The 113,622-nt window shown below is 62.0% G+C and carries 104 protein-coding genes, 1 tRNA gene and 1 pseudogene (1 of these 106 cut by a window edge); 55 read left to right on the top strand and 51 right to left on the bottom strand.

Annotated elements, in window-relative coordinates:
* The 3 genes in view from CD932_RS08675 to CD932_RS08665 are tightly spaced (each overlapping or abutting the next) and all read left to right on the top strand, a layout consistent with a single transcriptional unit that may run on beyond the window.
* Positions 1-322, top strand: the final stretch of a protein-coding gene (locus tag CD932_RS08675; protein ID WP_094442284.1) for a glycosyltransferase family 4 protein. Its footprint begins 929 nt before the window's first position; 322 of the gene's 1,251 nt are visible here — the last part of the coding sequence; its start codon lies beyond the left edge, outside the window; it ends in the stop codon at positions 320-322.
* A complete protein-coding gene (locus tag CD932_RS08670) occupies positions 319-1,266 on the top strand; it encodes an SDR family oxidoreductase (protein ID WP_094442283.1) in 948 nt (315 codons plus the stop codon). Before CD932_RS08675 ends, CD932_RS08670 begins: the two co-directional genes overlap by 4 nt.
* Positions 1,263-1,823 carry a sugar transferase gene (locus CD932_RS08665; protein WP_094442282.1) on the top strand — a complete coding sequence of 187 codons (561 nt, stop codon included), beginning with the start codon at positions 1,263-1,265 and terminating at the stop codon, positions 1,821-1,823. Before CD932_RS08670 ends, CD932_RS08665 begins: the two co-directional genes overlap by 4 nt.
* A 78-nt stretch (positions 1,824-1,901) precedes the next feature.
* On the opposite strand, the gene CD932_RS08660 is transcribed toward CD932_RS08665, so the two are convergent.
* The 4 genes from CD932_RS08660 to purB form a co-directional block, all read right to left on the bottom strand.
* Complete coding sequence (locus CD932_RS08660; protein WP_094442281.1) at positions 1,902-2,477, bottom strand: YceI family protein; 576 nt, start codon at positions 2,475-2,477, stop codon at positions 1,902-1,904.
* A 37-nt stretch (positions 2,478-2,514) separates the two neighbouring features.
* On the bottom strand, positions 2,515-3,069 hold the full coding sequence (locus CD932_RS08655) for a YceI family protein (protein WP_094442280.1): 555 nt from the start codon (positions 3,067-3,069) through the stop codon (positions 2,515-2,517).
* A 39-nt stretch (positions 3,070-3,108) separates the two neighbouring features.
* Entirely contained in the window at positions 3,109-3,633 is a 525-nt protein-coding gene (locus CD932_RS08650; RefSeq protein WP_094442279.1) for a cytochrome b, read from the bottom strand.
* A gap of 190 nt (positions 3,634-3,823) precedes the next feature.
* Positions 3,824-5,203, bottom strand: a complete 1,380-nt coding sequence (purB, locus tag CD932_RS08645) for an adenylosuccinate lyase (RefSeq protein WP_094442278.1) — start codon at positions 5,201-5,203, stop codon at positions 3,824-3,826.
* Between the two features lie 263 nt (positions 5,204-5,466).
* Here purB and CD932_RS08640 point away from each other — a divergent pair, with 263 nt between their 5' ends.
* The 5 genes from CD932_RS08640 (at position 5,467) to CD932_RS08620 (ending at position 12,909) form a co-directional block, all read left to right on the top strand.
* Complete coding sequence (locus tag CD932_RS08640) at positions 5,467-6,081, top strand: glutathione S-transferase N-terminal domain-containing protein (RefSeq protein ID WP_094442277.1); 615 nt, start codon at positions 5,467-5,469, stop codon at positions 6,079-6,081.
* Positions 6,078-7,106, top strand: a complete 1,029-nt coding sequence (locus tag CD932_RS08635; RefSeq protein WP_254926524.1) for a LacI family DNA-binding transcriptional regulator — start codon at positions 6,078-6,080, stop codon at positions 7,104-7,106. The genes CD932_RS08640 and CD932_RS08635 overlap by 4 nt, the downstream gene beginning before the upstream one ends.
* Before the next feature lie 265 nt (positions 7,107-7,371).
* Positions 7,372-9,678 carry a TonB-dependent siderophore receptor gene (locus CD932_RS08630; RefSeq protein WP_094442276.1) on the top strand — a complete coding sequence of 769 codons (2,307 nt, stop codon included), beginning with the start codon at positions 7,372-7,374 and terminating at the stop codon, positions 9,676-9,678.
* Between the two features lie 19 nt (positions 9,679-9,697).
* Entirely contained in the window at positions 9,698-11,566 is a 1,869-nt protein-coding gene (locus CD932_RS08625; protein WP_094442275.1) for an alpha-amylase family glycosyl hydrolase, read from the top strand.
* Entirely contained in the window at positions 11,563-12,909 is a 1,347-nt protein-coding gene (locus CD932_RS08620) for an MFS transporter (protein ID WP_094442274.1), read from the top strand. Before CD932_RS08625 ends, CD932_RS08620 begins: the two co-directional genes overlap by 4 nt.
* 55 nt (positions 12,910-12,964) lie before the next feature.
* Here the strand turns inward: CD932_RS08620 and bfr are convergent, their stop codons facing one another.
* Positions 12,965-13,441, bottom strand: coding sequence for a bacterioferritin (bfr, locus tag CD932_RS08615; RefSeq protein WP_094442273.1), 477 nt, complete (start codon positions 13,439-13,441; stop codon positions 12,965-12,967).
* A 382-nt stretch (positions 13,442-13,823) separates the two neighbouring features.
* Here bfr and CD932_RS08610 point away from each other — a divergent pair, with 382 nt between their 5' ends.
* A complete protein-coding gene (locus tag CD932_RS08610) occupies positions 13,824-14,504 on the top strand; it encodes a Fe2+-dependent dioxygenase (protein WP_094442272.1) in 681 nt (226 codons plus the stop codon).
* 264 nt (positions 14,505-14,768) lie between these two features.
* Here CD932_RS08610 and CD932_RS08605 read toward each other — a convergent pair whose 3' ends face one another.
* The gene (locus tag CD932_RS08605) at positions 14,769-15,470 is read right to left on the bottom strand and encodes an energy transducer TonB (RefSeq protein WP_094443544.1); all 702 of its coding nucleotides are present in this window, start codon (positions 15,468-15,470) and stop codon (positions 14,769-14,771) included.
* Positions 15,471-15,490: 20 nt separating this feature from the next.
* Complete coding sequence (locus CD932_RS08600; RefSeq protein WP_094442271.1) at positions 15,491-15,715, bottom strand: bacterioferritin-associated ferredoxin; 225 nt, start codon at positions 15,713-15,715, stop codon at positions 15,491-15,493.
* Between the two features lie 341 nt (positions 15,716-16,056).
* Here CD932_RS08600 and CD932_RS08595 point away from each other — a divergent pair, with 341 nt between their 5' ends.
* From CD932_RS08595 to CD932_RS08585, 3 genes are read left to right on the top strand one after another with little or no spacing between them, the layout of a single operon-like run.
* Positions 16,057-16,332 (top strand): FeoA family protein, encoded by a 276-nt coding sequence (locus CD932_RS08595; protein WP_065307047.1) that lies wholly within the window; start codon positions 16,057-16,059, stop codon positions 16,330-16,332.
* Between the two features lie 11 nt (positions 16,333-16,343).
* Positions 16,344-18,245 carry a ferrous iron transporter B gene (locus CD932_RS08590; protein WP_094442269.1) on the top strand — a complete coding sequence of 634 codons (1,902 nt, stop codon included), beginning with the start codon at positions 16,344-16,346 and terminating at the stop codon, positions 18,243-18,245.
* Between the two features lie 10 nt (positions 18,246-18,255).
* Positions 18,256-18,531, top strand: coding sequence for a DUF6587 family protein (locus tag CD932_RS08585; protein ID WP_094442268.1), 276 nt, complete (start codon positions 18,256-18,258; stop codon positions 18,529-18,531).
* 64 nt (positions 18,532-18,595) lie between these two features.
* Here CD932_RS08585 and nagZ read toward each other — a convergent pair whose 3' ends face one another.
* The 4 genes from nagZ to CD932_RS08565 all read right to left on the bottom strand — a co-directional run bounded on the left by nagZ (position 18,596) and on the right by CD932_RS08565 (position 23,973).
* Positions 18,596-20,188 carry a beta-N-acetylhexosaminidase gene (gene nagZ, locus CD932_RS08580; RefSeq protein WP_254926523.1) on the bottom strand — a complete coding sequence of 531 codons (1,593 nt, stop codon included), beginning with the start codon at positions 20,186-20,188 and terminating at the stop codon, positions 18,596-18,598.
* A gap of 43 nt (positions 20,189-20,231) precedes the next feature.
* On the bottom strand, positions 20,232-21,842 hold the full coding sequence (locus CD932_RS08575) for an FMN-binding glutamate synthase family protein (RefSeq protein WP_094442266.1): 1,611 nt from the start codon (positions 21,840-21,842) through the stop codon (positions 20,232-20,234).
* An 87-nt stretch (positions 21,843-21,929) separates the two neighbouring features.
* The gene (locus tag CD932_RS08570) at positions 21,930-22,916 is read right to left on the bottom strand and encodes a M48 family metallopeptidase (protein WP_094442265.1); all 987 of its coding nucleotides are present in this window, start codon (positions 22,914-22,916) and stop codon (positions 21,930-21,932) included.
* Positions 22,917-22,920: 4 nt separating this feature from the next.
* The gene (locus CD932_RS08565; protein ID WP_254926522.1) at positions 22,921-23,973 is read right to left on the bottom strand and encodes a YjgN family protein; all 1,053 of its coding nucleotides are present in this window, start codon (positions 23,971-23,973) and stop codon (positions 22,921-22,923) included.
* A 163-nt stretch (positions 23,974-24,136) separates the two neighbouring features.
* On the opposite strand from CD932_RS08565, the gene CD932_RS08560 reads away from it, so the two are divergent.
* The 3 genes from CD932_RS08560 to CD932_RS08550 all read left to right on the top strand — a co-directional run bounded on the left by CD932_RS08560 (position 24,137) and on the right by CD932_RS08550 (position 26,088).
* Positions 24,137-24,808, top strand: coding sequence for a glutathione S-transferase (locus tag CD932_RS08560; protein ID WP_094443542.1), 672 nt, complete (start codon positions 24,137-24,139; stop codon positions 24,806-24,808).
* A gap of 61 nt (positions 24,809-24,869) precedes the next feature.
* Positions 24,870-25,643: a 5'-3' exonuclease gene (locus CD932_RS08555; RefSeq protein ID WP_094442264.1), complete on the top strand. Its 774-nt coding sequence runs from the start codon at positions 24,870-24,872 to the stop codon at positions 25,641-25,643.
* Between the two features lie 40 nt (positions 25,644-25,683).
* Complete coding sequence (locus CD932_RS08550; RefSeq protein WP_094443541.1) at positions 25,684-26,088, top strand: response regulator; 405 nt, start codon at positions 25,684-25,686, stop codon at positions 26,086-26,088.
* A gap of 137 nt (positions 26,089-26,225) precedes the next feature.
* On the opposite strand, the gene mnmA is transcribed toward CD932_RS08550, so the two are convergent.
* Together mnmA and CD932_RS08540 are read right to left on the bottom strand one after the other, a co-directional pair.
* Complete coding sequence (mnmA, locus tag CD932_RS08545; protein ID WP_094442263.1) at positions 26,226-27,341, bottom strand: tRNA 2-thiouridine(34) synthase MnmA; 1,116 nt, start codon at positions 27,339-27,341, stop codon at positions 26,226-26,228.
* A 27-nt stretch (positions 27,342-27,368) separates the two neighbouring features.
* The gene (locus tag CD932_RS08540) at positions 27,369-27,848 is read right to left on the bottom strand and encodes an NUDIX hydrolase (protein WP_094442262.1); all 480 of its coding nucleotides are present in this window, start codon (positions 27,846-27,848) and stop codon (positions 27,369-27,371) included.
* A 396-nt stretch (positions 27,849-28,244) separates the two neighbouring features.
* On the opposite strand from CD932_RS08540, the gene CD932_RS08535 reads away from it, so the two are divergent.
* The 3 genes from CD932_RS08535 to CD932_RS08525 are packed head-to-tail and all read left to right on the top strand — an operon-like array spanning position 28,245 to position 31,185.
* Positions 28,245-29,357, top strand: a complete 1,113-nt coding sequence (locus tag CD932_RS08535; protein ID WP_094442261.1) for a Re/Si-specific NAD(P)(+) transhydrogenase subunit alpha — start codon at positions 28,245-28,247, stop codon at positions 29,355-29,357.
* 50 nt (positions 29,358-29,407) lie between these two features.
* On the top strand, positions 29,408-29,722 hold the full coding sequence (locus tag CD932_RS08530) for an NAD(P) transhydrogenase subunit alpha (protein ID WP_094442260.1): 315 nt from the start codon (positions 29,408-29,410) through the stop codon (positions 29,720-29,722).
* Positions 29,723-29,730: 8 nt separating this feature from the next.
* Positions 29,731-31,185 (top strand): NAD(P)(+) transhydrogenase (Re/Si-specific) subunit beta, encoded by a 1,455-nt coding sequence (locus CD932_RS08525; RefSeq protein ID WP_094443540.1) that lies wholly within the window; start codon positions 29,731-29,733, stop codon positions 31,183-31,185.
* Between the two features lie 7 nt (positions 31,186-31,192).
* On the opposite strand, the gene CD932_RS08520 is transcribed toward CD932_RS08525, so the two are convergent.
* The 9 genes from CD932_RS08520 to CD932_RS08480 all read right to left on the bottom strand — a co-directional run bounded on the left by CD932_RS08520 (position 31,193) and on the right by CD932_RS08480 (position 44,602).
* A complete protein-coding gene (locus CD932_RS08520) occupies positions 31,193-32,146 on the bottom strand; it encodes a sensor domain-containing diguanylate cyclase (protein ID WP_176460914.1) in 954 nt (317 codons plus the stop codon).
* 98 nt (positions 32,147-32,244) lie between these two features.
* Positions 32,245-33,396: an FAD-dependent monooxygenase gene (locus CD932_RS08515; protein WP_094442258.1), complete on the bottom strand. Its 1,152-nt coding sequence runs from the start codon at positions 33,394-33,396 to the stop codon at positions 32,245-32,247.
* An 8-nt stretch (positions 33,397-33,404) separates the two neighbouring features.
* On the bottom strand, positions 33,405-34,727 hold the full coding sequence (locus CD932_RS08510; protein ID WP_176460980.1) for an aminopeptidase P N-terminal domain-containing protein: 1,323 nt from the start codon (positions 34,725-34,727) through the stop codon (positions 33,405-33,407).
* On the bottom strand, positions 34,727-35,443 hold the full coding sequence (gene murU, locus CD932_RS08505) for an N-acetylmuramate alpha-1-phosphate uridylyltransferase MurU (RefSeq protein WP_094442256.1): 717 nt from the start codon (positions 35,441-35,443) through the stop codon (positions 34,727-34,729). The genes CD932_RS08510 and murU overlap by 1 nt, the downstream gene beginning before the upstream one ends.
* Positions 35,444-35,473: 30 nt before the next feature.
* A complete protein-coding gene (locus tag CD932_RS08500) occupies positions 35,474-36,541 on the bottom strand; it encodes an aminoglycoside phosphotransferase family protein (protein WP_094442255.1) in 1,068 nt (355 codons plus the stop codon).
* Between the two features lie 256 nt (positions 36,542-36,797).
* Positions 36,798-40,001 (bottom strand): type I restriction endonuclease subunit R, encoded by a 3,204-nt coding sequence (locus tag CD932_RS08495; RefSeq protein ID WP_094442254.1) that lies wholly within the window; start codon positions 39,999-40,001, stop codon positions 36,798-36,800.
* 202 nt (positions 40,002-40,203) lie between these two features.
* A complete protein-coding gene (locus CD932_RS08490) occupies positions 40,204-41,850 on the bottom strand; it encodes an ATP-binding protein (RefSeq protein WP_094442253.1) in 1,647 nt (548 codons plus the stop codon).
* Positions 41,847-43,034 (bottom strand): restriction endonuclease subunit S, encoded by a 1,188-nt coding sequence (locus CD932_RS08485; RefSeq protein WP_094442252.1) that lies wholly within the window; start codon positions 43,032-43,034, stop codon positions 41,847-41,849. Before CD932_RS08485 ends, CD932_RS08490 begins: the two co-directional genes overlap by 4 nt.
* The gene (locus CD932_RS08480; RefSeq protein WP_094442251.1) at positions 43,034-44,602 is read right to left on the bottom strand and encodes a class I SAM-dependent DNA methyltransferase; all 1,569 of its coding nucleotides are present in this window, start codon (positions 44,600-44,602) and stop codon (positions 43,034-43,036) included. The genes CD932_RS08485 and CD932_RS08480 overlap by 1 nt, the downstream gene beginning before the upstream one ends.
* Positions 44,603-44,997: 395 nt before the next feature.
* Here CD932_RS08480 and CD932_RS08475 point away from each other — a divergent pair, with 395 nt between their 5' ends.
* From CD932_RS08475 to rsmA, 4 genes are all read left to right on the top strand, one after another.
* The gene (locus tag CD932_RS08475) at positions 44,998-47,256 is read left to right on the top strand and encodes an LPS-assembly protein LptD (RefSeq protein ID WP_094442250.1); all 2,259 of its coding nucleotides are present in this window, start codon (positions 44,998-45,000) and stop codon (positions 47,254-47,256) included.
* Between the two features lie 103 nt (positions 47,257-47,359).
* Positions 47,360-48,751 carry a peptidylprolyl isomerase gene (locus tag CD932_RS08470; protein ID WP_254926521.1) on the top strand — a complete coding sequence of 464 codons (1,392 nt, stop codon included), beginning with the start codon at positions 47,360-47,362 and terminating at the stop codon, positions 48,749-48,751.
* Complete coding sequence (pdxA, locus tag CD932_RS08465; RefSeq protein WP_094442248.1) at positions 48,751-49,791, top strand: 4-hydroxythreonine-4-phosphate dehydrogenase PdxA; 1,041 nt, start codon at positions 48,751-48,753, stop codon at positions 49,789-49,791. The genes CD932_RS08470 and pdxA overlap by 1 nt, the downstream gene beginning before the upstream one ends.
* A gap of 48 nt (positions 49,792-49,839) precedes the next feature.
* Positions 49,840-50,619: a 16S rRNA (adenine(1518)-N(6)/adenine(1519)-N(6))-dimethyltransferase RsmA gene (gene rsmA / locus CD932_RS08460; RefSeq protein WP_094442247.1), complete on the top strand. Its 780-nt coding sequence runs from the start codon at positions 49,840-49,842 to the stop codon at positions 50,617-50,619.
* On the opposite strand, the gene CD932_RS08455 is transcribed toward rsmA, so the two are convergent.
* Positions 50,620-51,537, bottom strand: a complete 918-nt coding sequence (locus tag CD932_RS08455) for a LysR family transcriptional regulator (RefSeq protein WP_094442246.1) — start codon at positions 51,535-51,537, stop codon at positions 50,620-50,622.
* Between the two features lie 173 nt (positions 51,538-51,710).
* On the opposite strand from CD932_RS08455, the gene CD932_RS08450 reads away from it, so the two are divergent.
* From CD932_RS08450 to CD932_RS08420, 7 genes are read left to right on the top strand one after another with little or no spacing between them, the layout of a single operon-like run.
* Entirely contained in the window at positions 51,711-52,826 is a 1,116-nt protein-coding gene (locus tag CD932_RS08450; protein WP_254926520.1) for a porin, read from the top strand.
* Positions 52,827-52,883: 57 nt separating this feature from the next.
* The gene (locus CD932_RS08445; RefSeq protein WP_254926519.1) at positions 52,884-53,906 is read left to right on the top strand and encodes an ABC transporter substrate-binding protein; all 1,023 of its coding nucleotides are present in this window, start codon (positions 52,884-52,886) and stop codon (positions 53,904-53,906) included.
* Entirely contained in the window at positions 53,906-54,745 is an 840-nt protein-coding gene (locus tag CD932_RS08440; RefSeq protein WP_094442244.1) for an ABC transporter permease, read from the top strand. The genes CD932_RS08445 and CD932_RS08440 overlap by 1 nt, the downstream gene beginning before the upstream one ends.
* Positions 54,742-55,521 carry an ABC transporter permease gene (locus CD932_RS08435; RefSeq protein ID WP_094442243.1) on the top strand — a complete coding sequence of 260 codons (780 nt, stop codon included), beginning with the start codon at positions 54,742-54,744 and terminating at the stop codon, positions 55,519-55,521. Before CD932_RS08440 ends, CD932_RS08435 begins: the two co-directional genes overlap by 4 nt.
* Before the next feature lie 10 nt (positions 55,522-55,531).
* Positions 55,532-56,563 carry an ABC transporter ATP-binding protein gene (locus tag CD932_RS08430; protein ID WP_094442242.1) on the top strand — a complete coding sequence of 344 codons (1,032 nt, stop codon included), beginning with the start codon at positions 55,532-55,534 and terminating at the stop codon, positions 56,561-56,563.
* An 8-nt stretch (positions 56,564-56,571) separates the two neighbouring features.
* The gene (locus CD932_RS08425) at positions 56,572-57,528 is read left to right on the top strand and encodes a nucleoside hydrolase (protein WP_254926518.1); all 957 of its coding nucleotides are present in this window, start codon (positions 56,572-56,574) and stop codon (positions 57,526-57,528) included.
* Positions 57,529-57,550: 22 nt separating this feature from the next.
* The gene (locus CD932_RS08420) at positions 57,551-58,606 is read left to right on the top strand and encodes an adenosine deaminase (protein WP_094442241.1); all 1,056 of its coding nucleotides are present in this window, start codon (positions 57,551-57,553) and stop codon (positions 58,604-58,606) included.
* Here the strand turns inward: CD932_RS08420 and CD932_RS08415 are convergent, their stop codons facing one another.
* A complete protein-coding gene (locus CD932_RS08415) occupies positions 58,607-59,998 on the bottom strand; it encodes a short-chain fatty acyl-CoA regulator family protein (protein ID WP_094442240.1) in 1,392 nt (463 codons plus the stop codon).
* A gap of 156 nt (positions 59,999-60,154) precedes the next feature.
* Here CD932_RS08415 and CD932_RS08410 point away from each other — a divergent pair, with 156 nt between their 5' ends.
* Genes CD932_RS08410 through mmsB form a run of 5 tightly spaced genes read left to right on the top strand, consistent with a single transcriptional unit; the run spans position 60,155 to position 65,677 of the window.
* Complete coding sequence (locus CD932_RS08410; RefSeq protein WP_094442239.1) at positions 60,155-61,672, top strand: CoA-acylating methylmalonate-semialdehyde dehydrogenase; 1,518 nt, start codon at positions 60,155-60,157, stop codon at positions 61,670-61,672.
* A 9-nt stretch (positions 61,673-61,681) separates the two neighbouring features.
* Positions 61,682-62,842, top strand: coding sequence for an acyl-CoA dehydrogenase family protein (locus CD932_RS08405; RefSeq protein WP_094442238.1), 1,161 nt, complete (start codon positions 61,682-61,684; stop codon positions 62,840-62,842).
* Positions 62,839-63,636, top strand: coding sequence for an enoyl-CoA hydratase (locus tag CD932_RS08400; protein ID WP_094442237.1), 798 nt, complete (start codon positions 62,839-62,841; stop codon positions 63,634-63,636). The genes CD932_RS08405 and CD932_RS08400 overlap by 4 nt, the downstream gene beginning before the upstream one ends.
* A complete protein-coding gene (locus CD932_RS08395) occupies positions 63,629-64,753 on the top strand; it encodes an enoyl-CoA hydratase/isomerase family protein (protein WP_094442236.1) in 1,125 nt (374 codons plus the stop codon). The genes CD932_RS08400 and CD932_RS08395 overlap by 8 nt, the downstream gene beginning before the upstream one ends.
* A gap of 15 nt (positions 64,754-64,768) precedes the next feature.
* Complete coding sequence (gene mmsB / locus CD932_RS08390) at positions 64,769-65,677, top strand: 3-hydroxyisobutyrate dehydrogenase (RefSeq protein WP_094442235.1); 909 nt, start codon at positions 64,769-64,771, stop codon at positions 65,675-65,677.
* A 166-nt stretch (positions 65,678-65,843) separates the two neighbouring features.
* Here the strand turns inward: mmsB and CD932_RS08385 are convergent, their stop codons facing one another.
* Together CD932_RS08385 and CD932_RS08380 are read right to left on the bottom strand one after the other, a co-directional pair.
* Positions 65,844-66,449: a hypothetical protein gene (locus tag CD932_RS08385; protein WP_094442234.1), complete on the bottom strand. Its 606-nt coding sequence runs from the start codon at positions 66,447-66,449 to the stop codon at positions 65,844-65,846.
* A 36-nt stretch (positions 66,450-66,485) separates the two neighbouring features.
* Positions 66,486-67,088: a hypothetical protein gene (locus CD932_RS08380; protein WP_094442233.1), complete on the bottom strand. Its 603-nt coding sequence runs from the start codon at positions 67,086-67,088 to the stop codon at positions 66,486-66,488.
* A gap of 239 nt (positions 67,089-67,327) precedes the next feature.
* On the opposite strand from CD932_RS08380, the gene CD932_RS08375 reads away from it, so the two are divergent.
* Positions 67,328-68,047 (top strand): HAD family hydrolase, encoded by a 720-nt coding sequence (locus tag CD932_RS08375; protein WP_094442232.1) that lies wholly within the window; start codon positions 67,328-67,330, stop codon positions 68,045-68,047.
* An 83-nt stretch (positions 68,048-68,130) separates the two neighbouring features.
* On the top strand, positions 68,131-69,147 hold the full coding sequence (gene hrcA, locus CD932_RS08370) for a heat-inducible transcriptional repressor HrcA (protein WP_094442231.1): 1,017 nt from the start codon (positions 68,131-68,133) through the stop codon (positions 69,145-69,147).
* Between the two features lie 6 nt (positions 69,148-69,153).
* Here the strand turns inward: hrcA and fur are convergent, their stop codons facing one another.
* Complete coding sequence (fur, locus tag CD932_RS08365; RefSeq protein ID WP_094442230.1) at positions 69,154-69,585, bottom strand: ferric iron uptake transcriptional regulator; 432 nt, start codon at positions 69,583-69,585, stop codon at positions 69,154-69,156.
* A gap of 195 nt (positions 69,586-69,780) precedes the next feature.
* Here fur and bamE point away from each other — a divergent pair, with 195 nt between their 5' ends.
* Genes bamE through CD932_RS08350 form a run of 3 tightly spaced genes read left to right on the top strand, consistent with a single transcriptional unit; the run spans position 69,781 to position 71,553 of the window.
* Positions 69,781-70,392, top strand: a complete 612-nt coding sequence (gene bamE, locus CD932_RS08360; protein ID WP_369679836.1) for an outer membrane protein assembly factor BamE — start codon at positions 69,781-69,783, stop codon at positions 70,390-70,392.
* Positions 70,393-70,408: 16 nt separating this feature from the next.
* Positions 70,409-71,218, top strand: coding sequence for a 4-hydroxy-tetrahydrodipicolinate reductase (dapB, locus tag CD932_RS08355; RefSeq protein ID WP_094443537.1), 810 nt, complete (start codon positions 70,409-70,411; stop codon positions 71,216-71,218).
* An 8-nt stretch (positions 71,219-71,226) separates the two neighbouring features.
* Positions 71,227-71,553, top strand: coding sequence for a barstar family protein (locus CD932_RS08350; protein ID WP_094442228.1), 327 nt, complete (start codon positions 71,227-71,229; stop codon positions 71,551-71,553).
* 36 nt (positions 71,554-71,589) lie between these two features.
* On the opposite strand, the gene CD932_RS08345 is transcribed toward CD932_RS08350, so the two are convergent.
* Positions 71,590-72,849, bottom strand: a complete 1,260-nt coding sequence (locus CD932_RS08345; protein WP_094442227.1) for a CaiB/BaiF CoA-transferase family protein — start codon at positions 72,847-72,849, stop codon at positions 71,590-71,592.
* Positions 72,849-74,030, bottom strand: a complete 1,182-nt coding sequence (locus CD932_RS08340) for an acyl-CoA dehydrogenase (protein ID WP_094442226.1) — start codon at positions 74,028-74,030, stop codon at positions 72,849-72,851. The genes CD932_RS08345 and CD932_RS08340 overlap by 1 nt, the downstream gene beginning before the upstream one ends.
* 160 nt (positions 74,031-74,190) lie before the next feature.
* On the opposite strand from CD932_RS08340, the gene CD932_RS08335 reads away from it, so the two are divergent.
* Positions 74,191-75,081, top strand: a complete 891-nt coding sequence (locus tag CD932_RS08335) for a LysR substrate-binding domain-containing protein (RefSeq protein WP_176460913.1) — start codon at positions 74,191-74,193, stop codon at positions 75,079-75,081.
* Here CD932_RS08335 and CD932_RS08330 read toward each other — a convergent pair.
* A complete protein-coding gene (locus CD932_RS08330; RefSeq protein WP_094442225.1) occupies positions 75,078-75,443 on the bottom strand; it encodes a VOC family protein in 366 nt (121 codons plus the stop codon). The genes CD932_RS08335 and CD932_RS08330 overlap by 4 nt on opposite strands.
* 90 nt (positions 75,444-75,533) lie before the next feature.
* On the bottom strand, positions 75,534-76,319 hold the full coding sequence (locus CD932_RS08325) for an AraC family transcriptional regulator (protein ID WP_094442224.1): 786 nt from the start codon (positions 76,317-76,319) through the stop codon (positions 75,534-75,536).
* Between the two features lie 132 nt (positions 76,320-76,451).
* Between CD932_RS08325 and leuS the strand changes: the two genes are divergently transcribed.
* From leuS to CD932_RS08280, 9 genes are all read left to right on the top strand, one after another.
* Positions 76,452-79,091, top strand: coding sequence for a leucine--tRNA ligase (gene leuS / locus CD932_RS08320; RefSeq protein WP_094442223.1), 2,640 nt, complete (start codon positions 76,452-76,454; stop codon positions 79,089-79,091).
* Positions 79,092-79,095: 4 nt separating this feature from the next.
* Positions 79,096-79,698, top strand: a complete 603-nt coding sequence (gene lptE / locus CD932_RS08315; RefSeq protein WP_094442222.1) for an LPS assembly lipoprotein LptE — start codon at positions 79,096-79,098, stop codon at positions 79,696-79,698.
* Between the two features lie 9 nt (positions 79,699-79,707).
* On the top strand, positions 79,708-80,724 hold the full coding sequence (holA, locus tag CD932_RS08310) for a DNA polymerase III subunit delta (RefSeq protein WP_094442221.1): 1,017 nt from the start codon (positions 79,708-79,710) through the stop codon (positions 80,722-80,724).
* A gap of 153 nt (positions 80,725-80,877) precedes the next feature.
* Positions 80,878-82,143, top strand: a complete 1,266-nt coding sequence (locus CD932_RS08305) for a glutamate-5-semialdehyde dehydrogenase (RefSeq protein ID WP_094442220.1) — start codon at positions 80,878-80,880, stop codon at positions 82,141-82,143.
* A 61-nt stretch (positions 82,144-82,204) separates the two neighbouring features.
* Positions 82,205-82,636, top strand: a complete 432-nt coding sequence (locus tag CD932_RS08300; RefSeq protein WP_094442219.1) for a CopD family protein — start codon at positions 82,205-82,207, stop codon at positions 82,634-82,636.
* A gap of 11 nt (positions 82,637-82,647) precedes the next feature.
* On the top strand, positions 82,648-83,262 hold the full coding sequence (locus tag CD932_RS08295; protein WP_094442218.1) for a 2-hydroxychromene-2-carboxylate isomerase: 615 nt from the start codon (positions 82,648-82,650) through the stop codon (positions 83,260-83,262).
* A gap of 79 nt (positions 83,263-83,341) precedes the next feature.
* Positions 83,342-84,514: a class I SAM-dependent RNA methyltransferase gene (locus CD932_RS08290; RefSeq protein WP_094442217.1), complete on the top strand. Its 1,173-nt coding sequence runs from the start codon at positions 83,342-83,344 to the stop codon at positions 84,512-84,514.
* A gap of 84 nt (positions 84,515-84,598) precedes the next feature.
* Entirely contained in the window at positions 84,599-85,888 is a 1,290-nt protein-coding gene (locus tag CD932_RS08285) for a multidrug effflux MFS transporter (RefSeq protein WP_176460912.1), read from the top strand.
* A 373-nt stretch (positions 85,889-86,261) separates the two neighbouring features.
* A complete protein-coding gene (locus CD932_RS08280; protein WP_254926517.1) occupies positions 86,262-89,255 on the top strand; it encodes a YjbH domain-containing protein in 2,994 nt (997 codons plus the stop codon).
* Here CD932_RS08280 and CD932_RS29295 read toward each other — a convergent pair.
* The 6 genes from CD932_RS29295 to CD932_RS08250 all read right to left on the bottom strand — a co-directional run bounded on the left by CD932_RS29295 (position 89,227) and on the right by CD932_RS08250 (position 94,216).
* The gene (locus CD932_RS29295) at positions 89,227-89,478 is read right to left on the bottom strand and encodes a hypothetical protein (protein WP_094442214.1); all 252 of its coding nucleotides are present in this window, start codon (positions 89,476-89,478) and stop codon (positions 89,227-89,229) included. The genes CD932_RS08280 and CD932_RS29295 overlap by 29 nt on opposite strands.
* Before the next feature lie 56 nt (positions 89,479-89,534).
* On the bottom strand, positions 89,535-90,080 hold the full coding sequence (gene rfbC / locus CD932_RS08270) for a dTDP-4-dehydrorhamnose 3,5-epimerase (protein WP_094442213.1): 546 nt from the start codon (positions 90,078-90,080) through the stop codon (positions 89,535-89,537).
* Positions 90,081-90,123: 43 nt separating this feature from the next.
* Entirely contained in the window at positions 90,124-91,017 is an 894-nt protein-coding gene (gene rfbA / locus CD932_RS08265; protein ID WP_094442212.1) for a glucose-1-phosphate thymidylyltransferase RfbA, read from the bottom strand.
* Positions 91,017-92,096: a dTDP-glucose 4,6-dehydratase gene (rfbB, locus tag CD932_RS08260; RefSeq protein WP_094442211.1), complete on the bottom strand. Its 1,080-nt coding sequence runs from the start codon at positions 92,094-92,096 to the stop codon at positions 91,017-91,019. Before rfbB ends, rfbA begins: the two co-directional genes overlap by 1 nt.
* 206 nt (positions 92,097-92,302) lie before the next feature.
* Positions 92,303-93,721: a mannose-1-phosphate guanylyltransferase/mannose-6-phosphate isomerase gene (locus CD932_RS08255; RefSeq protein WP_094442210.1), complete on the bottom strand. Its 1,419-nt coding sequence runs from the start codon at positions 93,719-93,721 to the stop codon at positions 92,303-92,305.
* A 129-nt stretch (positions 93,722-93,850) separates the two neighbouring features.
* Positions 93,851-94,216, bottom strand: coding sequence for a hypothetical protein (locus CD932_RS08250; RefSeq protein ID WP_254926516.1), 366 nt, complete (start codon positions 94,214-94,216; stop codon positions 93,851-93,853).
* An 89-nt stretch (positions 94,217-94,305) separates the two neighbouring features.
* Here CD932_RS08250 and CD932_RS29290 point away from each other — a divergent pair.
* Positions 94,306-94,522 (top strand): annotated as a pseudogene (locus CD932_RS29290) (IS481 family transposase); the annotation flags it as partial.
* 124 nt (positions 94,523-94,646) lie between these two features.
* Here the strand turns inward: CD932_RS29290 and CD932_RS08240 are convergent.
* Both CD932_RS08240 and CD932_RS08235 read right to left on the bottom strand, forming a co-directional pair.
* Entirely contained in the window at positions 94,647-95,003 is a 357-nt protein-coding gene (locus tag CD932_RS08240) for a diacylglycerol kinase (protein ID WP_094442208.1), read from the bottom strand.
* Positions 95,004-95,303: 300 nt separating this feature from the next.
* Positions 95,304-95,567, bottom strand: coding sequence for a hypothetical protein (locus CD932_RS08235; protein ID WP_094442207.1), 264 nt, complete (start codon positions 95,565-95,567; stop codon positions 95,304-95,306).
* Between the two features lie 310 nt (positions 95,568-95,877).
* On the opposite strand from CD932_RS08235, the gene CD932_RS08230 reads away from it, so the two are divergent.
* The 3 genes from CD932_RS08230 (at position 95,878) to galE (ending at position 97,820) form a co-directional block, all read left to right on the top strand.
* Positions 95,878-95,951, top strand: a tRNA-Gly gene (locus CD932_RS08230).
* A 51-nt stretch (positions 95,952-96,002) separates the two neighbouring features.
* Positions 96,003-96,722, top strand: coding sequence for a tRNA (guanosine(46)-N7)-methyltransferase TrmB (gene trmB / locus CD932_RS08225; RefSeq protein WP_094442206.1), 720 nt, complete (start codon positions 96,003-96,005; stop codon positions 96,720-96,722).
* 78 nt (positions 96,723-96,800) lie between these two features.
* The gene (galE, locus tag CD932_RS08220) at positions 96,801-97,820 is read left to right on the top strand and encodes a UDP-glucose 4-epimerase GalE (RefSeq protein WP_094442205.1); all 1,020 of its coding nucleotides are present in this window, start codon (positions 96,801-96,803) and stop codon (positions 97,818-97,820) included.
* Between the two features lie 79 nt (positions 97,821-97,899).
* Here the strand turns inward: galE and CD932_RS08215 are convergent, their stop codons facing one another.
* From CD932_RS08215 to CD932_RS08190, 6 genes are all read right to left on the bottom strand, one after another.
* Positions 97,900-99,186 (bottom strand): Glu/Leu/Phe/Val dehydrogenase, encoded by a 1,287-nt coding sequence (locus tag CD932_RS08215; protein ID WP_094442204.1) that lies wholly within the window; start codon positions 99,184-99,186, stop codon positions 97,900-97,902.
* Between the two features lie 141 nt (positions 99,187-99,327).
* Positions 99,328-100,299 (bottom strand): LysR family transcriptional regulator, encoded by a 972-nt coding sequence (locus CD932_RS08210; RefSeq protein WP_094442203.1) that lies wholly within the window; start codon positions 100,297-100,299, stop codon positions 99,328-99,330.
* Positions 100,300-100,314: 15 nt separating this feature from the next.
* Positions 100,315-102,138, bottom strand: coding sequence for a DNA helicase RecQ (recQ, locus tag CD932_RS08205; protein ID WP_094442202.1), 1,824 nt, complete (start codon positions 102,136-102,138; stop codon positions 100,315-100,317).
* 6 nt (positions 102,139-102,144) lie between these two features.
* Positions 102,145-102,990 (bottom strand): undecaprenyl-diphosphate phosphatase, encoded by an 846-nt coding sequence (locus tag CD932_RS08200; protein WP_094442201.1) that lies wholly within the window; start codon positions 102,988-102,990, stop codon positions 102,145-102,147.
* A 163-nt stretch (positions 102,991-103,153) separates the two neighbouring features.
* Positions 103,154-104,314 carry an MFS transporter gene (locus tag CD932_RS08195; RefSeq protein WP_094442200.1) on the bottom strand — a complete coding sequence of 387 codons (1,161 nt, stop codon included), beginning with the start codon at positions 104,312-104,314 and terminating at the stop codon, positions 103,154-103,156.
* 30 nt (positions 104,315-104,344) lie between these two features.
* Entirely contained in the window at positions 104,345-105,118 is a 774-nt protein-coding gene (locus tag CD932_RS08190) for a DeoR/GlpR family DNA-binding transcription regulator (RefSeq protein WP_094442199.1), read from the bottom strand.
* 171 nt (positions 105,119-105,289) lie between these two features.
* Here CD932_RS08190 and CD932_RS08185 point away from each other — a divergent pair, with 171 nt between their 5' ends.
* Entirely contained in the window at positions 105,290-105,508 is a 219-nt protein-coding gene (locus tag CD932_RS08185; RefSeq protein WP_094442198.1) for a hypothetical protein, read from the top strand.
* Positions 105,509-105,529: 21 nt separating this feature from the next.
* Here the strand turns inward: CD932_RS08185 and CD932_RS08180 are convergent, their stop codons facing one another.
* From CD932_RS08180 to CD932_RS08170, 3 genes are all read right to left on the bottom strand, one after another.
* Positions 105,530-105,727: a Fe-S-cluster oxidoreductase gene (locus CD932_RS08180; RefSeq protein WP_254926609.1), complete on the bottom strand. Its 198-nt coding sequence runs from the start codon at positions 105,725-105,727 to the stop codon at positions 105,530-105,532.
* A 144-nt stretch (positions 105,728-105,871) separates the two neighbouring features.
* Positions 105,872-106,744 (bottom strand): DUF2807 domain-containing protein, encoded by an 873-nt coding sequence (locus CD932_RS08175; protein ID WP_094442197.1) that lies wholly within the window; start codon positions 106,742-106,744, stop codon positions 105,872-105,874.
* 141 nt (positions 106,745-106,885) lie between these two features.
* Entirely contained in the window at positions 106,886-108,391 is a 1,506-nt protein-coding gene (locus tag CD932_RS08170) for a DASS family sodium-coupled anion symporter (RefSeq protein ID WP_094442196.1), read from the bottom strand.
* Between the two features lie 277 nt (positions 108,392-108,668).
* On the opposite strand from CD932_RS08170, the gene CD932_RS08165 reads away from it, so the two are divergent.
* Positions 108,669-109,520, top strand: coding sequence for a helix-turn-helix transcriptional regulator (locus CD932_RS08165; protein ID WP_094442195.1), 852 nt, complete (start codon positions 108,669-108,671; stop codon positions 109,518-109,520).
* A 766-nt stretch (positions 109,521-110,286) separates the two neighbouring features.
* On the opposite strand, the gene istB is transcribed toward CD932_RS08165, so the two are convergent.
* From istB to CD932_RS29285, 3 genes are all read right to left on the bottom strand, one after another.
* A complete protein-coding gene (gene istB, locus CD932_RS08155) occupies positions 110,287-111,066 on the bottom strand; it encodes an IS21-like element helper ATPase IstB (protein ID WP_094443534.1) in 780 nt (259 codons plus the stop codon).
* A 35-nt stretch (positions 111,067-111,101) separates the two neighbouring features.
* Positions 111,102-112,625: an IS21 family transposase gene (gene istA / locus CD932_RS08150; protein WP_094442193.1), complete on the bottom strand. Its 1,524-nt coding sequence runs from the start codon at positions 112,623-112,625 to the stop codon at positions 111,102-111,104.
* 507 nt (positions 112,626-113,132) lie between these two features.
* The coding region (locus CD932_RS29285; protein ID WP_254926515.1) for a transposase at positions 113,133-113,622 on the bottom strand (490 nt) is incomplete at its 5' end.

The raw sequence follows: 113,622 nt of genomic DNA, 5'->3' as shown, positions 1-113,622 counted from the left end.
CTCGATGACGATCCCCGGCAAGTTGCAGTCCTACCTGGCGGCGGGCATTCCATTGCTGGCGATGCTCAATGGCGAAGGCGCCGATGTGGTACGGCAGGCGAATGCCGGTCTGACCTGCGATGCGGGTGATGCCGAGGGCCTGGCCAACGCCGTACTGGCGATGGCGGCCATGACGCAGGCCGAGCGGGCCAGCATGGGCAATAATGGTCTGCAAACCAGCGCGTCACAATTCAATCGCGCTGGCTTGATCACGCAACTGGAAGAATGGCTTATCGATATGCAGTTGAAGAAAATTAAATCCCCGCAGAGGCTCCCGCAATGATGCTGGTCACTGGAAGTAGTGGTTTTGTAGGCAAGGCGCTGTGCGGCACCTTGCGCGCAGGCGGCGCCACCGTGCGCGCTGCGGTCAGGAGGGGGGCCACCGAGGGAGAAGTCAATGTTGGCGATCTCAACGGCAGCACCGACTGGCGCGCCGCGTTGGCAGGATGCGAAGTGGTGTTTCATCTCGCCGCGCGCGTGCATGTCATGTCCGACACGGATGAAGATCCGCTGCGCGCTTACCGCGAGGTCAATCTCGACGGTACGCTGAACCTGGCAAGGCAGGCTGTCGCTGCCGGCGTGCGCCGCTTCGTGTTTGTCAGCAGCGTGAAGGTCAACGGCGAGGCGACCACCACGCAGCCGTTCAGGGCGTCCGACGTGCCGCAGCCCTGCGATCCTTATGGGGTCTCGAAAATGGAGGCGGAACAGGCCTTGCAGCAGTTGGGCCGCGATACCGGGCTGGAGGTGGTGATCGTCCGGCCGCCACTGGTCTATGGCCCTGGCGTGAAGGCGAATTTCCTGAATCTGATCAAGCTGGTGCAAAAGGGCGTGCCGCTGCCATTTGGCAGCATCCGCAACTTCCGCAGCATGGTGGCGCTCGATAACCTGGTCGACCTGCTGATCGTGTGCAGCAAGCATCCTGCGGCGCCTGGCCATGTGTTCATGGTGTCCGATGGCGATGACATGGGCGTGAAGGAATTGGTGACGAAAATCGCCAGGGCGATGCACAAGCGCGTGTTGCTGGTGCCGGTGCCGGTGGCGCTGATGGCGGGCGCCGCCAAATTGCTGGGCAAGCAGGGCGTCGTGGATCGTCTGGTGGGCTCACTACAGGTCGATATTGCAAGTACGCAAGCGACGTTGGGCTGGCGACCGGTGGTGACACCGCAAGCGGCAATCGACAAAACAGTCGAGCAGTTTTTTCTGATGAATGGTCAAAGCAAAAAATGAAGAGAGTATTTGATTTACTGATGAGCCTGATTGCCGCCGTAATCTTTTTCATTCCGCTGTGCCTGCTTGCCATCGTGGTCAAGGCGACCTCGAAGGGGCCGGTGCTGTACTGGTCCGATCGCGTCGGCCGTGGCAACCGCATTTTCTCCATGCCCAAGCTGCGCACCATGCGCGTCGATACGCCGGTGGTGGCCACGCACTTGCTGGCCGATCCGAAAACCTTTCTGACGCCGGTTGGTGGTTTTTTGCGCAAGTCCAGCCTCGATGAAATCCCGCAACTGTGGTGCATCATCTGCGGTGACATGAGCGTGGTGGGACCGAGGCCGGCGCTGTTCAATCAGCAAAACCTGATCGACCTGCGCACTGAGCAAAATGTTCATCTGATCCGCCCTGGCCTGACCGGCTGGGCGCAGATCAACGGTCGCGACGAACTGCCGATACCGGAGAAGGTCAAGCTGGATGCGGAATATCTGCGGCTGCAGTCGTTTACCTTTGACATCAAGGTCATCATGCTGACGGCGCTCAAGGTGGTGCGGCGCGACGGCATCGTGCATTGATACTGCCTCGGCTTGCAGTATGAAAAAAAGGGGAATCGCCATGGCGCTTCCCCTTTTTTTGGTCCTGGCCGTGACTGATCAGTCTGCCTTGATGGCCTCGACCTGGATCGCCAGCTTGACTTCCGGCGAGAAGGCCGGCAAGCCGAAGTTCAGGCCGAAGTCGCTGCGCTTGAATTCGGCCGTGGCGTCGGCGCCGCACACTTCACGCTTGTAGCGCGGGTGCATGATGCACTTGAACTTGCCTACCGTCAGTTTCACCGGCTTGGTCACGCCCAGCAGGGTCAGTTCGCCATCGACTTGCGTCAATTGCTCGCCGGTGAATTTGAAGTTGTTGCTCTTGTAAGTGATCTGCGGGAACTTTTCAACGTTGAACATGTCGGCTTTCTTGGCGTGCGTGTTCATCGCGTCCAGGCCGAAGTCGATCGAATCAGCTTCGATCACCAGGTCCAGCGTGCCGGTTTTGGCGGTGCGATCGAGGGTAACGGTGCCCTTGGTCTTGTTGAATTTGCCGCGCCAGACGGACATGCCCATGTGATCGGCTTCAAAGCTGGGGAAGGTGTGGGTCGGGTCGAGATTGTAAGTATCGGCGGCGGCCATGGCCGAGCCAGCGCCGGCAACGGCCAGCATGGCGATCATCAGGTGCGAAAATTTCATCGAGGTCCTAGGGGTTGAGGTTGATCTAAGTTAGTAATTACTGGGCAGCGACGTGGAATTTGATGGTTACTTCGTCCGCGACCATGCTGGTGTCTTTCCACTCGCCTTCGCCGATGTTGTAGGTCAGGCGCTTGATCGGCAGGGCGCCGTCAAATGTGTATTTGCCGCCTTCCGCTTTCACGGTCAAGGGGAAGGTCACGTCGGTGGCCTTGCCCTTGATGTTGAGCTTGCCGGTCACCGTCAGCTTGCCAGCGCCGGCCGCCTTGATGCCGCTCGACACAAAAGTCGCTTTCGGGAACTGGGCCGCGTTAAACCATTCTTTTTTTGCCACTTCCTTGTTGTATTCCGGGTCGCCAATGTCGATGCTGGCGGTGTCGATTTCCACCGTTGCCTTGGAGGCGTCCGGTGTGGCCGGGTTGTAATCGATGACGATATTGAATTTCTTGAATTTGGCTTCGACCGGCACATTCATCTGCTTGAAGACGGCCGCTACGCTCGACTTGGCAGGGTCGGTTTTGAGCAGGGTGGCGGCGGTGGCGGCCACGGACAGGCCCAGCAGGGAAGCGAGGACTATGCGTTGGGTAGTTTTCATTTTATTTTTCCTGGTAGTTCAGTAAAGGGAGTTGCGCGATCAAGGCAGCATGCGTTTGAGCACGCCGTCCTTGTCGATGAACTGGTGCTTGAGCGCCGCCAGGACGTGGGCGGCAACGGCTGCGGCCATTGTCATGTTCAAAACATAGTGAATCTCTTTTAAGAGCGGCTTAAGTTCGGGATTGGGCGCCATGATGACGGGCAGCTGGAACAGGCCCAGGTACACCACCGGCACGCCGGCGGCCAGCGTATACAAATAGCCGGAAACGGGCACGGCGAAGATCAGGATATACAGCAGCACATGCATGGCGTCGGCCGCCTTCTTCTGCCAGGCGACCATGCTGGCTGGATGCGGTGGTGGCACATTCGCTTTGCGCCACAGCAGGCGGATGGCGGCGATCGCCAGCACCGTCACGCCCAGCCATTTATGCCAGGAAAAGTATTTGAGCTTGGTGGGCGTCAGGCCCGGGATATCGGTCATGACCAGACCCATGATGAAGGCGCTGATGATGAGCAGGGCGGTGAGCCAGTGCAGGATAATGGCGGTGGTGGTGTAGCGATGCATCGATGACTTTCTTGAAAGTAGTACGTGTTAGGACTAATCGGGCCTAATATACCAAAGAAAAACAAAGTGCGCAGAGGCGCTGCAGATTCTACAAGAAAGACGGCCATCAAAACCGCGGGGCGGGCGGCATTTGTTTGCCGGCCGCCCCGCAGGGAGTGCAACGCGCCTGCAAGCAGGCGCTGGTGTTTGCTTAGATGGCCTTGGCCAGTTGCGCCGCGATACCGATATAGTTGGCCGGCGTCATGGTCAGCAGCACGTCTTTCGCCTCCTGGGGAATGGCCAGGCCGTTGACGAAGGTTTGCAGCGCTTCTTTCGAAATGCCCTTGCCGCGCGTCAGTTCCTTCAGTTGCTCGTACGGGTTTTCGATGCCGTAGCGGCGCATCACGGTTTGCACCGGCTCGGCCAGCACTTCCCAGGTCGCGTCCAGGTCTTGCGCCAGGCGCGCGTGATTCACTTCCAGCTTGTTCAGGCCGCGCAGGCAGCTGTCGTAGGCCAGCAAGGTGTAACCGAGGCCGACGCCGATATTGCGCAGCACGGTCGAGTCGGTCAGGTCGCGCTGCATGCGCGAGACCGGCAGTTTTTCCGACAGGTGTTTCAGCACGGCGTTCGCCAGGCCCAGGTTGCCTTCGGAGTTTTCGAAGTCGATCGGGTTGACCTTGTGCGGCATGGTCGAGGAACCGATTTCGCCGGCTTTCAGTTTCTGCTTGAAGTAGCCCAGCGACACATAGGTCCAGATATCGCGGTTCAGGTCCAGCAAAATGGTGTTGGCGCGCGCAAAGGCGTCGAACAGTTCGGCCATGTAGTCATGCGGCTCGATCTGGATGGTGTACGGGTTGAACACCAGGCCCAGGCGCTGTTCGATGACGGCTTGCGAAAACGCCGGCCAGTCGAACGACGGGTAGGCGGACAAGTGGGCGTTGTAGTTGCCGACCGCGCCATTCATCTTGCCCAGGATCTCGACTTGTTCGATGCGTTTGACGGCGCGCTGCAAACGCGCCACGACGTTGGCAAACTCCTTGCCGAGGGTGGTCGGGCTGGCCGTCTGGCCGTGCGTGCGCGACAGCATCGGCACGTCGGCATTGGTGTGCGCGATCTGCGTCAGCTTTGCCACCAGGCCATTCAATGCCGGCAGCATCACGCCGTCGCGTGCGGCTTTCAACATCATGCCGTGCGAGGTGTTGTTGATGTCTTCCGAAGTGCAGGCAAAATGGATGAATTCCGAGGCGGCCACCAGTTCCGGCACCTCGGCCACTTGCTCCTTGAGCCAGTATTCGACGGCTTTCACGTCGTGGTTGGTGACCGCTTCGATGGCCTTGATGCGGGCCGCATCGGCTTCCGAGAAGTCGCTTGCCATCTTGTCGAGCAGGGCGTTCGCTTGCGCCGAGAACGGCTTGATCTCGGCAAAGCCGGCTTGCGACAGCGCCTGCAGCCAGGAAATCTCCACTTTCACGCGGTGGTGCATGAAACCGGCTTCGGACAGGATCGGGCGCAGCAGGTCGGTCTTGCTGGCGTAGCGGCCATCGAGCGGAGACAGGGCCGACAGCGTGGAATACGGAGAGGTAGTGGTCATGAGAGCGGACGCAAGTTAATGAAACGGTGGGCGCGTGGCGCGCAGGCAAGCTTGGGCCAGCACGCGGGTCACGCGCAGGCAAAGGGGGGCGCCACGGGAAAACAGCGATTTTACCACTGCTGGCCGCGCTTTTGCCGCCGGCGGCCGGCGGGCGGGTTGAATGCGGCATGTCCGCCACACTGCTCAACCGGCATGCGGCGCGCTGCCAAATGCGGGCTGCACCGATGCTATACTGACAGCTACTCGTCTACTTTAACGTATCCATGAAACTGATCGGTTCCCTCGCCAGCCCGTATGTCCGCAAAGTCCGCATTGTGCTGGCCGAGAAAAAGCTCGACTATGCTTTCGAGATGGAAAACGTGTGGGCGCCCGAAACACGCATTGCCGAGGCCAATCCGCTGGGCAAGGTGCCTTGCCTGGTGATGGAAGACGGCAGCGCGCTGGTCGATTCGCGCGTGATCGTCGAATACCTCGACACCCTCACGCCGGTGTGCAAGCTGCTGCCGGCCGGTGGCAACGGCCGTGAGCGGGCCGACATCAAGAACTGGGAGGCCTTGGCCGACGGCATCCTCGACGCGGGCGTGCTGATGCGCCTGGAGCGGGCCCAGCGCCCGCCTGAACTGCAGAGCGAAGCGTGGATCGCGCGCCAGCACGACAAGGTCACGCGCGGCCTGGCGGCCCTTGATGCGCGCCTGGGCGAGAGCGTCTATTGCGCCGGCAAGAACTACACGCTGGCCGACGTGGCGGTCGGCTGCGCGCTGGGCTGGCTCAGCTTCCGCTTCCCCGACATCGACTGGCGCGGCGAACACCCGGCGCTGGCGCGCCTGTTCGACAAACTGTCCGAGCGCCCTTCGTTCAAGGATACCGCGCCGCAATGAGCGGCGGCGACACCAAGGCGCAGCAGCGGCTGCAAATGGCCGATATCGCACGCCTGGCCGGTGTCTCGACCTCGACCGTATCGCGCGCCCTGAGCGGCAGCCCGCTGGTCAACCAGGAAACGCGCACGCGCGTGATCGAACTGGCGCGCTCGCTCAAGTATTCCATCAATATCGGCGCGCAAAACCTGCGCCTGAAACAGAACCGTACGGTGGGCGTGGTGGTGCCGTATGACGCGGCCACGCGCCAGCACCTGTCCGACCCGTTTTTTCTCGGCATGCTGGGCAGCCTGGCCGATGCACTGACGGAGCAGGGCTTTGACATGCTTGTGTCGCGCGTCGACGCCGAAACGCTGGACGCCGCCGCGCAGCCCTTCGACAGCGGCCGCGTGATCGGCATTATCCTGATCGGCCAGTGGCGCCACCATGAACAATTGAACCAGCTGGCCGCGCGCCAGGTGCCGATCGTCGTGTGGGGTGCGCAATTGCCGCAGCAGCTGTATTGCACCGTCGGCGGCGACAATATCGCCGGCGGCCGCCTGGCCACCGAGCACCTGCTGGCGGCGGGGCGCCGGCGCATCGCTTTTTTTGGCGACGCCAGGCTGCCCGAAGTGGCGCAGCGCCAGCAGGGCTACGCCCAGGCGCTGGCCGCGCACGGCCTTGAACCGGACCCGCAACTATATGTGGCCGGCTCGTTTTTGCCGCAGGTAGGCGCGGCCGACGTCGAGGAGTTGCTGGGCCGCCACACGCCCTTCGACGCCATCTTTGCCTGCAGCGACCTGCTGGCCATGAGCGCCATCAGCGCCTTGCGCGCGCGCGGCATCGGCGTGCCGGAACAGGTGGCCGTGGTCGGCTACGACGATATCGAACTGGCCTCGTATTTTCATCCACCCCTGACCACCGTGCGCCAGCCCATCCGCGCCGCCGGCCGCGCGCTGGTGGCCTCCCTGCTGGCGCTGGTCGATGGCGCGCCGGCGCCGTCGCAGCAACTGCCGACCGAGCTGGTGGTGCGCGCCTCGGCCGCCTGATCAGCGCTTCATGTTCGATTGCAACCGATTGCAAAAAAAATCGAAAAACAACATATTTTCATGTTGCGGCGCAATATGAAAAATGGGCGGTGCATGGCGCAAAATCCGCATTTCCTCTCTATAGTCCCATTTATTTTCACTTGAAAAACAACAGAATTTCCATGTTGCAGCGCTCGATTGCAATCGATTGCAATAAATTCTTATCCGTTCAATAATGAGGTATCGGCCACCTTGATGTGGCGGTATCAAAATATTGGAGACAAAGATGAGCACACGTATTGCCCAACGTGGCCGCATGGCCGCAGCCGTCACCCTGGCGATGTTGCAACTGGGCGCCGCCCATGCGCAGCAGGACGTATCAGCCGCCCCTTCCGCCGACGCCTCCGCCGCCAGCGACGGCCTGAAACTCGAACGCATCGTCGTCACCGGCACCACCGGCGGCACCTCGAAAATGAAATCGAGCAATTCGGTCAGCAGCATGGAGCTCGACACCATCGTCAACAACGCGCCGACCAGCGCCGCCGAACTGTTGCGTTCGGTACCCGGCCTGCGCGCCGAATCCTCGGGCGGCGAGGGCAATGCGAATATCACCGTGCGCGGTTTGCCGATCTCGGCCGGCGGCGCGCGCTATGTGCAGATCCAGGAAGACGGCCTGCCGGTGCTGCAGTTCGGCGACTTCAATTTCACCACCCCCGACAGCTTCGTCAAGATCGATTCCACGCTCGACCACCTGGAGGTGGTGCGCGGCGGTTCGGCCTCGACCCTGGCCACCAACTCGCCGGGCGGCATCATCAATTTCATCAGCAAGAACGGCCAGGAACAGGGCGGCAGCGTGGCGCTCAGCCGTGGCCTGGGCTACGACCAGACGCGCGTCGATTTCGATTACGGCGCGCCGATTTCCGAGCGCACGCGCTTCTTTATCGGCGGCTCGTACCGCAGCGGCGAAGGCATCCGCCACAGTGGCGTGAACAGCGAAAAAGGCGGCCAACTGCGTGGCAATATCACGCATGCATTCGACAGCGGCTTCGTGCGCCTGTCGTTCAAGCACCTCGACGACCAGTCGCCGACGGCCTTGCCGGTACCGGTGCAGGTCAACAATGGTTCGATTTCGGCGATCGCCGGCATCGATCCGCGCAAGGCCAGTTTTTATTCGCCGTACTGGGTGCCGGACGCCGTATTGAACGGCAACAACCAGCGCGTGGACACCCGCGTCAACGACGGCCTGCACGTGAAAAGCGATAGTGTCGGCCTGGAGGCGTCGTTCAAGCTGGGCCAGGGCTGGAGCGTGAGCGAAAACTTCCGCTACGCCGACAATTCGGGCCGCTTTACCGGCGTGTTCCCGTCCAATAACGGCAGCGTCGGCAATTATGTGTTCGCTACCGGACCGAAGCAGGGCCAGCCGTATGTGGGGCGCGCGTTTTCCGCCGTGGTGTTCAACACCGCGATTGATGACGCCAGCAATACCCTGAGCGACACCAAGCTGGCCAGGACTTTCGTGCTCGACAGCGGCAAGCTGACCACCACCGCCGGCCTGTACCTGTCGCAGCAAAAGCTGGGCCTGACCTGGAATTTCAACGAATACCTGATGCAGGCCACGGGCGACCAGCCGGCCCTGCTGCAAACGGCCAGCAGCACCCCGGGGTTGATTGGCCCGGCGTTCGGCGCCTGCTGCTCGCGCCTGGTCGACATGCAATACCGCACCACCTCGCCCTATCTGAACCTGGCCTGGGAAAGCGGCGCGCTGAACCTCGACGGCGGCTTGCGGCGCGACCGCCAGCACGCCAGCGGCACGGCCAACCAGGCCACCGGCGCGCAAAGGTATCTGCCGTCGACGGTGCAGCAGGTCGACTATACGCTGGGCCACACCTCGTATTCGCTGGGTGCGAACTACAAGCTGCAGGCGAACCTGGCCGTGTTTGCGCGCGTCAGCGAAGGCGTGGCCTTCAATGCCGACCGCATCCTGTTCGGCACGCCCTTGGATGGCAGCGTGCCTGTGGCCATCAACACCGTGCGCCAGCTCGAAGGCGGCGTGAAATGGCGCCAGGGCCCGCTGAGCACCTTCGTCACCGTGTTCCAGGCGAAGACGAAAGAAAGCAACTACGAGGCGACCACCCAGCTGCGCACGGCCAACAACTATGAAGCCAAGGGCGTGGAACTGGAAGCGGCCTGGAGCGCCGGTGACTTTCGCATCAATGGCGGCCTGACCTTTACCGACGCCGAGATCACCGGCACGGCCGCCGCCGACGTGGCGCTGATCGGCAATACGCCACGGCGCCAGGCACGCTTTGTCTACCAGCTGGCGCCCACCTATGACTGGGGCCCGGCCAGCTTCGGCGCCAGCCTGGTCGGCACCGGCAAGTCCTGGGGCGACGATGCGCACACCATCACCTTGCCGGCCTACCACGTGGTCAACGCCTTTCTGAACTACCAGCTCACGGCGCAAGTGCGGCTGTCGCTGACGGCCAACAACCTGTTCAACAAGATCGGCTACACCGAAGTCGAAGGCGACGGCCATGCCGCGCGCTCGATCACGGGACGCGCCGTCAAGGCCAGCCTGAAATACGCCTTTTAATCAGCAAGGATAGCAATTCATGAGCAACACACCTGGCCCCCTGTCGCGCCTGCTGGCGCCCCTGCCTGCGCCGCTGCGCGACGATGCCGCGCGCCGCTATGCGCAGCAGGAAGCGGTCCTGCTCGAGCGCCTGGGCGCTTTGTACGGCCAGCGCGCCGATTTCACGGCCTGGCTGGGCGAACTGATGGAAAGCATCGGACGCCTGCATGCGGCGCGCTCGCCCGAACTGCTGGACCTGGACGCGGCGCGCGAAGCGCGGCCGGACTGGTTTGCCAGCCAGTCCATGCTTGGCTACAGCACCTATGTGCAGCGCTTCGGCGGCAATTTGCGCGGCGTCGCGGCGCGCATCGCCCACCTGCGCGAACTGGGCGTGACCTATCTGCACCTGCTGCCGTTTTTGCGTGCGCGCGCCGGCGAAAGCGATGGCGGCTTTGCCGTCGCCAGCTTCGAGCAGGTCGAGCCGCAACTGGGCAGCAATGCCGACCTGCTGGAGCTGACGGCGCAGTTGCGCGCGGCCGGCATCAGCCTGTGTTCGGATTTGATCCTCAACCACGTGGCCGACGACCATGCGTGGGCGCTGGGCGCCAAGGCCGGCGACGCGCGGCTGCGCGCGTTTTTCCATACCTTTCCCGACCGGGCGCAGCCGGACCGCTACGAGCGCACGGTCGGCCAGGTCTTCCCGCAGGCGGCGCCCGGCAATTTTACCTTTGTGCCGGAACTGCAGCGCTGGGTCTGGACCACGTTTTATCCGTATCAGTGGGACCTGAACTACGCCAATCCGGCCGTGTTCGCGGCCATGGCCGGCGCCATGCTAGGCCTGGCCAACCAGGGTGTCGAAGTGTTCCGGCTCGACTCCACCGCCTTTTTATGGAAGCGCGACGGCACCGATTGCATGAACCAGCCCGAGGCCCATCATCTGCTGCAGGCGCTGCGGGCAATCGCCGCCATCGCCGCGCCCGGCGTGCTGCTCAAGGCCGAGGCCATCGTGCCCACGCCCAAGCTGCCCGCCTATTTCGGCAGCGATGCCGCACCCGAATGCCATATCGCCTATCACAGCAGCCTGATGGCGGCCGGCTGGGGCGCGCTGGCCGAGCAGGACACCGATTTGCTGCGCCAGGTGATCGCCGCCACGCCGCCGCTGCCGCCTGCCGCCTGCTGGCTCAGCTATGTACGCTGCCACGACGATATCGGCTGGAACGTGCTGCTCAACGAAGCCGGCCCTGACGGCCCGGCGCGCCTGGCGCGCATCGCGCGCTTCTTTGCCGGCGCGCCGGGCAGCTATGCGCGCGGCGCCGCTTTCCAGAGCAGCAGCGCCGACCAGGCCCACGGTAGCAACGGCATGGCCGCTTCGCTGGCCGGCCTGGAAAGCGCGGTGACGGTGGTGGAACATGAATACGCGTTGCGCCGCCTGCTGCTGCTGCACGGCCTGGCGCTGAGCTTTGGCGCCTTGCCGGTGCTGTACATGGGCGATGAGCTGGGCATGACCAACGACTACAGCTACACGCAGCGGGCCGACCGCGCGATGGACAGCCGCTGGCTGCAGCGCCCCGCCTTTGACGACAGCCTGCTGGACTGGCGCCACGACGGCGTGAGCGCCAGCGGCCGGCTGTACATGGCGCTGCGCCAGCTGGTCGAGCTGCGTGTGCGCCTGCCGGCGCTGGCGGCCGACGCGCCACGCCAGCTGCTGCCGGCGCAGTCGCCGGCCGTGCTGGCGCTGCTGCGCGGCGAGGGGTTTTTGAACCTCAGCAATTTCAGCGGCGCCGGCCATCCCTATGCGCTGCCGCCCGGTGTCTGGCGCAACTGCCTCGACGGCAGCACCGTGACCGGCAGCATCGGCCTGCAGCCATGGCATATGCTGTGGCTGGAACAAGAACGGGAACCGACATGAATCACGCCAGCACCGAGCACGCCACCACGTACCGCCCGCGTCTGTCGTTCTGGCAGATCATCAACATGAACGTGGGTTTTTTCGGCATCCAGTTCAGCTTTGGCCTGCAGCAAAGCAGCATGAGCCCGATCTACACCTACCTGGGTGCCGACGAAGCGAGCCTGCCCTATCTGTGGCTGGCCGGGCCGATGACGGGCCTGATCGTGCAGCCCCTGATCGGCGCCATGAGCGACCGCACCGTCACGCGCTGGGGCCGGCGCACGCCGTACTTTCTGATCGGCGCCATCCTGTGCAGCCTGGGCCTGTTGGCCATGCCGTTCAGCCCCACCTTGTGGATGGCGGCGGGCCTGCTGTGGATACTCGACGCGGCCAACAACGTGACGATGGAGCCCTACCGCGCCTTTGTCAGCGACAAGCTCGACCCGAAACAGCACTCGCTGGGCTTTCTTACGCAAAGCGCGTTTACCGGGCTGGGGCAGACGCTGGCCTATCTGACGCCGTCGCTGCTGGTGATGTTCGGCATGAACAAGGATGCGGTCAATGCCAGCCATATTCCGCATATCGTCATCGTCGCCTTTCTGATCGGCGCCGTGTTTTCGCTCGCGTCCGTGCTGTGGACCCTGAAAACCACGCCGGAAAACCCCTTGACGGCCAGCGAGCTGGCGGCGATCCGCAGCCGCGCGCCGGGCTGGCGCCATACCCTGGGCGATATCGGCACAGCGCTGCGCGAGATGCCGCCGACGATGAAGCAGCTGGCCGTCGTCAAATTGTTCCAGTGGTACGCCATGTTCTGCTATTGGCAGTACATTTCCCTGTCCCTGGCCGCCAGCGTGTTCCACACCACCGACCCGGCCTCGCAAGGGTTTCGCGACGCCGGCCTGTTGAATGGGCAAGTGGGCGCGTTTTATAACTTCGTCGCCTTTATCGCCGCCTTTGCGCTGGTGCCGTTCACGCGGCGCTTCGGCCCGAAGCGCATGCACAGTGCCTGCCTGTGCGCGGCCGGCGTGGCCATGCTGTGCATCCCGCTGATCCACACGCCGGCGCTGCTGTTCATTCCGATGCTGGGCGTAGGCCTGGCCTGGGCCAGCATCATGGGCAATCCCTATGTCATGCTGGCCGGCTGCATTCCGCCCGAACGCACGGGCGTCTACATGGGCATCTTCAATATGTTCATCGTGATCCCGATGATCATCCAGATCTTCACCCTGCCGCTGTACTACCACAGCTGGCTGGGCGGGCGTCCGGAAAACGTCATCCGCCTGGCCGGCGCGCTGCTGCTGTGCGGCGCGGTGGCGGTATTGTTCGTCAAGCTGCGTCCGCCGCAAGCCACTGCCAGGGATTGACGACAGGCGTAAAAAAACCGGCAAGCTTGCCGGTTTTTTTCGATGCCGAGGAAGATTATTCGGCCACTGCCATCTGACTTTGCAGGTAGTTCTGCAGGCCGACCTTGGCGATCAGGTCGATCTGCGTTTCCAGCCAGTCGATATGCTCTTCGGTGTCATCCAGGATCATCAGGAACAGGTCGCGCGAGACGTAATCGCCGGCCTTTTCGCTGATGGCGATGCCTTCCTTGACGGTGGCGTGCGCGGCGCGTTCCAGTTTCAAATCGCATTCCAGCATTTCCGGCGTGTTCTCGCCGATCAGCAGCTTGTGCAGCGCTTGCAGGTTAGGCAGGCCGTCGAGCATCAGGATGCGGTCGATCAGCTTGTCGGCGTGTTTCATTTCGCCGATCGATTCTTCGTATTCCTTCTTGCCCAGCTTTTCCAGGCCCCAGTGCTTGTACATGCGCGCATGCAGGAAGTACTGGTTGATGGCCGACAGTTCGTTGGTGAGCTGTGCGTTGAGCATGCGGATGACTTCTTTATCGCCCTTCATGGGATGTCCTTTGTTCTGTGTTGCGGTCAATGATGAAACCGGATGTCGGGGTGGTCACTGCCGGGTGGCGCTGGGCTGCCTGGTGACGCATGCTGCTTTGCCGGTCTCGCTATGCCCGCATGATAGCGCAAAAGATTGACAATTTTTGACCTGGAACATGGTTTTTCCGTATTTTTAACGTAAATAACGCGCGAATAAAACCCATTCTCAAATGGATTGCCACGCTCGGCCAATTTTTATTCGTCAAGGCAAATGGAGGCCATTCGCATTCGTATTTCGTCAGCCGCGTTCAAGCTGTGTAGTTCTTGCTCTCAAGCCTGTTTTGGCGCAATCGCCGGTGCGATAATCGTGGAATGATTTTTATTCAAAAAGGGAGTGCAAGATGATGCTGCATATACCTGGCGTGCTCACGCCGGAGCAGGTGACGTATTTTCGCCAGCGCCTGGCGCAGACCGACTGGATCGATGGCCGCGCCAGCGTCGGCGAGCAGGGCGCCCAAGTCAAGCGCAACCGCCAGCTGGCCGAAGGCTCGCCGCTGGCCATCGAGCTGGGCGAGATCGTCAGCCGCGCCCTGATGGCCAATCCGCTGTTCTTTGCCGCCGCGCTGCCGCTGCGCATCCTGCCGCCGTTCTTCAACAGCTATGCCGGCGGCGAGCACTATGGCCTGCATGTCGACGGCGCCATCCGCACGCCGAAAGGCGGCCTGCAGTCGATGCGCGCCGACGTCTCGTCGACCGTGTTCCTGAGCGAACCGGAAGACTACGAGGGCGGCGAGCTGGTGGTGGTCGACTCCTACGGCACCCATGAGGTCAAGCTGCCGGCCGGCGACGTCATCGTCTACCCGTCGACCAGCGTGCACCGCGTGCTGCCCGTCACCAGTGGCGAGCGCGTCTGTTCCTTCCTGTGGACCCAGAGCATGGTGCGCGACGACTGGAAGCGCAGCATGCTGTTCGAGCTGGACCAGAATATCCAGCAAGTGCGCGCCGCGCATGGCGATTCGGAGGCTACCGTGGGGTTGACGGGGCATTATCATAATTTGTTGCGGATGTGGGCCGAGATCTGACGCTCGCCGTTAATTCAAGCTTGAAGACGCCAGGCGTAAAAATGGCGGACCGGAGGCGCCCGTAACGCCTGTGCTGAGGACTGGAGTTTTAATACGCTTTACTGGTGTTCTGGTGTTCTGGTCCAAAAAAAAGTCTGCCGGGCCCGGGGATGTAGGCTGGCAGACTCAACAAGCAAATCGCTTGACTAAAAAAGGGCGCGCAAACGCAAGCAGGGCACGTGGTGCGATGCTTGCGGGCTGGCGGCGGCGCGGGGCCGCAGGAGGCTAGCTCAGTTGGAATGTCAGCGGCACCAGCACATAGACTGGCACGGGCTTGCCGTTTTCGATCATCGGCTTGAACAGGGCGCGCATGGCGGCCTGGCGGCCCGCTTCATCGAGGTTGTTGTAGCCGGTCGACTTGTGCACCAGGATTTGCTCGGGCAAGCCTTTTTCATTGATCAAAATGCGCAGCACCACGGTGCCGCTTTCGCCCAGGCGGCGCGACAGGTTCGGGTAGACCAGCTGCGGCGCCTTGATGTATTCGACGCTGCTGACGGTGCGCGGCGTGGGCGGCGCCGGTGGCGACGGCGCAGGTGACGACGGCGCGGCCGGCGCGCTGGTGGCCGGCGGCGCCGTTTCGGCGCGGCTCGGTTGCGGCGGCGTGATGGTCGGTTCGGTGGGCGCCACGGCGATCAAAGGCAGCGGCGGAATTTCGGCGCGCGGCACCGGTGCGCTCAGTTCCACCGTCCTGGGAATCGATGGTGCGGGCGGCTTCGGTGGCGCCGGTGGGGCGACGATGCTGACGGTGGTGATCACCGGCATGGCCGCGCTCACCACGCGGCTCAGCAAGCCACTCTGGATGCCATAGAAAGCGGCGATGTGCAGCACCAGGATGAGCGTCAGCGGCACGAACTTGCCACGCTTCTTTTCGAAGACGGCAAATGGTTGCACTGCCTGCACCGTAATGGGCGGGGGCATCATCGTCATGGCGTTCATCGCTTTCTTTGTTAATTGGTAAAGACCGGCACCTCTGCACGCGCGAGCACGGTTTCACGCAGGGCGCCAGTCGCATCGAGATGGGTGCTCAAGACTTCGCGCGCGCAGCTGTGGCATTTGCCGCAGCAGGTGGCCACGCCCAGGTCACGGCGCAGCTCGGCCATGCTGGACAGACCCAGGTCGACGGCTTGACGGATTTCACGATCAGATATGTTGTTGCAGACACATACAATCATTGATGCACCCTCTGGAGAAAGTCACACGAAACACAAGAAGAAAAACTGGTCTCATCCGATACTGTTGTCATCGTTTTAATGAGAATCATTATCATTACGTTTCAATTGTCTCGCAAAGACGCGGACTTTGCAAGCGATTTGATGTGCCGCCTTGATTGTGGCGGTATGCGCGCCCCTGATCCAGGGCCATCCAGGGAGCCAAATAAAAACAATTCGCATTCGTGCTTATAATACTGGTATTGTCTCGGACGGTCGGCGCCTGCCATTCTTTTTTGCAGGCCCGGTTGTCGGCATTTCACAACACAGGCGTGGAATGCCTTACTACTTGAACGGAATTGCTCATGACTCTAGTTCCAAATTTGATGACGCTCGACGCGCTGGCAGTCGGCCAGAGCGGTACGGTGTTGCATATCACGCCCTTGCCGGCGGACCAGATGGAGGACGGCGTTGACCTTGCGCGCCGGCTGATGGAGCTGGGATTCGTGCCCGGCGAACGCATCCGCATGCTCAAGCGCGGCCTGCCCGGTGGCGATCCGCTCGCCATCCGCGTGGGCAATGCCACGTTCGCACTGCGCCGCTTCGAAGCGGCGCTGATCACGATTCAACCGCTGACCTGACCGGAACAACCATGGGTGCCGTAGAAAACATCACCGGCGCCGGCTTGCACAAGCCGACGCACCAGCCACAAATCGCCCTGCTGGGCAATCCGAATTGTGGCAAGACCGCCCTGTTCAACCGTCTGACCGGCTCGCGCCAGAAAGTGGCGAACTACGCCGGCGTGACCATCGAACGCAAGGAAGGCCATTTCACGTCGCCAGCCGGCACGCCGGTGCGCGTGCTCGATTTGCCGGGCGCCTACAGCCTGAAACCGACTACCCCCGATGAAGCCATCACGCGCGACGTGGTCGGCGGCCTGCGCCCGGGCGACCCGCGGCCGGACGCCATCGTCTGCGTGGTCGACGCCACCAATTTGCGCCTGAACCTGCGCCTGGTGCTGGAAGTCAAGCGCCTGGGCCTGCCGATGCTGCTGTCGCTGAACATGACCGACATCGCGAAAAAGCGCGGCATGCTGATCGACGTGGCCAGGCTGTCCCAGGAACTGGGCATGCCGGTGGTCGAGACCATCGCCGTGCAGCACGACGGCGAAAAAGCGCTGCTGGCCGCCATCGACGCCATGCTGCCGCTGCCGCCGGCCGATCCGCAGCCCTTGTCCAGCATCGACAGCGTGTCGGTGGAAGAGACCCAGCGCGAAGTGCGCCGCATCCTGGGCCTGGTCAGCAACGACGCCGCCGACAGCGGCAACCTGACGGAAAAAATCGACAACGTGGTGCTGCACCCGGTGTTCGGCCCCATTATCCTGGCCGTGCTGATGTTCCTGATCTTCCAGGCCGTATTTACCTGGGCGGCCACGCCGATGGAAATGATCACCAAGGGCGTCGAACACCTGGGCGCCGTGCTGACGGCGAACATGCCCGATGGCCATCTGAAAAGTCTGCTGGTCGAAGGCGTGATCGGCGGCGTCGGCAGCGTGCTGGTGTTTTTGCCGCAAATTCTGATTTTGTTCTTCTTTATCCTGAGCCTGGAAGACTGCGGCTACCTGCCGCGCGCGGCCTTCCTGCTCGACCGCATGATGGGCGGCGTGGGCCTGTCGGGCCGCGCCTTCATTCCGCTGTTGTCCAGCTTTGCCTGCGCGATTCCCGGCGTGATGGCCGCGCGCACCATCCAGAATCCGCGCGACCGCCTGGTCACCATCATGATCGCGCCCTTGATGACGTGTTCGGCGCGCCTGCCCGTGTATGCGCTGATCATCGCCGCCTTTATCCCCGAGCAGCAGGTGTGGGGTTTATTGAGCCTGCAGGGCCTGGTGTTGTTTGCGCTGTACTTTGCCGGCATTATTTCGGCCATGGCCGTGGCCTGGGTGATGAAGCGCAGCATGGGCAGCAAGGCCAGGCAGGCCTTGCTGCTCGAGCTGCCCAGCTATCACTGGCCGCACCTGCGCAACCTGGCCGTCAGCCTGTGGGAACGCGCCAAGATCTTCCTCACCCGCGTCGGCACCATCATCCTGACCCTGATGATCATCCTGTGGTTCCTCAGCACCTTCCCCGGCCCGCCGGACAACGCGATCCATCCGCCGATCTACTACAGCCTGGCCGGCATCCTGGGCCGTGGCCTGGAAGTGATCTTCGCGCCGATCGGCTTCAACTGGCAGATCTGCATCGCGCTGGTGCCGGGCATGGCCGCGCGTGAAGTGGCCGTCGGCGCCCTGGGCACCGTCTACGCGCTGTCGCAAAGCGGCGATGCGCTCGCCTCCACCCTCGAACCGCTGATCGCCCATTCGTGGTCGATGGCCACTGCCCTGTCGCTGCTGGCCTGGTATGTGTTCGCGCCGCAGTGCCTGTCGACCCTGTCGGTGGTCAAGCGTGAAACGGGCGGCTGGCGTTATCCGCTGCTGATGGCCGGCTATATGTTCGCGCTGGCCTACGGCGCCTCGTTCATCACCTATCGCGTCGCGCTGCTGCTGGGCGCCTGAGGAGACCTGTATGTGGCAAACCCTGATCGTCGCCCTGATTGTCGCCACCGCGCTGCTGCATTTCTCGACGCGCTATCTGCCGGCCGGCGCGCGGCGCGCCATCGTGCGCGGCCTGGTGCGCTGCGGTTTGAATGAAGAGAAGATGGCCAAGGTGTTCAAGGTCGCGCCCGGCTGCGGCAGCGGCTGCGGCTCCTGCGGCTCCTGCGACACGCCGGCGCCGCCCTCGGACACGGCTGGCGGCGGCGACAGCAAGAAAAGAGTGATCCTGATGCAGGTGCGGCGTTAAGTCTTGCCGCTGACCGGATGTAAAAAAACCCGCAAAAGCGGGTTTTTTTACGCCGGGAGAAAAATCAATCCTTGCCCGCCAGCTTGTCCACCACCGGCACCAAGGCAGCCGGGCGGCAGCCAAACGCCGCCAGCCGGCCTTGCGCGTCGGGCGCCAGATCCAGATCATAGGGCAGGCGGCCGGCCACCAGCCACAGTCTGTCATGCGGCAGGGCACCCAACAGGCGGCGCTGGCCGTCGACGAGCACGGCGTTATAGGTCTGCAGCACGATCTGCCGCGCGCCTTGCGCAAAGGCGAGGGCGGCGTCCACTTCTGCGGGCTGCGCCTGGGTCGACAGCGCAAACTCGCGCACCTCGAAGCCGGCCGCCAGCAGGGCGGGCAGCATCGAGCTGCGCGCGTCCTGGTGGCGGCCCAGCGCCACCTCGTCGATCTCGCTGCGCGCGCGCACTTCCACCGTGATCAGGGTCACCGGCAGGCCGGCGTCGAGCGGGCGATAGGGTCCCGGCACGCGCAGCGCGGCCTGCTGCACCTTGTGCGCCAGCGCCAGTGCCTCTGGCCGCATCAGCGCCGGCGGCGTGACGGCGCGCTGCCGCCAGTCGCGCACCGCGTGCACGCGCTTGAGGGCCGCCACGCGCGCCACCGCCTCGTCGATGCGCGCCATGGCGAGCGCACCGCTGTCCACCGCCGCCAGCACCGCCTCGATGGCCGCCTGCTGGCGCGCCTGGCTGTGCGAGATCAGGACGATATCGGCGCCGGCCTGCAAGGCGGCGACGGCGCCGCCGCTGACGCCGATACCGTCGGCGATCGCCGCCATTTCCAGGCAGTCGGTAATCACCACGCCTTCATACCCCATCTGGCCGCGCAGCAGGTCCGTCAGCACGCCTTTCGACAAGGTGGCCGGCACGCTGGTGTCCAGCTCGAAGGCCGGGAACACCACGTGCGCCGTCATGATGGCGTCGACACCCAAGGCGATCGCGGCGCGAAACGGCGCCAGTTCCACCGCCTGCAATCGTTCTTTATCGTGGGCGACCTTCGCCATCGCATGATGCGTGTCGGTGGCCGTGTCGCCATGGCCGGGGAAATGCTTGGCGGTGACGGCCACGCCGCTCGATTGCTGGCCGCGCATGGCGGCCATGCCGTAGTCGATGACGGTGGCGGCGTCTTCGCCATAGGCGCGCACGCCAATGACCGGGTTGTCGCGGTTGTTGTTGACGTCCAGCACGGGCGCCAGCATCAGGTTGACGCCGACCTGGCGCATCTCGTCGCCACTGACGTGGTTGAGCCGTTCGCAGTCAGGCACCGAGCCGGCCGCCTGGAAGGCCATCGCGGAAGGGATGGGCGTGACGCCCTGCTCGATGCGCATCACCATGCCGCCTTCCTGGTCGATCGCGATCAATAAAGGGATGTCGGACACTTCCGCGTTGATCTCCTGCAGTTCGCGGCACAGGGCGGAGACCTGCCGGGGCGACTGCACATTGCGGCGAAACAGGATCACGCCGCCGATCTGGTACCGCCGGATCAGCGTCCTGATATGGTCGTCGGCCGCCAGGCCATCGAAACCCACCATGAACAGCTGTCCTGTTTTCTCGCGCAAGCCCTGCTCCATTGCCTTTTCTCCGGTGTTCCTGTGGGTGACGATCGCTATCGTGCCCGACATTGTAGGGGATGCGACATCCTCTGCAAGTGGTTTTGAACGGGTATTAATCGAGCGATTTGAACGACTCGGCCTGCGCCTTCGGCCAGTACACGCTGAACACGGGCGGCAGCTTGGGCAACTGGTCCGGGTCGAGCAGCTGGCCTGTCTCCAGGAAGGGCAACAGGGCCGACGCCAGCCGAACCTGGTTCGGCGAGATGCGCCGCACCAGATGGTGCGGGCGCAGCTCCTGCGGATGGTTCAGGCCGGCGGCGGCGATCAGCTCGGCCAGCGCCTTCATGGTGTTCTGGTGGAAGTGGGCCACCCGTTCGATCTTGTCGTGCACCACCAGCGCGCGCTGGCGCTGCGGGTCCTGGGTGGCCACGCCCGTCGGGCAGCGGTCGGTATGGCAGCTTTGCGACTGGATGCAGCCGAGCGCGAACATGAAGCCGCGCGCCGAATTGCACCAGTCGGCGCCCAGCGCCAGCAAGCGCGCGATGTCGAAGGCGGTGATGATCTTGCCCGAGCAGCCGATCTTGATTCTCTCGCGCAGGTTGGCGCCGACCAGGGTGTTATGCACCAGCACCAGCGCTTCCTGCAGCGGCGTGCCCACATGGTCGGTAAATTCCAGCGGTGCCGCGCCGGTGCCGCCTTCGCTGCCGTCGACGACGATGAAGTCGGGCGTGATGCCGGTGGCCAGCATCGCCTTGACGATGCCGAAAAATTCCCACGGGTGGCCGATGGCCAGCTTGAAGCCGGTCGGCTTGCCGCCCGACAGCGTGCGCAGCCGGTCGATAAAGTGCAGCATCTCGATCGGCGTGGAAAAGGCGCTGTGGGCAGCCGGCGAGACGCAGTCCTCGCCGACGGCCACGCCGCGCGTGACGGCGATCTCGATCGTCACTTTCGGCCCCGGCAGCACGCCGCCGTGCCCGGGCTTGGCGCCCTGCGACATTTTCAGCTCGATCATTTTGACCTGCTCGGAGCTGGCGTTGGCGATAAAGCGCTCTTCCGAAAACGTGCCGTCCGGGTTGCGGCAGCCGAAGTAGCCGGAGCCGATTTCCCACACCAGGTCGCCGCCGTTGGCGCGGTGATGGGGGCTGATGCTGCCTTCGCCCGTATCGTGCATGAAGCCGCCGCGGCGCGCGCCGCCATTGAGCGCCAGGATGGCGTTGGCCGACAGCGCGCCAAAACTCATCGCCGAGATATTGAACACGCTGGCCGAGTACGGCCGCGCGCGCGGGCAATCGGGATGGTTGCCGATCTCGATGCGGAAGTCAAAGCCGCTGACGACGGCCGGCGCGATCGAATGGTTGATCCATTCATAGCCGGCTTCATAGACGTCGAGCTGGGTGCCGAAGGGGCGCTTGTCGGTTTCCTGCTTGGCGCGCTGGTAGACGATGCTGCGCTGGTTGCGCGAGAACGGCGTGGCCTCGCTGTCGCTCTCCAGAAAATACTGGCGGATCTCGGGGCGCACGCTTTCAAAGGTATAGCGGAAATGCGCGAGGATGGGATAGTTGCGGCGCAGCGCGTGCTTCGTTTGCAGCAGGTCGCTGATGCCCAGCAAGGTCAGCGTGCCGGCCAGCAGCGGCAGCCAGTAATGGTCGTAGAAAAACAGCGAGAGAACAAAGAGGGCTGCCGACGCGATCAGGGTCAGGTAGCGGATGGAAAAAAGGGGCATGGACACTCCGGTAAGGTCGCTCTGGCCACAGAGTGTACCGGTGATTTGCAAAGGCCGTGGCGGTCGCTGCCGCCACGGCTGGTCTGGCTATTGCGCGGCGCGGATGCGCGCGACTCTTTCCGCGCTGGCCGGATGGCTCGACAGATATTGGGTGCCGTGGTCAAACTTGCCCAGCGCCTCAAACACCTGCGCCAGGTGCTCGAGCGCGATGCCGTTGCGGCGCAGCATGGCGATCGCGTAGTCGTCCGCTTCGCGCTCGACGTCGCGCGAATATTTCATGTCCAGCAGCAGTGGCGGCAGCGTCGCCACCACCGCCGAGACGTCGCCGAACAGCAGCGCCGCGCCGGCGCCGACGGCCGAGGTCTGGATGATGCGCCGCGTCAGGTGGCGCCGCTGCAAGTGGCCCAGCTCATGCGCCAGCACGCCCATGATGGCCTGGTCGTTGGGCATCAGTTCCACCATCTCGTCGGTCAGCACGATGTCGCCCGAGGGCAGGGCGAAGGCGTTCGGGCCGATTTTGCTTTTGCGGAAAACGATGCGGTGCTCGAGCCGGCTGCCATCCGGTGTTGCCAGGCGGGCGAACTGCGCGCGCAAGCCGTCCTGGCGCGCTTGCCCGAGCGCGCTCGGCGCGAACACATGGCGGTCCAGCATGTCCAGCACGCCCTGGCCCAGCTGGCGCTCGACCGCTGGCGGCAGCGCATAGGCCAGGGCCTTGGCCCCCAGCGGCAGCAGATACTGGTAGCACAGAAACAGCGCCAGCACGGTGGCCAGCAGCGCCAGCACGGTGGCGCGCCAGCTTTGCTGCAGCCGCACGACCAGGCTGTCGCGATGGCCGCTGGCATGCAGCAGGTCGTTGAAGGCGGCCTGGTCGCTGATTTCCAGGTAGGCGCCGTCGGGGAAGCTGACCTTGCGCACGGCGTGGCTGGTGCGCTCGGAGACATGCAGTTGCGCCAACGGGCAGCGTCGCTCGATGTCGCCGGCCAGCACGGCCTGGCCCTCGTCCACGCCGAGCGTGACGTGGTACAGGCGCGAGGTCTGGCCGTCGAAGTAGCGCGCGGGGATGGGTGCGCTCATCGCCTCACATCGACAGGTCGAAGTCCAGCAGGTCGACCACGCCTTCGCCGGTGGCCGATACTTGCTGGCCGGTGGCGGCGACGAATTCATCGAGGCTGCCGTGCGCCAGCAGCGCGGTCGCTTCCAGTCGGTATTTCAGCCAGCGCACATGGGCGAACGGCGTGAACAGGCCCAGCGTGATGACGATGCCCAGCAGGTTGGTCAGCATGATGAAGGTGGTGCGGCCCCAGGTCAGCTGCGAGGCGAACTGGTGCTGCTGCAATCGCGTATGGTTCCAGATCAGGTTCTGGATCATGGTCAGGAACAGTGGCAGCACGGTAAACGCCCACAGGTACAGCGCGCCGATGGCCACCAGCAGGCTGCCGACCTTGGCCGGGTTGTTGGCATTCGCGGCAAAGGCCGTAAATACGCCGCCAAACACCACGAAGATCAGCGCCAGCAGGCCGGCGATCAGGATCACGAAGAACAGCAGATAGGTCTTGTAAAAGCTGCCGACGGTGGCGTCAAAGCTGAAATGGCTGGCGCCAAAGCGGCTTTCCGTGTGCTGGAAGCGCTTCATGCGCTGGTGCAGCAGCGGTGTCAGCAGGCCCAGGGTCAACGCGTTCAGGATCGGCAGCAGCAGGAAGTACAGATACGCCTGTTTGGCGCTGCCGCCAAAGCCGAAGCGGATGCCGCGGTAGCTGGTGTTGTACAGCTTGAACTGCAGGCTTTTCCAGACCAGCCAGGGCAGGATGGCGGCCATCAGCACGAACATGATGAAGCCGATGACAGGCGAGACCTGGAAGGCGATATTGTAGCCGGCGATCAGCACCACGGCGGCGATGCGGCCCTTGAGAATGGCAATCGCGTTGCCATGGTATTCGAAGCTGCTGCCGGCCAGATGGGTGCTCGAATAGAAATAGCGGTTGCGGCGCACTTTGGCCCAGGCCGAATAAATGCCCAGGGTGACGATGCTCAGCAGCAGGTTGACGATCCAGATGCGAAAGTATTCGCTGCCGGTGGCGCTGAAGGTTATCGCTTCACGCTTGAGGGTTGGCTGTTGGTTGTCGATATCCACGCGGATGATCCTTGCAATTGAGGAATAAGCAAGATGCTGGATCGGCAAGATGTTGTCAATTGAAATATTGATCGTGCGCAATGTTTTTGCTTCTGGCGGCGTGCGCGGCGCCGACGGGCGTGCACGCTATACTGGCAGTCACTTTATCGCTGACGGGAATACCATGATCGTTGTCCACCATCTCAACAATTCGCGCTCGCAGCGCGTGCTGTGGCTGCTCGAAGAACTGGGCCTCGAGTACGAGGTCAGGCGCTACCAGCGCGACCCGGAAACCATGCTGGCGCCGGCTGCCCTGAAAGCCGTGCATCCGCTGGGCAAGTCGCCCGTGATCACCGACGGCGCCAACACGGTCGCCGAATCGGGCGCCGTCATCGACTACCTGGTCGAGCGCTACGGCAACGGCCGTCTGGTGCCGACGGCAGGCACGCCGGAAAAGCTGCGCTATACCTACTGGCTGCACTTCGCCGAAGGCTCGGCCATGTCGCCGCTGCTGATGAAGCTGCTGTTCGACAAGGTCGAATCGAGCCCGATGCCGTTCTTTGCGAAACCGATCGCGCGCGGCATCGCGCAAAAAGTGAAGACCACCTTCGTGCAGCCCAATATCGACAGCCAGCTGGCCTATATGGAAGCGGAACTGGACAAGAATAAATGGTTCGCCGGCAATGAGTTCTCCGCCGCCGATATCCAGATGAGCTTTCCGCTCGAAGCGGCCGCCGCGCGCGCGGGACTGGACGCGCGCCTGCCGAAACTGACGGCGTTCTTGCAGCGCATTCATGCGCGCCCGGCCTATCAACGGGCATTGGAGCGTGGCGGACCCTACGATTACGCCAAGTAATCGCGGTTGCCCGGGCCACGCTACGGTAAAATGATCGATTCAACCAGCATCAACTTACCGCATGGCCCGACTCCTCGCTATCGACGGCTTGAATATCGTACGCCGCGTCTACGAAGCCAGTCCTGAACCCGATTCCGACCTCAAGGCGCAGATCGCGCTGCGCCATGCGCTGTCGTCGTTGCGCACCTTGATCAACGACCACCAGCCGACGCATGTGCTGCCCGCTTTCGACTATGGCGGCCCGACCTGGCGCCACGCCCTGTATGCCGGTTACCGTGAAGGGCGCCAGCCGATGCCGCAGGTGCTGCGCGACGCCTTGCCCGGCTTTTACGCCACCCTGGCCGGCTTCGGCCTGCACGTGGTCAGCATCCCCGAGGTGGAAGCGGACGACGTGATCGGCACGGCCGTCATGCGCTGGCTCAGGGAAGGGCGCGGTGCGGCCGTGATTGCCACCACCGACAAGGATTTGCATGGCCTGATCGCGCATGGCGCGCTGGTCTGGGACCATTTCAAGTGCGCCTGGCACGACCATGCCTGGGTCGAAAAAAAATTCGGCGTGCCGCCCGAGCTGTTGCCCGACCTGCTGGCGCTGATGGGCGACGTCACCGACTCGATCCCCGGCGTGGCGAAAATCGGCCTGAAAACCGGCGCCAAACTGTTGCGCGCTTACGGCAATATCGACGCCGTGATGGCCGGCGCCGGCATTTTACCCGGGGCGCTCGGTGAAAGCCTGCGAAAAGAACGCGAAATACTGTATCTTTCAAGAAAGCTCGTCGAACTGAAAACCGATGTGAAGTTGGGCGTGACGTGGAACATGCTGGCGTGGGAGAAGTAACCGTGCGCCAGGCAACAACCAAGCAAGGGAAGTCATCATGATGTTAAAGGCAGTCCTGATCGATAGCAGCGCCGTGGCGCGCGGCCTGCTCAATACGGTGCTGACCGATGGCGGCTACGATGTGTGCGGCCAGAGCCATACCAGCGCGCTGGGCCTGGCGCTGCTGGTCAAGCACCGTCCGCATTTCGTGTGCATCGCGCGCGAGCAGGTGGAAGACGGCAGCGACGTGGTGCAAACCATCCGCGAACAATATCCGAAAACCCTGATCTTCATGGTCTCGGGCGGCATCGACGCGGCCTCGCTGCAGCAGGCGCACGCGATGGGCGTGTCGGGCTTTATCGTGAAACCCTTCATGGCCGACACGGTGCTCAAAACCGTGCGCAATACCGTCATTGCGATGGTGCGCAAGCAGCAGGCTTTGGCCGCTGCTCAGAAGGACGCCTGATTAAATCTACTGCGCGTCGCGATTTGCGGCCGGCGATGCTCACTGTACTAAAGTACAGTTGCGCTTCTCGGCCACAACTCACTGCCGCTCGCTACGATTTTCTCAGGCGTTGATACTGAACTTGACGCATACAATTGTTACAGCACCCCGGTTGAACTGGCGATAATGCCGCCGCCCAGGCAGACATCGCCATCATACAACACGGCCGACTGGCCGGGCGTGACCGCCCACTGGGCCTGGTCGAAGGCCAGGCCGAACAGTTCATCACCACTCGGCAACAGCTGGCAGGCCACGTCGGCCTGGCGGTAGCGGGTTTTTGCCGACAAGCTGCCCGCCTGCGGCGCACTGCCTGCGATCCAGCTGGCCTGGTCGGCCGAGAGCGCGGGCGACAGCAGCCACGGATGGTCATGGCCCTGCACCACATACAGGGTGTTGCTGGCGATATCCTTGCGCGCCACATACCAGGCGTCGCTGCTGCCGTCGGCATGCTGGTACGACTTCACGCCGCCGATGCCGATGCCCTTGCGCTGGCCCAGGGTATAAAAACTCAGGCCCACGTGTTCGCCCACGGTCTTGCCGTCGGCCGTCTTCATCGGGCCGGGCTGGTAGGACAGGTAGCGGTTCAAAAATTCGCGGAACGGTCGCTCGCCGATAAAGCAGATGCCGGTCGAGTCTTTCTTCTGCGCGTTCGGCAGCGCCAGTTTTTCGGCGATCTTGCGCACTTCCGTTTTCGGGATTTCGCCCAGCGGGAACAGCGTCTTTGACAACTGCGCCTGGTTCAGGCGGTGCAGGAAATAGCTCTGGTCCTTGCTGGCGTCGACCGCTTTCATCAGCTCGTAGCGATGCGCGTCGGCCGGCGCCTGGCGCACGCGCGCATAGTGGCCGGTGGCGATCAGGTCGGCGCCGAGCAGCATCGCATGGTCGAGAAAGGCCTTGAACTTGATCTCGGCGTTGCACAGCACGTCCGGGTTCGGCGTGCGGCCGGCCTGGTACTCGCGCAGGAAATCGGCGAACACGCGGTCCTTGTATTCGGCGGCAAAATTGACGGCCTCGATATCGACGCCGATCACGTCGGCCACGCTGGCCGCGTCGATCCAGTCCTGGCGCGTCGAGCAGTATTGCGAATCGTCGTCGTCTTCCCAGTTTTTCATGAACAGGCCGACTACTTCATAGCCTTGTTCCTTCAGCATCCACGCGGCGACCGAGGAATCGACTCCGCCGGACATGCCGATCACGACTTTCTTCTTGCTCATCTTGCTTTCCAATGATTTAAATAATCGCTATGCACTGTTAAAGACAGAGGCATGCGTGTGCAGCAGCGCCAGCGGCGCGCGCCGGCCTTCCAGGTATTCGTCGACGCATTGCAGCACCAGCGGGCTGCGGTGGCGGTCCTGGCAGGCCGCCAGTTCATCGCGCGTCATCCACATGGTGCGCAGGATGCCTTCGTCGAGCGGGCGGTCATGTTCGGCGCCGGCGGTGCCGCAAAAGGTGAAGCGCAAATAGGTGACGTCTTCGCCCGTGCGCACCGACTGGTAGCGCGACATGTACATGCCGACCAGGCCGGTGGGGATGAAATCGTAGGCCGCTTCTTCCAGCGTTTCTCGGATCACCGCCTGTTCCAGCGACTCGAACGGGTCGAGATGGCCGGCCGGTTGATTGATCTTGACGCCCTCGCTGGTCTCTTCTTCAATCAGTAAAAACAGGCCGTCGCGCTCGACGATGGCGGCAACGGTGACAGAGGGTTTCCAGATTCTCGGCATGATCCATCCTTGAAAGAGCCGACATTTTATCTTGTTCTGCGCGCGCGGTCTGAACCCGGCTTGCTTTGCGCCGACATATTGATAAAAGACAACGTTTTTGCAAATAACAGGGGAAGGCACTTACATCGTGCCGGGGGCGCGCACTAGCATGGACGAGTTTGACGGCAAGGCGCCCGGTGCGCCCGCCAATATAGGCGCTCTGCGTGGTCAAAACAAGCGCGCACGAATGCCGTGATGTGGCGAAATTGTCACAAGCGCGCATCGCCGCGGCGCGCGCGGTACGCACCGGCTCTGCGGGAATGTGTACCGGGCGCCTGGAAGTTGCTGCTTCACAAATGTTTACGGCTGTGGTTTACGTGTTAGATTCTAGTCAGTTTAATAATTTCTGGAGGCATCATGAGGATAGGCATACCGGCCGAAACGCGGCCCGGCGAAACCCGGGTCGCGGCCACGCCCGAGACCGTCAAGAAGCTGGCGGCCAGGCACCAGATCGTCGTGCAGGCCGGGGCCGGCCTGCATGCCTCGATTCCCGACGACGCTTACGCCGCCGCCGGGGCGCAGATCGCCAGCGCCCAGGAAGCCTATGGCTGCGCCATCGTGCTCAAGGTGCGTGCGCCCGATGCCGCCGAACGCGCTTTGATGGCCGCTGGCACGGTGCTGATCGGCATGCTCAATCCGTTTGACGCCGACAATATTGCCGCCATGGCCGGCGCTGGCCTGTCCGCCTTTGCGCTCGAGGCCGTGCCGCGCATCACGCGCGCGCAATCGATGGACGTGCTGTCCTCGCAAGCCAATATCGCCGGCTACAAGGCAGTGCTGGTGGCGGCCAACACCTATCAGCGCTTCATGCCGATGCTGATGACGGCCGCCGGTACCGTCAAGGCCGCGCGCGTGCTGATCATGGGCGTGGGCGTGGCCGGCCTGCAGGCGATCGCTACCGCCAAGCGCCTCGGCGCCGTGATTGAAGCATCCGACGTGCGCCCGCCCGTCAAGGAACAAGTGGAGTCGCTGGGCGCCAAGTTCCTCGACGTGCCGTTTCTGACCGATGAGGAAAGGGAGATCGCCAAGGGCGCGGGCGGTTATGCGCGCGCCATGCCTGCCGACTGGATGCGGCGCCAGGCCGAACTGGTGCATGAACGGGCGAAGCTGGCCGACATCATCATCACCACCGCGCTGATCCCGGGCCGCGCCGCACCGGTGCTGATCTCCGAAGAGACGGTGAAAGCCATGAAGCCCGGTTCCGTGATCGTCGACCTGGCGGTGGAGCAGGGCGGCAACTGCCCGCTGTCCGAACTGGGCAAGACGGTGGTGAAACATGGCGTCCATATCGTCGGCGAGCCGAACCTGGCAACCCTGGTGGCGGCCGACGCCTCGGCCCTGTATGCGCGCAACGTGCTCGATTTCCTGAAGCTCATCATCGACAAGGACGATATGCTCCTGATCGACCGCGAGGACGAAATCATCAAGGCCAGCCTGGTGTGCACGGGCGGCGATGTGTTACGCAAATGAGTTACGCAAATAAGTCAGAAAATAATCATCGACATCGGGAGAGCGGCACCATGGATATCAGTCACACCATCACCAACCTTATCATCTTCGTGCTGGCCATTTATGTGGGCTACCACGTGGTCTGGACCGTCACGCCGGCACTGCATACGCCGCTGATGGCCGTCACCAACGCCATTTCGGCCATCATCATCGTCGGCGCCATGCTGGCCGCCGGCCTCACGCAAGGCCCGCTGGCCCAGGCGGCCGGCACCCTGGCCGTGGCGCTGGCGGCCGTCAATGTATTCGGCGGCTTCATGGTCACCCAGCGCATGCTCGAAATGTTCCGTAAAAAGGAACCGAAGGCCAAGCAGGGAGACAAGCCATGAACCACGCCATGAGTTTCGTCACCATGAACCTGGTGACGATGATGTACCTGATCGCCTCGGTGTGCTTTATCCAGGCCCTGAAAGGGCTGTCGTCGCCGGCCACGGCGCGCCGCGGCAATGCCTTCGGCATTTCCGGCATGGCGATCGCCGCCGTCACCACGGTGGCCCTGATCCTGAAACTGAAGGAGCAGCAGACCGGCGGCATGGGCTTGACCCTGGTCATCATCGGCATCGTCACCGGCGGCGCGATCGGCGCCTATCTGGCCAAAACCGTGGAAATGACCAAGATGCCGGAACTGGTGGCGGCCATGCATTCCCTGATAGGCCTGGCGGCCGTGTGCATCGCGGTCGCGGCCGTGTCGGAACCGTGGGCCTTCAATATCGCCGAGCAGGGCCAGGCACTGCCGATCGGTAACCGCTTCGAGCTGTTTATCGGCACCTTTGTCGGCGCCATCACCTTTTCCGGCTCGGTGATCGCCTTTGGCAAGCTGTCGGGCAAATACAAGTTCCGTCTGTTCCAGGGTGCGCCCGTCAGCTTCAAGGGCCAGCACCTGCTCAACCTGGTGCTGGCGCTGGTGATGGTCGGCCTGGGCCTGACGTTCTGCTTTGCCGACGGCGTCGAGCCGGCCTGGACGCCGTTCGTCATCATGGCCATCATCGCCTTTGCGCTGGGCGTGCTGATCATTATTCCGATCGGCGGCGCCGACATGCCGGTGGTGGTCTCCATGCTCAACAGCTATTCCGGCTGGGCGGCGGCCGGTATCGGTTTTTCGCTCAATAACTCGATGCTGATCATCGCGGGCTCCCTGGTGGGTTCGTCGGGTGCGATCCTGTCCTACATCATGTGCAAGGCGATGAACCGCTCGTTCTTCAACGTGATTTTGGGCGGCTTCGGCGGCGATGCGCCGGCGGCGGGGGCGGCCGGCGCGCAGGAACAGCGGCCCGTGAAATCGGGTTCGGCCGACGACGCCGCCTTTATCATGGGCAATGCGGAAACCGTGATCATCGTGCCCGGCTATGGCCTGGCCGTGGCGCGTGCCCAGCATTCCCTCAAAGAACTGGTGGAAAAGCTGACCCACAAGGGCGTCACCGTCAAGTATGCGATCCATCCGGTGGCCGGGCGCATGCCGGGCCATATGAACGTGTTGCTGGCCGAAGCCGAAGTGCCGTACGACCAGGTGTTCGAGATGGAGGACATCAACGGCGAATTCGGCCAGACCGACGTGGTGCTGGTGCTGGGCGCGAACGACGTCGTCAACCCGGCGGCGAAAGATCCGAAGTCGCCGATCGCCGGCATGCCCATCCTGGAAGCCTACAAGGCCAAGAGCATTATCGTCAACAAGCGCTCGATGGCCTCCGGTTATGCGGGCCTGGACAATGACCTGTTCTACCAGGCCAATACGATGATGGTGTTCGGCGACGCCAAGAAGGTCATCGAGGACATGCTCAAGGCCGTCGAGTAACGGTGATTCACGCGGCCGCGACCACCTGGTTGCGGCCCTGGTGCTTGGCCTGGTACAAGGCGCGGTCGGCGTCCGACATGGCCGCGTCCAGGGTGGCGCCACAGGCCAGGTTGGCCACGCCGATGCTCATCGTCACATGCAGCGCCGTGCCGTCGGGCAGCATGGTGGGGGCGCAAGCGACCGCAGCGCGGATGCGCTCGGCCACCTTGACGGCCTGGGCCAACGTCGTCTCCGGGAACAGCAGGCCGAATTCCTCGCCGCCCAGGCGCGCGCATATGTCGGTGACGCGGCCGGCCTGGCGCAGCACTTGCGCCACCGTGCGCAGCACGGCGTCACCGACGGCGTGGCCATGGCGGTCATTGATGGTCTTGAAGTGATCGAGGTCGGCCACGCCGACCGCCAGCAGGCTGTCGCTGCCGCTGTGACTGCCGCTGCCAATACGCATCGCGCGCGCCATCGCCTGCCCGGCCTGGGCTTCATAGGCGCGCCGGTTCGGCAGGCATGTGAGCGTGTCGCACAGCGCCTGCTGTTCCAGTTGCGCCAGCAGGCTGGCGTTTTTCGCCGCCAGCTCGCGCCGTTCGCGCACATCGATCAGAAAGGCGCCGAAGTAGCGCACGCCGTCGACCGCGCCCAGGTCCATGGCTTTCATTTCGATCGGGATCATCCGCGCATCGCGGTGGCGGATGGCAAATTCGCGTATCTTGCCGAGCACCTTGGAGGTGCGCGAACTGCGGATATAGGCCAATACCATGCCGTCATGCTGGGCCGCCAGCGCGTCGGGCAGCAGGCCGTTCAGGGGCTGACCCAGCAACTCTCCGCTGGCATAGCCCGACAGCGCCTGCATGGCGCCATTGATATAGCAGATGCGGCATTGCTCGTCGATGATGAGGACGGCGTCGAGCGCGTCTTCCAGCAGGCGGGAATACAGGACTTGGGGAAGCGCGGGCAGTGCATCTGTCATGGGGCTGGCCAGTATCCGATTGATCCCCATTGTCGCATCGCCCCGCTGTTTACTCCATGCCGGCGTGGCCGGCTGTGACGTTTTCGCCCGTGCCGTGCTCAGCGCTTGCCGTACATCATCAGTTCCGCCAGCGTTTTACGCGCGGGACTGACGATATCGAGCAAACCCAGCGACAGTCCCAGCATGGCCTGCGCGGGGCTGGAACCCGTAAAGATGCGCGCCATGGTGTCGGTCGCGCGCACCGTGGCGCCGCGGTCGGCCTGGCGCAATGTCGTGTACCTGGCCAGCCCTGCCGGGCCATGATCCTGCGCCAGCACGCGGGCCAGTACGGCCGCGTCGCGCAGGCCCAGGTTCAAGCCCTGGCCGGCGACAGGATGCAGGGTTTGCGCGGCATTGCCGATCGCCACCGTGCGCGCCGTGCCGGTCGCTTGCGCATTCAAGCCCAGCGGATAAGCCAGGCGCGCCGTGGCGTGCGTAAAACGCCCCAGGCGAGCGCCGAACGCATCGCCCAGGCGCGCCAGGAATGCGGCCTCGTCGAGCGCCAGCAACTGTTCGGCGCGCGCCGGCGGCACGCACCACACCAGCGCATAGCCGTCGTCCTGCGGCAGCAGCGCCAGCGGACCGTCGTCGGTAAAGCGTTCATAGGCGCGGTGCGCGACGGGCGCGTCCGCCTTCACCCACGCGATGATGGCGCTCTGGCCATAGTCGCGGCTATTGGCGCGTTCGGCCTGCTGGCCAAACAGGCCGCCTTCGGCCTGCGCCAGCAACTGCGCACGGATATCGGACGCCACGCCATCCTGTTCCAGCGTCACGGTCACGCCCTTGCCATCTTCCGTGCAGCAGGTGACCAGCGCCGGGCGCAAGGTGGTCACGCCCAGATCCTCGCACACCCCGGACAACAGCGCCACCACGTCGCCATAGCGCGCCACATAGCCGAGCGCATCGACGCCATGTTCGGCGCGGTCCATCAGGCTGCGCCCGAAGCGCCCGCGCCGCGATACGTGGATTTCATGGATAGCCGTGGCCGCCACCGGCCAGGCGCCCGCTTCTTCCAGGATCTGACGGCTGCCGTAGGACAGGGCGACGGTGCGCGGGTCGCGCCTGGCCTGCTCGATCGATTTGGCGTCGATCAGGGCGATGCCGGCCGGGTTGGTCAGATTCGCGCCGCGCCGTACCAGCAGGGCGGCCAGCGCCATGCCGACCGGGCCGGCGCCGCAGATGGCAAGATCGAAGGAAGACGGTGTAGGCATGCGGCGGTTCAATCCGGTGACATCAGTTGTTCGATTTCAGCCACGCTTTTCGGCGCCGTGCTGAAGATTTCATGGCCTTGCGGCGTGACCAGCACGTCGTCCTCGATGCGGATGCCGGTGTGCCAGAAGTGCTCCGGCACGCCGGCGGCAGGGCGCACATAGATGCCCGGCTCCACCGTCAGCACCATGCCCGCTTCGAGCAGCCGCCACGGCTTGCCTTCGGCCTGCGTGTCGCGGTAGGCGCCCACGTCGTGCACGTCCATGCCCAGCCAGTGGCTGGTGCCGTGCATGTAGAAGGGCATATAGGCCTTGTCGGCGATCACGTCCTGCACGCCGCCGCTGGTTTGCCGGTCCAACAGTTTCAGGTCCAGCATGCCCTGCGCCAGCACGGTGAGCGCCGCTTCGTGGATCAGGCTTTGCCGCAGGCCGGGGCGCACCATGTCGAGCGCGGCCTGCTGCGCCGCCAGCACCAGTTCATACAGGTCGCGCTGCGGCGCGGAAAAGCGGCCATTGACGGGCCAGGTGCGGGTGATGTCCGAGGCGTAGCCATCGAGCTCGCAGCCGGCGTCGACCAGCAGCAGTTCGCCGTCGTTCAGTACCGCGTCGTTGGCGCAGTAGTGCAGCACGCAGGCGTTGGCGCCGCCGGCGACGATGGAAGAATAGGCCGGGAACTGCGCGCCGCTGCGGCGAAACTCGTACAGCAGTTCGGCTTCGATTGCGTATTCATGCAGGCTTGGGCGGGTGGCGCGCATGGCGCGCACATGGGCCGCGCTGGCAATGGCGGCGGCGCGCCGCATCAGGTTCTGCTCTTGCGGGTCTTTCAGCAGGCGCATGGCGTCGAGCATGGGGCTGATATCGATGGCGCTGGCCGGCGGCAGCACGCCGCTGCGCGCCTTTTGCCGCACCGTCTGGCGCCACAGCTTGACTTGTGCGTCGAGGCTGCCGCCCATGGGGTAGTAGATGGCCGGCGCGTCGGTCAGCAGGCGCGCCATTTCCACGTCCAGTTCCTCGATCGCAAACGCCGCATCGAAGCCGAAGGCGGCGCGCGCCGCTTCCGGGCCGTGGCGAAAGCCATCCCAGATTTCGCGCTCGGCATGCCTGGCGCGGCAAAACAGCACGGCGCGCGCCGGCGCGGTGCTGCTGGCGGCCACCAGCGCCAGCGCGCTGTCCGGTTCGGCAAAACCGCTCAGATAGTAAAACGCGCTGTCGTGGCGATACGGGTAGTCGCAATCGCTGTTGCGCGCCACCTCGGGCGCGGTGGCGATAATGGCCACGCTGCCGGGCGGCATGTGCGCCATGACGGCCGCGCGCCGCGCCGCGTAATTGGCCATCATGACGGGGTGCCCGCCTTGACGCCGTTCAGCATGTCGAGCTGGGCCGGCGTGCCGACATTGGTCCACTCGCCCGGATAGATTTCGCCGCCGATGCGGCCCAGGTCCGCATACTTGCGCAGCAGGTCGCCCAGCCCCGCGTGCTCGCCGGGGGCGATGCCGTCGAACATTTCAGGGCGATACACGCCGATATTGGCAAACGTCCATTTCGGCTCGCCCGTATTGTTGATCGCATACAGGGTCAGGCCGAAGTCGCCGTGCGGGTGAAAATCGGGATTGGGCACCAGGTAGGTCCAGGCGATATCGCGCTGGTCTGGTGGATAAGGCGTGCCCAGCACGTCCTTGTCGGCCAGCACATCCCGTACCTGGCTGAAGTCGAAGTAGGGGCAATAGATGTCGCCGGAAATGGCCAGGAACGGCTCCTCGCCCAGCAGATGGCGGGCCTGGGCGATGCCGCCGGCCGTCTCCAGCGGGGTGGTTTCCGGTGAATACGCAATGCGCGCGCCGTACTGGCTGCCGTCGCCCAGGGTTGCTTCGATCAGGTGGCCGAGGTGGGAATGGTTGATGACGATCTCGGTAATGCCGGCGCGCACCAGGTTCAGCACGTGCCAGACGATCAGCGGACGGCCGCGCACTTTGAGCAGCGGTTTGGGGCAGGTATCGGTGAGCGGACGCATCCGTTCACCGCGGCCTGCGGCGAAGATCATGGCTTTCATGGGTCGGTCTTTTCAGTATCGGTGTTCGGCTCAGAAGGTATAGCCTACCTGCGGGGTCTTGTTCTCGAGCGCGTCGAGCAGGCGCACCAGCGGTTTGAGTTCCGTATAGCGGTTGGCCGTCTTGCGCACGTAGTCGAGCACGGTGGGCAGGTCGCCCATGTACAGCGGCTTGCCGTCGCGGTAGTTCAGGCGCGTGAACAGGCCGAGGATTTTCAGGTGGCGCTGCAGGGCCGTGAATTCGAAGTCGCGGTAAAACGCATCGATATCGGGATTGACAGGCAGGCCCAGCTGCTTGGCGCGCTGCCAGTAGCGGATCACCCAGTCGAGCACCAGTTCCTCATCCCACTGGATATAGGCGTCGCGCAGCAGCGAGGCGATATCGTAGGTGATGGGGCCGAACACGGCGTCCTGGAAGTCGAGGATGCCGGGGTTGGGCAGGGAGCCGTCGTTGACATGCATCAGGTTGCGCGAATGGTAGTCGCGGTGCATGAACACTTGTTGCTGCGACAGGATATTGGCCGTGATCGCCTCGAACACTTTGTTCAGCTGGGTTTCCTGCACGTCGGTCAGGGTGGCGCCCAGGTGCTTGCCGATAAACCATTCCGGGAACAGATTCATTTCGCGCAGAATGAAGGCGCGGTCGAATTCAGGCAGCACGCCCGGCGCGCTGGCCTGCTGGATTTTCATCAAGGACTCCAGCGCTTCGGCGTACAGCACCGCCGCGTTGTCGTGGTTCAGCGCATCGAGGTAGGTGGTGGTGCCGAGGTCGGACAGCAGCAAAAAGCCGTTATCCAGGTCCTGCGCGACGATCTCGGGCACGGACACGCCGGCGTTTTTCAGCAGGTGCGCCACCTTGACAAAGGCGGGCACGTTTTCACGTTCGGGCGGCGCATCCATGGCGATCAGGGTGGTGCCTGCCACGTTGGCGGCGCCCGGCAGGACGTCGAGCCGGTAGTAGCGGCGAAAGCTGGCGTCGCTCGACGCGGGGCGGGCGGAATCGGGCGCGACGAGGTTCAGCGTGCTCAACCAGGCTTTCAACAGGGTCAGGCGCGCGTCGGCGGGTGCCGGCGCGTTGGGGGAATGGGAAGACAATGACATTAAGCGGCCTGTGGAATCGGGTTGATGGTGCGCAGGACAGGAGAACCCCATTGCTGGCAGCGCTCCTCCCCGGGAGCCGTGCGTGCGACTTTCAGCGCACACGGCTCAAGCATGGTCCCTGTACAGGAACCGGCTTCGCAACGTGTAAATCGTTTGCGTGCACATGTATATGGCAATTTGGGTGCAATAATACGCCATTTCCAGGGGCCTCGGAACCACCTGGCACACGGCCCGGTGTGGCGTGGGCAGGCACCGATCACGCATGCATGCCCGGCCTCGCTCCTCCAGGGTAGGTATCGTAGACGAAGCCATAAGCACGAGCGGCCTTTTCCTGGCGCAGATCGACGGTGTAGGGCTGTGGCAATGTGCGAAAAAGGTCCCGTATGGTTTTCTGTACGCCGGCGCGCGCTTGCTGCTTCAGACGCCAGTCCAGTATCAGTTTTTCAGATTTCAGCTTGTCTAGCAAATCCTTTGCGAGGCGCCGCACAGCAAGCTCCTGTTCGCGGGTCAGCACCGGGTCTGGGCGGGTCAGAATATCGAAGATGACCAGTTCCTCTTCCGACAAGCCCAGCGCCACGCCGCGCTGCTCTTCGACACTTAAGGTATGGGCAAAGCGCTTGAGCTCGTTAAAAAACTGGTCGATATTTTTGCTGCCGGTGTTGTACTCATCGATCAGCTTCTGGAAGCGCTCGACAAAATTGATGCGCTGCGGGTTCTGGTCCGTCAAATCCTTCAGTTTCTTCCCGAGCGCCGCCTTCAATTGCTCGGCAGTGACATGTTGGCGCTTCCTGGTTTGAAAAGCGGCGTCGAGCGCCTCGAAATCGATTTCTGACAGGTTGATCAGCGCCGTCGGCATGCCCATCGCATCAATGCGGTAGCCTTCGGTCGCAATCGAATCGTCGAGCAATGCCTCGATGTCGCTCATCACGTTGCCGATGTCGACCGGCGGCATCAATGCCTTGACCTGACGCGCGAGGAAAGACAACGCAATCGATTTTGCGGCGTACCGCGATGCGCTGGCGTCCGGCAAGATGGTCTTGTAACGCTTGGCCACTTGTCCGGCCAGTTGCAGGAAGCGTCCCCTGGTCTCGTCGGTGGTGACAATGGCATCGACCGCATCCATCATCAGGCCGATGCGCTCGAAGCCCTGCGCCGCGATAATGGCCGGCAGGCCGATGCCCCGCACGGTACACCAGTCCTCGGCGCTGGCCAGCGCTTGCACCAACAAGGCAAGCAATTGCTCCTTGCCTTCGACCGGTACGTCGGCAGGGCCGGTGCCGCCTTTACCGGGGCGCGCGTAGATTGCCAGAGCGTCTTGCAGGCGCTGGAGGATGCCGATGTAATCGACAATCAGGCCGCTGGACTTGCCCTCTGCCACACGGTTGGCGCGGGCGATGGCTTGCATCAGTGTGTGGGCCTTCATCGGCTTGTCCAGATACAGTGTCGAGCAAGTCGGTACGTCGAAGCCGGTCATCCACATGGCGCAGACGAACACCATGCGCAAGTTCGATGCCGGGTTTTTGAAATCGTCTTCCAGCTTGCCGTTCAACATAAGGCGCCGGTGCGGCTCGATATCCACGCCCTTTGCTTTCAGCTCGTCCACCTCGTTCTGGCTCTGCGACACGACCACGGCCATGTCGGTCGAGGCCATCAGGGCAAGGCGTTCGCGCAGCGCATTTTCATGGTCGCCGCTGGCCTGGGCCAGTTGGCCCTTCAATTGCGTCATTGTCGCTTGCCAATGCGCCTGCACCTTGTCGTACATGCGCACGGCGGTCACTTTATCGATGCACACCATCATCGCCTTGCCGCGATAGCCGCGCCCGGTGAAATGCAGCACGATATCGGCGGCGATGGTCTCAAGGCGCCCGTCGCGGGTAATCAGGTGATACTGGCGCCCGAATTCGCGCTCCAACCGTTTTTCCTGTTCATCGTCGAGGGCCGCACTTTCCAGAATACCCTCAAGGTCGCTGTTCAGGTCGTCGTTCGTGAGCTGCAGTTCGGGAATGCGGTTCTCGTAATACAGCGGCACCGTTGCACCGTCCGCGACAGCCTGGGCGAAATTGTAGACCGACACATAGTCGCCAAATACCGCGCGGGTTTTTTCGTCTTCGCCGCTAATGAGCGGCGTACCGGTAAAGCCGATAAAGGCGGCGTTCGGCAATGCCTTGCGCATGTTCATGGCAAAGGTACCGTATTCGCTACGATGAGCTTCATCGGTCATCACGATGATGTCGGAGCGCATCGACAGCACCGGGTAAGATGCATCCGGGTCGCTGCGAAATTTCTGAATCAGTGTGAATACATGGCGCTGGTTGCCTGCCAGCAGTTCCTTCAAGTGTGCGGCGCTATCGGCTTGCGCTTTCGCGCCGCCGGTCGCGCCAGTGCAGGCAAACGTCTTGTAGATCTGGGTATCGAGCTCATCGCGGTCAGTGACCACCACGAAGGTCCACGCGCCCGGCAAGGTACGCAGGATTTTCTGCGTGAAGAACACCATCGACAAGCTCTTGCCGCTGCCCTGCGTGTGCCAGAATACCCCCAGTTTCCCCTGGTTTTCCTTCAGACTGGCGATGTCGACGATGGCCTTGTTTACTCCCAAAAACTGATGGTTCTTGGCAATTTTTTTGACGAGGCCGCCACGCACTTCTTCAAACAAGGTGAAATTTTCCACCATATCCAGCAAGCGCGCATGGTCCATGATGCCGCGTAGCGCCGTTTCCAGCGATACCCTGGCCGATTCCTCTTCACTGGAAATACGTTTCCATTCGGCGAAGTGTTCCCACATCGATGTCAGCGTGCCGATCTTCGTCTCGCGCCCGTTGGACAGCATGATGAGTGCGTTGTAATGGAATAGCTGAGGGATGCTCTGGCCACGGTAGTCGCGCAAATTGTCGTCGAACGCCGACTTCAGATTGACCGACAGTGCCTTGAACTCCAGAAATACCAGCGGCAATCCATTGATGAAGCCCACGCCGTCGCAACGGCGCCGGTACATATCGCTCCTGACCCAGAACTGGGTCGCGACGAAAAAATCATTGCGCGCCGGTTGCCGCCAGTCGATGACGGCGAGCGTTTCGATACTCATCGTGCCCTCGTCATCGGGCAGTGCAACCTTGACCCCATCGCGCAACAAGTTGTAAATGGCGCGATTGGCATTGACTGGCGTCTCGCGGCTGCGGTCGGCGCTCAGTTGCTCGACAGCTTGCTCGTAGGCAGCCGCCGGCAAGCCGGGGTTCAGCCGCTCAAGCGCAGCGCGCAAGCGGCGCGGCAGCACCACCTGATGCTCGCTTTCGCGCCCTTCCGTGCCCGCCTTGCCTATTTTTTCCTGATACAGGTCGGCGTGCGCCCAGCCCAGCGTTTGCAGCAGCGCGATTGCCGGTGCTTCCACCAGCAGCATCTCGCCGTAGGCGGCCGGCGCTTCGCGCGCATGAAGGGGAACTGCTTGTGCGGCGTTGTAGAGCATGGTTCCGGTCACTTCCGAAAGGTAAGTTCACATTCAGGAAAAACGCAACAACAATCCCTGATCGATGCCGTGCATTGACAGTCTTTACTGATAAATTTGACGGATTCGGGCAATCGACGCCATGAAATTATCCTTGATTAACAATGGCTTACGAAATCCTTGGTCAATCAGATTGACAAAACTTTGACACTTGAGCGGTTATTCACGTCTTTTTTGTCAATCCATAGCGCCGGCCGCCGCGCTCGCCCATCGCCTCCAGCATACCGTCCTCTACCATGCTCATCAACTCGCTGCGCAACTGCCGCTCCGGCACGTCCCTGCCTATCCGGTCATGAATCTCGCCGCGCTTTGCCACGCCGTAAATGTGCAAGTCACTGACGATCAGCTCGCGCAGCCGGTGGCGCTCGATGCCTTTCAACGAAGTGCGGCCACGGAAGTCGTGTGCGCGCAGCACGGCCGGGCTGACCGAGTAAGCGGTGCCCTTGGTCCGGCCTTTGGTGACCACGATACCGAAATGCTCCAGGCGCCCCAGCCAGGGCCTCAGCAAGTCGGCGCCCTTGATCGCCAGCGCCTTGCAAAGCTGCGTCGCCGTCATCGACTCATGCTGGGCAATCAAGCCCAGCATGATGCGTTCGCGGGCCTGCAACTGATAGGCGCGGTCGGCCTTGTCAATCAAGTCAATGACAGCAGGGTGCGCCACCCGGCGTTCCACCGTCACTGTCACCCGATCATCGCCTTCCACCACCACCGGACCGGGCCGACCACTCGCCAGCAGCACTTCATACATCTTGTCAAAACCCGACCCCTCGCGCTCCATCAGGCGCAGGTCATAAAAGACTTGCGCCAGATGGTCATTGCGTTTTTTCGTCGTATGCAAGATATTGGCCGCCGTCACACCCAGCGGCAGCAAGCCCGGGTTGTGCACTTCCAGCCGGTCCGGGTACAAACAGATGAAAATATCGCCGCCCTGCGTATAGGGCCGATGCACCAGCGCATTGGCCAACAGTTCACGCACGACCACTTCGTCGAAGTGCGGAATGTTCTTGCGGAACAGGCCGTCAGGGAATTCATAACTGTCCTGCCAATCCGGCACGTCGCGCCAGATGGCTTCGATCAGTTCCTGCGGGTTCAGGCTGTATTCATCCCACGTGCGTTTGAATACCTTGTTGCCCAGCTCGTCGTAACGGATGAACTGGACAATCGGCGCATGGCGCAGCACGGCGCGGTCATTGCGCAAGCCCAGCCACAGCACCCCCAGATTGGTCAGGCAATCATCGCGCACCATCAGGTAGTGCTCCAGCATTTCGCGATCCGACTTTTGCTTCACGCGTTCGCTGACCCGGTCGGAGCTGCGAATGAGGCGCAGGAAGTCGCGCACCTTGCCGGTATCCATCTGCTGCGTTGACACTTGCCGCATCGGCTGGGCTTCCCATACGAAAGCCGACTTGTCGTTCATCAGGCGCCCGAGGTCTTCCGGCATCAGACGGCGCGACTCGTCGGCCACGCGCAAAAAATAGCGCCCGTCCGACGTGGCGGCGATGTTCTGCCGCGATGGAAAAACTTGCAGCAACAGGATTTCGCCGCCGTTCTCCGTGACTTCCCGGGTCACCGAAATGGACACGTTCACCGTCAGGCTGGGAATCATTTTTTGCAGCTTGCCGAGCTGCGCATCGCTCACGCGCTGCCCGGGCTCCGGCGCGCTGGCATCGTCCTCGATGCCGATGTCGATACGGCCGCCGCTGGCATTGGCAAAGGCCACGCAATCGCCGGCCAAATCGCGCAAGCCCACATCGCCGCCCTTGAGCACCTTCAACGACTTCTTGTCGTAGAGCTGGTTTTCTTCGCTCATGCGGCCATGTCCCCGGGCATCGGCATTGTCGAAACGTCCAGTTCGCCTGAAATCAGGCGTGGCAACAGCAGGTCGCGGGTTTGGCGGAGATTGATATTCTTCAACTCCAGATTGCGGGCAAGTTTTTGGAGTGGATCAACCGCTTGGTCAAAGCGGATAACCATCTCTTCGGGCGGTATTGCGATTTTCATCGCATGGACATGATTACGATTTAACGTAGGCACTGCAGCACCTCCCACAACTGCCGAGAAATCTATCCCCGACAACATATGAAAGCCATATAAAGGAGATACCCGTACAAATTCTTTCACCCAAAGAGCAGTGTTCAGAGGCCAAAAATCTTCAGTAACATACATTACCTTGCCAATTGTGCCAGAGCGGCCTGTGACTACACCCGGACCATCAGCCCGTTTTTCCGTGTGGTAAGCAATTACACCGGATGCGGCAATAATGGGAAATTGGCCCGGATTTCTATCGCCTGCTGGCAGATCAAAACCACGCTGCAATACTAGTGCTTTGTCCAACGTTTCGACGTCCCACCCCTCGGGTACAGGCCCAAGTTCCGATTCGACGAGCGGCACGGTTTTATGGCCCGGAAATTGGAAGTTCACAAACCATTCCTCGTAAATCCGCCGTGCCATCTCTTTCAGAATTGTAATACGTCGAGCGTTATTTTCAATCAGGTCATCGTAGGTGGATAGTATCTCAGCGATACGGAATTGTTCCTGCGAAGAAGGCAGAGTTGGCAGGATTAATCCTCTAATATCCTTCAAATTCAAGTGATGTACTGTCGAACCATTTGATTGAGACTTAAATCGCCCCTGAATTTCATCTCCAAGCAATAAATAGAGAAGATATTCAGGATGAATTTTCCTGGCGTTAGGCCGTATGTGTACAGTTCGCTGTCCTAAGCAAACTTTTATACCTCGAGGAATTATTGCGATGTTCCCTACAGGAGCTTCACGGGAAAAAATCAAATCCCGATATCTAGGCACCCCACGCCTTGTCCATTTTATATAGGTTTCCTCAGATACACGATTAACCCCCTCAAGATTGAGTCGTCCTCGCCCGATATTTGGAGTCCTAATTGATGGGTAACCGTCTTTCTGGATTGGCGCAGTTTTATGCTCGCAATCGACGATGAAATCACAAACGGAGTCCAGTGATAGCGGTACAGTACTCATCAGTTTCTTTCCTGCAGAAGGGCATCGATTCCTTCCGAAATTTTTATTTCTAAATCGCCCGCAGCACTATTCAGAGCGATAAGTTCTTCATGCAACTCTTCAAGTCTCTCTGTAAATACAAAATCGTCGGCAACCTTTCCCGCCACCCCAACATACCGCCCCGGATTCAAGCTCCACCCCTGCGCCTCGATCTCGGCCAAGGTCGCCACCTTGCACAAGCCTGCCACATCGGCATAGACGCCGGCAGGAAAATGCTGCGCCATCAGTTCGTCGCTGCCGTGCATGGTTTCAGGCTGCTCGCCGCGATACAGGCGCGCGATATTGGACAGCAATTCGCACTGGGCTGGCGTGAAGTCGCGCACCGAGCGGGTGACTTGCCGGTAGATATGGCGGGCGTCGATGAACAGCACCTTGTCCTTGCGTTCACTGGTACGCTTGCCCTTGTCGAAGAACCACAGCGTGCAAGGCAGCGTCACCGTGTAGAAAAAATTGCTGCCGATGCTGACTACCGCATCGACGCTGCCCGACTGCAGGATTTGCTTGCGGATTTCCAGTTCGCTGCCGCGCGCGTCGCCGGCGGAGTTGGCCATCACGAAGCCGGCGCGGCCGGTGTCGTTCAGCGCGCTGTAAAAATATTGTATCCACAGGTAATTGGCATTGTCGGTGCTGGGCACGCCGAATGGCAGGCGTGGGTCGCCCTGGATGCGCTCCTTGTCGATGCCGCTGACGTTGAAGGGCGGATTGGCCATCACGAAATCGAACTTGCCCTTGCCGTTCTTGCCGACGCTTTCGTGCGGGTCTTCAAAGAAACTGTTGGCCACGCGCACGTCGCCCGACAAGCCATGCACTGCCAGATTCATCTTGCCGAGCTTGACGGTATCCGACGATTTTTCGGTGCCGAACACGGCCAGCTCATCGACTGCGCGCCGTTGATGGGCCGTGACGAACGCCGCGCTCTGAACAAACATGCCGCTGGAACCGCAGGCAGGGTCGAAAATCCTGCCATGGTAGGGTTCCAGAATCTCGACTATCAGCTTGACGATGCTGGTCGGGGTGTAGAACACGCCGCCCTTTTGCCCTTCGGCCATGGCAAACTTGCCGAGAAAATATTCGTAGACCTTGCCAAAGGCGTCACCCTCGACATTTACCGGCGCCAGCAGGCGCAACAGTTGTTGTATGACTGCATTGTCGAGCTTGGCGTAGCCGCGTGGCAGCACGCCGCGCAAGTCTTCGTTTTCCCACTCGATGGCTGCCATCGCGTCGTTGACAGCCTTGCTCAAGTTCTCGCCTTCCTCCAGATCAAGCAGGTAGCTCAATCGCGCAGGCTCGGGCAGGTACAGTACGCCCTCGGCCTGGAAGTCGGTCTTGTCGATATCGGCTTTTTCCTTGCCATCGGCAGCGAAGCGCGCTTCTGCATCGGTAAATTTCTTTTCTGCGTAGCGCAGGAAAAGCAGACCCAGTACGGGGGTGGAAAACTCCGACGGCTTCAGGTCGGTCATCGCCCATAGCTGGTTGGCTGCGGCCCACAAGCGGTTTTCGAGATCTTGCAGCGTGGTTGAACTTGTCATTTTGTATCAATTTCTGGAAGGCTGTTGCGTGACGGCTGAACCGTGAGTGTTTCTTCTTGGCCAATGATTGTAACAAATCACCGTATACAGAAATCGCGCCATGTACCATGTATACAGATGCCGTGGCTGAAAAATGGGCGTCCGCATGATGGTGGTATGTATTCCGGTGATTGTGCTGCTGAAGAGACCGCTCATCGTCTATCACTTGACGGGCAATGTGGAATTGACAAGACAGATGGCCAAAGCGCGGCTTGCGCCATCCATCGTCGCCGATGCTGCCGCTTTGCGGTCGGGTCCAGCTAGCTGAACTTTAAAGGCGTGTCGCACGTATTCCCATATAATAGGGGATTAAAATCAAAAAATCGCCTCTCAATGGTGCTTGCCCCTTCGAATTCATGAGCTGGTTTTCGGCCTCCCCCCCTTCACAGCGCTGGGCTTTTGCCATCAGCGCGCTCGTCACCGCCACGGCGGTGCCTGCCCACGCCCAGAAAGCGCCCCGCCCGGCGCATGTGGAAGATGTGGATGCGCCCACCGTCATGACGGCGGAGAGCATGAGCGGACGGCCGGAACGCGAGCTCAATCTGAACAGCAATGTGGTGATCGAGCGGGGGAAAACCACAAAAATGACGGCCGATACAGCTTGTTACAAACAAGTTGAAGATGAATTCGATGCCGAAGGCCGTATCAAGATGTGGCGCTTCGGCGATTACTACACGGGCGACGTGATGAAGCTGAACATGGAGACCGGCAAGGGTTTCCTGCTCAACCCCACCTACCAGTTTGAGGTGGGCGGCGGGCGCGGCAAGGCCGAGCGCGTCGACTTCATCAACCAGGACGAAGCGACGGTCATCGACGGCACCTACAGTACTTGCACCGGCCCGAACCCCGACTGGTACCTCAAGTCGAGCACCCTGAACCTGGACACGGGCCGCGACGTCGGCACGGGCAGCAAGACCATTATCTATTTCAAGGACGTGCCGATCCTGGGTACGCCCGGCATCTCGTTCTCGCTGTCGGGCGCGCGCCGCTCGGGCTGGCTGGCGCCGACGCCGGGCTTCAACTCGAAAAACGGCTTCGAACTGCTGGTGCCGTATTACGTCAATATCGCGCCGAACCGCGACCTGACCCTGTATCCCAGATACATACAACGGCGCGGCATCCAGCTTGGCGGCGTCGGACGCTACCTGGGCGAGACCGACGCGGGCCTGTACAGCGGCGAAACCTCGATCGAGTATTTGCCAAACGACAAGCAGACCAAGACCAACCGCTACCTGATCAAGACGCGCCATGAGCAGGCGCTGGCGTCGGGCTGGACTTATGGCTGGGATGCGCGCGACGCGTCGGACAATAACTATCCGAGCGACTTTTCGAAAAACGTGGCCGGCGCCACCGAGCGCCAGCTGCTGCGCGAGCTGCGCACCGATTACCGCACCGAGGACTGGAGCCTGACGGCGCGCGTGCAGAATTACCAGGTGCTGCAGGACCCGGCCGCCGCGACCGATCCCAGCCTGACCGTGACGCGTCCGTATGATCGTTTGCCGTCGATTAACTTCCATGCTGGTAAGTATGATGTCTGGGGCGGTTTCGATTGGACGCTCGACAGCGAAGTGACGCGTTTCGTGCACCCGACCCTGGTGCAGGGTTCGCGCATGGTGGTGGTGCCGCAGATCAGTTTCCCGGTCGTGCGCCCCGGCTACTTCATCACGCCCAAGCTGATGCTGAACGCCAGCGCGTATCAGCTCGACAACAACGCCACCACCAAGGCGCAGTTCCCGAATACCTCGTTTTCGCGCGCGGTTCCCACCGTGTCGGTCGACAGCGGCCTGGTGTTCGAGCGCGACAGCAATCTGTTCGGCGGCAAGGATGCCAAGGGCGGCACGCAAACGCTGGAGCCGCGCCTGTTCTATGTCTATACGCCGTACCGCGACCAGTCGCAGTTCCCCAATTTCGACACGGCCGACGGCACCTTCAACCTGACGCAGATCTTCACGGAAAACCGCTTTGTCGGCAGCGACCGCATCGGCGACGCCAACCAGGTGACGGCGGCGGTAGTCTCGCGCTTCCTGCAGGCCGATGGCGCCGAGCGCATGCGTTTGACCTTCGGCCAGCGTTTCTACTTTGCCGACCAGCGCGTGCAGCTCGCGTCCACCACGCCGGTCAACCAGTCGCGCTCGGACATGCTGCTGGCCGCCACCGGCCGCGTGTCGGAAACCTGGACCGTCGACAGCCTGGTACAGTACAACCCGAGCGACAGCCAGCTGGTCAGTTCGACCTATTCGGTCCAATACCAGCCAGGTCCGAAGAAAGTATTGAATCTCAGCAACCGTTTCCAGCGCGGCAGCTTCCGCAATGTCGAAGTGTCGACCCAATGGCCGCTGAGCGACCGCCTGTACGGCGTGGGCCGGGTCAGCTACTCGCTGCTCGACCGCCGCCTGCTCGAGGGCCTGATTGGCCTCGAATACAAGGGTGACTGCTGGGTGTTCCGCATGGGCGCGCAGCGCTTCGTGACCTCGGCCCTGAAATCGTCGACGCCGATCTTTTTCCAGCTGGAATTGACGGGCCTGTCGAACGGCCTGGGCCTGGGCGCCAATGGCCTGGAAACATTTACAAAAACGATCCCTGGCTATCAGGCATTGAACCCGCCTATCCGTTAAGATGGGCGCTGCTGCCGCCGCCGGCGTCCCCGGCGCTGGCGCAAACCGGTTTTTTTATTCACTTGAACTCATGAGCGCTCTACACATTATGCGTAATGCCAGTATGCACCAACTCAAAATTGCCGCGGTTCTGTTGTGCGCCCTGTCCGGCGCCACGACCAGTAGTGTCTGGGCGCAACAGGCCGCTCCTGTCGCCCCCAAGCCTGCCGCCGCCAAGCCTGCGCCGGTCAAGGGTTTTACACCGCCGGCATCGAGCAGCGGCCAGACCATCGATGCCATCGCCGTCGTCGTCAATGACGATGTGATCACCCGCAATGAAGTCGCGGCGCGCATCAAGAGTGTGGAGCAGCGCATGAAGGCGCAGAACGTGCCCTTGCCCGACCCTGCCGACCTGCGCCGTCAGTTGCTGGAACGCATGATTGTCGAACGCGCACAGATGCAGCTGGCCAAGGAAATGGGCGTGCGCGTCGATGACCAGACACTGGACCGCGCCATCGGCCGCATCGCCGAACAGCAGAAAATGACGATCCAGGACTTGCGCAACCAGATGGAAAAGGAAGGCACGCCGTTTGCCGCCTTCCGCGAGGAAATCCGCAACGAGATCATCATGCAGCGCCTGCGCGAACATGAAGTCGACGCCAAGATCCAGATTTCGGATTCCGAAGTGGACAACTTCCTGGCGGCGGAAAAAGCCGCCGCCAGCGAGCAGGTCGAACTGAACCTGGCGCAGATCCTGGTGCGCATCCCGGAAAACTCCAGCCCGGAACAGATCGCCGCGCGCCGCGCGCGCGCCGAAGAAGTCAGCCGCCAGCTGCGCACGGGCGCCGATTTCGCCAAGATGGCCGCCACCTATTCCGACGCCAGCGATGCGCTGAGCGGCGGCGAGATCGGCTGGCGCAATAGCGACCGCCTGCCGCCGCTGTTCACCGAGCAATTGCTCAAGCTGAAAGCGGGCCAGATCACGCCTATTATCAAAAGCAACACCGGTTTCCATATCCTGAAACTGGTGGACCGCCGCAGCGCCGCCCAGGCGCAGGCCGTGGCTGCCGTGCAGCAAACCCACGCGCGCCATATCCTGCTGAAAGTCACGCCGACCATGTCGGCCGCCGAAGCCAAGCGCAAGCTGGCCGAACTGAAGGAACGCCTCGACAACAAGGCCGCCAAGTTCGAGGACCTGGCCCGTTTGTTCTCCAACGATGGCTCGGCTGCCAAGGGCGGCGACCTGGGCTGGCTGTACCCTGGCGACACGGTACCGGAATTTGAAACGGCAATGAACGCCCTGAAACCGGGCGAAGTGAGCCAGCCGATCGAATCGAGCTTCGGTTTCCATTTGATCGAAGTGCTGGAACGCAAGAGCGACGACGTCTCGAAAGAGAAGCAGCGCAATGCCGCCCGCAATGCCTTGCGCGAACGCAAGCTGGAAGAAGCGACGGAAAGCTGGGCGCGCGAAGTGCGCGACCGTGCCTATGTCGAATTCCGCAACGACGACCAGTAATGGCAACAATCAAACCTGTGCGCCCGGCCATCGCCATCACCTGTGGCGAGCCGGCCGGCGTCGGTCCGGAAATCTCGATCCGCGCGGCCTGGGCCATGCGTCATGAAGCGAACTGCATCCTGCTCGGCGACGCGGCCTACCTGGCCCTGACGGCCAGCCTGATCGATCCCGAGATCCGCCTGGCGGCGCTGTCGCTGCAAGCCGTGCGCAACAGCGGCTTGCCGCAGTTTGGCGCCGGCCGCCTGGCCGTGATCGACATCCCCACCGTCAACAATGTGATTCCTGGCGTGCTCGACAAGGACAATGGCCGTTCCGTGCTGGCCACCCTGGACGCCGCCATCGAAGGCATACAGGCCGGCTGGTTCGGCGCCATGGTCACGGCGCCCCTGCAAAAAAGCACCATCAACGACGCCGGCATCGCGTTTTCCGGCCATACCGAATACCTGGCAAACAAAACCGGCACGCGCCAGGTGGTGATGATGCTGGCCGGCGACCCTGGCCACGGCCAGACGATGCTGCGCGTGGCGCTGGCCACCACCCATCTGCCCTTGAAAGACGTGCCGGGGGCCATCACGATGGACAGCCTGGCCACCACGCTCGACATCATCGACGCCGACTTGCGCAACAAATTCGGCATCGCCGCGCCGCGCATCCTGGTCACCGGCCTGAACCCGCATGCGGGCGAGGGCGGCTATCTGGGGCGCGAGGAAATCGACGTGATCGCGCCGGCCATCGCCGCCGCCCAGGCGCGCGGCATCGACGCCCGCGGTCCGTATCCGGCCGACACCCTGTTCCAGCAGAAATATCTGAAGGATGCCGATTGCGTGCTGGCCATGTACCACGACCAGGGCCTGCCGGTGCTGAAATACGCCACCTTTGGCCGCGGCATCAACGTCACCCTGGGCCTGCCCCTGATCCGCACCTCGGTCGACCATGGCACGGCGCTCGACGTGGCGGCCAGGGGCCTGGGCCTGGCCGACTGCGGCAGCATGGAGCAGGCCTTGCGCACGGCGCGCGAGATGCTGCTGGCCAGCGCCTGAACCCCCTTTTTGTTCCACCGGCTTGACCGCATCTATAGAAAACCGCATATGAAACACGTTGCCCGTAAACGCTTTGGCCAGAATTTCCTGCATGACCGCTTCGTCCTCGACGACATCACGGCCGCCATCGCGCCGCAGCCGGACGACGCCATGGTCGAGATCGGCCCCGGGCTGGGCGCGATGACGGAACAACTGCTGCGCCACCTCAAGCAGATGCATGTGGTGGAACTGGACCGCGACCTGATCGTGCGCCTGGAAAAAACGTTTAACCCGGCCAAGCTGACGATCCACTCGGGCGATGCGCTGAAATTCGATTTCGCGCAGATTCCCGTGCCGGCAGGACAAAAGCTGCGCATCGTCGGCAATTTGCCGTACAACATCTCCAGCCCGCTGCTGTTCCACCTGGCGGACTTTGCGCCGCTGGTGCTGGACCAGCATTTCATGCTGCAAAAGGAAGTGGTCGAGCGCATGGTGGCCGAACCGGGCGGCAAGGCCTATGGCCGCCTGTCGGTGATGCTGCAATGGCGCTACAAGATGTCGCTGCTGTTCATCGTGCCGCCAACGGCCTTCGATCCGCCACCGAAAGTCGAGTCCGCCATCGTGCGCATGATTCCCGTCGAACAACGTTTGCCATGCGACCAGGAAACCCTGGAAGCGGTGGTCATGAAGGCGTTCTCGCAGCGCCGCAAGGTGATCCGCAACTGTTTGGCCGGCATGTTTACGGAACAGCAGATCATCGCCGCCGGCATCGATCCGACCAAGCGTCCGGAAACCGTGGGGCTGGAGCAGTATGTGGCGCTGGCCAATTTGTTCAAAGCGCCGGCCTGATCAGAACCACTGGTCGACCTGCTGCAAGTCCTGTTTCAACGCCAGGAAGCAGTGATCGACATGGTGGTTGCGGCTGATCTCGTTACGCCGCATCAGCGCGATCTTGCGCTTGCAGGTAGGCTGGCGCAGCGGCGCCACATGCAGGTCGTCGTCGTTCAGAAAAGTCGTGTACAGGCTGGGCATGACGCCGACCGCGATGCCGGCCCGCACCACGCCATACAGCGATTCGCTGTGCACCATCTGGTACAGCGACGACGGCTGCAAGCCATGCTGGCGCAGCGCGCTCGAGGCGAACTCCCAGATGCTGCCTTTTGTAAACACCACGATTTCCTGGCCCGACAGCTGATCCCAGCGCGCCTCCTGCAAGGCCGACAGCGCATGGCTGCGCGCCGTCACCAATACCAGCTCGTCTTCAAACAGGCCCACCGTTTCCAGCGACACGGCGCCCGGCACTTCGATGCCGACGCAAAAATCGAGCTGACCCGAGTGCAGCGCCTGCAGCAGTCCATCGTTGGGCATATCCGACAACATGATTTCCACCTCGTCGCCGTGCCGTTCGTTGTAGCGCGCCACCACCACCGCCGTCATTGCCATCGCGGAAGGGATGGCGCCGATGCGGATGCGGTGCCGTCCGCTGCCGATGGCGCGCTGGATATCGGCAAAGGTATTGCTGGCGGTATTCAATAAATGGATGGCGTAATCGAGCGCCAGCTTGCCTTCGCGCGTCAGTTCCAGCTGGTGGGTTGTGCGATTAAACAACTTATTGCCCAGCTGATTTTCCAGCAGCTTGATCGAGGCGCTCAACGCCGGTTGCGTCACGCACAATTGCTGTGCGGCCTTGCTGAAGCTGTTGACACGGGCTAGCGTGGCAAAAGCTTGTAAATGACGTAAGGAAATTTTCTTGTTCAGCTCATGCATGGATTTGTTTATCAGAAAAAGTAATGGATTTATAAAAATAAACAAATTTTCTTATTTCGCAATTTACCATATTCTGGACTGGTGCTGTTTTGCTATGAAAGCAACAATTTCCTGCAAACACACGACCACACGCAGAACAATAAACAGCGGATAACTTGAACAGGGCGGCGGCAATGAACAAATGGATGACGGGAACAATGGTGGTGGGTGGCTTGCTGGCGGTGCAGGGCGCGGCGCAGGCGCAAAGCAGCGTGCAGGTGTATGGCTTGCTGTCGGCCGGCATCGGTTATGTCTCGGACGAAAATGGCCGCAACGTGACGCATGCCCTGAGCGGCACCAACCAGAATCCGCGCATCGGCTTTCGCGGCCAGGAAGACCTGGGCAACGGCAACAAGGCGCTGTTCGTGCTGGAAAACGGTTTTAACGTGATGACGGGCGTGGCCGCGCAAAGCGGGCGCCTGTTTGGCCGCCAGTCCTTCGTCGGCCTGTCGAGCGATGACAAGGGCACCCTGACCCTGGGCCGCCAGTACGAGGCCGTCAAGGACCTGCTCGGTCCGGTAGTCATTGCCAGCAATGGCGTGCATATCGGCGACAACGACAATGGCTACAACAACCTGCGCGTGCAAAACGCGGTCAAATATGTCAGCCCGACCATCGGCAACTTCGCCTTTACGGGCCTGTATGGTTTCAGCGAAAACCCGGAGAGCTCCAGCCGCAACCGCGTCTACAGCGCCGGTGCGCAGTACAAGGCCGACGCCTTCAGCTGGGCGCTGGCGTACTCCAGGCTCGACCATCCGAACGCGGCCGAGTCGCCGAACGGTGCCATCGGCAACGACTATGGCAGCTCGCTGCTGATCTTCAACAAGAGCGCTGTCAAAGGCGTGGGAGTGGACAGCCAGGCCATCGCCGGCACGGGCGGCTTCTATAATGTGGGCAAGACCAGGTTTGGCGCGCTGTACACCAATGTGCGCTACCACTATATGGACCAGAGCAATCTGACGTTGCAGAACCTGGATCTGAACCTGAACCACAAGCTGACGCAAGCGCTGAACCTGGGCGCCTCGTATTTCTATACCACCGGTAAGTACGATGTGGTCAACAAGACGCCGAAATGGCACCAGGTCAACTTCCAGGCCGATTACTTCCTGTCCAGGCGCACCGACGTGGCCATCACCTGGAGCTACCAGAAGGCGGCCGGCGACGCGACGTTTGCGCGCGTGTTCGGCTTCGGCACTTCGTCCGGCAAGACGCAAAGCGTGCTGATCCTTGGTATGCGCCATTATTTCTGACATCTGTCTCACCTTGACGGCGCTGCCCGCCAGCGCCGTTCCCTGAAAGGAAGCATCTTGAAAAAGTCCCTCTTGCTGGCCCTCTGCCTCGGTTTGCTGGCGAACGCCGCCCAGGCGGAAAAACGCGAACTGGTCATCTCGGCCTATCCGATTGCCCAGCCCTTGTTCATGAAGTATGTGTACGAGCCGTTCAAGGCCAAATGTGCTTGCGACATCAAGGTGGAAACGGGGAACAATGCCGACCGCATCGCCAAGCTGGTGGTGCACCGCAATAACCCGGTGATCGACCTGGTGCTGCTGTCCGATTCCGGCATGCTGGAAGCGGCGCAAAAGGGCGTGATCCAGCCCATGGACTATGCCAGGCTGAAGAACTACGGCCAACTGTACGACGTGGCGAAAAATCCGATCGGCGGCAATTTCGCCGTTGGCTACACGCTGTACTCGGTGGGCCTGGTGTACCGCAGCGACAAGATCGCCCCGCTGACGTCGTGGAAGGACCTGTGGCGCCCCGAACTGAAGGGCCGCGTGGCCCTGCCCGACGTGAGCACCACGCAGGGCCCGCTGATGCTGCGCATGGCCGACGCGGCCTGGGGCGGCAAGACGGACGACTATGCTACCGGCTTTGCGAAGATCGTCGGCCTGAAGGGCAATGTGGTGACGTTCTCGAAAAACAGCGCGCAGTTGGCCGCCCTGTTCGCCCAGGATGAAATCTGGGCCGCCCCCGTGGCGCGCTTTACCTGGTCGCAAATGCTCAAGACCGGCCTGCCGTTGAAGTGGAGCATCCCGGCCGAAGGCCAGGCGGCCGGCATGAACGTGATGGGCATCGTCGCCGGTTCGAAAAATGCGGATCTGGCTTACCAGCTGATGGATTTCTGGCTGTCCAGGGAGGTGCAGACCCAGCTGGCGACCAATCTGGTCGACTCGCCCACCAACAAGGAGGTGCGCCTGTCGGTGGCGGCCGCACAGTTCAACACCTATGGCCAGGACCAGATCAATTCCCTCAAATTCGTCAAGCCATCGGTCATCCTCAAGCAGCGATCAAGCTGGATGGAGCAGTGGAACAAGGCCATGAGCAAGTGATGTTGGCTGATTCCCAAAAACGCGCCGGCCTGCTGCTGGTGCTGCCGGCGCTGATCTTCATTGTCGTCTGCTTCCTGCTGCCGGTGCTGGCGCTGCTGGTCGACGCCTTCCGTGTCGGCGACGGCATGCGGTGGGGCGTGGACCGCTTCGTTGCATTCTTTTCGCAGGAATTCAACCGCACCATCTTCTGGCGCACCCTGCGCATCGCCGCCCTCGTCACCCTCGCCTCCATCGTCCTCGGCTACCCGGCCGCGCAGGCGGTGGCGCGCGTGTCGCCCAAGTGGCGCGGCCTGGTGGTGGGCATGATGATCCTGCCGCTGATGGTCTCACCCATCGCGCGCACCTATGCCTGGATCGTGCTGCTGGGCCGCAACGGCGCCGTCAATGCGGCGCTGGTCGGCATGGGCTTGACGGATGAGCCGCTGCGCCTGCTGTTCAGCGAATTCGCCGTGTTTGTCGGCCTGTTGCAGCTGCTGCTGCCCTTGATGCTGATGTCGCTGGCCGGCGCGCTGGAAAACCTGCCGCGCGACGTGGAACCGGCCGCCGCGACCCTGGGCGCCAACCCGTGGCAGGTCTTTTGCAAGGTCACCCTGCCGCTGACGCAGGAAGGCCTGGTGGTCGGCGGCACGCTGGTATTTACGGGCTGCGTGACGGCCTATGTGACGCCGGCCCTGCTGGGTGGCACCAAGGTGCTGATGCTCGAAACCCTGCTGTATCAAAAAGTGAGCGTGGAGAGCGATTTCGGCGCGGCCAATGTGATCGCCGTGATCCTGGTCGCCATGACATTGCTGGTCAACGCCGGCCTGAAACGTATTTCTTCGAGTCGGAGTTCGGTATGAAAGAAAGCTGTTTTTCCCGCGTGGTGCTGTGGCTGGTGTTCCTGTTCTTGCTGGGACCGTTCGCCATCGTGCTGCTGGCGGGGTTCTCTGGCGGCGAGACGCTGGCCTTCCCGCCCGAGTCCTATTCGCTGCGCTGGATCCTGGAAGTGTGGGCCGCGCCCGAGTTTCGCCGCGCCTTCCAGACCAGCCTGGAGATCGGCCTGATCGCCACCGTGATTGCCCTCATGCTGGGCATTCCGGTAGCCTATGCGTTTTCGCGCATGCCGCCGCCCGGCATTGGCGCCATCGGCCAGGTGCTCACGTCGCCGTTGATCATCCCCGCCATCCTGGTCGGGCTGGGCCTGCTGCACCACCTGGTATTGACCATCAATGCGCCCGTGTATGCGGGCTTGCTGATCGGCCATATTGCGCTGTTGATTCCGTATTCGGTGCGCGTGGTGTACGCCAGCCTGGTCAACCTGCGGGTCGATATCGAGGACGCCGCCATCACCCTGGGCGCCTCGCGCCTGCGCGCGTTTTTCATGATCGTGCTGCCCAATATCCGCAACGCCGTGATCGCCGCCTTTTTCCTCGCCTTTGTCACCTCGTTCAACCAGGTGCCGGTATCGCTGTTCCTCACGGGGCCGGGCATCAGCACCTTGCCGATCGAGATGCTGGGCCATATGGAAAACAGTTTCGATCCCTCGATCGCCGCCTTGTCGACCCTCTTGGTCCTGTTCACCATGGCCTTCGTGATGGTGACCGAAAAGGTGCTGGGCATTTCAAAATACATGTAAGGCATCAACCATGAGTTATCTGGAACTGCACAAGCTGAACCTCGGCTACGCGAAGAACACCACGTCCGTCAAGGACCTGGACCTGCAGGTGGAGCAGGGCGAACTGATTTCGCTGCTGGGCCCCAGCGGCTGCGGCAAGACCACCACCATGCGCGCGATCGCCGGCCTGATGCCGCTGCAGTCGGGCCGCATCGTGCTGGACGGGCGCGAGATCGGCAAGCTGGCGCCGAATAAACGCAATATCGGCATGGTGTTCCAGTCGTATGCGCTGTTCCCGCACCTGAACGTCCATGACAATATCGCCTTCGGCCTGCGCCTGCGCAAGGTCGCGCCGGGGCAACTCAAAAGCAAGGTCGAGGCGGTGATCGCCGCCGTCGGACTGACCGGTTTCGAGACCCGCCTGCCGGCGCAGATGTCGGGTGGCCAGCAGCAGCGCGTGGCGCTGGCGCGCGCCATCGTGGTCGAGCCGGCCCTGCTGTTGTTGGACGAACCACTGTCGAACCTGGACGCCAAGCTGCGCGTGCAGATGCGCGCCGAGCTGCGCCGTATCCAGCGCGAGCTGGGCATCACCATGCTGTACGTCACGCACGACCAGGAAGAAGCGCTGGCGCTGTCCGACCGCATCGTCGTCATGAACGGCGGGCGCATCGAACAACTGGCCGCGCCGGAAGCCGTGTTCAACACGCCGTCGACGCGCTTTGTGGCCAACTTCATGGGCTTTGAAAACCTGTTCGACTACCGCGACGGCGCGCTGCACCACGCCGGTGCCAGCCTGCCGTATCGGGCCGCTGTCGCAGCGGGCACCACGGTGCTTGGCTGGCGCCCGGACCGGGTGCGCGTCTGCGCCTTTGACGATGCGGCAGGCCAGTATCCGGGCACCGTGCTGGCGCGCGGCTTTTTGGGCGACACCGTCGAATACCTGCTGCAAACCCCGCTCGGCCCCGTCAAGGGCATCTGCGCGGCCCATGGCGCGGCCTGGCGCGAAGGCTCGGCCGTGTCGTTCGTGCTGCCGCACGACAGCGCGCTGTGCCTGGCGCAGTGAGGAGCATCATGGGAAAACCTGTGAAAAAAATCTGGCTCGACACCGACCCCGGCTTCGACGACTGGCTCACCATGCTGCTATTGGGGAGTAACCCGCAGATCGACTGGCTGGGCGTGAGCATCGTCACCGGTAATGCGCCGGTCGATATCACCTGGGACAACGCCCTGCGCATCAAGGCGCATGACGGCCTGAAGGTAGCAATCTACCGCGGCTGCGAGCAGCCGCTGGCCGGCGCCATCGAAACGGCGCAGCGCATCCTCGGCGACAGCGGCATGCCAACGACAGGCGACGCTTTGCCACCCCGCGCCGCCAGTGATGCGTCCAGCGACGCGGCCGGCCACGCCGTCGACGCGCTGATCGCCGCCGTGCGCGCCCATCCCGGCGAGATCACCGTGATCGCCATCGCACCGATGACCAATATCGCCACCGCGCTCATGAAAGCGCCCGATATCGCCGGCAAGATCGTCGAGATCATCCTGATGGGCGGCTCGACCGACCAGGGCAATCATACGGCGGCGGCCGAATTCAATATCTATGCGGACCCGGAAGCGGCCGACGTGGTGTTCAGGGCCGGCATTCCCTTGCGCATGTTCGGTTTGAATTTGTGCCGCCAACTGCTGGTCACCAACGTGGAAGTGGCGCGTCTGCGCGCGCTTGGCACGGCGCGCGCCAGCATGCTGGCCGGCTACCTGGAAGCCTATGTGCGCATCAGGAGTCCGGATGGTTCGGTGCCGATGCCGATGTACGACCCGGTGGTGGCGCTGTACCTGGAAGCGCCGCAGCTGTTCCAGTTCCTGCCGGCCCATGTGGCCATCGAATTGCGTGGCGAGCTGACGCGCGGCATGACGGTGTGCGAGTTCCGCGTGCCGCGCCGCGCCGCCGTCACCACCCAGGTGGCGCACCTGGCCGACGGCCCGGCCGCCATTGAGTTATTGATGCAACGCTTGTCCGCCATCCTGGCCTGATTACCCTGATACGAAACGAGTCATGTCGAATTCTCCCCTGAGCCTCGAACAGTTTGTCCGCGCGATCCCCAAGGTGGAGCTGCATTGCCATCTGTTCGGCACGGTGCGCCAGGCTAATTTCCGCGCGCTGGCCGCCAAGACCGGCAATGTGGTCACGCCCGAGGAAATCGACGCCTTTTATACGCGCGGCGACAAGCCGGTGGGCGTGCTGCGGGTGCTGCGCGCGCTCGACGCGCACCTGATTGTGGCGCCGGCCGACCTGTACTGCCTGGCGTACGAATATCTGGAAGACGCGCACGGCCACGGCGTGCGCTATGCGGAGTTTTTCTGGAACCCCACCGGCACCGTGCGCGTGTCCGGCATTCGTTATGAAGCGGCGCAGGACGCCATCGTGGCGGCGATCCGCGACGCCGAGCGCGACTTTGGCGTGATTGGCCGCCTGATTCCCAGCATCGACCGTGAAGCATCGCCCGGGGAAGCGGTGCAAATGGTCGAATGGATGAAGGAACACCGCGCGCCGGAGGTAATCGGCATCGGTATCGACTACCGCGAAAATGAGCGGCCACCCGAGCTGTTCCTGCAAGCCTACCGCGCCGCGCGCGAGGCCGGCTTCAGATGCACCGCGCATGCGGGCGAATTCGGCATGCCGTGGATGAATGTGGCCACCGCCGTCGATGAACTCAAGGTCGACCGCGTCGATCATGGCTATACCATCGTCGACAACCCGGAGCTGGCGCGCCAGTATGCGCAGCGGGGCATCGTGTTTACCGTCGTGCCCACCAATTCGTATTATCTGCGCACGCTGGCGCCAGAGCGCTGGGCCCTGGATCACCCGATCCGCGCGATGGCAAAGCTGGGCTTGAAACTGCATCCGAATACGGACGACCCGACCCTGCACCACGTCACGCCGACGGGCGCCTGGCTGATGATGCGCGAATTCGGTTTCGGCATCGACGACATGCGCGGCTTCATGTTGAATGGCCTCGATGCGGCGTGGATAGCCGACGCCACGCGCGAGGCCTGGCGCATGGATTTTTGCGCCACCTTCGATGCGCTGCGCGCCCGCGTCATCGAATAATCAGGCCGATGGCGCGGGCTTTTGCGCCAGCAGCGACGGGAACGCGCGCTGCGGGCAGGCCTGGCGCTCGCATACCTTGCAGCCGGTGCCAATCGGCGTGGCGCCCTGCGGGTCGTGCAGGTCCAGTCCTTTTGAATAAATCAGCCGGTGCGCCTGCGAGATATCGCAGCCGAGCGCCACGGCAAAGGTTTTGCCCGGTGCGCGAAAACCGGGTGCGCCGGTGCTGACCTGGCGCGCGATCCACAGATAGGTGCAGCCGTCGGGCATGCTGGCCACTTGCGTGAGCACCTGGCCCGGATGGCTGAAGGCGTCGTAGACGATCCACAGCGGGCAGGTGCCACCGACCCGTGAAAAGTGAAAATCGGTGGCCGACTGGCGTTTCGAGACATTGCCGGCGCGGTCGACGCGCACAAAAAAGAAGGGTAGTCCCGCCGCCTCGGGGCGTTGCAAAGTGCTCAGGCGATGGCAGATGGCCTCGAAGCCCACGCCAAACTGCTGCGCCAGGCGTTCGATATCGTAGGCGCGGATTTCTGCCGCCTGCAGGAAGCGCTGGTAGGGCATCAACAGCGCGCCGGCAAAGTAGTTGGACAACGCCAGGCGCGCGCTGGTCTGCGCGCCGGCGCCGGAAAACTGCGCCGCCAGCACCAGCGCGTCGATCAGCGCACTGTGTTCGAGCAGGCTGATTTGCGCCGCCATCTGGAACGCGCGCTGGCCGCCCGTGAGCGTATCGGGCAGCCACAGGATTTTTTGCTGGGCGTCGTAGCGGTGCTTGCGCACCATGCCGGCGTCGCCGTCGGACAGTTCAACGCGAATGCCATGGCGTTCCTGCAGGCGCGCCTGCAGCGCGTCGCGCGCGCGCAGCCGGGGATCGAGTTCTTCCGCGACCACCTCGGCCGCCCGGTCCAGCTCGTCGATATAGTTCTGCCGCCGGTTCAGGTATTCGCGCACTTCTTCATCGGTCGACGGCGCCAGGGCAAGGGTGCTGTCGCCACGGCTGCCGTCGTCGAGGCGCGCGGCCAAAGTATCTGCCCGTTCCGCCATCACGCGGTAGCGCCGCTGCAGCAGCAATATCGAGCGAGCCAGTTCCGGCATGTTTTCCACCAGCATTTTCAGTTCGGCCATCGAGGTCGGCGGCGCGTCGGGCAGTTCGCCGAATACATCGCGCACGTCGGCCACCAGGCTGGCGCTGTCATGCTCGGAAAAGATTTGCGGGTCGATATTGAGCACGCTGCCGATGCGCAGCAGGATCGGCACCGTCAGCGGACGCTGGTTGCGCTCCATCTGGTTCAGGTAGCTCGGTGAAATGCCCAGCGCCTTGGCCAGCGCCGCCTGCGTCATGCGCCGTTCCTCGCGCAGCCGCTGCAGGCGCACGCCCATGAATACCTTGGCCATCGTCGATGTCTCCTTCGCTTGTGGAGTCTGCAAATTTGCAATCTTCGCAGATTAACAGAACTGGCTTGGCAGATGCTCGCATTTTCACGTCTTGTAGGGCGCGGCCATTGTGCGAATAATGCAAAGCACAGAACCCCATACAACCGAGGAGACCGCGTGACCCATCCAACTGCCGCTGCAAGCATTCCAACCGTCCCCCTGCTGATCAACGGCGAGTGGATCGAGTCCGCCACGACCGTCTGGCGAGACGTCGTCAACCCGGCCACCCAGGAAGTGCTGGCACGCGTGCCGTTCGCCACGCCCGACGAAGTCAAGGCCGCCATCGCCTCGGCCCAGCGCGCCTTCAAAACCTGGCGCAAGACGCCGATCGGCGCGCGCGCCCGCATCTTTTTGAAACTGCAGCAGCTGATCCGCGAAAACATGGCGGACCTGGCCGCGACGCTCACCATGGAACAGGGCAAGACCCTGCTCGACGCGGAAGGCGACGTGTTCCGCGGCCTGGAAGTGGTGGAGCACGCGGCCAATATCGGCACCTTGCAGATGGGCGAGTATGCGCAGAACGTGGCCGGCGGCGTCGACACCTATAGCGTGCTGCAGCCGCTGGGCGTGTGCGCCGGCATTACGCCATTCAATTTCCCCGCCATGATACCGCTGTGGATGTTCCCGATGGCGATTGCCTGCGGCAATACCTTTGTCTTGAAACCGTCCGAACAGGACCCGCTGGTGACGGAAAAACTGGTGCGCCTGGCTTTGCAGGCCGGTATCCCTGCCGGCGTCCTGAACGTGATCCACGGCGGCGAAGACGTGGTCAACGCGCTGTGCGACCACCCGGATATCAAGGCGATCTCGTTTGTCGGTTCCAGCAAGGTCGGCACCCACGTGTATCAACGCGCCAGCCTGGCCGGCAAGCGCGCGCAGTGCATGATGGGCGCCAAGAACCACGCCGTGGTGCTGCCGGACGCCAACAAGGAACAAACCCTGAACCAGCTGCTGGGCGCCGGCTTCGGCGCGGCTGGCCAGCGCTGCATGGCCGCGTCCGTCGCCGTGCTGGTGGGCCAGGCGCGTGACTGGCTACCCGAATTGTCCGCCAAGGCGCAGACCTTGACGGTCGGCGCCGGCAAGGACAACCCGGACCTCGGTCCCGTGATTTCGTGCGCGGCCAAGGAGCGCGTGTTCGGCCTGATCGCCAAAGGTATCGAGCAGGGCGCGACCTTGACCCTGGACGGGCGCGATGTCAAAGTCGACGGCTATCCAAATGGTAATTTTGTCGGCCCCACCATCTTGTCGGGCGTGAAACCGGGCATGACCGTCTACGACCAGGAGATCTTTGGCCCGGTGCTGATCGTGGTCGAAGTCGACACGCTCGACGAAGCGATTGCCCTGGTCAACGCCAATCCGAACGGCAATGGCACGGCCTTGTTCACGCAAAGCGGCGCGGCGGCGCGTTACTTCCAGGAAGAAATCGATGTCGGGCAAGTGGGCATCAATGTGCCGATTCCGGTGCCGGTGCCGCTGTTCAGCTTTACCGGTTCGCGCGGCTCGAAACTGGGCGACCTCGGTCCGTTCGGCAAGCAGGTGGTGCTGTTCTACACGCAGACGCAGACGATTACCCAGCGCTGGTTCACGGACTCGGCGTCGGTGGGCAAGGTCAACACCACCATCAGCCTCAAGTAAGGAGTATGCATGGACTTTGAACTGAGCGACGAGCAGCGCGAGTTCCAGGACGCCGCGCGCGCGTTTGCCGCCGGCGAACTGGCGCCGCATGCGGCGCACTGGGATGCGGAGTCGATTTTCCCGGTGGAAACGATCGCGAAAGCCGGCGAAATGGGCTTTTGCGGCCTGTACACGCCGCAGCGCTGGGGCGGGCTGGGCCTTTCCCGCCAGGATGCGGCCGTCGTTTTCGAGGAACTGGCCGGCGGCTGCACTTCGACCACGGCCTATATCACGATCCACAATATGGCCACCTGGATGCTGTCGCGCTGGGGGCAAGAGGCCTTGTGCGACGAGTGGGTGCCGGCCCTGGCAGCCGGCCGCAAGCTGGCCAGCTATTGCCTGACCGAGCCGCAGTCGGGGTCCGATGCGGCGTCCCTGCGCACCAAAGCCGTCAGGGATGGCGAGTTTTATGTTCTCGATGGCACGAAAGCGTTTATTTCGGGCGCCGGCCAGACGCAGCTGCTGATCGTCATGGCGCGCACCGGCGGCGACGGGGCGGGGGGCATTTCCGCGTTTGCCGTGCCGGCCGACCTGCCCGGCATCGTATATGGCAAGAAGGAAGAAAAAATGGGCTGGAACAGCCAGCCCACGCGCATCATCAGTTTTGACCAGGTGCGCGTGCCTGCGGCCAATCTGCTGGGTGCCGAAGGCGAAGGTTTCAGTATTGCCATGAAGGGCATTGACGGCGGGCGCATCAATATCGCCGTATGCTCGGTGGGCACGGCGCAGGCCGCCTTGAGCCGCGCGCAAGCCTACCTGCAGGAGCGCAAGCAGTTCGGCCGCGAGCTGGCGCAGTTCCAGGCCTTGCAGTTCAAGCTGGCCGACATGCTGACCGAGCTGGTGGCGGCGCGCCAGATGGTGCGCCTGGCGGCCTGGAAACTCGACCAGCAAAGTCCTGACGCGTCGGCCTATTGCGCCATGGCCAAGCGCTTTGCCACCGATATCGGTTTTAATGTCTGCAACGAAGCGCTGCAGCTGCACGGCGGCTATGGCTATATCCGCGAGTATCCGCTCGAGCGCCATGTGCGCGACACGCGGGTACACCAGATCCTGGAAGGGACCAATGAAATCATGCGCCTGATTATCGCGCGAGCGATCCTCAAGGACGGCGCCACGGAGACGTTACGATGAGCAATGATACAAACAAGATCTATAGCAACCTGGTGGTGGAACGCCACGAGCACACGGTGCAAGTCACCCTCGACAATCCGCCGGCCCATACCTGGACCCTGGCCAGCCTGGGCGCGCTCAAGGAACTGGTGGCCGACCTGAACGCGGACGCGACCGTGTACGCGCTGGTGATCACGGGCGGCGGCGCCAAGTTCTTTTCGGCCGGCGCCGATCTGAAACTGTTTGCCGATGGCGACAAGGACATGGCCTTCAGGATGGCGGCCGCATTTGGCGCGGCCTTCGAAGCCTTGTCGGCATTTCGTGGCGTCAGCATTGCCGCCATCAATGGCTACGCCATGGGCGGCGGGCTCGAATGCGCGCTGGCCTGCGATATCCGCATTGCCGAAGAGCATGCGCAAATGGCCTTGCCGGAAGCGTCGGTAGGCTTGCTGCCGTGCGCGGGCGGCACGCAGCTGTTGCCGTGGCTGGTCGGCGAAGGCTGGGCCAAGCGCATGATTTTATGTGGCGAACGCATCGACGCAGCCAGGGCGCTGGCGATCGGCCTGGTCGAGGAAGTCGTGCCGACTGGCAAAGCGCTGGCCACGGCGCTGGCGCTGGCGGCCAAGGTGGCGCGCCAGAGCCCTGGCAGCGTGGCGGCGTGCAAGACCCTGGTCCAGGGCGCGCGCGGCAAGCCGATGGTGCAATCGCTGCCCGACGAACGCACCTTGTTCCTGGGCCTGTTCGACACGCAGGACCAGCAAGAGGGTGTGCAGGCCTTTCTGGAAAAACGCGCGGCGGAGTGGAAGAATGGCTGAACAACTTGACACGGTAAAAATCGACGAGCGCGCCTGCCCCGGCGGCATGAAGCTGGGCCTCATCACGCTCGACGCGCCAAAGTCCCTGCATGCCCTGACCCTGGAGATGATACGCGCCATCGACGGCGCGCTGCTTGCCTGGGCCGATGATGCGCGCATTGCCTGCGTGGTGCTGCAGTCGTCGACCGACAAGGCCTTTTGCGCCGGCGGCGATGTGCGCAGCTTGCGCACGGCCGTGGTCGACCAGCCCGGCGTTGTGCCGAACCCGCAGGCGCTGGCCTTTTTTGCCGAGGAGTACCGGCTCGATCACCGCATCCATACGTATGTGAAACCGCTGCTGGTGTGGGGCGGCGGCATCGTCATGGGTGGCGGCCTGGGCCTGATGGCGGGCGCCAGCCACCGGGTGGTGACGGAAAGCACGCGCATCGCCATGCCGGAAATTACCATCGGCCTGTTCCCGGATGTGGGCGGCAGCTGGTTCCTGGGCCGCATGCCGGCCCGCACTGGCCTGTTCCTGGGACTGACGGGCGCGACTATGAATGCGGCCGATGCGCTGTTCACGGGCCTGGGCGACTATTTCCTGCAACAGGAGGCGCGCGCCCTGGTGCTCGACGCGCTGGCGCTGGCGCAATGGGACGCTGACGCAACAGCGAACCACCAGCAGCTGGACCGTTTGCTGCGCGCCCTGGCCTCGCCCGCCTCGCTGTTGCCCGAGTCCCCTGTGCGCGCCAATTTCGACGCGATTGCCACGCTGACCCAGGCACCCACCTTGCAGGAAGTGGTGGCGGCGATCGCCGCCTATGAGGGCCAGTCCGCCTGGTTGCAAAAGGCGGCCCACTCGCTGGCCAGGGGCGCACCGAGCTCGGCCGCGTTGGTGTGGGCCATGCGCCAGCGCACACGTCACCTGAGCCTGGCGCAAGTGTTTCAGATGGAACTGATCGTGGCGGTGCAGTGCTGCGCCCATACCGATTTTGCCGAAGGCGTGCGCGCCTTGCTGATCGACAAGGATAACGCGCCGCAGTGGCAACCGGCCAGCCTGGCCGAACTCGATGACAATGACCTCAACGACTATTTCGACGCGCCCTGGGACCGGCATCCGCTGGCCGACCTGGCATAAACAAGAGGAGACACCATGCAACATATCGCATTTATTGGCTTGGGCAATATGGGTGCGCCGATGGCGCGCAACCTGGTCGCGGCCGGCTTTCATGTATCCGTGTTCGACCTGGCGCCAGATGCGGTCGCGACATTGGTCGCGGCGGGCGCCACCGCTGCGCCATCCGCCAGCGCGGCCGTGCAGACGGCCGACGCCGTCATCACCATGCTGCCGGCCAATAAACATGTGCAGGAGCTGTACCTGGGCGAGGGCGGCGTGCTCGATTCGGCCAAGCCGGGTGCCTTGCTGATCGATTGCAGCACGATTGCCGCCGAGGTGGCGCGCCAGGTGGCGCAGGCGGCCAGCGCGCGCGGCTTTGCCATGCTCGACGCGCCCGTTTCCGGCGGCACGGCCGGGGCGGCAGCCGGCACCTTGACCTTTATCGTCGGGGGCGAGCCTGACGCCTTGCTGCGTGCGCGACCATTGCTGGAAAAGATGGGCAAGAATATTTTTCATGCGGGCGCGGCGGGTGCGGGCCAGGTGGCGAAGATCTGCAACAACATGCTGCTGGGCATCTTGATGGCGGGCACGGCCGAAGCCTTGAACCTGGGCGTGGCGCACGGGCTCGACCCGGCCGTGCTGTCCGATATCATGGCCAAGAGTTCGGGCCGCAACTGGACGCTGGAAGTCTATAACCCCTGGCCCGGCGTGATGGACAGCGCGCCGGCCGCGCGCAATTACAGTGGCGGCTTCGGCACGGCCCTGATGCTGAAAGACCTGGGCCTGGCGCAGCAGGCGAGCCTGTCGGCCAATGCGGCCACGCCCTTGGGTGGCCTGGTGCGCCAGTTGTACCAGCTGCATGCGCAGGCTGGGCATGCCGGCCAGGATTTTTCCAGCATCGTGCGGCTGTTTAATAGCGACCTGGGCAAACCTGCCGCCGCCTGAGTTATTTTTGGGCAAAAAAAAGCCCGCTGGTAAAAGCGGGCTAAATCCAATTCTTGGAAGAGTTGGAGGAGACAGATGCAGTATGCTGCATTGCCACATATAACTCCAATTTATCTTTCAAATACCAAGTATTTGATTTGGTGATATCTCGGGGCAAGCCTCTGGCTCAGTTGGTGGTGCAGACGATGTTGACGCTAGTGACGTTCGCTTCGCCCATGGTGCCCACGCCACTCGACAGGCCGGTAGCCGGATTGGTTGCCACCCTGCAGGTCTGACCGGCCGGGTGGGTGATGACGCTGATACCGTAGGAATTGCCATCGGCCACCGGGGTGGGCATGGTAAAGGTCGCGGTTGCCTTGGCTACCGTCAGTGGGGTGGCAGTACTGCCATTGCCCAGCACCAGGCCATCGACCGTCTGGCCGCTGATGGTGCCGCCGACCGTGTAGACGTTTTGCTGGCAGTTGACAGCTGCCTGGATGCTCAGATAGCGGCCTGCCGAGCCGGTGCCACCCGATACGGCGCAATTCATGTGCGCCGGTGGCGTCTTCACCGTGATGTTGTAGTCGGTGCCGTAGTCGATGCGCTGGGGGAAGGTAAACGTGGTGGCGCCCACAGGCGGCGAGACGGTATCGCCGCCGTTGGCCAGCACCAGGCCAGCATTGTTCAGGCCGGAAATGGTGCCGGACACATCGTATGATGCCTTGCCGCCGCAGGCCGCCAGGCCGACGGTCAGCAACAGCGCGGCCAGAGGGCGCAGGCAGGATGACTTCATGTAGTTCTCCAAAAGGGTGTTCGCGGATCGCACGGCTTACTTCGGTGCGCAGGCAAGTGCCAGCGAGCTGTTGGGGCCGGAGCCCATGGTGCCGACGATATCGTGGCCGTCGGCGCTGGTCGAGCCCTGGAATTTGCAGACCAGGCCTGCGGGATTGTCCCTGACCGAAATGTTATAGGTGGAACCGTCGGCCACTGCCGGGAAGGTAAAGCTGGTCGCGCCTTGCAGCGGGCTGATGCCGCCGCTGGCGCCGTTGACCAGGGTCAGGCCGCCGGCCGTCAAGCCGGTGATCGAACCGCTCAGCGTGTAAGTGGTGGTAGCGCAAGAGACCACGGTGCCCGACACGGAAAAGCTGTTCGCCTTGCCGGTGCCATTGGCGACGGTGCAAGTGGCGCCGGTCGGCTGCTGCTTGATCTTGATATCGAAGCTGTCGTCGGTTTTGACCAGGTTGACAAACACAAAGCTGCTGGCGCCGGCGGCCACAGGCAGGCTTTCGCCGCCATTTTGCAAAATCAGGCCCGTCTTGGCCAGGCCGATCACCGAGCCGCTGAGGAACATATTGCCGCCGCTGCCGCCGCAGGCTGCCAGCGTGGCAGCGCAGGCCGCCGCCAGCATCGAGCGCAGGTATACATTTTTCATACATTCTCCAAAACGAATTAGGTAGGGTAGCGCAATACGGACGCTGGCGCCGCATTGGAATGGCGCCTATTTTAGTCTATCTGGCAAGCCGATTGATCTTGCCTTGTATCACCCTGTAACAATTTTTGCTGCCCCAGCCCTGAGCCGCCCTCATATGTCGGCGCCAATGGCGCGTTGCGTCACGCGATCAATGCGACAATACAGTTTGCCCGTTCCCAATCCTGATTGCCGCCATGCCTATGACTTCCGTTCCCGCCCCGGTTCCGCCCAAGGCCATTCTGTTCGATCTCGACGATACCCTGTGGCCGATCGCGCCCGTGATCGCCGCCGCCGAAATCTTGCTGCATGACTGGCTGGCCACCCATGCACCCCGAGTAGCGCAGCAGTTTTCCATTGAGGCGCTGCGCCGGCATCGGCTCGAGTTGCTCGATGAGCAGCCGCATTTTCACGGTAACCTGATCGAATTGCGCCGCGCCGGCCTGCTGACGGCGTTTGCCGCCGCCGGCGAGGATGCGGTCCTGGTCGATGAAGCCGTCAGGCAGTTCCTGGCCGCGCGCAACCGCGTCACGCCGTATGACGACGTGCTGCCGGGGCTGGCCTGGATGCGGCAGCGCCTGCTGGTCGGGTCGATTTCCAACGGCAACGCCGACCTTGAAATTATCGGCCTCGCCCAGCATTTCAGGATATCGATCGCCGCCAGCGAATTTGGCGTGGCCAAGCCCGATGCGTCGATTTTCCTGGCCGGCTGCCAGGCGCTGGGGGTGGCCCCGCACGAAGCCGTGTATGTGGGGGACGATCTGTATTTCGATGTGACAGGGGCGCAGGATGCAGGCATGCGCGCCGTCTGGATGAACCGGCGCGGCAGCGACGCGCATCTGGCGGCCGGGGTGCGGCCCGACGCCATCTGTGCCAACTTTGATGAATTACTGCTGTGGTTGCAGGCGCAACTGGAAGAATGATCGCCGTTGCGCACGCGAACGTGCATAATAGCTGCTGTTGATGTGCCGCCGGCCGCCGGCACCCTTGTATAACTGAAGACACCATGCAACTCGAACTCCGTGCCCAAACCCTGCTGAAAGCCCTGGTCGAGCGTTATATCGCCGACGGCCTGCCGGTCGGTTCGCGCGCCTTGTCGAAAATTTCCGGCCTCGACCTGTCGCCGGCCACCATCCGCAACATCATGGCCGACCTTGAAGAGCAGGGTTATGTGTCGAGCCCGCATACCTCGGCCGGCCGCATCCCGACGCCGCGCGGCTACCGCATCTTTGTCGACACTTTATTGACAGTCAAGCATCTTGACGAGCACATGGTCGACGCCCGTTTGCGCCTGCAGACCCAGCAGCCGCAGAAGACCATCGCCAATGCGGCGCAGATGCTGTCCTCGCTGTCGCAGTTTGCCGGCGTGGTGCTCAGTCCGCGCCGCGAGTCGGTGTTCCAGCAGATTGAATTTCTGCGCCTGTCGGAAAAACGCATCCTGCTGGTGATCGTCGGTCCAGGCGGCGACGTGCAGAACCGTTTATTGCTGACGGAAGCGGACTATACGCCGTCGCAACTGATCCAGTCGGCCAACTACATCAACCAGAATTATGGCGGCCTGTCGTTCGACGCCGTGCGCGTGCGTCTGCAGGGCGAGCTGCGCCAGTTGCGCGACGATATGGGCAGCCTGATGCAGGCGGCGGTCGAGGCTGGCAGCGAAGTGATGAGCGATCACAGCGACGACATGGTCATTTCCGGCGAGCGCAACCTGCTCAGTGTGAGCGATCTGTCATCGAACATGAGTTCATTGCGTCAACTGTTCGACATGTTCGAGCAGAAAACCGGCCTGATGCAGTTGCTCGATGTGTCGAGCAAAGCCACCGGCGTGCAGATTTTTATCGGTGGCGAATCGAACCTGGTGCCGATGGACGAGATGAGCGTGGTGACGGCGCCGTATGAAGTCAACGGCAAGATCGTGGGGACGTTGGGCGTGATCGGACCGACCCGCATGGCCTACGAGCGGGTCATACCGATTGTCGATATAACGGCCAAGCTGCTGTCAAACGCCCTCAGCCATCATTAAGACCGCTCAGGCCTGCTTGTGCGGGCAGGCTGGCTTGATGCAGCTGCCGTAGATGGCCAGCGCGTGTTCGGCGATCTTGAAACCGCGCTCTTCGGCCACGCGCTGCTGGCGTGTTTCGATGGCTTCGTCGAAGAACTCTTCGACACGCCCGCAATCGAGGCAGACCAGGTGATCGTGGTGCGAGCCTTCGTTGAGCTCGAAAATGGCTTTGCCCGTTTCAAAATGATTGCGGTTGAGCAAGCCAGCTTGTTCGAACTGGGTCAGCACACGGTAAACAGTTGCCAGACCAACATCCATATTGTCGGCCAGCAGAATTTTGTAGACGTCTTCGGCCGTCAGGTGGCGCACCGGGCTACTCTGGAAGATATCGAGTATCTTAAGCCGTGGCAGGGTCGCTTTCAGGCCGCTTGCCTTGAGATCACTAGGATTGTTACTCATGTTTGTTGCTCGTATGTGGGTCAGGTGCTTTATCATATAGCGTTTTGTCGGCGAGTGCCAAAATAAGCATTTTGGGGTGGGCCAGTCACTCCTGGCGTTTTGTTCATCAAATTGAGGTCATTTATGCGCGTCACACCGGCTGTATTGCCATCCTTGCGTCACCGTATGTCATTTCGAGCACCAAGCGTGGCAGCCCTGGTCTGCGTTGCGTTGATGGCGACCGGCTGTGCCAGCCGCGGCATCCTCGGTGAAAAACCGGCGGCGTCCCTGAAGGAAGGCAAGGAACTCGTGCCCGACCAGGGTGCCCAGACCACCACCGTCACGCCGCTGCAGAAATTCATGTGGTTTTTCTCGCCGTATCGCCCGGACATTCAACAAGGCAACTTTGTTTCCGAAGAAATGGTGTCGCAGCTGAAACAAGGCATGACGCGCGACCAGGTCCGCTTTATCCTGGGCACGCCCTTGCTGACCGATATCTTCCATGCCGACCGCTGGGATTACCCGTTCCGCCTGGCACGCGGCAGTGGCGAAACCACCAGCAGCCGCGTGGTCGTGTTCTTCGATAAAGAAGGCAAGGTCGCGCGCTTCGAAGGCGGCAACCTGCCGACCGAAAAAGAATATATCGACCGCATCGCCGGCCCGTCGCCGTTCGCCAAGCTGGCCAAGGCCGAAGCGCCGGCCGCCGTCGTGCCCTCGCCAGTGGCGCCGTCGGCCGTGCCGGCTAACCCTGACAATACGCCGGCGATGATTCCGGTGACCAAGCCTGCCGTGACACCGGCCGAGCCGGCACCCGCACCCACCAAATAAATTGTCGCAAAATAATATGACTGAACTGAACATTGCAATCGCCGGCGCCAGTGGCCGCATGGGCCATATCCTGATCGAAGCCGTCGGCAACGCCCCCGACGCCGTGCTGGCCGGTGCGCTCGACCGCGCCGGCTCGCCAGCGATCGGCCAGGACGCCGCCGCTTTTCTCGGCAAACCGGCCGGCGTCTTGATCGAGTCCGATCTGGCGGCGGGGCTGGCCCATGCCGACTACCTGATCGACTTTACCCGTCCTGAAGGCACCTTGCAGCATCTGGAATATTGTGCCGAGCACGGCATCAAGATGATTATCGGCACCACCGGCTTTGATGACGCCGGCAAGGCGGCGATTGCCGCCGCCGCCGAAAAGACCGCCATCATGTTTGCGCCGAACATGAGCGTGGGCGTGAACGTGACCATGAAGCTGCTGGAACTGGCCGCGAAAAGCTTGTCCGAAGGCTACGATATCGAAATCATCGAAGCCCATCACCGCCACAAGGTTGACGCGCCGTCCGGCACCGCCCTGCAAATGGGCGAAGTGGTGGCTGGTGCTTTGGGCCGCGACCTGAAAGAGTGCGCCGTCTATGGCCGCGAAGGCGTGACGGGCGAGCGCGATCCGTCGACCATCGGCTTTGCCACCATCCGCGGCGGCGATATCGTTGGCGACCATACGGTGCTGTTTGCCGGCATCGGCGAGCGCATCGAGATCAGCCACAAGTCGAGCAGCCGCGTCACCTACGCCCACGGCGCCCTGCGCGCCGCGCGTTTCCTGGCCGACAAGCCCACCGGCCTGTACGACATGCAGGACGTGTTGTCGCTGAAGAACTGAGGAACACCATGGCCACTGCCATCCTGAATGGAAAAGCGATCACCGACGAAGCGAGCTTCCACGCGCAATGCGTGCCAGCCTTCGGTTTCCCCGAGTTTTATGGCAACAGCATGGACGCCTGGGTCGATTGCCTCAGCTATCTGCGCGACGACGACAACATGAGCAAATTCCGCCTGAAGCCGAACGAAATGCTGGAAATCGTGGTGCAGGATGCGGAAAGCCTGCAGACGCAGGCGCCGGACCTGCTGGAAGAAGTGACATTTTGCGTGGCCGGCATCAACGAGCGCTATGAGGATTATGGCGAACAGCCGGCGTTGAAACTGACGCTCAAATAAGAAACATCAAAAATGCCGGATCATGGTCCGGCGTTTTTACACCACCTTGCGTTCGCGCAAGCCGGTGATGTCGGCCTCACCCAATCCCAGCCACTGCCCCAGCACCTCGTCCGTATGCTGCCCCAGCAAGGGCGGCGGCAAGCGGTATTGCACTGGCGAGCTTGACAAGCGTACCGGATTGGCCACCAGCGCCACCGTGCCGGCCGTCGGGTGCGCCATTTCCACTTTCAGGCCGCGCGCAACTACTTGTGGGTCGGCAAACACCTGGTCGATGCGGTTGACAGGCCCGCAAGGCACGGCCGCCAGCTCGAACGCCGTGATCCACTCGTCGGTTGTGCGCATCACGGTAGCCTGGCGCAGCAGCGGAATCAGGATCGCCCGGTGCGCCACGCGCTGCGGATTGGTGGCGAAGCGCGCGTCCTGCGCCCATTCCGGATGGCCGGCGATCGTGCAAAAGCGCGCGAACTGGCCGTCGTTGCCGATCGCCAGGATCATGTCGCCATCGGCGGTGGGGAAATCCTGGTAGGGCACGATGTTCGGATGGGCATTGCCCATGCGCTGCGGCACCTTGCCGCCGCACAGGTAGTTGGCCGCCTGGTTGCCCAGCGCCGCCACCTGCACGTCGAGCAGGGCCAGGTCGATATGTTGGCCCAGGCCGGAACGAGTCCGTTCGGCGAGCGCCGCCTGCACGGCGATGGTGGCGTACAGCCCCGTCATGATATCGGTTTGCGCCACGCCCACTTTTTGCGGCCCGCCGCCCGGCTCGCCATCGGGCACGCCCGTAATGCTCATTAGGCCGCCCATGCCCTGGATCAGAAAGTCGTAGCCGGCGCGCGCCGCATACGGGCCGTCCTGGCCAAAGCCGGTAATCGAGCAATACACGAGGCGCGGGTTGAGCGCCAGTAAGCTTGCCGCATCGAGCCCATACTGTTTCAAGCCGCCAAGCTTGAAGTTTTCCAGCAGCACATCGGCCTGCAGCGCCAGCTGGCGCACCAGTGCCTGGCCTTCGCTTGCTGCCAGGTCGATGCACAGCGAGCGCTTGTTGCGATTGGCGCACTGGAAGTAGGCGGACTCAGCCGTGTCGCGCCCGTCCTCGTCCTGCAGATAGGGCGGTCCCCAGGAGCGCGTATCGTCGCCGCGCCCGGGCTGCTCGACTTTGACCACGTCGGCGCCCAGGTCGGCCAGCAGTTGCCCGGCCCATGGGCCGGCCAGCACGCGCGACAGGTCGAGCACGCGCAGCCCGGTCAACGGCGCCGGCCGCAAGGTGGAAGCGAAGGTGGAGGCCAAGGCGTCCATCAGTTGCTGAAGGCGGCGATGCCGGTAATGGCGCGGCCGATGATCAGCGCGTGCACATCGTGCGTGCCTTCATAGGTGTTGACCACTTCCAGGTTGACCAGGTGGCGGATGACGCCGAACTCGTCGGAAATACCGTTGCCGCCCATCATGTCGCGCGCCATGCGGGCGATGTCCAGGGCCTTGCCGCAGCTGTTGCGTTTCATGATGGAAGTGATTTCCACGGCGGCCGAGCCTTCGTCCTTCATGCGGCCCAGGCGCAAGCAGCCTTGCAGGCCCATGGTGATTTCGGTCAGCATGTCGGCCAGTTTCTTTTGCACCAGCTGGTTGGCGGCCAGCGGACGGCCGAATTGCTGGCGGTCCATGGTGTACTGGCGTGCTTTCAGGTAGCAGTCTTCGGCCGCGCCGAGCGCGCCCCAGGCGATGCCGTAGCGGGCGCTGTTGAGGCAAGTGAACGGGCCTTTCAGGCCGCGCACGTCGGGAAACGCATTTTCTTCCGGGCAGAACACCTCGTCCATGACGATCTCGCCGGTAATGCTGGTGCGCAGGCCGACCTTGCCGTGGATCTCGGGCGCGGACAGGCCTTGCCAGCCTTTTTCCAGCACGAAGCCGCGGATCGCGCCTTCATCGTCCTTGGCCCACACCACGAACACATCGGCGATCGGGCTGTTGGTGATCCACATCTTGGCGCCCGACAGGCTGTAGCCGCCCGGCACTTTGCGCGCGCGGGTGACCATGCTGCCCGGATCGGAGCCGTGGTTCGGCTCGGTCAAACCGAAGCAGCCGATCAATTCGCCGGTGGCCAGTTTCGGCAGGTATTTCTGCTTGGTTTCTTCATTGCCGAAGGCGTTGATCGGCACCATCACCAAGGAGGACTGCACGCTCATCATCGAGCGGTAGCCCGAATCGATGCGCTCGACTTCGCGCGCGGCCAGGCCGTAGCACACGTAGTTGAGGCCGGCGCCGCCGTATTGCTCTGGAATGGTCGAGCCCAAGAGGCCCAGTTCGCCCATTTCGCGAAAGATGGCGGCGTCGGTGCGGCCATGGCGGAACGATTCGAGCACGCGCGGCGCCAGGCTGCCCTGGCAATAGTCGCGCGCCGCTTCCAGCACGGCGCGTTCGTCGCCGCTCAGTTGTTCGTCCAGCAGCAGGGGGGAATGGAAGTCAAATACGTTTTTGCTCATCACGGGCCTCGCAAGGTGAGCGCCGGTGGGGGCGCAGGATTGAATGGGACTCATGGTAGGTTTTCGCCGCGCCTTGCGCAAACGATTTTTATGCACTCAGATATGCCTGTTACTCATATCTTGCGGCATACTCGGTGTTTTATCAGGTTCAGGCCGCCATATGTCCCGCAAGATACCGATGCTGCAAGCGCTCAATTGTTTCGAGGCGGCTGCGCGCCATCAAAGCTATACCCATGCGGCGCGCGAGCTGTCGCTGACGCAAAGCGCCGTGTCGCGCCAGATTGCTTCCCTCGAGAGCTTTCTTGGCGTGCAGCTGTTCCAGCGCACGCGCCATGGCGTGCTGCTGACCAGCGCCGGCGCATCCTACGCGCGCCAGATCGCCGCCCGCCTCGATGGCCTGGAGCGTGACACTTTGGACACCATGGCGCGCCAGGGCGGCGGCGCCTTGCAGCTGGCCTCGGTGCCGACCTTTGCCACGCGCTGGCTGATGCCGCGCCTGGCCAGCCTGTCTGCGCAGCAGCCCGAGATCGTGGTGCATATCGATGCCTACACAAAACCGTTCATGTTTGCCGATACGGAATACGATGGCGCCCTGTATGCGGGCACGCCCGAGCAACTGGCGCGCTGGCCCGGCACGCGCGCCACCTTGCTGATGCAGGAAGAGATCGTGCCCATCGCCAGCCCGCGCCTGTTGCAAGCGCGCAGCAGCTGGCAGCCGCAAGATTTGCTGGAACTGACTTTATTACAGCCAAGCACGCGCCCGGGTGCCTGGCGCCAGTGGTTCGACGCCATGCAGGTCGAAGGAGCGGCGCGCTACGGTGCACGCTATGAACTGTTTTCCATGCTGGCCATGGCCGCCGTGCAGGGGCAGGGCGTGGTGCTGTTGCCGCGCATGCTGGTCGAAGCGGAACTTGCGCGCGGCGAACTGCAGATCGCTTGCGAGCGCCCATTGCGCGGCCAGCGCGGGTACTACCTGATCACGCCCGAGGCGGCGCATGAAAAGCTCGCAATGCAGCAGTTCCGTGCATGGCTGCAGCAAGCGGCGGCTTAATCGACCTTGGCGGTGTCGAAATGTGGGTTGTCGATCAGCCCGAGCTGGTTGCCGAACGGGTCCAGCAGTTCTACCGTGCGGATGCCGTCACCCACGTCCGTCAGCGGGTGGTGGACGGTGGCGCCCAGCGCGACCAGTCGGTCGATTTCCTGGGCTATGCCCTCCACGCCCCAGTAGGTGACGCTGCCCTGGGTGCCGGGCTGGCCGCCGGGCAGCAGGCCCAGCTCGAAGCCGCCGATAGTGAAACCGACATAAAACGGCTGGTCAAAATACGGCGTGGCGTTGAACGCCTGGCTGTACCAGGCCTTGGCCTTGTCCAGGTCGCTGACGGGATAGGTCACGGTGCGCAAACCCTTGATCATGTGATGCTCCTGTAAAGTTGAGTCGATGGCGCCAGCATGCCACGTTTGCCGGCGCCGCGATTGTAAAAATGGAAGGTCAGGAATGGCAGCTCAAACCTTGCGCTGCGCCAGCCACGCTTCGGGCGAGGCGCGTGCAAAATCCTGGAAATCATGGATCAGGTGCGACTGGTCATAATAACCATATTGCAAGGCGACCTGGACCCAGTCCGCATGCGCCGGCAGTTGTTTCAACGCGCTGTTGACGGCGCGAAAGCGGCTGATGCGGGCAAACAGCTTGGGGCTGATGCCCACCTGCTGGCGAAACTGCAGCGCCAGGTGCTGGCGCGACACTTTCAACTGCGCCGCCAGTTGGTCCACGCGCACGCCGCCGTGCGTGTGCTCGATCAGCGCGACCGCGTGCGCGGCCAGGCCGGAGGCGGCCGGCTGCGGCGTATTCCTCAGGCGCAGCAGCAGAAAATCTTGCAGGATATGCATGCGTTGCACATCCGACAAGGGGTCGGTCCACAGCGCGTCGCCCAGGCGCGCCGCCAGCGCGCGCCCCCACAGTTGTTGCAGGTCGGTGCGTCCGTCGTTGAGCTCGCATAGCGGCAGCTGGAAAAAACGCGCCGCCGCGCCGGGCCTGAAGCGGGCCGCCACCGTCTGCACCAGGCCGCGGCTGACGACGTTGATGGGTTTGCTCATCATGCCGACGGCAAAGCTGGCGTCCTGCTGGTCCTGGCACAGGATGTCGATGCAGTTGTCGGGCAGCACCTGGTGCACCAAAGGCTGGCCGCGCGCGTGCACGCGGCAGGTCCAGACGCAGTCCAGCCAGGGCCGCAGGGCGGCAACGGGGGCGGTTTCCTGGTAGATGAACATGGCCGGCGAAGGAAAGCACAAGATAGCCGCATCTTACACAGCCTGTTTGTGCACCTGCAAAAATATGCGCGCCGGGGGTGGCGGCCCGCCGCGCTACAGGGCGGCGACAACCAGTATAATGCTCGGTTCATATCCACTAATTGGTCGCACATCATGCAAGATAAATATAGTCCCGCCGACGTCGAACAAGCCGCCCAATCGCACTGGAAGGCCATCGAGGCCTACAAGGCTGTCGAACACGACCCGCGTTTCCCGAAAGGCAAGTACTACGCTTGTTCGATGCTGCCTTACCCTTCGGGCAAGCTGCATATGGGTCACGTGCGCAACTATACGATCAATGACGTGATGTACCGCTACCTGCGCATGAACGGCTACAACGTGCTGATGCCGATGGGCTGGGATGCGTTCGGCATGCCGGCGGAAAACGCGGCCATGGCCAACAACGTGCCGCCCGCGCAATGGACGTATTCGAACATCGCCCACATGAAGCAGCAGATGGAATCGATGGGCCTGGCAATCGACTGGTCGCGCGAAATGACCGCCTGCAAGCCCGAATACTACAAATGGAACCAGTGGATGTTCCTCAAGATGCTGGAAAAAGGCATCATCTACCAAAAGACCGGCACCGTGAACTGGGACCCGATCGACCAGACCGTGCTGGCCAACGAGCAGGTAGTCGACGGCCGTGGCTGGCGCTCGGGTGCGCTGATCGAAAAGCGCGAAATCCCGATGTACTACGCGCGCATCACCGACTACGCCGACGAATTGCTGGCCTATGCCGACGACAAGCTGCCCGGCTGGCCCGAGCGCGTGCGCACCATGCAGACCAACTGGATCGGCAAATCGACCGGCGTGCGCTTCGCCTTCCCGCATGCGATCAAGGATGCTGCCGGCCACCTGATCGGCGACGGCAAGCTGTATGTATTTACCACCCGCCCCGACACCATCATGGGCGTGACCTTCTGCGCCGTGGCCGCCGAGCACCCGCTGGCGCTGCACGCAGCGCAGACCAATCCTGCACTGGCCGCCTTCAACGCCGAATGCAAGCTCGGCTCCGTCATCGAAGCGGACATGGCGACGATGGAGAAGAAGGGCATGCCGACGGGCCTGTTCGTCACTCATCCGTTGACGGGCGAACAAGTCGAAGTGTGGGTCGGCAATTACGTCTTGATCACCTACGGCGACGGTGCCGTGATGGGCGTGCCGGCGCACGACGAGCGCGATTTCGGCTTTGCCAAAAAATACGACCTGCCGATCAAGCAGGTGATCGAAGTCAAGGGCGAGCAATTCTCGACGGACGTGTGGCAGGAGTCGTACGGCAGCAAGGAAGGCGTGTGCATCGCCTCGGGCAAGTACGACGGCCTGCATTTCGCGTCCGCCGTCGATGCGGTGGCAGCCGACCTGGCGCAACTGGGCCTGGGCGAAAAGAAAACCACCTTCCGCCTGCGCGACTGGGGCATTTCGCGCCAGCGCTACTGGGGCACGCCGATCCCGATGATCCATTGCGAGCACTGCGGCGTGGTGCCGGTGCCGGAAAAAGATTTGCCGGTGGTGCTGCCGGAAGACTGCGTGCCGGACGGTACCGGCAACCCGCTCAACAAATACGAAGCCTTTTTGCAGTGCGACTGCCCGCAGTGCGGCAAACCCGCGCGCCGCGAAACCGACACCATGGATACCTTTGTCGATTCGTCGTGGTACTACATGCGCTATACCTCGCCGGGCAGCAATAGCGCCATGGTCGATGAGCGCAACGACTACTGGATGCCGATGGACCAGTATATCGGCGGCATCGAACACGCCGTGATGCACTTGCTGTATGCGCGCTTCTGGACCAAGATCATGCGCGACTTTGGCCTGGTCAAGTTCGACGAGCCATTCGTCAACCTGCTCACGCAAGGCATGGTGCTGAACGAAACCTATTATCGCGAAGACGCCGCCGGCAAGAAGACCTGGTTCAACCCGGCCGACATCAATTTGACGATGGACGACAAGGGCCGTCCGCAGGCGGCCACCCTGGTGGCCGATGGCGCGCCGGTGGAAATCGGCGGCACGGAAAAAATGTCGAAGTCGAAGAACAACGGCATCGACCCGCAGGCGCAGATCGAGCAGTACGGCGCCGACACGGCCCGTCTGTTTACCATGTTCGCCTCGCCGCCGGAACAGACGCTGGAATGGTCGGGCAGCGGCGTCGAAGGCGCCAATCGCTTCCTGCGCCGCGTCTGGAATTTCGGCTATGCCCAGTCGGCCACGATTCAGGCAGCATTGACAGCCGCTCCTGCGCCGGCCACCGGCGAGGCGCAGAAAAACCTGCGCCGCGAACTGCACAAGATCCTGCAGCAGGCCGATTACGACCTGAAACGCATCCAGTACAACACCGTGGTGTCGGCCTGCATGAAGATGCTCAACACCCTGGAATCGGCCAAGCTGGACGATAGCGCGCAGTCGAAAGCCTTGACCGCCGAAGGCTATTCGATCTTCCTGCGCCTGTTGAATCCGGTCGCGCCGCATATCACCCATGTCTTGTGGCAAGAGCTGGGTTACGCCGGCGTGCATGGCGACTTGCTTAACGCCGCATGGCCGCAGGTCGATCCGCAAGCACTGGTGCAGTCCGAGATCGAGATGATGATCCAGGTAAACGGCAAGCTGCGCGGCTCGATCACGGTGTCCAAGGATGCGGACAAGGCCAGCATCGAAGCGCAGGCGCTGGCCTGCGAGAGCGTGCAGAAATACATTGAAACCACGCCGAAGAAAGTCATCGTCGTGCCGGGCAAGTTAATCAGCATTGTGGTGTAACTCTATGACGACTTCTTTTTCCGGTTTGCTGTCGCGCGGACGCGTTCGCGTTCTGTTCGCCGTGTGCCTGGTCTTGAGCCTGTCGGCCTGCGGCTTTCACCTGCGCGGCTCGAACGGCAGTTTCATGCTGCCGTTCGCGACGATGAACATCGACCTGCCCGATTCCTCGCCGCTGGCGATCGATCTGAAGCGCTATATCCGCGCCATCGGCAGCACGGAAATCGTCGACACCAGGCAGGCGGCCGACGCCACCCTGGAAGTGGTGGCGGACCCGGAGAAGACGCGCACCAAGACCATACTGTCACTGAACAGCAATGGCCGCGTGCGCGAGTATCAACTCGGTTATTCGATCCAGTTCCGCGTGGTGGACAAGGCCGGCAACCAGTTGCTGGGCCCCACCAATATCGGCCTGACCCGCCCGATCACCTTCAATGAATCGCAGGTGCTGGCCAAGGAAACGGAAGAAGCGGCGCTGTACCGCGACATGCGCAACGACCTGGTGCAGCAGATCATGCGCCGCCTGGCCGCCATCAAGCCGGTGCTGCCGGCCATGTCGGTGGCGCCTGTCGCACCTGTCACCCCGGTCTCGCCGGCAGTGCAGCAGTAAGGGCAGGCCATGCAATTGCGGATAGACGCGCTCGACGCTCACGTGGCCAAGCCGCTGGCGCAGCTGTATGTGATCACCAGCGACGAACACCTGCTGGCGCTGGAGGCGGCCGACAAGATCCGCCGCGCCGCGCGCCAGCAGGGCTACACCGAACGCGATGTGCTCAGCGTCGAGCGCAGTTTCAAGTGGGGCGAGCTGCTGGCGGCCAACCAGGAACTGTCGCTGTTCGGCGATAAAAAACTGATCGAACTGCGCATCCCCACCGGCAAGCCGGGCAAGGATGGCGGCGCGGCGCTGCAAAGCTATGCGAAAAACCTCAGCCCTGATAACCTGACCCTGATCACCTTGCCCAAGCTGGACTGGGCCACGCAAAAGGCGGCCTGGGTTGCCAGCCTGCAGCAGGCGGCCGTCTACATCGATATCCCGAATGTGGAACGGGCGCAATTGCCGGCCTGGATCAGCCAGCGCCTGGCCGCGCAGGGGCAAAGCGCCGAGCGCGCCAGCATCGACTTTATCGCCGAACGGGTGGAAGGCAATCTGCTGGCAGCGCACCAGGAAATCCTGAAACTGGGTTTGCTGCACGAGCCGGGCAAGCTGACGTATGAACAGGTGCACGATGCGGTGCTCAATGTGGCGCGCTACGATGTGTTCAAGCTGTCCGAGGCGATGCTGGCGGGCGACCCGGCGCGGCTGGTACGCATGCTCGAAGGCTTGAAAGGCGAGGGTGAGGCGCTGCCGCTGGTGCTGTGGGCGGTGTCCGAGGAAATTCGCACCTTATTGAAACTGAAGGCGGGCATGGCGCAGGGCCGGCCACTGGGCGCGCTGTTGAAAGAGTACCGCATATGGGGGCCGCGCGAGCGCATGATGGAGCCGGCCTTGCGGCGCGTGTCGCTGCCGCTGCTGGAAAACGCGCTGCGGGAAGCGGCCCAGGTCGACAAGATGATCAAGGGCTTGCGGGCCAAGGCGCATGCGGGCGACGCCTGGGACGCCTTGTTGCAACTGGCCCTGACGATTTGCCGGGGTTGAGGACGCCTAACAGAACCTACTGCGCGTCGGTATTTGCGGCCTGCGATGCTCACTGTACCTTCGTACAGTTGCGCTTCTTAGCCACAACTACCTTCCGCTCGCTACGGTTTTGTTAGACGTTGTAATGATGTAAAAAACCATATGGATAAAAGCATGGACATCAAAGAATATATGCAAGACGTGGGCACGCGTGCCCGCGCCGCTTCGCGCGCCATGGCGCGTGCCGACAGCGCCACGCGCAACCGCGCCTTGACGCTGATCGCCGCAGCCATCGTGCGCGACGCCGACCTGCTGCGCGCGGCCAACCAGCGCGACCTGGAAGCTGCCGCCGCTGCTGGTCTCGCGCCGGCCATGCTCGACCGCTTGACACTGTCCGATTCCGCGATCGCCACCATGGTCGAAGGCTTGACGCAGATCGTCGCTCTGGCCGACCCGATCGGCGAGATCTCGAACATGAAATACCGCCCCTCCGGCATCCAGGTGGGCCAGATGCGCGTGCCGCTGGGCGTGATCGGCATCATCTATGAAGCACGTCCCAACGTGACGGTGGACGCGGCGGGCCTGTGCATCAAGAGCGGCAACGCCACCATTTTGCGCGGCGGCTCGGAAGCGATCCACTGCAACCGCGCGCTGGCCAAGCTGGTGGCCGAGGGCCTGGCTGGTGCCGGCTTGCCGCAGGACGCGGTGCAGGTGATCGACACCACCGACCGCGCCGCCGTCGGCGCCTTGATCACCATGCCGCAGTTTGTCGACGTGATCGTGCCGCGCGGCGGCAAGGGCCTGATCGCGCGCCTGATGGACGAGGCCACCGTGCCGATGATCAAGCACCTCGACGGCATCTGCCACGTGTATATCGACGCCAAGGCAGACATCACCAAGGCGGTCGATATCGGTTTTAACGCCAAGTGCCACCGCTACGGTACCTGCAACACCATGGAAACGCTGCTGGTGGCGCGCGCCATCGCGCCACAAGTGCTGCCGCAACTGGCCGAGCGCTATTTGACGAAACAGGTGGAGCTGCGCGCCGATCCGGAAGCGCTGGCGATCCTCGACGGCTATCCGCACCTGGTCGCCGCGACCGAGGAAGACTGGCGCACCGAATACCTGGCCGCTATTTTGTCCATCAAGGTGGTTGACGGCATCGACGAAGCGATGGACCATATCAACCAGTATTCGTCGAAACACACCGAGTCCATCATCACCGAAGACTACAGCGACGCGCTGCGCTTCTTGCGCGAAGTCGATTCGGCCTCGGTGATGGTCAACGCCTCGACCCGCTTTGCCGATGGCTTCGAATATGGCCTGGGCGCCGAGATCGGCATTTCGAACGACAAGCTGCACGCGCGCGGCCCGGTCGGCCTCGAAGGCCTGACCTCGCTCAAATACGTGGTCTTCGGCCACGGCGAAGTCCGTCAGTAAGCCATTATTGCGAGCCGCCCACGGCGGTTCGCTTTTCTTTACCCTTCAAACCGGGAACCCCATGCTCTGGATTAAAGCACTGCACATCGTCTTCGTCATCTCCTGGTTCGCCGGCCTGTTCTACCTGCCGCGCATCTTCGTCAACCTGGCGATGGAAACGGAAACCGTGGCCACCGAGCGCCTGCTGCTGATGGCGCGCAAGCTGTATCGCTTCATGTCGCTGCTGGCGCTGCCGGCGATGGTGCTGGGGCTGGTGCTGCTGTGGATGCAGTATGGCGGCGCCGAAGGCGGCATGAAGATGCCGGGCTGGATGCACGCCAAGCTGACCTTCGTGGTGCTGCTGCTGGGCTACCACCATGCTTGCGGCGCGATCCTGCGCAAGTTCGAAAAAGGCATCAACCAGCGCAGCCACAAGTGGTTCCGCTGGTTTAACGAAGTGCCGGTGGTGATGCTGCTGGCGGTGGTGGTGCTGGTGGTGGTCAAGCCTTTCTAACGGAGACGATGATGAGTGCAAGCCAGAACAAGGTAATCCAGTATTTCTTTGCTCCCCATTCGCCATGGACCTACCTGGGCCATGCGCGCGTGATGGCGATCGCGAAAAAGAGCGGCGCGCAGATCGACGTGCGCCCGTTTGACCTGGGCAAGGTCTTCAGCGTCTCCGGTGGCCTGCCGCTGGCCAAGCGCGCGCCGCAGCGCCAGGCCTACCGCCTGGCCGAACTGGCGCGCTGGTCGGCGTTCCTGGACGTGCCCTTGACCCTGCAGCCGAAGTTTTTCCCGGTCTCGCCGGAAGCGTCGGCCAAACTGATCATCGCCACCCGCCTGGCGCACGGCGTCGACGCTGCCATGCACCTGGCGCACGCCATCATGCGCGGCGTGTGGGCCGAGGAACGCAATATCGGCGACGAAGACACCCTGGCGCAGATCGCGCAGGACGCCGGCTTTGACGGCCGCCAGTTGCTCAAAACGGCAGAGACGGCCAGCGTGCGGGCCGAATACGACGCCAACACGGAGGCGGCCACGGCAGCGTCCGTGTTTGGCTCGCCCTGGTATATCGTCGATGGCGAAGGCTACTGGGGCCAGGACCGCCTCGATTTTGTCGAGCGGGCGCTGGCGAAGTAAGTTTTTTTTAGTAAATTGTTTTTCAACGGATAAAAGGTATCCTTATATGGCTTCATATTTTTGCCCATGCCCGCGCGGCATGGAAGCGGCGCTGGCCGAGGAACTGGGCGAGATCGCCCAGGATAGTGCGACCATGAAGGTCCACAACCAGGTGCCGGGCGGCGTCCACTGCTCGGGCGACCTGGTCGATTCCTATCGCATCAACCTGCATTCGCGCATCGCCTCGCGCGTGCTGATGCGCATGGCCCATGCCGGCTACAAGACGGAAAACGATATCTATGACCTGACCCTGGCGCAGCCGTGGGAAGACTGGTTCGGCGTGCATCACACGATCCGCGTCGATGTGACGGCCGTCAAATCGCCGCTGCGCAGCCTGGAGTTCACCACCCTGAAGATCAAGGACGCGATCTGCGACCGCTTCCGCGACCAGTTCAACGAGCGCCCGTCGGTCAACACCAAGACGCCGGACATGCGCATCGTCGGTTTCCTCGACGCCCACACATTTACGGTCTACCTCGATACGTCCGGCGAGGCGCTGTTCAAGCGCGGCTGGCGCGAAGAGACGGGCGACGCGCCGCTGCGCGAAAACCTCGCTGCGGGCCTGCTGCGCGTGTCGGGCTGGAAGCCGGGCATGGTGCTGTTCGATCCGATGTGCGGCTCGGGCACCATCCTGGCCGAAGCGGCGCAAATGGTGCAGGGCATCCCGCCGGGCGCAACGCGCCGCTTCGCCTTCGAGAACTTCCACGACTTCGATCCGGCGCCGTGGAACGCCCTGCGCAACGCCATCACGGCCAAGCCGCTGCCGGCGGAGCCGACGATTTTCGGCAGCGACATTTCGGGCGACATGGTCGCCATGACGCGCCACAACCTGCGCTGCGCCGGCGTGCGCTTCGAGGTGCCCCTGAAACAGATCGAAGCGCAGGAAGTCAGGCCGCCTGGCGAGGTGGCCGGCATCATGCTGACCAACCCGCCGTACGGCGAGCGTATCGGCGTGCGCGGCGACAGCAGCCTGCCGGAAGATGAATTGTCGAGTTCGTTCTATACGGCCATGGGCACCACTCTGAAGCAGCGCTTTGCCGGCTGGACCGTGTTCCTGTTTACGGCCGACCTGGGCCTGCCGAAACTGCTGCGCCTGAAAGAAGCGCGCAAGACGCCGTTTTTCAATGGCGCGCTGGAATGCCGTCTGTTCCGCTTCGATATGGTGGCGGGATACAACCGCAGGGAAGAAGCCAAGCCGAAGCCGCAGCAGTAAGCACTCACCGGAATAACTACGCAGCACATCCGCAGTCACCCGCGCGCGGACCGGCACCGGTCCGCATTTTTACTTTGGACCGCCATGCTTCCCATTCCGCCGGCCAATGTGCCGCCAGATCCCGTCACGCCCGTGCCGCCCCCTGTTCCCAGCCACATGGCGCCGCTGAGCCGCGGCGCCATGGCCGTATTGCTGGCCGGCATGTCGATGCTGGGACCCTTGTCGATCGATACCTATCTGCCGGCCTTTGGCGCGATTCAGGATTCCTTGCAGGCCTCGCCGCTGGAGGTGCAGCAGTCGCTGACGTTTTACATGCTGGCCTTTGCCGGCATGGTGCTGTGGCATGGGGCCTTGTCCGATGCCTTCGGGCGGCGCAACCTGATCCTGGTGTCGCTGGCCTTGTTCGCCATCGGCTCGCTCGGCTGCGCCTCGGCCCATACCGTGCATTACCTGTGGGTCTTTCGCATGCTGCAAGGGGTGTCGGCCGGCGCCGGGGTGGTGATCAGCCGCGCCATTGTCCGCGACCTGTATGCCGATGCTGCCGCCGCGCGGCTGCTGTCGCTGGTGACGATGATTTTTTCGATCGCACCGGCCATCGCACCCATTTTAGGGGGCTGGATCGTGATCTGGTTCGACTGGCGTGCGATCTTCCTGTTCCTGGTGTTCTACACGCTCATTCTGCTGGGCTTTTGCTACTGGCGCCTGCCCGAAACGCTGCCGCTGGCCAAACGCCAGCCCTTCAATCCCCGTTTCCTGGCCAAAAGCTACAGCCAGATCCTGCGTTCGCCGCTGTTCCATATCAAGGCCGGCATCGTCGCCCTCAATTTTGGCGGCCTGTTCCTGTTCATCACGGCCGCGCCGGAAATGCTGCCGCGCCAGCTGGGACTGGGGCCGACGCAGTTCGCCTGGCTGTTCATTCCCTGCGTGAGCGGCATCTTCCTGGGCGCCCTGGCGGCCAACCGTCTCGCCGGCAAAGCCACATTTGCGCGCCAGATCGGCATCGGCTTTGCTTTCCTGCTGTGCTCTACCAGCGTCAACGTGGTGTTTCACCTGTTCCTGCCGCCGATGTTGCCCTGGACCGTGCTGCCGCTGTTTTTCTACACCTTCGGCATGTCCTTGGTGGGCCCGGGCGCCACCTTGCTGGCGCTCGACCTGTTCCCGCATATCCGCGGCACCGTTGCCTCGTGCCAGGCCTTTGCCACCACCTTGATGGGGGCGCTGGTGGCCGGTGTCATTACGCCCATATTGTCAGGTTCCGTACTGTGGCTGGCCTCCGGTCAACTGGTGCTGTCGGCGCTGGCGCTGGGCCTGTGGCTGATTTCACGACGCTTCCGTCACCGCCTGGTCGGGCCTGTCCTGCCTGGCACCGTCTGATCGGCCAACATGGTTTATAAGCGGAAGAAAAAGCGCCCTCCTGCTCTTGATTTCCACCGCCTCAAAGTGCCAGCCATACGGCGATTATTGTGTCGAACACGAAACAACGCACGTATTTTATACAAGAAAACAATGTTAAAATCTTGCGGCATGGATTCTTGACGGTATGGTGACGCTGTTTTCACCCCTCGGTCTCCAGCACTATTTTAGCGGCGAACTGATGTCTGGCAGTCCTTCATGCCCCACAGTTGGCCTTTTTTTGTTTCTTCCAAGTTGCTTCAGCCGATTTTACTTCTGAGTATCTTGTCGGAAATTCCAGATGCAGGATACATGAAAAGGTAGTCGGATTTTGTTAAACGTACTCAGAAAATCAGTGAAATATACGTGGTGCGGATGCCTGATCCTCGGCGCGTCTGGCGCCATCGCGGCCACCCCTAATCATGGCGGTCAATCCGGCTATATCAACATGCCCAGTGCCGTGGTGGAGCCTGATGGCACGTTCGGCGTTGGTTACAGCTATGACAGTCCGTATGGCCAGTTGTGGGTGACGTCGAATATATTGCCTTTTTTGCAAATGACAGGGCGCTACGTATCGATTACCGGCATTCCTGGCTTCACCAATGTACCCGGTGAATATGGTAGCGGCTATGGCCGTTACAAGGACAAGGTCGTTGACGCCAAACTGCGCTTGTGGCAAGAGACGACATGGTTGCCGTCGGTTGCCGTCGGTGCGACCGACTTGTTCGGTACCGAATTGTTCAAGGGGCAATACGTTGTCGCCACCAAGACCTTCGGCGCCACCAAAAACATCGAGGCCAGCCTTGGTTATGCCCGTAAGCGTCCCGATGGCCCGTTTGCTGGCCTGCGCTGGACACCTGCGGCCTTGCCGCGCTGGTCGGTCGTGGCCGAGTATGACACCACCAATTATCAGCGTGACTTCCGTGCCGCCGAGACCGCTGCCGGCAAGCGCAGCAAGGGGCCTTCCATGGGGCTGGAGTACCGCTGGGGCTGGCTGGCGGTGCAAGCGGCACGCAGCCGTGACCAATTCAGCGTCAACGCGTTCGTCAGCATTCCCTTTGGCGAACGCGAGTTCATTCCCAAGGTGTTCGAGCCGGCCTATTTTGTCGATGACAAGAATCCGCCGCCACGACCCACGCGAGATGAGTGGCGCAATGACGCCGGCTATGGCGCCGACCTGGTCAAGGCGCTGGTCAAGCAGGACTATAAGAACATCCGCGTCGTGCAAGAGGGCAATACACTGGCCCTGACACTGACCAACAGCCGCATTTCGAACCTGGGGCGTGCCGTCGGTCGCGCCGCGCGCACGGCCGTGGCGTTCATGCCTGTGGGCGTGAGCAATCTGCGCATCACATATACCAAGCTCGATCAGCCGATCGCCACCTATGAATTTTTAGATATCCCGAAACTGAACGATTATTTTGCCGGCAAGATCGACCGCAAGGCATTCCTCGACGTCGTGTTGATGCGCTACCCGGAAAAGAGCGATATCATTCGCGACGACCAGCAAACATGGTTGAATGAGTTCCTCGACCGTCCGGCCCAGGCCCAGTCCGCTGTTGTCGCTACCACGCCTGCCGCAAGGCCGGTGATGGCAGTCGAGCCTGCTGCTGCTTCCGGGGCTGCAGCGGCCGATGTGGCCGCCACGATACCCGTACCGGCAGTCGTCAAGGCGGCCAATGCCGTCCAGAATGATGGCAAGCTGGCGGTAGCGCTCGGTGTCGATGGCGATGTGGTGCAGGTCAAATCGCTGGACCGCGAAGCGAACCGTTTCAAGATCGCCCCCAAGGTCGGTTTCTTCTTCAACGATCCCAGTGGCGCTTTCCGTTACTCGATCTCGGCGCTTGCCAATTACGACCAGCGCCTTGGCGATGGCCTGTACCTGAATAGCGCGGCCAGCCTGCAGTTGCTTGAAACCGTGTCGGGCGTCAAGCAACCATCGAACAGTGACTTGCCGCATGTGCGCAGCGATGTGGCGAAATACATGCGCGGCGGGCGTTTTTCGCTGAGCCGCATCGTGCTGAACAAATATGACAGTCCCGCCGAGCGCGTGTATACGCGCATGTCGGCCGGTTTATACGAAGATATGTTCCGTGGCGTCGGCGGGCAAGTTCTGTATTTACCTAAAGACAGCCGCTGGGCCGCCGACCTGGCCGTCGATGCGCTGCAACAGCGCGGTTACAAGGGCCTGTTCGATTCACTCGACTATAAAACCGTCACGGCAATCGGCTCCCTGCATTACCGCTTGCCGCACGATATCACCGTGACGGCGCGCGCTGGCCGTTTCCTGGCCAAGGACTCTGGCGTGCGCGTGGAATTCAAGCGCCGTTTCCAGTCCGGCATCGAAGTCGGTGCGTGGTATACGCACACCAACGCCAACGATATCGCTACACCCGGTTCGGTTGCCAATCCCTACCAGGACCGCGGTATTTTCCTGTCGGTTCCACTGAACAGCATGTTGCCAATGGATACGCAGTCGACGGCCGGTTTTTCGATTTCACCATGGACACGCGATGGCGGCCAGATGGTGGCCTCGCCCGGCGACTTGTATGATATGGTGGAACGCCCCCGTGCCGACATGCACAGCTACGACGGTCTCGGTAATTTTGCCGAACGTGCCGATGAGCAAAACCTGCCTGCTGTCAATCCTCCGGTTCGGCCATTCGTCAGCCCTTGGCCAGCCATGCGCGCGCGCCTGGAGCAATCCTCGTCGGCCATGCCTGAACCTGCTGACTGGGTCAAGGCGACGGCGCTGATCGGTGGCGTCGTGGTGGCGACGGCACTGAGCGACAAGCCGGTCGACCGTTTTGTCAAGAAACACCAGTATTCCAGCGTGTTGCGCAATTGGGACAGGGTGGGCAAGGCCATGCCGTTCGCCCTGGTGGGCGCTGCTGGTGCAGCCTTTGCGTTCGGCGACGATCGCATGCAGAACATCGGCCTGATTTCGATGCAATCGGTCGCTGCTGCAACCGGTCTGGCTATGGTCGGAAAATATGCGATTGGCCGTGCCCGTCCAGGTGAAGAGCGTGGTCCCTGGAGCAGCGTGGGTGATGGTTACAAGCGTTCGGACGCTTCCTTTCCCTCAGGTCACTCAACTATTGCTTTTGCCGCTGTCACGCCGTTTGCCAAGGAATACGACGCACCATGGCTGTACGGTGTTGCAGCGCTCGGCGCGGCTGGTCGTGTCGCGGGTCGCAATCACTGGGTGTCTGATACGGTTGCCGGCAGTATCCTCGGTTATGCAGTCGGTAGCTGGTTGTGGAGTGCACAGCGCGATCAGGACAAATCGGGTCTGTCGATTAATCCAGGACCAAAAGAAGTCAGTGTGACGTGGCAAACAAAATATTAATATGAAAGAAACTATTTAAAATATTCAACCGTCCGGTCAGTTTATTTAATTTTTTGCAGATGTTGCATTGTCGGCACTCAAACTGATACGGAGCGGCCACGTACCGGGGCTCTATGCCGTTTTGCTTGCGATCGACGGCAATGATCTCGCCAAGGCTTTGCAAGCTGCGTTCAAGTTCGTAGCCGGCATGGCCGGTGTTTCCGGTAATTAAGATTCGCGTCATGACGTGCTCTCGGCAAGAATGACTGCGGCCCCGCGTTGCGGCGCCGCAAGCGCAGGTCAGGCGAAGACGTCGGCGTCGGCCAGCAGTGTTCCGACCTTGTCTTTGCCCGACAGCAGCGGCTCGCCGTCCAGTGGCCAGTCGATGCCGATTGCCGGGTCATTCCACAAGACGCAGCGCTCGAATTCGGGCGCCCAGTAATCGGTGGTCTTGTAAAGGAATTCGGCGCTGTCGCTGGTCACCATGAAGCCGTGGGCAAATCCCTCCGGCACCCACAACTGACGTTTGTTTGCGGCCGACAGTACGATGCCGGCCCATTTCCCGAAAGTTGGCGAGCTTTTACGCAGGTCAACGACGACGTCGAATACTTCGCCAGCCGTCACACGTACCAGTTTGCCTTGCGGCTGCTGGATCTGATAGTGTAAGCCACGCAATACGCCCTTGGCGGATTTGGAGTGGTTATCCTGGACGAAATCCTGTGTCACGCCGGTCAGTTCGGCAAAGCGTTTTTTGTTGAAGCTTTCATAAAAAAAGCCGCGATCATCGCCGAAGACGGCTGGTTCGATAATCAGCACGTCAGGCATGGCTGTGGTTTGAATTTGCATGGTGGATTCGTATGGTATGAACTAAGTGGAAGGCGATGGAGCCTCAGAATATTTTTTCGGCGAGCAAACGCAACAGATACTGGCCGTAAGCATTCTTCTTCAAGGGCTGGGCCAATTCCGTCAATTTGGCGGCGTCAATATAGCCTTTGCGATAAGCAATTTCTTCTGGGCAAGCCACTTTAAGACCCTGGCGATTCTCGATGGTGGCGATGAACTGGCCAGCTTCGAGCAACGATTCGTGGGTGCCGGTATCGAGCCAGGCCATGCCGCGGCCCATCAGTTCGACTGTCAGTTCGCCGCGCTCCAGATAGGCACGGTTGACGTCGGTAATTTCCAGTTCGCCACGCGGCGACGGGGCGATACCTGCGGCGATGTCGCATACCTGGCTGTCATAAAAGTACAGGCCGGTGACCGCGTAGTTCGATTTTGGCTTGACCGGTTTTTCTTCGATGCTGACCGCGCGTCGCTGATCATCGAAATCGACCACGCCATAGCGTTCCGGGTCGTGTACGTGATAAGCGAACACGGTGGAACCACTGGTGCGTGCCGAAGCTTCGCGCAACTGGGTTTCAAAGTCGTGACCGTAATAAATGTTGTCGCCCAAGATCAATGCCGATGGGGCATCACCGACGAACTCCTTGCCGATGATGAACGCTTGCGCCAGGCCGTCAGGACTCGGCTGCACTGCGTACGCCAGGCTGATGCCCCACTGGCTGCCATCGCCCAGCAATTCCTGGAAACGTGGCGTATCCTGAGGCGTCGAGATGATCAGGATCTCACGGATGCCGGCCAGCATTAAAGTGGTCAGCGGATAATAAATCATCGGCTTGTCATAGACTGGCAACAACTGTTTTGAAACTGCCATCGTCACCGGATACAAGCGCGTGCCGGAACCACCAGCGAGAATGATGCCTTTGCGTTCGATAGGATTGCTCATCAGATTGCGTCCTTTGTCGTATCGCGAGCCGCATAGTTCTGTTCCACCCATTTCAGGTAGTCGCCCGACTGCACATCGCGTACCCATGCCTGGTTGTCCAGGTACCACTGCACCGTCTTGCGTATGCCGGTCTGGAATGTTTCGGCTGGTTTCCAGCCCAGTTCGCGCTCGATCTTGCGAGCATCGATGGCGTAGCGGCGGTCATGGCCGGGGCGATCCTGTACATAGGTGATCTGTTCGCGATAGCTGCCCGACGCTTTCGGGTCGAGTGTATCGAGAATATCGCAAAGAGTATGCACCACTTCCAGGTTGGCCATCTCGTTCCAGCCGCCCACGTTATAGACTTCGCCCAGGCGGCCCGCTTCCAGTACGCGGCGGATCGCCGAGCAGTGGTCGCCCACGTACAGCCAGTCGCGCACCTGCATGCCGTCGCCATAGATCGGCAGTGGCTTGCCGGCGCGGGCGTTGCTGATGATGAGAGGAATCAGTTTTTCAGGGAAATGGAAAGAGCCGTAGTTGTTCGAGCAGTTGGTGGTGAGTACCGGCATGCCATAGGTATGGAAGTAGGCGCGCACCAGGTGGTCAGAGGCTGCTTTCGATGCCGAGTAAGGGCTGTTCGGCGCATAAGGCGTCGTTTCGGTGAACGGCGGATCCTGCGGTCCAAGGGTGCCATAGACTTCATCGGTCGACACGTGCAGGAAACGAAAAGCCTCCTTGGCCTCGCCCGTCAGGCCGGACCAGTAGGCGCGTGCTGCTTCGAGCAGGCTGAAGGTGCCATTGACGTTGGTCGAAATGAATTCGCCTGGACTGTGGATCGAACGATCGACATGGCTTTCCGCAGCAAAATGCACGATGGCGCGCGGTTTGTGTTCTGCCAGCAAACGGGAGACAAGGGAGGTATCGCAAATGTCGCCGCGTACGAAGATGTGGCGTGGATCCTGTTCGAGGCTGGCCAGATTGCTGAGGTTGCCAGCATAGGTCAGTTTGTCGAGGGTGATGACAGGTTCATCATTCACCGCCAGCCAGTCACGTACAAAATTGGAGCCGATGAATCCGGCGCCGCCAGTAACTAAAATCATGCTGTTATCCTTTTCTTGCTTTGGAAATTGTTAAATATTTTGACTAAATTGTATTGGTAAGCGCCATTCCCTGAAGCTCGCCTTCAAGTAATGTCCGCTGTGGTGCAGAAACTGGCCGATAGAAGTGATACGCGATTACTTCCAACTTGAAATGCTGTATAAGTGGCAAGGGGTAGGGCAATGCTATATCCTTTTGACCAGCGTGCTTAAACCCGACCGTAACGGTCTTCAAACCGAACGATATCATCTTCTCCCAGGTAGCTGCCTGATTGGATCTCAATCAGTTTGAGCGGCACCTTGCCGGGGTTGGCCAGCGAGTGCACCACGCCCAAGGGAATATAGGTCGACTGGTTTTCTGTCAGCAGATATTGCTTGTCACCATTGGTGATCTGGGCCGTGCCCGAAACGACGATCCAATGTTCGGCACGGTGATGGTGCATTTGCAGCGACAGCTTGGCGCCTGGTTTGACGGTGATGCGCTTGACCTGAAAGCGTTCGCCATTGCCGATCGAGTCATATGAACCCCACGGACGGAACACCTCACGGTGCATCGTCGCTTCCGTGCGGTCCTGCTTGATCAGTTGCGCGACCAGCGTCTTGGTATGTTGGGCCTGATCCGCATCCATCACCAGCACGGCATCGGCAGTTTCCACAATGATTGTGTTGCGCATGCCGATGGCGGTGACCAGACGGCTATTGCCATGGACGAGGCAATCGTTGCAATCTTGCATGATCACGTCGCCATGTGCGCTGTTGTTGCCGGCGTCTTTCTTTGCCACTTCGCGTACAGCCGCCCATGAGCCAATATCATTCCAGCCCGCATCGAGCGCGATGGTGGCTGCATGCGTGGTGTGCTCCATCACGGCGTAATCGACAGCGATATCCGGGCTTGCTGCATAAGCGTCGTGATCGAGGCGAATGAAGTCGAGGTCGCTCTTCGCTTTTGCCGACGCTTCGCGGCAGGCTGCCACGACGGCAGGTTGGAAACGTTCGAGTTCTTCCAGATAACGGCTGGCGCGGAACACGAACATGCCGCTGTTCCATAAATAGTCGCCACTGGCTATATATTGTTGCGCCAGTTCCAGGGCCGGCTTTTCGACGAACTCCACGATGCGTCGCACTTCGCCCGCTGTTGCATTTTCGGCACGGATGTAGCCATAGCCAGTTTCTGGGCCGGCAGGCGTGATACCGAACGTCAGCAGACTACCTTGTTCAGCAGCAACGCGCGCCAGCTTGATAGCGCGGTGGAACGCTGGCGTATCCAGGATCACATGGTCCGATGGCAGCACTAGCAGGATCGGATCTTCGCCGTTTTCCATTGCCTGCAAAGCTGCAGTGGCGATAGCGGGCGCCGTATTGCGGCGCATGGGTTCGAGCACCATGCGCGCATCGCTCAGTCCGATTTCACGCAACTGCTCGGCGACGACAAAGCGCGACGATTCATTGCAAACCAGCAAAGCTGGCGTCATTGCCTCCAGACCTGCGAGACGTTGCAGCGTCTGCTGCAGCATGCTGTTCTCACCGGAAAGACGCAAAAACTGCTTGGGAAAGCCTTCGCGAGAAAGTGGCCACAAACGTGTACCGGAACCACCACAAAGAATCACGGGAACAAGAGGAGTATTCATTTATGCATCAATTCAAAATTTAAAATAAATTAATGGACGGGCTGGGCATCCAATCCACCCAAGTTAAGTCATTCAGCAATTTTTCTGAGTCATTGATTTGTGCGGCTTTTGACCCTTCTTGTGTGGTGTCTAGCGATTTTCACGATGGCGATAGAGCAGCGGTTTGAGCGCAGTGTGGGCATAGGCATGATTGACGCGTTTGCTGTCGGGCAGAGCGGCGTCGGCATGCGCGGTCAGGGACAGCTTGGCGCGCGCCTGTTCGTATGCCTCGTGGACCAGTTGGGCTTGCTGGCGAAGATGGGCGAAGACGGTGTCCAGTTCGGCCTGAATGCTCATCCGCATGCCCTTCCGCATGATGGCGACCAGCGTCGCCAGCGGCAGCTTGCGACGGCGCGAAAGCGCGGTCGGATGATCGGTGTGGCGGGCATCGTGGATAAACTCTGTTGAACATAAACGGGCCGTGAAATCTTGAAACAACGTGGTCAGAACGGACATGGCGGCCAGTGGAAATAAAAATCCACACTGCACGCCGCGATTTTAATCCGGCCTAAATTCTGCTCAAGGTCAAAAAGGCCTGTCTGGTCATCATCGGCAAGCTGCTCACCGACAACGGCAGCCAGTTCACGGACCGCTAGAACCCGGAAACCGACGAGCGCATCCCTACCTGGCAAGCATGCCTTTGACGTCCTGCGCACGCAACTGGTAATCGAACATCGCTTGATCTCGCCACGCCATCGGCAAACCAATGGCATGGTCGCACGCTTCAATGGCCGCATCAGCGAGATCGTCAACCAGACCCGTTGCGCCTCCAGGGCCGAGCTCGACCCAGCGCGCCCTGACATCTATGCGACATTGCGAGTTGCCGTTGAGTATCAAATAGCATCTGGCTAATAGTAAATTGTAATTAACCCGCGAGCAGTCTGACTTACTTCAACACTGTTTCGATCAAAAAAGCAACAAAAACGGCGATCGCACTCAAACTGAGCACCAGAACGGATCCAGCAGCACAATCCTTGGCAATCTTGATGCTGGGATGGAGGCCAGGGTGCAGGTGATCGAGCAGGTGCTCAAGTGCGGTATTGAACAGTTCCGCTGCCAGGACCATTCCGCAATTGAGTAGCAGCAGCGCCCACCACATCATGGCTGGCCTCACGCATGCCAGCACGATGAGTACGATCACTGCGGCAAGACATTGCAGGCGAAAGCTCGACTCCATGCGCAGCGCGGCACTTATGCCTTGCAGAGCAAAAACCACGCGATTATAAAAAGGCTGGTTCTTCATCGGGACAACATGCTGGGGCTAGGTAATTGACAGACATGAAAACAAATTTCTAGTTGAAATAGATCGTACGGCACTGTTTGCCCATGTTGCACGATGAATAGCAAGCAGGCGCACTTGCCAGCGTATTCATTTCGATGTTGCGTACTGAAAAATAAAAAGCCCGTTTCAAATCGAAAGGGGCTTTTTTGCTGAAATTGACATCATGCATGCCAATCTCACACTCTGTCAGGCTGGTGCCTTATGGCTGAAATTCAACCGATCGGCTAAAGCCTGCCTTGTGCTGCCTGGGCAGCACAAGGATTAATGATGAGAGGTGGTGCCGTGGTGGCTGGTGGTGGTCGAATCCGAGCTTGCGGCGCCAGCGACAACAGCAACAGCTGCGCCGATAGCGATCAGCGCGCTGGTGCTCAGGCCAGCAACGGTACCACCGACAGCTGCGCCGGTTGCGCCAGCTGCAGGAGCGGCTGCTGCTGGAACTGGAGCGCCGCCAACTGGAGCGGTGGTTTGGGCCATGGCTTGCGCCGAAGCGAACAGGATTGCCGAAGCGATCAGAATTTTTTTCATGGGAAGATCCTTTTTTGGTTTAACAGGGGAAAAACGCTATAACTTATGAAACTGGTACGCGATTGTAGCAACATTCGGCGTGTTAGTCTGCATGCACGCCTGATGATGGCAATTTCAGAGGCAATCCGCTCCAATACTAAAGCATTTCCATCCCTTTTCTATAGACTGTTGTAACAAGTTAACAAAATATGATTGAAATGTTTCCTTATTGCATGTTTTTTCTGGTAGTCCCGGATGCCCGCGCGACATTGATGTTGCCTTGTAACGGTGTTTGCCAAGTGCTTGCCATCCCGCGTAAAATGCACTCTTCGCGGGTGTAGCTCAATGGCAGAGCAGAAGCTTCCCAAGCTTACGACGAGGGTTCGATTCCCTTCACCCGCTCCATTTTCGCCGCCATGCGCCATTTGCGTGGCGCAGCTACTTTCTTTCATTCCCATGTCTTCTGATACCCCAGCAAACGGCCCGGCGCGGCCGATGATGTACGATCCGACCGAACACCGCATCCGCAGTTTCGTTACCCGCGCGGGCCGCCTGTCGGTGGCGCAGGCGCGCGCGCTCGAGACATTGGGGCCGCAATTTTTGCTGCCGTTCGGCAAAGAGGCGCTGGACTTCGGGCAGGTATTCAAACGCCAGGCGCCGGTGATCCTGGAAATCGGTTTCGGCATGGGCGCCACCACCGCCCATATCGCCAAGGCCATGCCGGACAAGGATTTTATTGGTGTCGAGGTGCATACGCCGGGCGTGGGCAGCTTGCTCAAACTGATCGGCGAAGAGTCGCTGAGCAATCTTCGATTGCTGCAGCACGACGCGGTGGAAGTGCTCACCCACATGATACCGGCCAATTCGCTGGCCGGCATCCACGTGTTTTTCCCCGATCCCTGGCACAAGGCGCGCCATAACAAGCGCCGCTTGATCCAGTCGCCGTTCGTGCGGCAACTGACCGAGCGCCTGGCGCCGGGCGGCTATCTGCATTGCGCCACCGACTGGGAAGACTATGCGGTACAAATGCTGGAAGTCCTTAGTGCCGAGCCGCAACTGCAGAACAGTGTCGAGGGCTATGCGCCGCAGCCGGCTTACCGCCCGCTGACCAAGTTTGAAAACCGCGGCCTGAAGCTGGGCCATGGCGTGTGGGACCTGGTATTCATCAAAAAATAACCGGACGCAAGCAAACGGGCTTGCTGGTCAAGCTTGTCCAATTGCGCTAAGCTTGACTTTTTTGCATTGATTGAGATTATGGCCAAGAAAATTCTCGTGACCGGCGCCTCCGGTTTCATCGGCTCGCATACCTGCGTCGAATTGCTGGCGGCAGGGTTTGACGTGGTTGCCGTGGATAACCTGTGCAACAGCGCGCGCGAAGCGATGCGCCGTGTCGAACAGATTGCCGGCAAGAACGTGCCCTTTTATGAGGCCGATGTGCGCAACCGCGCCGCCATGGCCGCCGTGCTGCAAGAGCACGCCATCGATGCGGTGATCCATTTCGCCGGCCTGAAGGCGGTGGGCGAATCGGTGGCCCAGCCGTTGATGTACATGGACAACAATGTCTGCGGCACCGTGGCGCTGCTGGAAGTGCTGGCCGCCGCCAATGTGAAACGCTTTGTGTTCAGTTCGTCCGCCACCGTGTATGGCGACCCGCAAGCCCTGCCCATCCTGGAAACGTCACGCTTGTCGGTGACCAATCCGTATGGCCGCTCGAAGCTGATGGTGGAAGAAATCCTGGCGGACCTGGTGCATGCCGATAAAGAGTGGCAAGTGGGCGTGCTGCGCTACTTCAATCCGGTGGGCGCGCATGCCAGCGGCCTGATCGGTGAAGACCCTGCCGGCATTCCGAACAACCTGATGCCGTTCATTGCGCAAGTGGCCGTCGGCCGCCGCGAGAAATTGTCCGTCTTTGGCGACGATTACCCGACGCCGGACGGCACTGGCGTGCGCGATTACATCCATGTGGTCGACCTGGCGCTGGGTCATGTGGCGGCCCTGAACCGGCTGTTTTCCGTTGAGGGCGGCTTTACGGTCAACCTCGGCACCGGCCATGGCTACAGCGTGCTCGATACCGTACGCGCGTTTGAAGCGGCCAGCGGCCGCTTGGTGCCGTACCAGATCGTGCCGCGCCGCCCGGGCGACATCGCCAGCTGCTACGCCTCGGCCGACCAGGCGCGTGAACTGCTGGGCTGGACGGCGCAGAAGAACATCGACGACATGTGCGCGGATCACTGGCGCTGGCAGCACCAGAATCCGCAAGGCTACGCCACCTGATTGATCTGGCTTGTGCATGAAAAATCCCGCCGCACATCACCGTGCAGCGGGATTTTTTCATGGCTTTGTCAGTACCATATTATGGATACAAGCCACGCACCTCACGCGCCTGCAGCACGCGCGTGCAGGCCAGGATGAAGGTCGCGGTACGCATCGACACTTTTTTCTCCTGGGACACTTGCCAGACCGCGTCGAACGCTTCGCGCATGATGCGCGTCAGGCGGCTGTTGATCTCTTCTTCGGTCCAGAAGAAGCTCGAGAAGTTCTGCGACCATTCGAAGTAGCTGACGGTCACGCCGCCGGCGTTGGCCAGCACGTCCGGTATGATCAGCACGCCCTTGTCGTTGAGGATATCGTCGGCGGCCGGCATGGTCGGGCCGTTGGCGCCTTCCAGGATGATTTTGGCGCGGATGATGTGGGCGCGCTCGGCGGTGATCTGCTGTTCCAGCGCGGCCGGGATCAGGATGTCGCAAGCGATGCCCCAGAAATCGTCGCGCGGCACGAACGCTTCGGCGCCCGGGAAGCCTTCGACGCTGCCCGCTTCGGCCACGTGCGCCAGCAGTTGCGGGATATCGAGTCCACCGGTATGTACGACGGTGGTCTTGTGGTCCTGCACCGCGACGATGTGCGCGCCGGCCTCGAAAAACATGCGCGCGGCCACGCCGCCCACATTGCCGAAGCCTTGCACGATGATCTTCGCGCCCTTGATCTGCATGCCGACCCTGGCGGCGGCGTCGCAGCCAACCACGTAGACGCCGCGGCCGGTCGCGTCGCGCCGGCCCAGGCTGCCGCCGAGCGAGATCGGCTTGCCGGTCACCACGCCGGTCGACATATTGCCGTTGAGCATGGAGTAGCTGTCCATCATCCAGGCCATCACCTGTTCATTGGTGTTGACGTCCGGTGCAGGAATGTCCTTGTTCGGTCCGATGATCATGCTGATTTCGCTCGTGTAGCGGCGCGTCAGGCGCTGCAGCTCGTTGCGCGACAGGGTCTTAGGATCGACGCGGATGCCGCCCTTGGCGCCACCGTAGGGCACGTTGACGGCCGCATTCTTGACCGTCATCCAGGCCGACAAGGCCATCACTTCCGACAAGGTCACGTCTTCGTGGAAGCGCACACCGCCCTTGCCGGGGCCGCGCGACATATTGTGCTGCACGCGGTAGCCTTCGTAGTGGGCGATGCTGCCGTCATCGCGCTCGATCGGCACGTCGACGGTCAGGATGCGCTTCGGGCGTTTCAGCGTTTCGACCCAGCGCGACAGGTTGCCCAGGTAGGGCGTGACGCGTTCGATCTGCTCGAGGTAGACGCCCCATGGGCCGAGGTCTTCAGGGTTGAGGTAGGAAGGCAGTGCGTGCTTGCTGGTCATGCTTGGAGCTCCTGGACAAATACGTGAGAGGCGTAACCGAATGCAGCTACGCGCAGCGGAACCGCATCGTAGGCGATGCCGGCATGCCCCGGCCAATGCTTTGTGCGCATCCGGTTATGCATTTATTGCATAGTTATTGCATCAGGATTCTGCGGCGGGACGCTGGCGGCGACGGCTGCCGCGCGCGACCTGTTCCTGCTCTCGCACCAGGTACTGCCACAGGCTTTCGACGATCGCCTTGCCGCGCCGCTGGCCGTTCGGGCGTTCGCGGTACAGGCGGATTTCCAGCTCGATTTCCCAGCCCGGGGCGCCGCCGTCGGCCAGCGCCAGGTGCTTGTACTTGACGTCGCGCTGCACCGCCGAGGCGGGCAGGAAGGCGATGCCGCGCCCTTCGAGCGCCATCATTTTCAGGCCTTCGGCCATGTCGGTTTCGTAGCAGGTGTCGAGGAACAAGGGCGTTTTCGCGTCGGCCATCAACAGTTCGACCATGCGCCCCAGGTAGGCGTTGCTGGTATAGGAAAGAAAGGGAACCGGCTCGTTCGCGCTGCCCGGCAAGACGAAATCGGGCACCTTGTCGGCGCCGCAGCGGGCATAGGCGCGCACGCTTTCGCGGCCCATCACCAGCATGTCGTAGCGGCCCGGATCGAGCTGCACCGGCTGGCGCGGATGGTGGTAGCACAGCAGCAGGTCGCAGCCGCCGTCGACCAGCTGCAGCACCGCGTCGTGCACGTTCAAGGCCATCAGGCGGCTGTTGATGGGCGCAAAACCCTGTTCCAGGGCGGTCAGCCACTTCGGCATGAAGGTCAGCGACAAGGTATGCGGCACGGCGAAGTCGACGCTGGTCTGGGTGGCGGCGCGCTTGCCGCGCAGCAGAGCGCGCACGCCATTGATCTGGCCCAGCATTTCCAGCGCCTGCTCGTAGAATACGGCGCCGGCCGGCGTCAGGCGCGTGGGGTAGGAGGTGCGGTCGACCAGGTCGGTGCCGAGCCAGTTTTCCAGCGACTGGATGCGCCGCGAAAAGGCCGGTTGTGTGACGTGGCGCAGCGCCGCGGAACGGCTGAAATTATGCGTTTCAGCGAGCGAAATGAAGTCTTCCAGCCATTTGGTTTCCATCGCCGCGCCGCACCGTCAGATCATCTCTAAAATCATGGCGACGATTTCATCGCCATACGAGGCCAGCTTTTTCTCGCCCACGCCACTGACGCCGCGCAGTTGTTCCAGCGAGGTGGGCTTGGCCTTGGCGATCTCGCGCAAGGTGGCGTCGACGAAGATCACGTAGGCCGGCACATTGTGGGTGCGCGCCGTTTCCACGCGCCACCAGCGCAGCTTGTCGAAAATCGCCTGCTCGCTGCCGGACAAATCCATCTCCACATAGCCCTTGGCCACGCTGGCGCCGCGCTTGCTGGTTTTGACCGGTTTCTGGTACTGGCGCAGCTGCACTTTCTGCCCGCCCTTGAGCACCGGGCGCGAAGCGTCCGTCAGTTTCAATGAGCTGTATTGCTCATGGTCGACGGCCACCAGGCCCAGCGCGATGGCCTGGCGCAAGATCGACTTCCATTCCGCTTCGCCCAGGTCGGCGCCGATGCCGAACACCGACAAGGAATCGTGGTGCCAGGTCTTGATGCGCTCGGACTCCATGCCGCGCAGCACGTCGATCACGTGGCCGCCGGCAAAGCGCTGGTCAACGCGGTAGATCGCCGACAGCAGCTTTTGCACCGGCACCGTGCCATCGAACGAGACGGGCGGCACCAGGCAGGTGTCGCAATTGCCGCAAGGGGAGGCCGGCTCGCCGAAGTATTCGAGCAATCGCATGCGCCGGCAGCTGAGCGTTTCGCACAGGCCCAGCATGGCGTCAAGTTTCACGCCCAGCACGCGCTTGAAGGTCTCGTCGGCTTCCGATTCGTCGATCATGCGCCGCTGCAGCACCACGTCCTGCAGGCCGTAGGCCATCCAGGCGTTCGCCGCCATGCCGTCGCGCCCGGCGCGCCCGGTTTCCTGGTAATAGCCTTCAATGCTTTTCGGCAGGTCGAGGTGGGCCACGAAGCGCACGTCGGGCTTGTCGATGCCCATGCCGAAGGCGATGGTGGCGACCATCACGATGTTTTCCTCGCGCAGGAAGCGCGCCTGGTTGGCGCTGCGCCTGGCGTACTCCATGCCGGCGTGATAGGGCAGGGCGCGGATGCCGCTCTGGTTCAAAAATTCGGCCGTCTCTTCGACTTTTTTGCGCGACAGGCAATAGACAATGCCGCAGTCGCCCGCATGCTCGGTGGTGATGAAGTCGAGTAGCTGCTTGCGGCCATTGGCCTTTTCGACGATCTGGTAGCGGATGTTCGGGCGATCGAATGACGAGACGAACTGGCGCGCGTCGTCCAGTTGCAATCGCAGCGCGATTTCGGCGCGCGTCTGCGGGTCGGCCGTGGCGGTGAGGGCAATGCGCGGCACGTCCGGGAACTGCTCGTGCAGCACCGACAGCTTGATGTATTCGGGGCGGAAGTCATGGCCCCACTGGGCCACGCAGTGCGCCTCGTCGATGGCGAACAGGGCGATCTTCGAGGCCTGGAACAGGTCCAGGCAGCGCTGCGTCATCAATCGTTCGGGCGCCACGTAGACCAGGTCGATCTGGCCAGTGCGCACCAGGCGCTCGATGCGGCTCGCCTCTTCATAGGTCTGGGTGGAATTCAAGAAGGCGGCGCGCACGCCCACTTCGGCCAGCGCGTCGACCTGGTCCTGCATCAGCGCGATCAAAGGCGAGATGACCACGCCGACGCCGTCGCGCAGCAGCGCCGGGATCTGGTAGCACAGCGACTTGCCGCCGCCGGTGGGCATCAGCACCAGGGCGTCGCCGCCGTGGCTGACATGGTCGACGATATCGGCCTGCTGGCCGCGGAAGGCCGGATAGCCGAAGACGGTTTGCAGCGTCTGCAGGGCTTGCGCGTTGAGATCTTGATTCATGGTGCCTTATTCTGCCCAGACAACCCAGCCGTAGTGGGCGCTGGCGATCACCAGCACGCCAAACACGATACGGTACCAGGCAAAGAATGTGAAGTCATGCGAACTGATGTAGCGCAGCAGCCAGCGCACGCACAAAAAGGCGGACACAAACGCGGCCAGGGTGCCCAGCGTAAACAGCGGCAGGTCGGTGGTGGACAAAATGTCGCGCGCCTTGTACAGCGAATAAAAGGTGGCCGCCAGCAAGGTGGGTATGGCCAGGAAGAACGAGAATTCGGTGGCCGTCTTGCGCGACAGGCCCAGCAGCATGCCGCCGATAATCGTCGAGCCCGAGCGGCTGGTGCCGGGAATCAGCGCAAACGCTTGCGCGCAACCGACTTTCAGGGCGTCGAGCGCGGTCATTTCATCGACCGAATTGACGCGCACGGCGACCGGATTGAGGCGCGCGCGGCGCTCGACCAGCAGAATGATCACGCCGCCGATGATAAAGGCCAGCGCCACCGGCACCGGCTTGAACAGTGCATGCTTGATCATCTTGCCAATGGCCAGGCCAATGATGGCCAGCGGCAGGAAGGCAATCGCCACATTGAGCACGAACTTGCGTGATTTCAAGTCGGTACTGAAGGTCGAGAGCACCGAAGCGATGCGCGCGCGGTATTCCCAGCACACGGCCAGGATGGCGCCGGCCTGGATCGCGATCTCGAACACATCCATCACGTCTTTCGACACATCGTTGGTAAAGTCGAGCAGGCTGCCGGCGAGGATCAGATGGCCGGTGGAGGAAATTGGCAGGAATTCGGTAAAACCTTCAACCAGCCCCATGATAATGGCTTTTAATGCAAGAATCAGATCCATGTACGTTATGTAGTAAGTGAGTAAGCAAGCAGAGGAGGGGGAGGGCCGCGCGGCGTTTGCCATCCGCGCGGGGTCGAAGCTTACCACGAGAGCGTGTGGCCGATGCGATTGAGGCGCGCTCTGGCAACGCTTTTTTAGCGCCGCCAGCAAGGCCGGGCGAGGATCAGGCGGCGTGTTTTGCCGTCGAGGTTGGCGCTGCGGCCAGACGCGCGCTGGCCGCCACCAGCAGCAGCGCGCCGCCGAGGATGGCAAAGGCGAGGTTGAGGCTGGTGGCGTGGGCGATAAAGCCGATCACGGCCGGTCCGGCCAGGATGCCCGCATACCCGATGGTGGTAATGGCGGCCACCGCCAGGCTGGCCGGCATGGCCGTCTGCTGGCCGGCCGCCGTAAACAGGATGGGCACGATATTGGCCGCGCCCAGGCCGACCAGCACAAAACCGAACAGTGCCAGCGCCGCGCCGGGCGCCAGCACCGCCAGGAAGAAACCGCCGGCCGCGCACAGGCCGCCAAAAGCGAGTACCCGCTTGCCGCCAAAGCGGCTGACCACCTTGTCGCCGGTAAAACGGCCAACTGTCATGGCGATGGCAAACGCGGCATAACCGAAGCCGCCCTTGGCTTCGTCCAGGCCGCGCATGCCGGTCAGGAACAGGGCGCTCCAGTCGAGCACGGCGCCTTCGGCGAGGAACACGATAAAGCACAGCAGGCCGATCAGGATCACGGCGCCATGTGGCATGACGAACAGCGGCGTCTTTTCGCCAGTGGCCGAGACTGTGCGCAGCAAGTGGCCTTGCGAGGCGCCCATCACGGCAGCGAGCACCGCCATCAGCGCCACGCAGGACCAGGCGGGCGTGAAGCCCAGCCACAGCAGCAGTGCCATGCAGGCCGCGCCGGCAAAGCCGCCCACGCTGAACAGCGCATGAAAGCCGGACATCATCGCGCCGCCATTGGCTTTTTCGATAATCACGGCCTGGATATTCATGGCCACGTCCATGGTGCCCATGGCCGCGCCAAAGGTCAGCAGCACCAGGCCCAGTTGCAGCGGCGTGACTGCCAGCGCCAGCCCCGGCAGCACGGCGATCAGCACTGCGCCGGCGCACAGGATCACGCCGCGGCAGCCGAAGCGGCTGGCCAGCACGCCTGTAAATGGCATCGCGCACAGGGAGCCAGCGCCCAGGCACAGCAATAAAAAGCCCAGCGTGGCTTCATCGAGGCCCAGGCGCGCCTTGGCGTAGGGCACCAGCGGCGCCCAGGCCGCCATGCCGAAGCCGGCGGCAAAAAAGACCAGGCGCGTGGCGCGTTGTTGCAGGGTACCGGTAAGGTGCATGGCGTGACTTTCAAAAAAAGTAAAAGAGGTTCAGCGGGCGCGGGCGCGCAGCACCTGCACGCCTTGCCGTTCAAACGCGGCCACGTGCGTGGCGTCGGCGGCCGCTTCCAGCACCAGGTGCTGCAGCAGGCCGGTGGCCAGCACGCCGAAGGGCGCGGCCGTGCCCAGCTTGTCGCTGGTCACCGCCACCACCACTGCCCGGCTGGCGCCGGCGATGTTGCGCTTGAATTCGGCTTCGTCGTAATTGAAGGCGGTCACGCCGGCGTCGGCGTCGGCGCCGCAAGCGCCCAGAAAACACAGGTCGGGATGCATGCGCTCGACCGTGCGCAGCGCCTGCGGCCCCAGGCTGGCGCCAGCGCGCCGGTCGACCCGTCCGCCTGCCATGATCAGCTCGATCTCGGGGCGCTCCATCAGCGCCATGGCGATCGCCGGCGCATTGGTGATCACCGTCAAGGTCAATGGCGGCAGCGCGGTGGCGATCGCCAGGTTGGTCGATCCTGCGTCGAGAAACAGCACTTGCCCGGCGCGCACCAGCGACACGGCCGCCTGCGCCAGGCGCGCCTTGCTTTCGGGCGACTGGTGCTGGCGCTGGCCGAGGCTGCCGCCCTCGGGCGCCAGCGGCAGCGCGCCGCCATACACGCGCTGGCACAGGCCGGCGGCGGCCATCTCGCGCAGGTCGCGCCGTATCGTGTCTTCCGACACCTCGAGCTGGCGCGCCAGGTCCAGCGCCAGCACACGGCCGTCGGCTTGCAATTGTTGCTGGATCAGCGCGTGGCGTTGTTTGAGTAGCAAGTTGGCGGTCATGATGATCTTAATCGTGCAGGAATGCGCATAAATATACGCAAACGTGCAGATTACGTCAAGCCTTGCTCAAGGCAGCTGGTGCAGGTCACAACTTTGCCATTAAGATATAAATAACGGTTACAGTTACCGTATTCAATGGGAGGCGACGGCATGACGACAGAGAAGTTTTCAATGGCAACCCTGTTGCGCATTACCGTGCGCCGCCATGGCCCCGCTTGCCTGGCGATGCTGGTGGCGCTTGAAGCGATGCATTATTTCCGCCACGGCGGGTTTGTCCTGACGGACGTGCGCGATGGCGTGATCGCGCTGTGTGTCTTGGGTCTGGTGTCGCTGTTGATTGAATACAAGCGCATGGTCAATGGCGTGCGGGAAGCGCCGCCGAAACACTGAACTTGCCGGATGGACGGTATGTCAGGGCGCAGTCAGGCGCTCCAGTTCGCCCAACCACTGCACCGCATACTCACGGCTGTCGCCACACATGTCCATCGATGGCTGCAAGCCGCCGCAAAACGCCGGCCGCTCGGGCTGGCCAAAGATGCGGCATAAATTGTCATCGGCCAGCTGCACGCAGCGCACGCCGGCTGGCTTGCCATTGGGCATGCCTGGTATCGGACTGGTGATCGAGGGGGCGGTGCAGCAGGCGCCGCAGGATGGGCGGCATGCCAGGGGAGCGGAAGACGGCATGGCGATCAGGTGAAAAGCGGGCTGGGGCCGACAGTATAGCAAGCCCCCGCCGCGCTGACCGACTCCCGCTTATTGCACCACGCGCACGCGCGAACCGGATACGGTGCGTCTGGCCGGCTCGCCATGCACGGTGATGCGGCCCGAGCCGCTGGAGCGGGCGTTGACTTCGCTGGTGGCGGTGGCATCGATATCACCCGAACCGTTGCTCGACAAATAGGCGATCTCGCTGGTGAGGGGCGCCAGGTTCATATTGCCCGAACCGTTGACATTGGCGTCGAGGCGCTGCGCCACGCCGCTGGCGCTGATGCTGCCCGAGCCATTGACGGCCAGATTGACCCTCTCGGCGCGCAGCTGGCCCAGGTGGATGCGGCCCGAGCCGTTCTGCACCGCGTCGCTGTTGCCGCTGTTCAACCCGGCCGCGTTGATGCTGCCCGAACCGTAGTTGGCGAGGTCCAGCCGCGCCACCTTGCCCGACAGTTCGCTCTTCATGGAACCGTGCTGCACCAGGGTCAGGTCGCCGCCGTTGAAGCCGCTGGCAAACAGGCGCCCGCCGTTGATCATGCTGATCTTGTTCAGGCGCGCGGTGGTGTAGATGATGTGGATGTCGCTGCTGCGGCGCAGATTGGCGTCGCTCCAGATGCGCAGGGTATTGCCGCTCACTTCGCTCTGGATCAGCGGCAGGAGACTGCTGTCGGCCTCGATGACCAGCGAGGTCGCTGGGCCGACGCGCACCTCGACCCTGGCGTCGGCATTGCCCAGATTACCGATATCGAGCACCGTCGCGTTGCCCACCGTGCGCGCATCGCGGCTCAATTGCGCGTTGCCGTCAACGGCCTTGCCGCCCGAGTCCGCGCTGTAGCGCACGTCGCCATCGTTGGGGTTGATGACGATGGCGCAGCCGCCAAGGGCGACTGCGCAGCACAGGGCCAGCAAAGCACGCATGATATTTCCTTTGTGATCGTTGATAAAAAAAAGCCGGCGGCCGCGCTGCGGCTGCCGTGCTGTCGATATCAAGATAACAAACCGTGCTCCTTGCCTATACTGGAATGCGATGAACTGCGCAAAACAGGGGGTGAACTGCGCTTACCAGTATCCCAGCACCTTCCACCAGGTGGTGCCCACCACGGCAAAAATCGCCAGCTCGACCAGGCACATGACCAGCCCCGTGCGCCACCAGTTACCCATCGTCACGAAACCGCTGCCAAAGATGATGGGCGAGGTGCCGGTGGCGTAGTGGGTCAGGGTCATCATGATGGCGGAACCCGCCGTCATCATCAGCATGAACGGAATCAAATACTCTGGCGGGATCAGCTGCGCGCCCACCGTCAGGAAGGCCAGCAGCATGGCGCTGATATGGGCGGTAGTGCTGGCAAAGAAATAGTGCGAAAACACGAACACCAGCACCAGCACGCCAGCCACCGGCAGCCAGTCCATGCCGCTGGCAACGATGGCGCCCTTCATGCCGCTTGAAAACCAGGCGATCACACCGGTCTTGTTCAACTGCTCGGCCATCATTACCAGCGCGCCGAACCACACCAGCGTGTCCCAGGCGCTTTTCTCGGACAGCACGTCGTCCCAATCGATGGTGCCGGTAATGATCAGGACGAACAGGCCGACAAAGGCCACTACCGTCGGGTCTAGCGAGAACGCCGGGCCGAACAGCATGGCCGGAACATTGGCCCACAGCACCAGCAGCAAGCCAAAGGTGCCCAGCATGACTTTTTCGGCGGCCGACAGCGGTCCCATGGTTTTAAGCTCTGCCTTGGCATAGTCGACCGCGTCCGGCGTGGCCTTCAGCTCCGGTGGCGACAGCCAGTAAATCACGATTGGCATTACCAAGAGGCACACCAGGCCCGGCAGCAGCATGCACAGCGCCCAGGTGGTCCAGCTCAGGTGAAACTGCTGATTGCTGGCACGGGCCACATAATCGACCACCAGCGGATTGGGTGCGGTGGCCGTCAAAAACATGGCCGAAGTGATCGGGTTGGCGTGGTAATTGACCAGCGCCAGGTAGGTGCCGACCTTGCGCTCGGTGCCCTTGGCCGGATCGGAGTCAAATGCATTGGCGATCGACTTCATGATCGGGTGCACGATGCCGCCGCCGCGCGCCGTGTTGCTGGGCGTAAACGGCGCCAGTACCAGTTCGCAGATCGCCAGGCCGTAGCCGATGCCGATGGTGCGCTTGCCCAATAGCGAAATGAACAGCAGGCCGATGCGGCTGCCCAGGCCGGTCTTTTTCAGCCCGCGCGAAATCAGGATGGCGACGACGATCAGCCAGATCAACGGATTGGCAAAGCTGCTCAGCGCATCGGTGATGGCGCCCTTGGACGAGGTGGACGTGACTTGCGACAGCGACACGATGACGATCGCCATCATGGCCATCACGCCGATCGGCATCACTTTCAGGATGATGGCGACGATGGTGGTGAGAAAAATCGCCACCAGCGCCCAGGCCTTGGCCGTCAAGCCATCGGGTGTCGGCAGCAACAGCAGGGTAATGAGCACGATGGTGGAAATGACGGCCGGGCCCAGGCGAAAGGGCACGGCCTCTTTGAAATGGCGCAGCAACTCGCTGACAGTCTTGAACATCTGGATCCTCTCTGATTCCCGCCTGCCGGTGACGGCATGCGTTAAGGCAACATTGCAAAACCATCATAAGGCAATGCAGCCCGGCAGAAGACAGGTATCTGGGCAAGAATGCAGCGAAGTCAATTTTTCGGCAATCAGATGCTCGCGCCGCGTCGCAGCTGCACGCCGATGCGGCGCATCTCGCCGACATTGTTACGCTGGACGTCATTGAGCAAGTTGGTCATAATATTTTGCAATCAGGCCAATGCATCATCTTCCATCCGAGGTTCTATCCACCATGTCGAGCATTGCCATCACCGATCTGACTGTGCCCAGGGACGTCGACAGCGTCTCGCGCCCTGTTGTGGCCTTGAGTGCCACATCGGTAACAAAAAATTGGGAAAATGCGCGGCATCAGCACCGCAAGGCGCAGCTGATCTATTCCGCGCGCGGCATCCTCAACTGCGAAATCGAAGACGGCGTCTGGATCGTGCCGCCGCAGTGCGCCATCTGGATACCGGGAGACTTGCCCCACTCGGCACGGGGGGCGGGTGAAACGGAATGCTATTGTCTGTTCGTCGAGCCTGACGCCGCACCGGACCTGCCGAAAACCTGTTGCACGATTTCGGTATCGCCATTGCTGCGCGAGTTGATGCTGAAGGCGGCCGGTATTGCTGAGTTGTACGCGCCGGGCGGGCGGGAAGACCGGCTGATTGCCGTATTGCTCGATGAATTGGTGGCGGCACCGGTGGAAGACTTGCATCTGCCCATGCCGCGCGATCCCCGCTTGCGCAGCCTCGCGGAAATGATGCTGGCCGACCCTACGGACAAAACTTCGAAGGCCGATTGGGCTACGCGCATAGGCATGAGCGAGCGCAGCATGAGCCGTCTTCTGCCGCACGAAATTGGCATGAGCTTCGGGCGCTGGCGCCGGCAGTTGCATGTGATCCTTGCGCTGCAAAGGTTGACCAAGGGTGACAGCGTGCAAACGGTGGCGTTTGAGCTGGGGTATGAAAACGCCAGCGGCTTCGTCACCATGTTCCGCAAGGCGGTGGGCAAGCCTCCGGCGCGCTACCTCTCGGATCGCGCGAGCGGCGCGCAGCTTGCTCCCGTGCCCGGCATCATGCTCCCCGATGGCATCTCAATCTGACTGGGCCAGGCGGTCTTGACCCGGGACCACCCACTGCCGTCTACCCCGCTGTCCGGCCAGGCACGCTGGGTTAAGCGCAGCGTACCCACGTTGGCAAACTGTTGCATTGCGAAATCAGGTCAAAATATTACTCAATACGGCCGGCGTACTGGGAGTGACCGCAGTTGGAGGGCCCTCACCGGAGTAATGCCGTTCAGTTAAGCTGTCTGATGCATTGAATGCGTGAGGCCTAAAAACGTAGAAACGGCGGGCCGGGGACGCGAGCCCGAGAAAATGCCGATGGCTGCGTTGCAGCTCCTCGCCGTACATGCGTACTGTCTTCGTCGCTGCGCCTTGCCCTCGACATTTTTCGGACCCGCTTGGCCCGGTGGGCCTGTGCTGGAGACCGAGGCCTCAATCCGTTTTGCGGGTTTCCTGGCAGCGTAGGCGCGCTAACTGAACGGCATTACCCTCGCCGGAGGGCTTTTTCGCGTCACCAGCAGCTTTCTAGCCAAAGTGGCGCATCGCCCGACGAAATCCTAATTTCTCAGCCTCCTGCGCTGTCCTTACATAGAGCTCACCACGCGCGGGGCTGATGCGCACCCGGTCATACTGCTGGTCGAACGGTAGGTGATAAATTTTGTTCCGGCCGTTAACATTGCATTTGATAAGGGGGTAGTCCTTGCTCATGTCAAGTGCGTATTCCGGCGAACGTGACCAGCCATTCCGGCGAACGTGACCGCTGCGCAGCGGATGGCGTTACGCGGTCAAATTCTAATCCCTGCGGTCACGATGGGTCGATATTTTTCTCGATATTTTTCTCCTTTTTGGTTGTTTTAGGTCGCTGGGCACGCAGCGAATCGCCGGTCAGCGTGAAGCGGTGGTTGCGCTGCATGACGCGGTCCAGGATGGCGTCGGCGATGGTGGCGTCGCCGATCCAGGCATGCCAGTGTTCGACCGGCAGTTGGCTGGTGATGATGGTGGCCTTGTTGCCGGCGCGGTCGTCGATGATTTCCAGCAGATCCGAACGGGTCATGCTGTCGATGGCTCCCATGCCCCAGTCGTCGAGCACCAGGACGTCGGTCTTGGCCAGTTGTAGCAGCCATTTGCCGAAGGCGCCGCTGCCGTGCCGGATGCGCAGTTCTTCCTGCAAGCGCGGTACGCGCTGGTAGATCGCCGAGTAGCCACGCCGGCAGGCGTACTGCGCCAGCGCGCAGGCCAGCCATGATTTTCCGGCGCCGGTGGGGCCGGTCACCAGCACGCTGTGGCCGGCGCTGACCCAGTCGCCCAGGGCCAGGCTCATGACCTCGCGCCGGTCGATGCCGCGACCAGCGCGCGCGTCGATGTCCTCGATGGCGGCCTGGCCATATTTAAGGTGCGCGTTCTTGAGCAGTCGCGCCATCTTGCGGTCATTGCGGGCGTGGACTTCGCGGTCAATCAGCAGCGCCAGGCGCTCTTCGAAACTCAACGCGCCCAGCCCAGGTTGGGCTAGCTGCTCTTCCAGGCCGGCGGCCAGGCCGTCGAGTTTCAGTGTGCGAAGTTGCGCCAGGGTGGTGTGCATCATCATCGTCATACTCCGTATTATTTATATTGTTTATATCGTTATTGATAGTAGCCAGGGCCGCGCAGGTGGGCGTGGTCGGGACTCACCCAGTCGTCAGTGGTGGCCGGCGCGCTTTTGTCGCGATTGTTTTTTAGGATGTCATTGACGTGGCGGTACTGGCAGGCGCCGATCTGCAGGGCCAGCGTGCACGCCGATTCGAGCCGCTCTTTGCCATAGCGCTTGGCCAGCGACAGCAGTCCAAGACAGGCGCGATAGCCGTGCTCGGGATGGCGGTTTTCGGCCATCAACCGGGTCACCGCTTCGGCCGTTGCCGGGCCAATACTGGACCCCCAGTGGATTAGTCGTTGCGGTGTCCATTCCATCTGGGCGCGGTGGGCGGCGGGCATGTGTGCCGGGGTCGTGGTGAAGCCGCCGACGCGGCTGTTGCGGGCGTGGCTGGCGACGCGTTGACCACGATGGAGCAACTCGACCACCGCCGTGGTGATGCGCGCCTCGAGCTCCTGGCCGACCAATGCTTGCGGCACGCTGTAGCGGTGACGTTCGACCTCGACGTGGTAGTCGATGTGGACCTTGACGGTTTTGAAGCGGGCCATTTCGTAGCGTTGCAACGGCAGTGGCAACAAGGCCGGCGCGTCGATTTCCGCGAAGGTGCTGGCGCGGCTGCCTGGCAGCTTCTGGAACGCCTTGTCGTTGAGCCGTGTGAGCAACGGCGCCACGGCCTGATTGACCTCGTGCACGCTGGCGAACTGCTGATGGCGCAGGCGCGCCATGATCCAGCGTTCGACGATTTGCACCGCCGATTCGGCCTTGGCCTTGTCCTGCGGATGGTAGGGCCGGGCCGGCAAGATCGAGGTGCCATAGTGACGCGCGAAGTCGAGCACCGTGTCGTTGCCGCGTGGCTCGTAGCGGTTGGCGTCGGCGATCATCGCCTTCGGATTGTCCGGCACGATGAGCTGCGTTACGCCGCCGTAGAAGCTCAACGCACGCGCCGTCGATTCGAGCCAGTCGGCCATCGTCTCGCGCGGTGTGGCGCAGGCGTAGGTATAACTGGAGGCCCCCAAGGCGGCCACGAAGACATGGGCGCGGCTGCCGTCGGTGAGCGCGATGGTGGGGCCGGCGTAATCGATGAACAGCTTCTCGCCGGCGCGGTGGACCTGGCGCATCGAGCGCTTGAGCTGCCTGGCGAAGCGGCGGTAATTTTCGCAGAACTGCGTGTAGCCGTAGGTCTGACGATCGGCATAGTCGGCGCGGTGTTCTTCCCACAGCAGCATCAACGTCATGCCCTTGTGGCGCAGCTCCTGGTGCAGGCGACCATAATCGGGCTGCACATAGTCACTCGCCTTTTGGGCGCCGACCAGCAGGCGCCGCTCCAGCGCCGCCTCGTCCATGCTTTGTACAGTGAGCCAGTCCAGGCCCGCTGCCGCAGCCAGGCCAGCGTACTTCGTGACCACACCTTTCGACAGGCCGAGTGCATTGGCAATCTGCTGGTGCGACAATTTGGCGTCAAGCTTGAGCCGTAGTACGTCCTTAATTTTACGCATATTGATCCTCGGTGCGGGCACGCCATCTCCAGTCAAAAGCTGGGAGCGTACCCGTTCGGTTGCAAAATGCGTAACGCCATCACTGCGCTGTACAACACCATTCCGGCATCGTGACCAGTCATTCCGGTATCGTGACCGCTGATTCCGGACAATGCCCGAAATCGGTCACGTTCGCCCGGAATGGGCGGTCACGTTCAAACGGAATGGCTGGTCACGATGCCGGAATCACTGGTCACGTTCGTCCGGAATACCCAAAGACTACGCACTTCTACGCCAAGCTGCTTCGCTGCGAAGACCGCAGTGTCCGACAGCTTGGTCGTAGCTGCAAAAACTGGTTTTATCCGAATGTTTCTCAGGTCTGGTCGACTTAACAGGGTGTTGAAAAAGGAACCCAGTCCTTCGGATTTTGTCTCCCGACATGCGATTTTTTTGGGCTGGAAGCCGCTTTTTTCATAAAAAGCAGTTTTCAGCCACTTTTCAGGCCGATTTTTGGCATTTTTTAGCGCTTTCTACCCACTTTGGACGGAGCTATCCCACCATCGCCGATAACCGCCAGCCAAAGATCGTCGCCATGCGTGTCAGGTTGTAAGCGGCGAAAGTAAACGTGGTCTGGGCACGCACTTTCGCAAGGCCGACGAAGCGCGCCTTGCGCAGTCCGCCGATGGTTTTGCTCCAGCCGAAGATCTCTTCGACCAGTTTGCGTTTCTTGATGCTCACCGCGTAGCCCGCATGGCGCGTGGTGCGTCCATCGATGGCGCTGTGTTTTTTTTGCGCCACATGCGGTGTCACGCCCATAGCGCGCAGTTCCTTGACGAACGCGGCCGCGTCGTAGCCCTTGTCGGCGCCCAGCGTCGCGCCGGCTTTGTCGATGCTGCGCCCGGCCATGATCAGCGCCGCGTCCCGTTCGGCCGTTCCACTTGCCAGCGTGGTGGTGGCATCTACCACGAGGCCATTGCGGTTCTCCATCAGCGCGTGGCCCAGGTAGCACAGCCTTGACTTATCGCCGTCGCCTTTCTTG

It is taken from the genome of Janthinobacterium sp. PC23-8 (assembly GCF_002250505.1).
Taxonomy (GTDB): domain Bacteria; phylum Pseudomonadota; class Gammaproteobacteria; order Burkholderiales; family Burkholderiaceae_D; genus Janthinobacterium.
This window is presented reverse-complemented; position numbering and strand designations above follow the sequence as displayed.

What these genes read in the sequence shown, in the direction of transcription:
- CD932_RS08525 (WP_094443540.1), top strand. Translation starts at nt 29,731, where the DNA reads ATGAGTTTCGTCACCATGAACCTGGTGACGATGATGTACCTGATCGCC.
- CD932_RS08500 (WP_094442255.1), bottom strand. Translation starts at nt 36,541, where the DNA reads ATGTCATTGTCTTCCCATTCCCCCAACGCGCCGGCACCCGCCGACGCG.
- CD932_RS08425 (WP_254926518.1), top strand. Translation starts at nt 56,572, where the DNA reads ATGGGAAAACCTGTGAAAAAAATCTGGCTCGACACCGACCCCGGCTTC.
- CD932_RS08195 (WP_094442200.1), bottom strand. Translation starts at nt 104,314, where the DNA reads ATGCACCTTACCGGTACCCTGCAACAACGCGCCACGCGCCTGGTCTTT.
- CD932_RS08290 (WP_094442217.1), top strand. Translation starts at nt 83,342, where the DNA reads ATGGAAGCGGCGCTGGCCGAGGAACTGGGCGAGATCGCCCAGGATAGT.
- CD932_RS08430 (WP_094442242.1), top strand. Translation starts at nt 55,532, where the DNA reads ATGAGTTATCTGGAACTGCACAAGCTGAACCTCGGCTACGCGAAGAAC.
- CD932_RS08240 (WP_094442208.1), bottom strand. Translation starts at nt 95,003, where the DNA reads ATGAAGAACCAGCCTTTTTATAATCGCGTGGTTTTTGCTCTGCAAGGC.
- CD932_RS08200 (WP_094442201.1), bottom strand. Translation starts at nt 102,990, where the DNA reads ATGGATCTGATTCTTGCATTAAAAGCCATTATCATGGGGCTGGTTGAA.
- rfbA (WP_094442212.1), bottom strand. Translation starts at nt 91,017, where the DNA reads ATGAGCAATCCTATCGAACGCAAAGGCATCATTCTCGCTGGTGGTTCC.
- CD932_RS08485 (WP_094442252.1), bottom strand. Translation starts at nt 43,034, where the DNA reads ATGAGTACTGTACCGCTATCACTGGACTCCGTTTGTGATTTCATCGTC.
- CD932_RS08490 (WP_094442253.1), bottom strand. Translation starts at nt 41,850, where the DNA reads ATGAGCGAAGAAAACCAGCTCTACGACAAGAAGTCGTTGAAGGTGCTC.
- CD932_RS08470 (WP_254926521.1), top strand. Translation starts at nt 47,360, where the DNA reads ATGCACCAACTCAAAATTGCCGCGGTTCTGTTGTGCGCCCTGTCCGGC.
- nagZ (WP_254926523.1), bottom strand. Translation starts at nt 20,188, where the DNA reads ATGTCGGGCACGATAGCGATCGTCACCCACAGGAACACCGGAGAAAAG.
- galE (WP_094442205.1), top strand. Translation starts at nt 96,801, where the DNA reads ATGGCCAAGAAAATTCTCGTGACCGGCGCCTCCGGTTTCATCGGCTCG.
- holA (WP_094442221.1), top strand. Translation starts at nt 79,708, where the DNA reads ATGCAATTGCGGATAGACGCGCTCGACGCTCACGTGGCCAAGCCGCTG.
- rfbC (WP_094442213.1), bottom strand. Translation starts at nt 90,080, where the DNA reads ATGCAAATTCAAACCACAGCCATGCCTGACGTGCTGATTATCGAACCA.
- CD932_RS08640 (WP_094442277.1), top strand. Translation starts at nt 5,467, where the DNA reads ATGAAACTGATCGGTTCCCTCGCCAGCCCGTATGTCCGCAAAGTCCGC.
- CD932_RS08655 (WP_094442280.1), bottom strand. Translation starts at nt 3,069, where the DNA reads ATGAAAACTACCCAACGCATAGTCCTCGCTTCCCTGCTGGGCCTGTCC.
- CD932_RS08650 (WP_094442279.1), bottom strand. Translation starts at nt 3,633, where the DNA reads ATGCATCGCTACACCACCACCGCCATTATCCTGCACTGGCTCACCGCC.
- rsmA (WP_094442247.1), top strand. Translation starts at nt 49,840, where the DNA reads ATGAAACACGTTGCCCGTAAACGCTTTGGCCAGAATTTCCTGCATGAC.
- CD932_RS08295 (WP_094442218.1), top strand. Translation starts at nt 82,648, where the DNA reads ATGAGTGCAAGCCAGAACAAGGTAATCCAGTATTTCTTTGCTCCCCAT.
- CD932_RS08610 (WP_094442272.1), top strand. Translation starts at nt 13,824, where the DNA reads ATGATGCTGCATATACCTGGCGTGCTCACGCCGGAGCAGGTGACGTAT.
- CD932_RS08285 (WP_176460912.1), top strand. Translation starts at nt 84,599, where the DNA reads ATGCTTCCCATTCCGCCGGCCAATGTGCCGCCAGATCCCGTCACGCCC.
- CD932_RS08530 (WP_094442260.1), top strand. Translation starts at nt 29,408, where the DNA reads ATGGATATCAGTCACACCATCACCAACCTTATCATCTTCGTGCTGGCC.
- CD932_RS08375 (WP_094442232.1), top strand. Translation starts at nt 67,328, where the DNA reads ATGACTTCCGTTCCCGCCCCGGTTCCGCCCAAGGCCATTCTGTTCGAT.
- CD932_RS08345 (WP_094442227.1), bottom strand. Translation starts at nt 72,849, where the DNA reads ATGGACGCCTTGGCCTCCACCTTCGCTTCCACCTTGCGGCCGGCGCCG.
- CD932_RS08175 (WP_094442197.1), bottom strand. Translation starts at nt 106,744, where the DNA reads ATGCGTGCTTTGCTGGCCCTGTGCTGCGCAGTCGCCCTTGGCGGCTGC.
- CD932_RS08335 (WP_176460913.1), top strand. Translation starts at nt 74,191, where the DNA reads ATGTCCCGCAAGATACCGATGCTGCAAGCGCTCAATTGTTTCGAGGCG.
- CD932_RS08540 (WP_094442262.1), bottom strand. Translation starts at nt 27,848, where the DNA reads ATGCCGAGAATCTGGAAACCCTCTGTCACCGTTGCCGCCATCGTCGAG.
- leuS (WP_094442223.1), top strand. Translation starts at nt 76,452, where the DNA reads ATGCAAGATAAATATAGTCCCGCCGACGTCGAACAAGCCGCCCAATCG.
- CD932_RS08520 (WP_176460914.1), bottom strand. Translation starts at nt 32,146, where the DNA reads ATGACAGATGCACTGCCCGCGCTTCCCCAAGTCCTGTATTCCCGCCTG.
- CD932_RS08235 (WP_094442207.1), bottom strand. Translation starts at nt 95,567, where the DNA reads ATGAAAAAAATTCTGATCGCTTCGGCAATCCTGTTCGCTTCGGCGCAA.
- CD932_RS08515 (WP_094442258.1), bottom strand. Translation starts at nt 33,396, where the DNA reads ATGCCTACACCGTCTTCCTTCGATCTTGCCATCTGCGGCGCCGGCCCG.
- CD932_RS08380 (WP_094442233.1), bottom strand. Translation starts at nt 67,088, where the DNA reads ATGAAAAATGTATACCTGCGCTCGATGCTGGCGGCGGCCTGCGCTGCC.
- rfbB (WP_094442211.1), bottom strand. Translation starts at nt 92,096, where the DNA reads ATGATTTTAGTTACTGGCGGCGCCGGATTCATCGGCTCCAATTTTGTA.
- CD932_RS08635 (WP_254926524.1), top strand. Translation starts at nt 6,078, where the DNA reads ATGAGCGGCGGCGACACCAAGGCGCAGCAGCGGCTGCAAATGGCCGAT.
- CD932_RS08190 (WP_094442199.1), bottom strand. Translation starts at nt 105,118, where the DNA reads ATGACCGCCAACTTGCTACTCAAACAACGCCACGCGCTGATCCAGCAA.
- CD932_RS08660 (WP_094442281.1), bottom strand. Translation starts at nt 2,477, where the DNA reads ATGAAATTTTCGCACCTGATGATCGCCATGCTGGCCGTTGCCGGCGCT.
- CD932_RS08510 (WP_176460980.1), bottom strand. Translation starts at nt 34,727, where the DNA reads ATGGCCAATTACGCGGCGCGGCGCGCGGCCGTCATGGCGCACATGCCG.
- istB (WP_094443534.1), bottom strand. Translation starts at nt 111,066, where the DNA reads ATGATGATGCACACCACCCTGGCGCAACTTCGCACACTGAAACTCGAC.
- mnmA (WP_094442263.1), bottom strand. Translation starts at nt 27,341, where the DNA reads ATGAGCAAGAAGAAAGTCGTGATCGGCATGTCCGGCGGAGTCGATTCC.
- CD932_RS08575 (WP_094442266.1), bottom strand. Translation starts at nt 21,842, where the DNA reads ATGCCCCTTTTTTCCATCCGCTACCTGACCCTGATCGCGTCGGCAGCC.
- CD932_RS08630 (WP_094442276.1), top strand. Translation starts at nt 7,372, where the DNA reads ATGAGCACACGTATTGCCCAACGTGGCCGCATGGCCGCAGCCGTCACC.
- CD932_RS08605 (WP_094443544.1), bottom strand. Translation starts at nt 15,470, where the DNA reads ATGACGATGATGCCCCCGCCCATTACGGTGCAGGCAGTGCAACCATTT.
- CD932_RS08330 (WP_094442225.1), bottom strand. Translation starts at nt 75,443, where the DNA reads ATGATCAAGGGTTTGCGCACCGTGACCTATCCCGTCAGCGACCTGGAC.
- CD932_RS08550 (WP_094443541.1), top strand. Translation starts at nt 25,684, where the DNA reads ATGTTAAAGGCAGTCCTGATCGATAGCAGCGCCGTGGCGCGCGGCCTG.
- CD932_RS08535 (WP_094442261.1), top strand. Translation starts at nt 28,245, where the DNA reads ATGAGGATAGGCATACCGGCCGAAACGCGGCCCGGCGAAACCCGGGTC.
- CD932_RS08435 (WP_094442243.1), top strand. Translation starts at nt 54,742, where the DNA reads ATGAAAGAAAGCTGTTTTTCCCGCGTGGTGCTGTGGCTGGTGTTCCTG.
- trmB (WP_094442206.1), top strand. Translation starts at nt 96,003, where the DNA reads ATGTCTTCTGATACCCCAGCAAACGGCCCGGCGCGGCCGATGATGTAC.
- CD932_RS08210 (WP_094442203.1), bottom strand. Translation starts at nt 100,299, where the DNA reads ATGGAAACCAAATGGCTGGAAGACTTCATTTCGCTCGCTGAAACGCAT.
- fur (WP_094442230.1), bottom strand. Translation starts at nt 69,585, where the DNA reads ATGAGTAACAATCCTAGTGATCTCAAGGCAAGCGGCCTGAAAGCGACC.
- CD932_RS08385 (WP_094442234.1), bottom strand. Translation starts at nt 66,449, where the DNA reads ATGAAGTCATCCTGCCTGCGCCCTCTGGCCGCGCTGTTGCTGACCGTC.
- purB (WP_094442278.1), bottom strand. Translation starts at nt 5,203, where the DNA reads ATGACCACTACCTCTCCGTATTCCACGCTGTCGGCCCTGTCTCCGCTC.
- CD932_RS08250 (WP_254926516.1), bottom strand. Translation starts at nt 94,216, where the DNA reads ATGTCCGTTCTGACCACGTTGTTTCAAGATTTCACGGCCCGTTTATGT.
- CD932_RS08420 (WP_094442241.1), top strand. Translation starts at nt 57,551, where the DNA reads ATGTCGAATTCTCCCCTGAGCCTCGAACAGTTTGTCCGCGCGATCCCC.
- lptE (WP_094442222.1), top strand. Translation starts at nt 79,096, where the DNA reads ATGACGACTTCTTTTTCCGGTTTGCTGTCGCGCGGACGCGTTCGCGTT.
- CD932_RS08400 (WP_094442237.1), top strand. Translation starts at nt 62,839, where the DNA reads ATGAGCAATGATACAAACAAGATCTATAGCAACCTGGTGGTGGAACGC.
- CD932_RS08595 (WP_065307047.1), top strand. Translation starts at nt 16,057, where the DNA reads ATGACTCTAGTTCCAAATTTGATGACGCTCGACGCGCTGGCAGTCGGC.
- CD932_RS08480 (WP_094442251.1), bottom strand. Translation starts at nt 44,602, where the DNA reads ATGACAAGTTCAACCACGCTGCAAGATCTCGAAAACCGCTTGTGGGCC.
- CD932_RS08300 (WP_094442219.1), top strand. Translation starts at nt 82,205, where the DNA reads ATGCTCTGGATTAAAGCACTGCACATCGTCTTCGTCATCTCCTGGTTC.
- CD932_RS08395 (WP_094442236.1), top strand. Translation starts at nt 63,629, where the DNA reads ATGGCTGAACAACTTGACACGGTAAAAATCGACGAGCGCGCCTGCCCC.
- CD932_RS08215 (WP_094442204.1), bottom strand. Translation starts at nt 99,186, where the DNA reads ATGACCAGCAAGCACGCACTGCCTTCCTACCTCAACCCTGAAGACCTC.
- CD932_RS08455 (WP_094442246.1), bottom strand. Translation starts at nt 51,537, where the DNA reads ATGCATGAGCTGAACAAGAAAATTTCCTTACGTCATTTACAAGCTTTT.
- CD932_RS08670 (WP_094442283.1), top strand. Translation starts at nt 319, where the DNA reads ATGATGCTGGTCACTGGAAGTAGTGGTTTTGTAGGCAAGGCGCTGTGC.
- CD932_RS08495 (WP_094442254.1), bottom strand. Translation starts at nt 40,001, where the DNA reads ATGCTCTACAACGCCGCACAAGCAGTTCCCCTTCATGCGCGCGAAGCG.
- hrcA (WP_094442231.1), top strand. Translation starts at nt 68,131, where the DNA reads ATGCAACTCGAACTCCGTGCCCAAACCCTGCTGAAAGCCCTGGTCGAG.
- CD932_RS29295 (WP_094442214.1), bottom strand. Translation starts at nt 89,478, where the DNA reads ATGACGCGAATCTTAATTACCGGAAACACCGGCCATGCCGGCTACGAA.
- CD932_RS08415 (WP_094442240.1), bottom strand. Translation starts at nt 59,998, where the DNA reads ATGGCCAAGGTATTCATGGGCGTGCGCCTGCAGCGGCTGCGCGAGGAA.
- bfr (WP_094442273.1), bottom strand. Translation starts at nt 13,441, where the DNA reads ATGAAGGGCGATAAAGAAGTCATCCGCATGCTCAACGCACAGCTCACC.
- pdxA (WP_094442248.1), top strand. Translation starts at nt 48,751, where the DNA reads ATGGCAACAATCAAACCTGTGCGCCCGGCCATCGCCATCACCTGTGGC.
- CD932_RS08450 (WP_254926520.1), top strand. Translation starts at nt 51,711, where the DNA reads ATGAACAAATGGATGACGGGAACAATGGTGGTGGGTGGCTTGCTGGCG.
- CD932_RS08165 (WP_094442195.1), top strand. Translation starts at nt 108,669, where the DNA reads ATGTCGAGCATTGCCATCACCGATCTGACTGTGCCCAGGGACGTCGAC.
- CD932_RS08185 (WP_094442198.1), top strand. Translation starts at nt 105,290, where the DNA reads ATGGCAACCCTGTTGCGCATTACCGTGCGCCGCCATGGCCCCGCTTGC.
- CD932_RS08255 (WP_094442210.1), bottom strand. Translation starts at nt 93,721, where the DNA reads ATGAATACTCCTCTTGTTCCCGTGATTCTTTGTGGTGGTTCCGGTACA.
- CD932_RS08555 (WP_094442264.1), top strand. Translation starts at nt 24,870, where the DNA reads ATGGCCCGACTCCTCGCTATCGACGGCTTGAATATCGTACGCCGCGTC.
- mmsB (WP_094442235.1), top strand. Translation starts at nt 64,769, where the DNA reads ATGCAACATATCGCATTTATTGGCTTGGGCAATATGGGTGCGCCGATG.
- CD932_RS08665 (WP_094442282.1), top strand. Translation starts at nt 1,263, where the DNA reads ATGAAGAGAGTATTTGATTTACTGATGAGCCTGATTGCCGCCGTAATC.
- CD932_RS08305 (WP_094442220.1), top strand. Translation starts at nt 80,878, where the DNA reads ATGGACATCAAAGAATATATGCAAGACGTGGGCACGCGTGCCCGCGCC.
- CD932_RS08340 (WP_094442226.1), bottom strand. Translation starts at nt 74,030, where the DNA reads ATGAGCAAAAACGTATTTGACTTCCATTCCCCCCTGCTGCTGGACGAA.
- CD932_RS08475 (WP_094442250.1), top strand. Translation starts at nt 44,998, where the DNA reads ATGAGCTGGTTTTCGGCCTCCCCCCCTTCACAGCGCTGGGCTTTTGCC.
- CD932_RS08405 (WP_094442238.1), top strand. Translation starts at nt 61,682, where the DNA reads ATGGACTTTGAACTGAGCGACGAGCAGCGCGAGTTCCAGGACGCCGCG.
- CD932_RS08570 (WP_094442265.1), bottom strand. Translation starts at nt 22,916, where the DNA reads ATGAGCGCACCCATCCCCGCGCGCTACTTCGACGGCCAGACCTCGCGC.
- CD932_RS08625 (WP_094442275.1), top strand. Translation starts at nt 9,698, where the DNA reads ATGAGCAACACACCTGGCCCCCTGTCGCGCCTGCTGGCGCCCCTGCCT.
- CD932_RS08170 (WP_094442196.1), bottom strand. Translation starts at nt 108,391, where the DNA reads ATGTTCAAGACTGTCAGCGAGTTGCTGCGCCATTTCAAAGAGGCCGTG.
- murU (WP_094442256.1), bottom strand. Translation starts at nt 35,443, where the DNA reads ATGAAAGCCATGATCTTCGCCGCAGGCCGCGGTGAACGGATGCGTCCG.
- CD932_RS08620 (WP_094442274.1), top strand. Translation starts at nt 11,563, where the DNA reads ATGAATCACGCCAGCACCGAGCACGCCACCACGTACCGCCCGCGTCTG.
- CD932_RS08440 (WP_094442244.1), top strand. Translation starts at nt 53,906, where the DNA reads ATGTTGGCTGATTCCCAAAAACGCGCCGGCCTGCTGCTGGTGCTGCCG.
- dapB (WP_094443537.1), top strand. Translation starts at nt 70,409, where the DNA reads ATGACTGAACTGAACATTGCAATCGCCGGCGCCAGTGGCCGCATGGGC.
- CD932_RS08585 (WP_094442268.1), top strand. Translation starts at nt 18,256, where the DNA reads ATGTGGCAAACCCTGATCGTCGCCCTGATTGTCGCCACCGCGCTGCTG.
- CD932_RS08350 (WP_094442228.1), top strand. Translation starts at nt 71,227, where the DNA reads ATGGCCACTGCCATCCTGAATGGAAAAGCGATCACCGACGAAGCGAGC.
- CD932_RS08560 (WP_094443542.1), top strand. Translation starts at nt 24,137, where the DNA reads ATGATCGTTGTCCACCATCTCAACAATTCGCGCTCGCAGCGCGTGCTG.
- CD932_RS08600 (WP_094442271.1), bottom strand. Translation starts at nt 15,715, where the DNA reads ATGATTGTATGTGTCTGCAACAACATATCTGATCGTGAAATCCGTCAA.
- recQ (WP_094442202.1), bottom strand. Translation starts at nt 102,138, where the DNA reads ATGAATCAAGATCTCAACGCGCAAGCCCTGCAGACGCTGCAAACCGTC.
- CD932_RS08590 (WP_094442269.1), top strand. Translation starts at nt 16,344, where the DNA reads ATGGGTGCCGTAGAAAACATCACCGGCGCCGGCTTGCACAAGCCGACG.